Origin of the sequence: Streptosporangium sp. NPDC051022 (genome assembly GCF_040683035.1) — a bacterium.
Classification (GTDB): Bacteria; Actinomycetota; Actinomycetes; order Streptosporangiales; family Streptosporangiaceae; genus Streptosporangium.
Window position 1 is genome coordinate 1 of record NZ_JBFBCF010000025.1, and the last position, 114,154, is coordinate 114,154.

A 114,154-nucleotide genomic window follows, 5' to 3' on the forward strand; every position below is an offset into this window, starting at 1 on the left:
GTGCTTCATGCACTGGCTTTTAACACACTGTTGAGTTCTCAAGAAACGGACGCGTTCACCATCCACCCGACCAACCGGCCGGAGCTTCCGGGGCGCACACTTCCGTGTTGCTATCCTATCAGGTCCGCCTGGTTCGTGTCAAACTGTCGCTTTCGCTTCAACTTGACCAAACCCGCCGGACCCACCAGGAGTCTAGCCTGCCCCGTCTCCGGAGCAACCCTTCCAACTTACTCTGACATTCAGCTCGTGTCCAATCGGACGAACGGGCCAGATCTGCAGTGATCTTTTGGAGGGGTGTGCGGGAGCTCGTCCCGCTTGAAGAACTCTAGCAGCCCGTCCGGGCTCTCATGACCCACTTGCCGGTAACAACTAGGTCTTCCCTAGGTCAGCGGCCCCCAAACGTAGGAGCCCGGGATCAGCAGACCCCGGGCTCCCGTGCGAACCGCGTCCTCAGCCGGCCGGCAGCGCGGCGAGCTGAGCCTCCAAACGGGCGATGTCCTGGTCGGCCTGGGCCGCGCGGGCGCGCACCTTGGCCACCACGTCATCGGGCGCCTTCGACATGAACTGCTCGTTGCCCAGCTTGGCTGCCACCTGGGCGGCCTCCTTGCGCGCCACCGCGAGATCCTTCTCCAGGCGCTTGCGTTCGGCGGCCACGTCGATCGTGCCCGCGGTGTCGATCTCCACCAGAATCCCGCCCACGTCGAGACGGGCGGTCGCGGCGAACGACTCCTCAGGCTGGTCGAGCCTGAGCAGCGACCTGATCGCGCCCTCGTGCGGGGCGAGGGCCGTACCGGTGAGTGAGAGCCGCGCGGCGACCCGCTGGCCGGGCTTCAGGCCCTGGTCGGAACGGAACCTGCGGATCTCGGTGACCAGGCCCTGGAGGGCGAGGATCTCCTCCTCCGCGGAGGTGTCGCGCAACGACTCCTGGACCACCGGCCAGGGAGCGACCACGATCGACGTCCCTCCGGTGACCGCTCGCCACAGCTCCTCGGTGACGAACGGAACCAGCGGGTGCAGCAGCCGGAGCAGCGCGTCGAGGACGTGTCCCAGCACTAGCCGGGTGTGCTCCTGGCCGGAGGCGATCTGGATCTTGGCCAGCTCGACGTACCAGTCGCAGACCTCGTCCCAGGCGAAGTGGTAGAGCAGGTCGGAGATCTTGGCGAACTCGAACTCCTCGAAGGCCGCGTCGATCGAGCCGACGACCTCCTGGAGCCGGGAGAGGATCCAGCGGTCGGCCGCGGTCAGCTCCTCGACCGGCAGCTCGCCCACCGTGGCGCCGTTCATGAGCGCGAAGCGGGTGGCGTTCCAGATCTTGTTGCAGAAGTTGCGGGATCCTCCCGCCCACTCCTCGCTGATCGCCACGTCGGAGCCGGGGTTGGCCCCCCGCAGGAGCGTGAAGCGGGTGGCGTCGGCGCCGAAGCGCTCGACCCAGTCGAGCGGGTCGACCACGTTGCCGAACGACTTGGACATCTTCTTGCCGTACTGGTCGCGGACCATGCCGTGCAGCGCCACGGTCCGGAACGGGGGACGGCCGTCCATCGCGTAAAGGCCGAACATCATCATCCGGGCCACCCAGAAGAACAGGATGTCGTACCCGGTGACCAGGACGGAGGTCGGGTAGAACTTGGCCAGTTCCGGGGTCTTGTCTGGCCAGCCGAGCGTCGAGAACGGCCACAGCCCCGAGGAGAACCAGGTGTCGAGGACGTCCGGGTCCTGGACGTAACCGGCGGGCGGCTCCTCGTCGGGGCCGACGCAGACGACCTCGCCCTCCGGGCCGTACCAGACCGGGATCCGGTGGCCCCACCACAGCTGCCGGGAGATGCACCAGTCGTGCATGTCGTCGACCCAGTCGAAGTAGCGCTTGGCCAGCTCCGGCGGGTGGATCTTCGTCCGTCCGTCGCGGACCGCGTCACCGGCGGCCTTGGCCAGCGGGGAGACGTTGACGAACCACTGGAGCGAGAGCCTCGGCTCGACCACGGTCTTGCAGCGCGAGCAGTGGCCGACGGAGTGGAGGTAGGGCCGCTTCTCGGCGACGATCCGGCCTTCCTGGCGCAGCGCGGCCACCACTGCGGGCCGGGCCTCGAAGCGGTCGAGTCCCTGGAACGGGCCGTGCGCGGTGATCACGCCGCGCTCGTCCATGACGGTGAGGGAGGGCAGCGAATGGCGACGGCCGATCTCGAAGTCGTTCGGGTCGTGCGCGGGGGTGACCTTGACCGCTCCGGTGCCGAAGGCGGGGTCGACGTGCTCGTCCGCGACCACCGGGATGCGGCGCCCGGTGAGCGGAAGCTCCACCTCCCTGCCGACGAGGTGCGCGTAGCGCTCGTCCGAGGGGTGCACGGCGACCGCGGTGTCACCGAGCATGGTCTCGGCGCGGGTCGTGGCGACGATGATCTCGTCCTCGCCCGAGCCGTAGCGGATCGAGACGAGCTCGCCCTCGTCCTCGCTGTGCTCGACCTCGATGTCCGACAGCGCGGTCAGGCAGCGGGGGCACCAGTTGATGATGCGCTCGGCGCGGTAGATGAGGCCGTCGTCGAAGAGCCTCTTGAAGATGGTCTGGACGGCGCGGGACAGCCCCGGGTCCATGGTGAAGCGTTCGCGTGACCAGTCGACGCCGTCGCCGAGTTTCTTCATCTGACCGAGGATCCGGCCGCCGGACTCCTCCTTCCACTGCCAGACGCGCTCGACGAAGGCCTCGCGGCCGAGGTCGTGACGGGACAGGCCGTCCTTGCCGATCTCACGCTCGACGACGTTCTGGGTGGCGATGCCCGCGTGGTCCATGCCCGGCAGCCAGAGCGTCTCCTGGCCTCGCATGCGGGCCCGGCGGGTCAGCGCGTCCTGGATCGAGTGGTCGAGGGCGTGGCCGATGTGCAGGACGCCGGTTACGTTCGGCGGGGGTAGGACGATGCTGTACGGCTCGCGCTCGCTGCTCGGTTCGGCGGTGAAGTAACCCTCGGACACCCAGCGCTCGTAGCTCCGGGTCTCCACGTCGGCGGGGGTGTACTGGGTAGGCAGCTCTGGCGTCGTCACGGTGTCCAATTCTAGAGACGTCCGGGTAGTCGATGTCCCCAAGTCCCGGCACTTGCCAAGGTGTATATACACCTTCTAACTTATCCATACATGTCATCCCTTTATCGGCGACTTGCCGACGAGCTGCGAGCCGGCATCTCGGACGGGACCTATCCGCCCGGCTCACGGCTGCCGTCGGAGAGCGATCTGGCGCGGCTCCACGGCGCCTCGCGGGGGACCGTCCGGCAGGCGTTCACGGTGCTGGCCGCCGACGGGCTGATCTCCTCGCGCAAGGGCACCCGCCGGCTGGTCCTGCAACCGGCGCTGGTGCAGAGCTTCAGCCAGCTGCACAGCTTCTCCCAGTGGGCGGCGTCGGTCGGCGAGGTGCCGGGCGGCCGGGTCATCTCGCTGGTCCGGCGCGAGCCGACGGACCTGGAGGCGGAGCGCCTCGATCTCGACCCCGGCGCGCGGATCTACCATCTGACCCGGCTCAGGCTGCTGTCCGGGCGGCCCGTGATGATCGAGCGCACCGCCTATGTCGAACGGGTCGGCGCCCTCATCGGCGGGATCGACGCCGACAACGAGTCCATCACCGCCCGGTTGGAGGAGCTGGGCGTGCTGTTCGCCCATGCCGAGCACACCGTCAGCGCGATCCCCGCCGAAACCGAGGACGCCCGGCTGCTCGGCGTCCGTCCCCGCACTCCGCTGCTGCGCGAGCTGCGCCGTACCACCGATCCCGAGAACCGGCCGCTGGAGTGGTCGGACGACCGCTACCTCGGCGACGCCGTCGCCTTCACCGTGCACAACTCGGTGCAGGCCAACACCCTCATCCGTTCCTCCGCCAAGGAGACCTCGGCATGAAAACCGCCTCCCCCATCACCTCACCGTCCCCCTCGGCGTTTCCCGCCGTCTGGTTGCGTGACAACTGCCCCTGCCCCGAGTGCCGTGACCCCCGCAACGACCAGAAGCTGTTCGGCGTCACGGACCTGGACCCGCGGATCGAGGTCGTCGAGATCGACGGCACCACGGTGACCTTCAGCGACGGCCACGTCGTCCGGTTCGACCCCGCGTGGCTGGCCGCCCACGCGCTGGACGGCACCGTCCCCGACGACCGGGCCGAGGACGCCAAGCGGCTGTGGGCCGTTCTCCCCCCGCCGGAGGGAAGCTGGTCCCGCTGCCTCTCCGACCCCTCTCACCTGCTGGAATGTCTCGACACGGTGCTGCACACCGGGTTCGTGCTGCTGCGCGGGGTGCCCGCGGAGCCGGGGAGGGTGCTGGAGGTCGCCGCTGTCCTCGGCTACGTCAGGGAGACCAACTACGGCAGGCTGTTCGACGTGCGGGTCGAGGCCACGCCGGTGAACCTGGCCTTCACCGGACTGCCGATCGGCCCGCACACCGACAACCCCTACCGCGACCCGGTCCCGACGGTGCAGCTGCTGCACTGCCTGTCCAACGCCGTGGCGGGAGGCGAGTCCGGGTTCGTCGACGGCTTCCACGCGGCCGCGCTGCTGCGCGCGGAGGATCCGGCCGCGTTCGAACTGCTGGCCCGCACCCCGGTCACCTTCCGGTACGGCGACGCGAACACCGAGCTGACCGCGACCCGCCCCATGATCGGACTGGATCCGCTCGGCAGGATCCGCGAGGTGAGGTTCAACAACCGGTCGTTGCGGCCGGTGCGGCTGCCGTACGAGCGGACGGAGGCCTTCTACGCCGCCTACCGCGCGTTCGCGGAGATCCTCGCCAGGCCCGGGCTCCAGGTGAACGTCCGGCTGGGCCCCGGCGACTGCGTGGTCTTCGACAACACCCGGATCCTGCACGCCAGGACCGGTTTCGCCGAGACCGGGGAGCGCCACCTGCAGGGCTGCTACGCGGACCTGGACGGTCTGGCCGGGAACCTGGCCGTGCTCCGGCGCCGGCAGGCCGTCGTCGAGCACCTGCGGGAGCTGTTCGAGGGGCCCGGCGCGGCCGACTATCTCGGCGAGGAGGTCACCCAGGCCGCGCACATGCTCCAGACCGCGGCGTGCGCGGTACGGGACGGGGCCGCGCCGGGACTGGTGGCCGCGGCGCTGCTGCACGACGTCGGGCACTTCACCGGGGAGATCACCGGGCACGACCTGATGGGCGGCACGGACAACCGGCACAGCCACGTCGGCGCCGACTGGCTCGGGCGGTGGTTCGGTCCCGAGGTCACCGAGCCGGTCCGGCTGCACGTGGCGGCCAAACGTTATCTCTGCGCGGTGGAGAGCTCCTATTACGACCTGCTGTCGGAGGCCTCGCGCTACACGCTCGGCGTGCAGGGCGGGCCGATGGGGGCCGAGGAGGTGGCCGGGTTCGAGGCCGAGCCGTACGCGCGGGACGCGGTGCGGCTGCGCCGCTGGGACGACGAGGCCAAGGAGCCGGGGCGGGTGGTCGCGGGCTTCGACGAGTACGCGGCGCTGCTGCACCGGCTGGTGCGGTAGGAAATCCGGCGGGGGCGACCTCCCCCGTGGCCTTCCCTGCCACACCCGGAGAACGGCGACGCCCCCGCGGGTCTCCTCCGCGGGGGCGTCGTCGTACGGATCGATCTAGGCGGACTTCTCGCGCGGCGTGCGCTGCTGCTTGTTCAGCTGGTCACGGGGCACGAGCGTCGGGTTGACGTGCTCCAGCACCGACTCCCGGGCGATGACGACGCGCGCCACGTCCTGCCGGGAGGGCACCTCGTACATCACCGACAGCAGGACCTCCTCCAGGATGGCGCGCAGCCCCCGGGCTCCGGTGCCCCGCAGGATCGCCTGGTCGGCGATGGCCTCCAGCGCGTCGTCGGTGAACTCGAGCTCGACGTTGTCCAGCTCGAACAGCCGGCGGTACTGCTTGATCAGAGCGTTGCGCGGCTCGGTGAGGATCTGGATGAGCGCGTCGCGGTCGAGGTTGTGCACGCTCGTGATGACCGGGAGGCGGCCGACGAACTCGGGGATCATGCCGAACTTCAGCAGGTCCTCGGGCATGACGTCCCCGAAGATGTCGGAGGCGTCGATGTCGTCCTTGGAACGGATGATGGCGTTGAACCCGATGCCCTTCCGGCCGATCCGGGACTCGATGATCTTCTCCAGGCCCGCGAAGGCCCCACCGCAGATGAACAGCACGTTGGTGGTGTCGATCTGGATGAACTCCTGGTGGGGGTGCTTGCGCCCGCCCTGGGGCGGCACACTCGCGGTGGTGCCCTCCAGGATCTTCAGCAGGGCCTGCTGCACGCCCTCGCCGGAGACGTCGCGAGTGATCGAGGGGTTCTCGCTCTTCCGAGCGATCTTGTCGACCTCGTCGATGTAGATGATGCCGGTCTCGGCCTTCTTGACGTCGTAGTCGGCGGCCTGGATCAGCTTGAGCAGTATGTTCTCGACGTCCTCGCCCACATAGCCCGCCTCCGTCAGGGCGGTGGCGTCGGCGATGGCGAACGGCACGTTCAGCATCTTCGCCAACGTCTGGGCGAGCAGTGTCTTGCCGGAACCGGTCGGGCCCAGCAGCAGGATGTTGGACTTGGACAGTTCGATGCCGTCGTCACGCCCGCGCTCGCCGGACTGCACCCGCTTGTAGTGGTTGTAGACCGCCACCGAGAGCGCCTTCTTCGCCTGGTCCTGACCGATGACGTAGGCGTCGAGGAACTCGTAGATCTCCCTCGGCTTCGGCAGACTGTCCCACTTGAGCTCGGAGGACTCGCTGAGCTCCTCTTCGATGATCTCGTTGCAGAGATCGATGCACTCATCGCAGATGTATACGCCGGGTCCGGCGATGAGCTTCTTGACTTGCTTCTGGCTCTTCCCACAGAAAGAGCACTTCAGCAGGTCTCCCCCGTCGCCGATGCGTGCCACCCCAGATACTCCTTTGCGTGGGACCGCCCTGGCTGTCGCGGTCCGTTTCTTCCGACCGGCCCGATACCCGGTACGAAAAGTCATCCCGCTCAGGTTTCGACGTTACCGTCTTCTGAGCCCTCAGTGAGCCCCCTAGCGGCGAGTCGCACCGGAAGGTGCCCAATTGGGCACCGTTCCGGTGCGATAGGCCTCATTAAGAGGCTATGGCCTTGGCGAGCTTCTTGCGCGACGGAATGATGTCGTCGATCAGCCCGTACGCCTTCGCCTCCTCGGCGTCGAGGATCTTGTCGCGCTCGATGTCCTTGCGGACGTCGGCGGCGGTCTTGCCCGAGTGCCGAGCCAGGATCGTCTCCATCTGCGAGCGCATCCGCAGGATCTCGCGCGCCTGGATCTCGATGTCGCTTCCCTGGCCACCGCCCTCGGTCGAGGGCTGGTGGATCAGCATACGGGCGTTCGGCAGGGCGAACCGCTTGCCCGGCGTGCCGCCGGCCAGCAGGATCGCCGCGGCCGAGGCCGCCTGACCGAGGCAGACCGTCTGGATCTCCGGCCGGACGAACTGCATCGTGTCGTAGATCGCCATCATGGCGGTGAACGAGCCGCCCGGCGAGTTGATGTAGATGCTGATGTCGCGGTCGGGGTCGAGCGACTCCAGCGTCAGCAACTGCGCCATGACGTCGTTGGCCGAAGCGTCGTCCACCTGCACGCCGAGGAAGATGATGCGGTCCTCGAACAGCTTGTTGTACGGGTTCATCTCCTTCACGCCGTACGACGTGCGCTCGACGAAGGAGGGAAGAACGTAACGGCCGTTGATGTCTCCCGGCCGGATCAACTCACTCACCTTTTGCCCCTTCAGGAGACGGCGCCCGTGGAGGGCACCTGCCGAGCGCTGCGGACGACCTGGTCGATGAACCCGTAGTCCTTGGCCTCGTCGGCCGTGAACCAGCGGTCCCGGTCGGAGTCGGCCTCGATCAGATCGAGCGGCTGGCCCGTGTGGAATGCGATGCGCTCCGCAAGAGTCTTCTTGACGTAGAGCATCTGCTCCGCCTGGATGGCGATGTCGGCGGCGGTACCGCCGATGCCTCCGGACGGCTGGTGCATCATGATGCGGGCGTGCGGCAGGGCGTAACGCTTGCCCTTCTCACCGGCGCAGAGAAGGAACTGACCCATGGAAGCGGCCAGGCCCATCGCGACCGTGCACACATCGTTAGGTACATATTCCATCATGTCGTAAATCGCCATACCGGCGGTCACCGATCCGCCAGGCGAGTTGATGTAGAGCCAGATGTCCCTGTCGGAATCGTCCGCGGCGAGCAGAAGCAGCTCGGCGCAGATTCGGTTGGCGATCTCGTCGTTGACCTGGGTGCCCAGCACGATGATGCGCTCACGCAGCAGCCGCTGATAGAGCTGGTCTTCGAGCCTGAACGAGCCGTTCGACTGGCTCATCGACTCGGGCCCGGAGCCGGTCGGCTGGTAGAAGGTCGGCGGGCTGGTCACAGCGTCACCTTCCGATGCGTCGTAATCGATTGGCTTTGCTTGTGACCTTAACGCGCGCCGCCTACCGGACATGCCCCCTCCACGTGCTGTTCGCTGACGGCGCATGCTCCCCGCCGCGCTCCGGCCCCTGTCACCGGGCCGGGCGCCCCCTCGGCGATTTCCGCTCCGCTCGGCGTGTCGGCGCCCGCCGCACCGCCGAGACGGCACCGGAAGGGGCCGCAAGGCGTCGGAGACGGACGCCTGACCAGGCCTTTCCCAGATCTTTTCCGGTATTTTCGGAGACTGCGGGATCGGGGGGACCGGAACTCCCAGTCCTCCGGGCCGATCGGCCCGGACGGGCGCCTCATCCGGCAAGGGGAAGACCGGGAAGAGCGTGACGGCGGGCTTTCGCACCGGCCCCGCCTCTTGAGGGCGCGGCGGCCCCGCCTCGGGTCCACGGCCCGGCGCGCACCGTCCCGTGGGCCGCCCTCGCCCGCCCCTCGCTCCCGGCGCCCGTTCAGGGCACCCGGAACCGCCCCGTGACGACCCCCGCGGGCTCCTGCGGACCGTCCCGGGCCCTCGCGGCAGGTCTCGGGGACCGTCGTGGCGGGACGCGGGGGGTTCTCGCGGTGGAAAGGACCTGGAAAGGACGCGGAAAGGACGACGCCTCCACCGTGCCGGGCACGGCGGAGGCGTCGTGTGTCGCGGCGAGGCCTACTTCTCGGTCTCGTCGGCCTTCTCGGTCTCGTCGGCCTCGGCGGGCTCCTCCGCGGAGGCCTCACCCTTGGCGGGCTCCTCGACGGGCGGCTGGCCGTTGATCTCGGTGTAGATGGCCTTGAGGTCGACCTCCTGGCCGTCCTCGTCGACGACCTTGGCCGCGTCGCCCACGACGCTCTTGGCCTTGTCACGGACGATCTCGACCATCGCCAGCGTGAGCTGGTCGTTGTCGGCCAGGTGCTTGGCGAGCGTGTTGGGGGCGACGTTCATCTGCATGGCGCGGCGCACCACGAAGTCGGTCAGCTCCTGCTCGCTGACGCCGAGCTCCTCGGCCTTGACGATCTTGTCGAGCACGAAGCCGGTCTTGATCGCCTTGACGGCGCTCGCGTCGAACTCGGCGTGGCGCTCCTCCTCGGTGGTCTGGTAGAGGCGGAAGTACGCCTCCTTGCTCAGGCCACTGTCGGCGATCTGGTGCTCGAGGTTGTGCTTGCGGTTGTCGACCTCGGCCTTGAACGCGCTGTCCGGGATCGGGATGTCGATCTTGTCGAGGAGGGCGTCCAGGGCGTTCTCCCGGGCCTGGATGACCTGCTCGATCAGCTTGTTGCGGCGGGCCTGCTCGCGGATGCTGTCCTTCAGCTCGTCGAGGGTGTCGAACTCGCTGGCCAGCTGGGCGAACTCGTCGTCCAGCTCGGGGAGGACCTTCTCCTTGACGCTCTTGATCGTGATGGTGACCACGGCCTCCTCGCCGGCGTTCTGACCGCCGACCAGGCTGGTGGTGAACTCCTTGACGTCACCGGCGGACATGCCGGCCAGCGCGTCGTCCAGGCCCTGCAGCACCGAACCGGCGCCGACCTCGTAGGAGACGTCGCCGGCCTGCTGCTCCTCGATGTTCACACCGTCGATCGAGGCGGCCAGGTCCATCACGACGTAGTCGCCGTTGGCGGCGGGGCGCTCGACACCGGTCAGCGTCGCGAAACGCTGGCGCAGGCCGTCCAGCTGGGCGTCGACGTCCTCGTCGGACACCGCGGCGACCGGGACGGTGACCTCGATGCCCTCGTAGTCGGGGACGTCGAAGTTCGGGCGGACGTCCACCTCGGCGGTGAACTCGACCTGCTCGCCGTCGTCGATCTTGGTGACCTCGATCTCCGGCTGGCTGACCGGGAAGATGTCGCTCTCGTCGACGGCCTGGCCGTACAGCTTCGGCACCGCGTCGTTGAGGGTCTCCTCCAGGACCACCGCGCGGCCGAAGCGCTGCTCGATGATCCGGGCCGGAACCTTGCCGGGGCGGAAGCCGGGGACGCGCACCTGCTGCGCGACCTTCTTGTACGCCGCCTGCAGGCTCTCGCCGAGCTCCTCGAACGGCACCTCGACAGTGAGCTTGACCCGGGTCGGGCTGAGCTCCTCGACAGCGGTCTTCACGGGGTGGTCTCCTTGATCAAGCTTCGAGTGATCGCGGGCGCGTCAAGTCGTACGGCTACCGCGGTAAGCTCGCGCGCCGCGCCCACATGAGCGGCATCCGGGCACAGCCGTCGCGACATGCGAGATTAGGGCATGCTCCACTGTGGCGGGTGTCCAGCGCCGCTGGCCAGTCTAGGGCAGAGCCACACCTCGGGGCGACCGGTGCTTGTTCAGTTCTCCTTGATGATTCGCCGCAGAATGTCGGTCGTCTCCCCCGGAGTGGTGCTCACCGCGCACAACCGCTCCATGACCTCGCTGTAGCGGTCGACCTCTTCGCGCTTGTCGAGGTAGAGGGCGCTGGCCAGCTGCTCGACGTAGACCACGTCGGGAAGCTCGCTGTCCTGGAAACGCAGCACGCTGAAGGCCCCGCCCTCCGCGCTGTGACCGCCGAAGCTGAACGGCATGATCTGAATCGTGATGTTCGGCTGGCGCATGAGGTCGAGCAGATGCTCCAGCTGCGCCCGCGTCACCTCCGCGCCGCCGATGGGACGCCGGAGCGCGGCCTCGTCGATGACCGCCCAGAAGAACGGTCCATCGGGACGTTCGAGGACCTGCTGGCGCTGCATCCGCAGGTCGACGCGGCGTGCGATCTCCTCGGGGGCGATGCCCGCACTTCCCGCGGTGATGACGGCCCGGGCGTACTCCTTCGTCTGGAGCAGGCCCGGCACGAACTGCACCTCGTAGGTGCGGATCCGGGAGGCCGCCTCCTCGAGGCCGACGTAGGTCTGGAACCAGGAGGGCAGCAGGTCGTTGAACCGGTGCCACCAGCCCGGTTCGTTCGCCCTGAGCAGCAGGTCCATGATCGCGGCCCGCGCCTCCTCGTCCTCCACCCCGTAGAAGGTGAGCAGGTCCGCGACGTCGCGCTCCCGCAGGCCGACCCTGCCGAGCTCCATCCTGCTGATCTTGGATTCGGAGCCCCTGATGAGGTGGCCCGCCTCCTCTCGCGACAGGCCCTTGGCCTCGCGAAGCCGGCGCAGTTGGGAGCCCAAGAGAATACGCAGAGCTGTGGGACCCGAGCCCGGTTGAACCTGCGTCACTTCGCCTCCCTCTGTACTTGGGCCAGCGCACACAGTGTCACCACTTCCGGCCGTCGTGACAAGGTCTCAACTCCGTGTCCGATTCGCCAACCTCTCATGATGACCGTTAATACAGCTGCACATTGCAACTGCACGTGCATTTGGGTCTTGCAGCGGACGTGCCCGTGACCCATGATGGCCTAGTGCATATTGGGCTTATGGTGCACTAGCTCTTAAAACTCACAACTCGCACGGAGACTCACGATGACAGCGGGAGGTACCGGCAGGATGGTGGAGGAGCCGCATTCGGCTGCCGGCTACCTGCGGACGACCCGCGCGGTCAGCTTCGACGAGCTCCTGGCGGCCGGTCACTCCGGGGCCACGGCGTGCCCGCTGCCCCGGCAGGCCGACTCCGTGAAGACCGCCAGGGATGTGACCAGATCCACACTGAGCGACTGGGGACTGGCCGAGCTGAGCGATGACGCGGCGCTGGTGGTTTCGGAACTGGTGACGAACGCGGTCCGTTACGCACTGTGCCCGCCGAGCCGGATCGAGACCAACCCGATCACCCTGGTGCTGCTGCACATGTCCCCCCACGTGCTCCTGGCCGTGGCCGACCCCAGCGACGAGGTCCCCACCCCCAAGGAGCCCGACTTCATCTCCGAGAACGGCCGCGGCCTCTACATCGTGGAGACCTACAGCAAGTGCTGGGGCTGGGACCACCTCAACCGCGGCGGCAAGGCCGTCTGGGCCCTTTTCAGCGGCGCCTCCTGACCCTCCCCACGCCCCTGGCCGCCGATCGCGAACCGGCGCGGGGCCCGCACGCCCTCGTCGTCCCCGTCTCGCCGTCCCCGTGAGGGAACCCCGGTAAGGGGTCGCGACCTGCCTGCCCGGGTGCCGCCGGGTTCGACGCCCCGGCACGCCGACGACACACTCACTGCGGCCGACGGGACGGGCCCCGAAGAGCCGATGTCCGCGTCGGGCACGCCACGGGCACGAAAGATCGCAAAGTTTTCCGACAGCAGGACAGCAGGAAGGCCAGGCCACCCGAACCCGGGTGACCTGGCCTTCCATGATCTGAGCGGACGACGGGAATCGAACCCGCGTAGCCAGTTTGGAAGACTGGGGCTCTACCATTGAGCTACGTCCGCGCGAGCCGGTGTCAGTCTGGTCTAGACTTCATCCGGTCGTCAGGGCGTAATCGTACCGGAGTTCTGGAGCGTGCGCGCACCCGACGGACCGGGGTGTGGCGCAGTTTGGTAGCGCACCTGCTTTGGGAGCAGGGGGCCGCAGGTTCAAATCCTGTCACCCCGACGCGACGTACGAGGTAGAGGCCGTCTCCGGCATCCGGAGACGGCCTCGTCCGTTTTCCGGGTGATCCGGACGAGGACCGGGACGACGGGCCGGGAACGACGGCGCGCGAACACGCGGCCGGGCGGCGGGGCGGGAGATCCCGGGGATGGACCACGGACGGTGATGGGGCCGACACTTGGGGAAACCGATCCGTGGAGGCGCACGTGAACGAAGCCACCCGTGTCCTGCTCGACGAGTCCTGCATCCCGCGCAACTGGTACAACATCGTGGCCGACCTGCCCCTGCCCCCACCGCCGCCCCTGCATCCGGGCACGTTGCGGCCTGTCGGGCCGGACGACCTCGCGCCGCTGTTCCCGATGGAGCTGATCGCCCAGGAGACCGGCGCCGACCGGTTCGTACCGATCCCGGCGGGCGTCCGTGACGTCTACCGGCTCTGGCGGCCCACCCCGCTGGTCCGCGCCCGGAGACTGGAACGCGCCCTCGGCACCCCCGCGAGGATCTACTACAAGTACGAGGGCGGCTCCCCCTCCGGCTCGCACAAGTCGAACACCGCCGTCCCGCAGGCCTACTACAACGCGCGGGAGGGGGTCAGGCGGCTCACCACGGAGACGGGTGCCGGCCAGTGGGGCTCGGCGCTGGCGTTCGCGTGCGCGCAGTACGGCCTCGAGTGCGAGGTCTGGATGGTCCGCGCCTCCTACGACCAGAAACCGCACCGCGCGAGCCTGATGCGGGTGTACGGCGCGACCGTGCACGCGAGCCCGTCCCAGATGACCGGGGCCGGCAGGAGGATCCTGGCCGAGGACCCCGGATCACCGGGCAGCCTCGGCATCGCGATCAGCGAGGCCGTCGAGGTGGCCGGCGCGGCGCCCGACACCCGTTACGCGCTCGGCAGCGTGCTGAACCACGTGCTGCTGCACCAGACCGTGATCGGCGAGGAGGCATTGGAGCAGCTGGCCGCGTTCGGGGAGACGCCGGACGTGATCGTGGGCTGCACCGGCGGCGGCTCCAACTTCGCCGGGCTGACCTTCCCGTTCCTCCGCGAGAAGCTGGCCGGGAGGATCGATCCGGTGATCCGGGCGGTGGAGCCCGAGGCCTGCCCATCGCTCACCCGGGGCGCCTACGCCTACGACTTCGGCGACACCGCCGGGCTCACCCCGCTGCTGAAGATGCACACGCTCGGCCACGATTTCGTGCCCGACCCGATTCACGCGGGCGGCCTGCGCTACCACGGCATGTCCCCGTTGCTGTCACATCTGTACGAGCTGGGCATGTTCGAGGCGGTGGCCAAGAGGCAGAGCGAGTGTTTCGAGGCGGCCGTGCGCTTCGCGAGGGCCGAGGGGATCCTCCCCGCGCCCGAGCCCGCCCACGCGCTGGCCGAGACCGTCGCCGAGGCGCTGCGGTGCAAGGAGAGCGGCGAGCCGAAGGTCCTGCTGACCGCGCTGTGCGGACACGGCCACTTCGACCTGAACGCCTACGACCGGCACCTGTCCGGGCTGCTGGAGGACTTCGCGCTGCCCCGTGAGCGGATCGACGCGGCGCTGACCGGCCTGCCCGGGGCAGCCGATCCGTCCGGGCCGTCCGGGCCGTAGGCCGCATCGCGCGACCACATCGCGCGGACACCGGCGGGAAGCCGGGCCCCCTCTTCCGCCGCGGCGCCGCCAGGGCGTGCGAGGCGCCGGGATAACGGAAGAGGGGCATCGGCTTGACGCGGGAAGCCGTTGGAGACCAGGCTTACGCTGCGGAGAAATATCAAGAAATCTATGCCAAACCCGGATCCCGGACGTAGATCGTTCTTTACGATTCTCCATGAACGGTAGTCAAGTCGACCGGAGGGGAACGTGACGGGGCCCGACAACGTCATCAACGGCCGCACGAGTGGCCACCCCGGCCACCCGGGCGGCTCGGGCCCGGCGGTCCCCCGTTGTCACGGCGGCCACGTGAACACCACGGATCCGCTGCTCGCCGCCCGTGAACACCTGCTCCCGAACCAGCGGTGGAGCGAGTGAACCGCCGTTTCGTCGTCAAGGACCCGACGGCCTCGGCGCCGCGGATGAGCAGTCCGGCCACCATGCACGAACAGCTCTCGCTGCTCAACGCGGCGAGCAAGCGGATCGGCAGCACGCTGGACATGTTCGAGACCGGCAGGGAGCTGATGGACGTCGCCGTGCCGCGTTTCGCGGACGCGGCGGGCATCCTGGTGCAGGACCGGCTGGTGGCCGAGGGGGAGTTCCCGCAGCGCAGCATCGACGGCTCGGCTCCGGTGCGGCGGATCTCGGTCGGGGTCTCCAGCGCCGACCCCGGTGACTACGCCGACGCCTTCCCCGTGGACGAGGTCACCAGCTACGCGGCGTGGACGCCCTACGCCAGGTGCATGGCCACCGGCAACCCGATCCTCTACCCCCGCCTGGGCCGCAGGACCTCCGAGGAGATCGGGCGCTTCCGCAAGCGCGAGTCGGTCGCCCGGGTGCTGGAGGACAGCTCGTTCCTGGTGGTCCCGCTGAAGGCCCGCGGCCGGGTGCTCGGTTTCGTCATCTTCACCCGCAAGCCGGACAGCGAGCCCTTCGACGACCAGGACGTGAACCTCGCCGAGGAACTGGCGGCCAGGACCGCGGTCTGCCTCGACAACGCCCGGCTCTACAACCGCGAGCGCCGTACCGCGCTGACCCTGCAGAGCAGCCTGCTGCCCGCCGACCTCTACCAGCCGCTGGGCATGACGATCGCCTCCCGCTACCTGCCCGCGAGCGACCTGGTCGGGGTCGGCGGCGACTGGTACGACGTGATCCCGCTGCCCGGCTGCCGGGTCGCCCTCGTGGTCGGCGACGTGATGGGACACGGCATCAGGGCGGCCGCCACGATGGGCCAGCTCCGTACGGCCGCCAGAACGCTGGCCAGCCTCGACCTCGATCCCGCCGAGGTGCTGTTCCGGCTCAACCGGATGAGCCAGGACCTGGACGCCACCCAGATCGCGACCTGCGTGTACGCCACCTACGACCCGGTCACCCGGGCCTGCGCGATCGCCTCCGCCGGGCACGTGCCCCCCATCATCGTACGGCCCGGCGGCGAGACCGAGCTGCTGGAGCTGCCGTCCGGTGTCCCCCTGGGCATCGGCAACGACCCCTTCGAGATGCGTGAGCTGGTGCTGCCGCACGACTCGATGCTCGCCTTCTACACCGACGGCCTGGTGGAGAGCCGCGAGCGGGACATCGACCAGGGCATCGGCATGGTGCGCGACCTGCTGGCCGGCCGCCTCCAGGATCTGGAGGAGCTCTGCGACCTCACGATCGGCGCGCAGCGCCCGGGACACGAACGCGACGACATCGCGCTCCTGCTGGCCAGGGTGCGTGAGCTGGGCCAGGACGACGTCGTCGACCTCCTGCTCCCCTCCGACCGCCGCTCTCCGGCGCAGGCCCGCGCCTTCGTCCGCGCCACACTCACCGCCTGGCGGCTGGAGGCGGTCGCCGACACCGTCGAGCTCATGATCAGCGAGCTGGTGACCAACGCCGTCGAGCACGGCTCGGGCAGCGTCGAGCTGCGGCTGCTGCGCGGCCCGACGCTGGTGTGCGAGGTGACCGACCGTTCCTCGGCGCTTCCGGCCATGCGTGAGGCGGGCAGCGAGGACGACTCGGGGCGTGGGCTCTTCATCGTCAACTGGCTCGCCCACCGCTGGGGCTCCCGCATCACCCCGAAGGGCAAGGTCGTCTGGGTGGAGCAGCAGTTGCCTTGAGGACCCGGACGTGCCCCCGGGACACAGGGGTCCGGGGGCCGCCTCCGCGTGCCGGGCGGGGTCAGGACAGGGCTCTGCGCCTGAGGGCGGGAAAGCGCTGGGCCGCGCGGAGCGCGGTTCTGAAGGCGGCCCTGGCCAGCCGGTTGTCGTCGACGAACTGCCGGGCCGCCATGAGCGATCTGCGCACGGCGGCGAAGCCGTACTCGCGCATCCCGGCCTCGTAGCGCGCGATGGCCGCGACGGGATCCTCGCCGCTCAGCGCGTGGGTGAGCAGCTGGGCGTCGCGGAGGGCGACGTTGGCTCCGATGCCGCGCATCGGGGTCATGCTGTGGACGGCGTCTCCGAGCAGGGTGATGTTCGTGGCGGGCCAGGGGTCGATCGGAACCGAGGTCCGGATCGGCAGCAGGGAGACCGTATCCGGGGCGGACGCGGTGACCAGCCGCCGCAGGTCGGGGTGCCAGCCGGCGATCATCCGGGCCACGGTCTCCCTGAGCTCCTCGCCGGTCATGCCGGGCAGGCCGCCGGGGAAGCGGCCGTTCGCCGCGCCGAAGACCCACATGACGTAGCTGCCGGTGTCGTCGACCAGCGCGTCCTCCTGCTCGGCGCGCCCGGCGCCCGGGGGCGGGAGCGGGCCGCCGAAGTCCTGGGGGGCGGTGAACATGCCGCATCCCCTGGGCGGGATGATCATGTTCGGCCCCCGCCACAGCCGGGGCCGGACCAGGTCGCGGGTGGCGTCGGTGAGCGGGAACTTCCCGGCGACCGTGACGACGCCGGTGTCGATCCGCCTGGCGTGCGGGAGGTACTGCCGCCTGACCCGTGAGTTGCCGCCGTCCGCGGCCACCAGGATGTCCGCGGTCTCGGCCGTCCCGTCGGCGAAGTGCAGGGTGACGGTGCCGTCGGGGTCACGGGTGTAGCGCTCGTAGGTCCTGCCGAACCGGACGACGTCCGAGAGGCCGGTCAGCAGCACCCGGCGGAGGGCGATCCGGCTGACGGAGTGGTGGCCGTCCAGCGGGTCGGGCGCCCGCGGGGTCTCGAGCAGCAGCAGCCGGTCCATCTTCTCGGTGAGGAAGCCGAAGTCGTTCCCGCTCCTGCGGGAGGTCGCCAGGAACTCCTCCCACAGTGGCCGCGGCAGGCATTCGTGGAGCGCGCGGGCGCCGCCGGAGTCGATGTGGATGCGGTACCCCTGGAGCCGGTCCGCCGGGGTGCGGTCGCGCTCGTAGACCGCCACGTCCACGCCCGCGCCACGCAGTCCCTGCGCGAGGCAGAGCCCGCCGATGCCACCGCCGATGATCGCCACTCGCGAGTTCGTCATACCCTCACTATCGGCCGGATCGGCCGCGGGTGGGGTGCCGCTTCCGCCGGAAGGACCCGGCGGCGATCGGGGGCCCTGCCCGTCCCGCGGCAAGGATTCGTGTGAAGTGCCGCTCCCGGCGGGATAGGGGCGATCGTTCACGAGCCGGGGTGACCCGCGGGTACGGCCGCCCGCCTACCGGCGGCCCGACGGGTGGCCGGCGATCAGCGGAACGGCCCAGCGGGTCCGCCGGTCGGAGTCGATCAGCAGTGCGCGGGCGAAGGCGCTGAGCGGCACCGCCAGGATCGCCCCGATGGGCCCGAGCACGTAGGCCCACACGAACAGGGACAGCATGGTGACGGTGGTCGACAGGCCGGCCGACTCCCCCGCGTACTTGGGCTGGATCAGCGACTGGATGACGAAGTTCAGCACCGAGTAGACGACCACCACGGCGACCGCCGTGCCCGGCCCCGAGTCCAGCAGCGCCAGCAGCGTGGGCGGGACGAGCCCGACGACGAACCCGATGTTGGGGATGTAGTTGGTGATGAAGGCCAGCAACCCCCAGAGCAGCGGCAGCGGCACGCCCATGATCCACAGGGCGACGGCGTCGAGCACCGCCACGATGAGCCCGAAGACGCTGGAGACGATCAGATACCTGCAGGTCCCCCTGGCGAAGTCGCCCAGCGCGCCGACCAGGTCGGAGTGGGGCGGGCCCAGCGACCTGATCGCGTCGTGTACGGGGGTCGCGTCCAGACTCATCCCGAACACCAGCAGCGTGAGCAGGACGAGCGCCGAGCCGACGCTGAGCAGGCCGCCGAGGAAGCCCTGCAGCAGCGCGATCAGCGAGCCGGGGTCCAGCTTGCTCAGCGCCGTCCTGACCTGCTCCTGGGTGATGCCCAGGTGCGCGATCTGCCGGGCGACCGAGTCGATCAGCCGCTGGTACCGGTCGGCGTAGGACGGCAGCAGTTCCACGAGCCGCGCCACCGAGACGACCAGCGAGCCGAGCAGGGCGACGAGCAGCAGCAGGATCGTCAGCAGCGGGACCACTACCAGCACCCACGTCCTGGCGCCGCGGCGGCGCAGCCAGACGCGCAGCGGGCTCACCGCGATGGTGAGGGTGAGCGCGAGGAAGGCGGGACCCGCGATGTCGGCGACCGCCCTGACTCCGGCCAGCGCGACCACCGCGGCCGCCGCCCCCACCAGCAGCCTCAGGCCGCGTGACGACCCCTCACCCGCGGACGCTCGCACCATGGTCACACTATGGCGCCAGGCGCTCACCCCTGGCGTCCACCGCGCCGCGCCACCGCCCCGGATGCCGCCCGGAAGCCGCCGGGAAGTCACCTCGGCACCACGTCACGGTGGCCCCCGGCTGACGCAGGAATGGCCGTGGGATGAACCCTCGCGGCGGGCACCGCCCGCGACGCCGGTCATGCCCTTCGAGCGCGATGACTACCGGCCGCTCAGGGGTTACGGTCGAATTGAGGACCTGGGAGGGCATGATGACCATCGACGTACGCGAGGCCTACCGCCGTGCGCTGGACGACTTCGGCGCTCTCGTGCACAGGATCACTCCGGAGCAGTGGCAGAACCCGACCCCCTGCGTGGACTGGGACGTTCGCGCCCTGGTCAACCACGTGGTCGGCGAGAATCTCTGGGCTCCAGAACTGCTCTCCGGGCGCACCGTGGCTGACATCGGCGACGCCTTCGACGGCGACCTGCTCGGCGACGACCCGCTGAAGGCGTTCGACACCTCGGCCGTGGCGGCCGTCCAGGTGGCGAGCGACGAGGGGGCGCTCACCCGTGTGGCGCACCTGTCGTTCGGTGACGTGCCCGGCAGGGAGTACATCACCGAGTTGTTCGCCGACGCCCTCATCCACACCTGGGACCTGGCCCGTGCCATCGGCGCCGACGAACGCCTCGACCCCGAACTGGTCGAGGCGTGCGCGGCGTGGTTCGCGGGCGCGGAGAACGGTTACCGCCAGGCCGGGGTGATAGGAGAACAGCAACCGGTGTCCTCGGACACCGACGCCCAGACCCGGCTGCTCGCCTCCTGGGGCCGTCGCGGCTAGCGCCCCGTCGGCCGCTTGCCGTGGTTGGCCCGGTGCTTCTTGCGGGCCCGGCTCTTGCGCGCTCGTTTGCCCATGTCGGCCACCCCTTTCCCGAGGTCCGCACGGGAACCGCGGGACCCGCTTTCCACGTTCCTCCGCCTCGGGCCTCCGTACAAGGCCCGGGAACGATTGCCCGACGGCCGCAGCGTCCCGACGGACCGGTGGAGCGGTGGACCGGCGGGCGCGGGCCTGGAAGGCGGTTCGTTCTAGGCTTCGGTCGCATGAGCGAGAAGCTGATGGAGCGCTGGCGGTCCCTGGCCGGGACCGAGGCGGACCACCTGGGCAGGGAGTTGATCACCCGGTACGGCGAGCCGCACCGCAAATACCACACGACCGAACATCTGTGGGCCGTGCTGGACCACGTCGACGCGCTGGCGGCCCATGCTGCCGCCCCGGATCTGGTACGGCTCGCGGCCTGGTTCCACGACGCCGTCTACGATCCCACGCGCGGCGACAACGAGGAGCGCAGCGCCCGGCTGGCCGAGCGCGCGCTGCCCGAGCTGGGACTGCCCGCCGAGGAGGTGGCCACGGTGGCCCGGCTGGTCAGGCTGACGCTGACCCACGCCCCCGAACCGGGCGACGCCGACGGGGCGGTGCTGTGCGACGCCGATCTGGCGATTCTGGCCTCCCCGCCGGAGGAGTACGCGGCCTACGCGGCCTCGGTGCGCGAGGAGTACTCCTTCGTTCCCGACGAGGCCTTCCTGGAGGGCAGGGCCGCCGTGCTGCGTTCCCTGCTCGACCTTCCGGTGATCTTCCACATCGCCGATCTGGAGGTCCGGGCGAGGGAGAACATCGGCGCCGAGCTCGCGCGGCTGTGAACGGCAACCCACCGGGATCAAACATTTGACCCTAAGCTTTCTGTGGCAATTTGCTGGAACATGGTGGATCGAGGAGTGGGTCGATGCTCGCTCAGCAGCGGCAACAGGTGATCGTGGAGCGGGTGCGCGGCAGCGGCGGGGTCAGGGTCGCCGACCTGGTCCGCGAGTTCGGCGTGTCCGACATGACGATCCGCAGGGACCTGGAGGCGCTGGCGGAGCGCGGGCTGATCGAGAAGGTCCACGGCGGGGCCACCGCCACGGGCCTCGGCCCGGCCGAGGAGTCCGGGTTCACCGCCGGGCCGGTGCGCCGGCGGGCGGAGAAGGAGGCGATCGCCCGGCACGCGGCCGGGCTCGTCCGGCCCGGCACGGCCGTCGCGCTCTCCGCGGGGACGACCACCTGGACGCTCGCCCATCTCCTGGTGGAGGTGCCCGAACTGACGGTGATCACCAACTCGATCCGGGTCGCCGACGTCTTCCACCGCTCGCCCCGCGCCGACCGCACCGTGGTGCTGACCGGTGGCGTGCGCACCCCCTCGGACGCGCTGGTCGGCCCGATCGCCGTGGCGGCCGTCCGGGGGCTGCACGTGGACACCCTGTTCCTGGGCGTGCACGGCATGAGCGTCCGCGCCGGGTTCACCACGCCCGACCTGCTGGAGGCCGAGATCGACCGGGGGTTGATCGCCTCGGCCCGCCGTCTGGTGGTTCCCGCCGACCACACCAAATGGGGAACCGTCGGGATCAGCACGATCGCCGGGCTGGCCGAGGCCCATCTTGTGATCACCGACTCGGGTCTCGCCGAGGAGGCCCGCGAGGAGATCGCCGCCCGGGTGGGCGAGCTGATCGTCGCCGAGCCCCACCGGGAGAGCGGGACAGCGGAGCGCTGAAAGGCGCGGGCGGACCGTGCACCCCCTCCCCATGATTATCACGAAACGATCACCACTTTATCTCGACTTGGGGTCGCATTACCCCCCGCTTTACCACTACTATCCTCACGCATCGGACAAAAGGTTCGATATGCCTAATCTCAGGCGCCTCGCCTGAGAGCCGGGGACCCACGCATTTGGGGTGAACCACTTCGGTGGAAGGGCTCTCTCCAGCCCGAACCCGTCAGCTAACCCGGTAGGCGTGAGGAGAGGAGAGCTGTGGCGGCTCTGTCCCCCACGTTCCGACGTCACATGACCCTGACCGTCTGCGCGGTCGCGGTCCTCGCCTTCGTCCTGAGCGCGGCGGCCGCGGGCAACGCGGCGCCCAAGCCGGCCGAACCCGAGCTCCGCGCGGAGCTGGCCCGGCTGAACAAGAAGGTCGACAAGCTCATCGAGGCCTACGCGGCCAAGCGGGAGTCGCTGAGAAAGGCCCAGAAGGCCGAGGAGACCGCCAAGGCGGACCTGCGCAAGGCCGAGGAGGCCTACGCCGAGGCCGGCAAGCGGGTCGACTCCATCGCCCAGCTCCGCTACCAGAGCGGCCCCGTCGACCTGCCCACGATGCTGTTCGCCCCCAGCATGAGCGGCGCCGCCGTCATGGAACAGCTCACCGCCCAGCAGAGCGCCTATCTGGAGGGTTTCGCGCGCAGCCGGGATCTGATGAAACAGGCCGCGGACAAGGCGGCCGTACTCACCGAACGGATCGGTCAGGAGGCCAGGACGGTGGAGGCCCAGCGCCAGGAAGCGGAGAAGATGATCCGCGGCATCCAGGAAAAGCTCGACCGGCTCGTTCCGACGGGCTCGGGCCGCCTCACCGACGGCGGCTGGGCGCCCCAGCTCCCCACCGGGGAGGACAACATCACCGACCGCACCCGGATCATGCGCGAGGCCGTCGGGCGGGCCTTCAAGCTTCCCCACGAGGTCGGCTGCTACCGGGCGGAGAACGACGGCGGCGAGCACCCCCTCGGCCGCGCCTGCGACTTCATGATGAGCACCGGCGGTTCCCTGCCCTCGGCGGAGAACGTCGCGCTCGGCGACGAGATAGCCGCCTGGGCCATAAAGAACAAGGCCCGGCTCGGCGTCAAGTATGTGATCTGGCGCCAGCGCATCGACACCGGTTCGGGCTGGCGCGGTATGTCGGACCGGGGCGGGATCACCGCCAACCACTACGACCACGTCCACATCTCGATGTACTGAGGCCTCCGGCGGGCCCCGTGCCCGCCCCGGCCGGGGGCCCGCCCCGGATCCCCGGCCGGTCCCGGCTCCCGCCCCGGCCGCTCCCGGCCTCCGGCCCGCCCGGGGCCCGGCAGGTCCCAGGATCTCCCGCCCCCTCCCGCCCCTCCTGGGCCGTTCAGGGCCGTTCGGGGCCGGGCCGGGCGCAAAACCGTATGACAGCGTTCGCGCGTGCGGCCAGGATGAGATCCATGACAAACGACCGCGTCGCTCCCCCGCTCATCGCCGACGAGGCCGCCATGCTGTACGCGTGGCTGGACTGGCATCGGGAGACCCTGGCGCTCAAGTGCACGGGGCTGTCGCGGGAACAGCTCGTCCTGCGTCCCGTCAAGCCCTCCGGGCTGTCCCTGCTGGGACTGGTCCGCCACATGACCGAGGTCGAGCGTCACTGGTTCCGCAACGTCCTCCACGACCAGGAGGCGCCGCCGTTCTACTACACCGAGCAGGAGCCCGACGGCGACTTCGACCTGCTGGACTCCTGCCCTGCCGAGGAGGCCCTGGCCTGCTGGCGCGCCGAGGTCGACGACGTCCGCGAGCTCTACGCCGGACTGTCGCTGGACACCCTGGGCAGGCGGCAGCGCAGGGGGCAGGACGTCTCACTGCGGTGGATCCTCGTGCACATGATCGAGGAGTACGCCCGGCACAACGGCCACGCCGACCTCATCCGCGAGCGGGTCGACGGCGTCACGGGAGAGTAGTGCCCGCCGAGGTCTCCTCGATCGCCTCGGCGATGAGCCGGTCGAGGTGGGCCAGGTCCGGCGGCCTGGCCGTGGCCGCCTCGGCGAAGCGGGTGAGCAGCCGGGCCAAGACCTCGCGGTCCGCCTCGTCCCAGTCGGCGATCAGCCCGTCCAGGTAGGTCCGCCGGGAGTCGACGACCACCTGGCGCACCCGCCGTCCTCGCGGGCTCAGCACCAGCCTGGCCCGTCTGGCGTCGACCTCGGACTCCTCACGTGCCACGAACCCCGCGCCGATCGCGTCGTTGACCAGTCTGCTGGCGGTCGAGGGGTCGACGTCCAGTTGCTCGGCGACGGCTCCCACGGTCACCTCGGACACGTCGAGACTCAGCCTGTGCACGGCGTTCACGACCATCACGTTCGACATCTGCACCGCTCGCTGCGGGTCGGCGGCCTTGCGCGTGCGCAGCGGGCGTGCCCAGATCCGGCGCAGCCGGAACAGCGCCCCGTCGATCGCCGCCCCCGGCGTCCCGTCCTTCACGGCGTAACCCTATCGGCGTGTACGGCCCCCGCCGGGCGCCGCACGCCGTCGCACATCGTGGGTTCGCGGAGTTCGCGGAGTTCGCGGGGCTCAGCCGGCGAGGCGGACCGGGTTGACCAGGTCGGCGTACATCAGCAGGCCGGCCATGACGACCATCACGAGGGCGATCGCGTAGGTCAGCGGAAGCGCCTTGGCGATGTCCACGTGACCGGGTGCGGGACGACGGGTCACCCTGGCGAAGGCCCGCTTGAGCCCCTCCCACAGGCCGCCCGCGATGTGGCCGCCGTCCAGCGGGAGCAGCGGGATCAGGTTGAACAGGCCGATCGCCAGGTTGAAGCCCGCCAGGAGGTTGATGAAGGTGGAGACCTTGTTCTCCAGCGGGGCGGCGGAGGCCGCGATCTCCCCGCCGATGCGGCCCGCGCCGATGATGCCGATCGGGCCGTTCTTGTCGCGCTCCTCACCGGAGAAGGCGGCGTTCCAGACGCCGACCATCTTCTCGGGGAAGCGCAGCAGCGAGCCCGCGGTCGCCGCGGTGAGGTCCCGCATCTGGGTGACCACGGCCCCGAGGTCCTGCCGCTCGACGGCCGTCCTGGGGCTGACGCCCAGATAGCCGACACCCTTTTCGATCTTGCCCGGCTCGTCCAGCGACTCCCTGTCCTGGGCGATGAGCGTGGCGTTCAGGGTCATCGGCTGCCCGTCCCGCTGGATCCCGATCGCGACCGGTCCCGCACCGTGGCTCCGGATGGCCCGCGTCGCCGCGTCCCAGGTCGGGGTCTGCCTGCCGGACACCGACACGATGACGTCACCCGGCTTCAGCCCGGCCGCCGCGGCGGGGCTGGGCCGGTCCGTCTCGGTGCACTTGGGGTTCTTCTCGTACTCGGCGGTGGTCTTGACGCACTCGGGAACCGACGACACCTGGTTCTTCAGCACGGTGACGCCGAAGCCCATCTGCACGACGGCGAACAGCACGAACGCCAGCACGAAGTTCATCGCGGGGCCGCCGGCCATGACGATGACCTTCTGCCACCACGGCTTGCGGTAGAAGACCCGGTTCTCGTCGCCCGGCTTGACCTCTTCGAGGGCCACGTCGCGGGCGTTCTCGATCAGGGACTGCCAGGGGCCCGTGGAGGTCGAGCGCACCTTGCCTGGGGCGTCGGTCGCCCGGGGCGGGAGCATGCCGATCATCCGGATGTAGCCGCCGAGCGGGATCCACTTCACGCCGTACTCGGTCTCGCCCTTGCGGCGCGACCACATGGTGGGGCCGAAGCCGACCATGTACTGGGTGACCTTGACGCCGAACAGCTTGGCGGGCCCCAGGTGACCCAGCTCGTGCAACGCGATCGACGCCATCAGCCCGAAGAAGAAGACGGCGATCCCGAAGAGCCAGCTCATAGGTTCCTACCCCCCGGTCGCGGAGCCGTCGACAACGCCCCATAAGAGATTAGCCCAATTCCCCGGGGGTCAGCCTCCCTGAGAGCCGGGCCTTCCCGATCCGGCCACTTGCGCGGGCTTTACCGAACCGGGAGACTGCCTCAACGGTGAGCGACTACTCGATCACTCTGCGGGAGTACGGGGCGAGGGGAAGAATTTGATCGGAATCCTGGTTGCCGCGCGCCAGCCCATGGTCCGCCGGGGCCTGGTGGCCTCGCTGGACGGCGAGGCCGACCTGAGGGTCGTCGCCGAGGTCGGCGACGGCGAGGCCGTCGTGCCGGCCGCCCTGGAGCACGGGCCCGACACGGCGATCGTCGACCTGGATCTTCCGGGTGCCGACGGGTTCACCGTGGCGCTCGGGCTGCGCGAGAACACTCCGGACTGCCGGGTCCTGCTGCTGTCGCAGCGGCCGAGGCCGGGACTGGTCCGCCGGGCCTTCGCCGTCCACGCGCTGGGCTTCATGAGCCTGGACGCTAGCCCGGAGCAGCTGGCCGACGGCGTCCGCCTGGTCGCGGCCGGGCGGCGGGCGGTGGACCCCGAGCTCGTGGTCGCCGCACTGGAGGCGTCGGACAACCCGCTGACCCGCAGGGAGATGGAGGTGCTCAGGCTGGCCGCCCAGGGCGCGAGGTCGAACGAGATCGCCGAACAGCTCTTCCTGTCCGTTGGAACGGTCCGCAACCACCTGTCGCGGATCATGTGCAAGACCCAGGCGCGCAGCCGCCTCGACGCCGTGCGCATCGCCAGCGACTCCGGCTGGCTGTGACCCCTGTGACCCCTGTGCCCCCCTGTAACCCTTGCTGCCCCTCTGTGGCCCCTGTGACCCCTTGTGGCCCGCGTGCCCCCGCGGCCCGGCCGTCCGGGGAGAGGGGCCTCAGGGGCGCCAGATGAGGATCAGCGCGCAGTCGTCGTTGTGCCCGGCCGACATGGAGGCGACCAGGTTGCGGGCGCCGCCGCGGAAACCGGAGGGCAGCAGGCGCTCGGCCTCCCCCAGCAGACGGTCGAGGCCGGCGTCGATGTCGCGTCCCGGCTGCTCGATCAGCCCGTCGGTGTAGAGCATGAGCGCGTCGCCCTTGCGGAGCATCCCCCGGTCGGGTTCGCAGTGCAGGTCGGGAACGATCCCCAGCACCACGCCCTTGGCCGGGGAGACCCGCCAGGTGCCGGTGCCCGAATCGAACTTGACCACCGGCGGGTGACCTGCCGAGGTGATGACGTATTCGCCCGTCGCGAGGTTGAGCCGTACGTGGACGGCCGTGACGAAGCCCTCGGCCTCGCGCTGGCGGTGGAGGTAGGTGTTGCAGGCCCCGAGGAAGTCGGTGACCGAGCCGAGCAGGCCGCCGAAGGTCCCCGACAGCATCAGCGCCCTGGTGCCCGCGTCGACGCCCTTGCCCGACACGTCGACCAGGGCGAGCTCGACCGTGTCGCCCTCGCGCATGGAGACCAGGAAGTCGCCGCCGAAGGAGGACCCGCCCGCCTGGTTCAGCACCACCCGTGAGTCCCAGTCCTTGGGCAGCCGGGGCAGCTCGCTCTGGCTCTTGAGCCGGTCGCGCAGCTCCAGCAGCATCACGTCGCCGCGCAGGCCCTGCACGCCGAGCTTGCCCCTGGTGCGGGCCATCAGCGCGGCCAGCACGCCGGTGAACCCGAAGGTGGCCAGCAGGCCGGGGCCGATGTGCCCGACCCCGCGCACGACCCCCAGATAAAGGAGCACGAGGGCGACCGCGCACAGCAGCTTGGCCAGGCTGCGCAGCCTGAGCTGGAGACCGCCGACGAGGGTGATCGGGATCAGGAGCGCCGGGGAGAACCACTGCATGGAGACCTTGGCGGCCAGTCCTCCGAGCACCAGGGTGAGCACGATCAGCGTGATGAGCAGGTTGCGGTCACGGGCCAGCGGCCCGCGGCGCAGGAACCGGACGATGGGCACCAGGAAGGGGACCCGCACCAGGAACGCGCGGAGCGCCGGAGGGATCAGCGGCACCGGACGGGAACTCATGATGCGCTCGACTGTATCGGGCCACCCCCCGTTTCGGCAGCCCACTTGACCAATGCCTTGATCATTAAGGGCGGATATTGAATGGCAGGAAGGGTTTGTCCCATCTACCGTAGGAAAAATGAGCCTTAGCCTGCGCCCCTTGACCGAGAGCGACTACTCCACCTGGATCACGGTGGACGAGGAGGCGTTCGGCAACGCGATACCGCCGCACCGGCGGGAGCTCTTCAAGGACGTGACGGAGTTCGACCGCTCGCTCGGCGCGTTCGAGGACGACCAGCTCGTCGGCGTCACCTCCGTGTTCAGCTTCACCATGACCGTGCCCGGTGGACCGCTCCCGGTCGCCGGGGTCACCTCGGTCGCCGTACTGCCCTCGCACCGCCGCCGGGGCGTGCTGTCGGCGCTCATGACCCGCCAGCTGAGCGACATCCGCGAGCGCGGCGAGGCGGTCGCGGCGCTCTACGCCTCGGAGGCGGCGATCTACGGCCGCTTCGGGTACGGCAGGGCCGCCGACAACCTCTTCTTCGACATCCCCACGCACAGCGCGGGCTTCGTCAAGCACGCCCCGTCCGACCCCTCGCTGCGGTTGCGCATCGTCAGGCCCGCCGAGGCCAGGAGCGTCTTCGAGAAGGTCTTCGAGGCCGCGCTCGACGGCCGCCCCGGGCTCTACGCCCGCACGCCGGAACGCTGGAACGCGATTCTGTCGGACCACGAGGCCGACCAGGGAGGCTCCGGGCCGCTGCGCGCCGTGGTCGTCGAGGACGACCGGGGCCCTCGCGGCTACGCGCTCTTCCGGATCAGATCGGGCATCACCGATCACGACACGCCGAGCGGCGAGCTGCGGCTCAAGGAGCTGTTCGGCCTGGACCCCGCGGCCTACGCGCTGCTGTGGCGGCACGTGCTGGACCGCGACCTGGTCTCCAGGGTCAGGGTCGCGCAGCGGCCGGTCGACGATCCGCTGATGCACCTGCTCGCCGAGCCGCGCCATCTCAACGCGGGCTGGCTGGACGAGCTGTGGATCCGCCTGGTGGACGTCGAGCGCGCGCTCGCCTCGCGCCGCTACTCGGCGCCGGTGGACGTGGTGATCGAGGTCGAGGACACGCTGTGCCCGTGGAACGCGGGCCGGTGGCGGCTGTCGGCCGGCACCTCGGGCGCCCGGTGCGTCCCCGCCGGCGACGCCGAGGCCGACCTGAGGCTTCCGGTCGCCCTGCTGGGCGCGGCCTATCTGGGCGGCCGCGCGCTCACGGGAGCGCAGGCCGCCGGCCTGGTGCACGAGTCGCGGGCGGGGGCGGTGCGGGAGCTGTCGACCGCGATGTCCTGGGAGCCCGCTCCCTGGACGGGCCTGATCTTCTGATCCGGGCCCGCCGGGGCGCCATGCCCGGCGTGCCTCCCGGTGGCCGTGATCCGGCGGGCCTCCCCGCTCCCCTTGCCCTCCTCCGGCCTCCCCCGGTCTTCCCGAGGGCTCGCGGGGCGCGGGCCGTACGGCGCCGGAGACGGAAAGGGGCCGGGAGGCCCCGGGCGCGCGGGTTATGGTGAGGCATGGCACTGCAGAGCTTGCAGATAAACGCGATCACCGCGATGCGCGCCCGCGACGTCTCCCGGCCCACCGAGGAACAGCAGGAGGCCGCCGAGAGGCGGCCTCTGCGGGACGAGACGCAGCGCAGGGAGTCCCCGCGCCGCAAACAGGGCTGAGGATCAGGGCAGCGGCGGGAGCTGGCCGATCGTCTCGTAGGACGTCAACTGGGCGATCCGGCGGTTGTGCCGCTCGGCCCCCGAGTAGGGCGTGCTCAGGAAGAGCTCGATGAAACGGACCGCCTCGTCCTGTGAGTGCATCCGCGAGCCGACGCTGATCACGTTGGCGTTGTTGTGCTCGCGGGCGAGCTTGGCGGTGTCGTCGCTCCAGGCCAGGGCCGCGCGGATCCCGCGCACCTTGTTGGCCGCGATCTGCTCGCCGTTGCCCGATCCGCCGATGACGATCCCCAGGCTGCCCGGGTCCTCCGCGACCCCCTCGGCCGCGCGCAGCACGAACGGCGGGTAGTCGTCCTCGGCGTCGTAGACGAACGGGCCACAGTCCGTGACCTCGTGGCCGTGCTCCTTGAGCCAGGAGACGACGTGGTTTTTGAGCTCATAGCCGGCATGGTCGGCACCGATGTAGACGCGCACCCGCCCAGTTTCGCAGGTGCGGATGGCCCTCTTGACCCCCACCCCGGCTAAAGTAACGACCGGTATACTCCCGCAGCCCTTACAAGAGAGAGTCCCTCATGCGTGATATCCGAGTGGTCGGCGATCCGGTCCTGCGCACGCCCGCCGAGCCGATCGCCGACTTCGACCGGGATCTGCGCCGTCTGATCGACGAGATGTTCGACGTGATGTACGCCGCGCAGGGTGTCGGTCTGGCCGGACCGCAGATCGGCGTGTCGAAGCGGATCTTCGTCTACGACTGCAGCAACCGCAAGGGACACGTGATCAACCCCGTGCTGACCGTCGACGACGACACGGAGGTCGTCGACGAGGAGGGCTGCCTGTCGATCCCGGGACGCGAGACCGGTACCCCGATCTACGCCCAGACCCCTCGCGCGGCCGGGGTCACCGTCAGCGGGCTGGACCGCCTGGGCCGCCCGGTCCGCCTGAAGGCGAGGGGCCTGCTGGCGCGCTGCTTCCAGCACGAGACCGACCACCTCGACGGCACCCTCTACGTCGACCGTCTGGCCAAGAACGCGGCCAGGAAGGTCCTGCTCCAGGCCCCCTGAGCGTCTCGCGGGTCCCGGCGCCCCGCTCCTACGGCCCCTACGGCCCCGCTAGGGCCGGGGCACCGGATCGCCGGGGGCTCCGGAGACGGGAGCACGCCGGCGGCGGCGGAGCAGCGGCCAGGCCGCCAGGCCGAGGCCGGCGAGCAGCAGCAGCACGACCACGATCCACTCGTTGGAGCCGCCCGCGCCGTAGACGTGTCCCTGGCGGCCGGTGTCGAACGCCCTGACGGCCTGGCCGGGGGTGAAGGTGTTCCTGTCCCCGCCGTAGAACCCCACGTCGGGGCGGACGACGCGGCCGCCCCGGAACTCCCCCAGCCAGGTGCACTGCTCGTGGCCGGGATGTTCGACGCACTCGACGCGCCGGGCGGTGAAGGTGCCCCACGTGCCCTCCCCGCGGAAGGCCGCAAGCGCCGGGCCGAGATTCTGCACGGCCAGCAGCACCAGCAGCAGCCCTCCCGCGACGATCACCAGGTCGAACGCGGTCAGACGCGCGGTGCCCAATCTCATGAGGCGCCCTTCGGGAGAGACGACGCTTTCCTTACGAGTGCTTACGAGTGCCTGCAGAGCGTTTTACCCAGAAGGCCGTGTGATGACCGTCCTGTCCGCAAGCGGACTCGTCGCGGGACCCGTCCGCGCGTCCTTCACAGCTGGACCGATTTGATCTCCAGATACTCCTCCAGCCCGAACTCGCCCATCTCACGCCCCAGGCCCGACTGCTTGTAACCGCCGAAGGGGGCCCGCGGATTGAACCGGCCGCAGTTGACGGCCACCTGGCCGGCGCGCAGCCGCCGGGCCACCGAGATCCCGCGCTCCTCGTCCCCCGCCCACACCGCGCCCGCCAGGCCGTACGGGGTGCCGTTGGCGATGGAGACGGCCTCGTCCTCGCCCCGGGTGTAGGGGACGATCACCAGGACCGGGCCGAAGATCTCCTCCTGCTCGATCACCATCCCGGGCTCGACCCCGGCGAACACCGTCGGCTCCACGTAGAAGCCCCGTTCCAGGGGGCGGTCGGAGCCCCCCGCGACCAGCCGGGCGCCCTCCTCCTGTCCCCGGATGATGTAGCGGACGACCCGGTCGCGCTGCGCGGCGGAGACCAGGGGACCGATCCGGGTGAGCTCGTCGAAGGGGTCGCCGACGGTGTACTCGGCCGCGGCCCGGACGGCCAGCCCGACGGCCTCGTCGTATCGGTCCCGGTGGACGATCATGCGGGCCCACGCCGAGCAGGTCTGGCCGGAGTTGAGGAAGGCGTTGGCCACGGTCGCCTTGGTCGCGGCGGCCAGGTCCGCGTCCGGCAGGACGACGCTGGCCGACTTGCCGCCGAGCTCCAGGGCGACCCGCTTGACGGTCTCGCCGGCCAGCGAGGCGACCCGCCGGCCCGCTCTGGTCGAGCCGGTGAAGGAGACCATGTCCACGTCGGGGTGGGTGACCAGCGCCTCGCCGACCACGGGGCCGTGACCGCTGAGCATGTTGAACACCCCGGGGGGCAGGCCGACCTCGTCGAAGATCCCGGCCAGCGCGAAGGCGGCCAGCGGCGCGACCTCGCTGGGCTTCAGCACCACCGTGCACCCCGCGGCGAGCGCGGGGCCGACCTTGCACACGATCTGGTGGAGCGGGTAGTTCCACGGGGTGATCGCCGCGACCACGCCGGCCGGTTCCCGGAAGATGCGGGAGTTGCCGATCCTTCCGCCGTCGAAGTCGTAGCTCTCGGCCAGTTCGGCGTAGGAGGCGAGCACCCCGGCGGGCATCAGTGTCTGCACCCGCGTCGCCATGCCGTACGGCGCACCCATGTCCGTGGCGATGATCCTGGCGATCTGGTCGGCGCGTTCCCGTATCAACCCGGCCGCGGCGGCCAGTACGCGGCCCCGCTCGGCGGCGGCCGTGCCCGACCAGGAGGGCAGGGCCTCACGGGCGGCGGCCACGGCCACCTCGACGTCGGCGGGCGACCCCGCGGGTACCCGGTCGATCGTCTCCTCGGTCGCGGGATTGACGACGTCGATGCTCTCACCCGATGCCGACGGCTGCCAGGATCCGTTCAGATAAAGGTGACGCATGCCTCTCATCCTCGCGCGCGGATCGTCGTAAGGCGAGGGACCGGCAGGTCAGGGGAGATACCGCCGCACCGCGTGCGGATCGTGAGACGACCGGCGCGGTTCCCCGCCGCCGGCCGGCGCCCGGCCGCCCCTCGCGACGAAGGGTACGGGGAGACGCCCCCGTGAGCGACAAATTACCGGGATCCTTAAAAACTCGTAATATGCCGGACCGACCGGCCCTACGGCCCCGTCCCGGCCGGGCGGGCCGGGACGGGGCCGCCGGGGATCAGTCAAAGATCGGGGGCCGGGTGCGGGAGCGCTTGAGCTCGTAGAACCCGTCGATGCCCGCGACCAGCCGGACGCCGTCCCAGAGCTTGGCCGCCTCCTCACCCTTCGGCGCGGGCGAGATGACCGGACCGAAGAACGCGACCCCCTCGACGGCGATCACCGGGGTGCCGACCTCCTGGCCGACGCGGTCGATGCCGTCGTTGTGCGAGGCGCGCAGAATCTCGTCGAACTCCTCCGAGTCCATCGCGTCGGCGAACGCGCGGTCGAGGCCCGCCCCCTCCAGCGCCTCCTCGACGGTCTCGCGGAGCCTGTCGAGCTCCTTGAGCCCGCCCTGGTTGTGGAAACGGACGCCGAGCTCGGTGTAGAGCCTGCCGACCGTCTCCGAGTCGTGCTTGTCCTGGACCGCGGCGACCACGCGAACCGGGCCGATGGCCCTGGCGATCAGCTCACGGTAGCTCTCCGGCACATCCTTGCCCTCGTTGAGGATGTTGAGACTCATGATGTGCCAGCGCGGCTCGATGGGCCGCACCTTCTCCACTTCCAGCAGCCAGCGGGACGTCATCCACGCGAAGGGGCAGAAGGGGTCGAACCAGAGGTCGACAGGAGTGCGCTCAGTCATCTCTCAGCTTTCTGATCGTGAGGTTCCTTCACACCGCGACAACCGGCGACCCGGAGTTTCCTATTCCTTGAATCGGTTATTACCTTGACCGGCGTCTTTATCCTCGAGCGTGACCGACAGTCGACTCCCCTGCCTCCGGGGGCGACGATCCCGGGCCTCACGTGGCAGGATTCAGGCACCCCTTAGCGCTGAAGCGGGGGAATTTGTTGACGAGGGAGCGGTAGTGGCAGGCAATCTGACTCGTGATGAGGCACGCGAGCGCGCACGGCTGATCAGCGTGCGGTCATATGCGGTCGAGCTCGATCTGACCGAGGGTGAGGAACACTTCGAAAGCGTCACCACGGTCCACTTCACCAGCACCAGGGCGGGGGCGGAGACGTTCATCGACCTCGCGGGCGCCAAGGTGCGCCAGGCCGTGCTGAACGGCGTCGAGCTGGACGTGAACACCTACGACCTCGAGACAGGCCGGCTGCCGCTGCCGAACCTGGCCGAGACCAACGAGTTGCGCATCGACGCCGACTGTTCCTACATGCGCACCGGCGAGGGCCTGCACCGCTTCGTCGACCCGGTCGACAAGAACGTCTACCTTCACAGCCAGTTCGAGACGGCCGACGCCCACCGGATGTACGCCTGCTTCGACCAGCCCGACCTGAAGGCCACCTTCGAGCTGACCGTGCTGGCGCCGTCGTCCTGGGAGGTGATCTCCAACGCGGCCCCCGACACGTCGGAGAGGCTCCAGGAGCACCAGGGCCGCCACGGCACGCTCCAGGCCGCCAGGCGCTGGCACTTCCCGGCGCCCCCGGTGCTGTCCACCTACATCACCGCGCTGTGCGCCGGGCCGTACCACAAGGTGACCTCCGAGCACGACGGCATCCCGCTCGGCCTGTACTGCCGGGCCTCGCTCGCCGAGCACCTCGACGCCGACAACCTCTTCGAGATCACCCGGCAGGGCTTCGACTTCTTCCACCGGGTCTTCGGCATCCGCTACCCGTTCGGCAAGTACGACCAGCTGTTCGTGCCCGAGTTCAACGCGGGCGCGATGGAGAACGCCGGCTGCGTGACCTTCCTGGAGGACTACGTCTTCCGCTCCCGCGTCACCGACGCGGTGATCGAGCGCCGCGCCGAGACGATCCTGCACGAGATGGCGCACATGTGGTTCGGCGACCTGGTGACCATGCGCTGGTGGGACGACCTGTGGCTGAACGAGTCGTTCGCCACCTACGCCTCGGTGCTCTGCCAGGCCGAGGCCACCCGCTGGGGCCAGGGCGCGTGGACGACGTTCGCCAACGTTGAGAAGGCCTGGGCCTACCGTCAGGACCAGCTGCCCTCGACGCACCCGATCGCCGCCGACATCGTCGACATGCACGCGGTCGAGGTCAACTTCGACGGCATCACCTACGCCAAGGGCGCCTCGGTGCTCAAGCAGCTGGTCGCCTACGTCGGCCTCGACAACTTCCTGGCCGGCGTCCGCGACTACTTCAACGAGCACGCCTGGGGCAACACGACGCTCGCCGACCTGCTCGGCGCGCTGGAGCGCACCTCCGGCCGCGACCTGTCCTCGTGGTCGAAGGAGTGGCTGGAGACCTCCTGGGTCAACACGCTGCGCCCGTCGTTCACCACCGACGCCGAGGGCCGCTTCCTGGAGTTCGACGTGCTGCAGGAGGCCCCCGCCGACTACCCGACGCTGCGCTCGCACCGCGTCGCCATCGGCCTGTACTCTCTGCGGGACGACACCCTGGTCCGCACCGGGCGGGTCGAGCTCGACGTGGTCGGCGCGCGTACGGCGGTGGCCGAGCTGGTCGGCGAGACCCAGCCCGACCTGATCCTGATCAACGACGACGACCTGACCTACGCCAAGGTCCGGCTCGACGCGCGCTCGCTGCAGACCCTGGTCGACGGCGGGATCACGAAGTTCACCGAGTCCCTGCCGCGCGCCCTGTCGTGGTCGGCGGCCTGGGACATGACCCGCGACGCCGAGATGTCCACCCGCGACTACGTCGCGCTCGTGGCCTCCGGCATCTCGTCGATCAAGGACATCACCGTCGCCCAGACCGTGCTCCGCCAGGCCCGCCTGGCCGTCCAGCAGTACGCCGACCCCGCCTGGCGCGCCGAGGGACTGGCCCGGCTGGCCTCCCTGCTGCGCACCCTCGTCGCCGAGGCCGAGCCCGGTTCCGACCACCAGCTCGCCTACCTCAACGCGCTGTCGGCCGTGGCGATCTCGCAGGAGGACCTGGCGTTCCTGAAGGGCCTGCTGGACGGCTCGACCGTGCTCGACGGCCTGACCGTTGACGCCGACCTGCGCTGGACGCTGACCCAGGCCCTGGTCTCCGGCGGTGTCCTCGGCGAGGAGGACATCGCCGAGGAGCTGCTGCGCGACGCGACCGCCACCGGCGAGCGCTCCGCCGCGCTCTCCCGCGCCGCGATCCCGACGGCCGAGGGCAAGGCGGCCGCGTGGGCGACCATCACCGAGGGCAAGCTGAGCGGCGCGCTGCTGCGCTCGACGATCCTGGGCTTCATGGACCCGCGCCACCCGGGCCTGCTGGAGCCGTACGCCGCGCGGTACTTCGAGGAGATCGGCGGGATCTGGAAGGCCTGGACCTCCGACAGCGCGCAGAACTTCGCCAACGGCTGCTACCCGGCTCTGGCGATCTCGCCCGAGACGGTCGCCAGGACCCAGGATCTGATCTCCGAGAGCCAGCCCCCGCAGGCCCTCAGGCGCCTGCTGCTCGAAGGTGCCGACGGCATCAGCCGCGCCCTGCGCGCACAGGCCAAGGACGCCTCCGCGGTCTGAGCCGGTACGGCTCGCCCGCGCCACGGCCCGCCCGGGGCTCCATGCACCCCGGGCGACGGCCGGACGCCCGCGCGCACGCCCGGCCGCCGGATCTCCCGGCTCCCGGCCGCCGGATCGTCCGCCCGGCCCTCTTCACGGCCCCTTCACGATCTCCTCACGCCCCCTCACGACAGGGTGTGGCTGCGCGTCTCCAGCAGCGCCAGATGATCGGCCGTGACCAGTTCGTGCCGCAGTGCCAGCGAGACCAGCGCCGCGCGCTGCCGGTCGGACTTTCCCGGCCGCTCCGGTGTTCTCACCCGGAGCTTCACCCTGGCGAGATAGTCGATGTGGAAGTTGACCGCCGAACGGCCGAGGCCGAGGTGGGCCAGCCGGATGATGATCTCCGGAACCGTCGGGATCACGGTGGAGAACGGGTCGCGCAGCCGGGGTTCGCAGAGGGCGACCAGGATCAGGAAGTACTTCGCGGTGACGTCCAGCTGGGAGGCCGTCACCGTCTCCCGCCCCTGCCCGGGCGCGTCGGGGTGGAGCAGCACGTGCTCGGGGGCGAACACCAGGAACGCCGCCTCCTCGGCGGGTGCCCGTACCCGGGCCAGCTCGAAGGGGATCGGAGCGCGCACGCGTCCGGGCGGCACCTTGACGAACTCACCGCCGCCCTCGGGGTTGTCCACCACGTAGGTCGCCGAACGGCTGAAATTGGAGATCATCCAGTAGTCGTCGACCGCGTCGATCCGCCCGGCCACCCGGGAGACCGAGGGGTCGGGCAGCACCAGGTCCACCGGTCCGCGGCCGAAGGTGGCGTGCTCGCCCGAGGCGAGCTCCAGCACCTGTTCCTCTCTCTGGATGAGGATCCCTGAAACCTTACAGACACTCACGGTGACGATCCTTGCGCAAGATGTGACTATCCGCAGAGAAAAGGGAAAAGGGAGAACGCAGCCCGGCCGCCCCGCTACCGCGGGCGGAAGGCGTCCCACCGAAGTGGCGGGAGCAGGCCACCGGGGGCCGCCTCCACCTGGGGATCCACTGCCCCCGGCGAGGAGCCCAACACACCACGAATATCGGTCCCATCTCGAAATAATGGTAAAAATAGGCTCTGCCTGGGAGAACGTCCTCAAACCACACTCTGTATCGGACAACATCTTCGGCGTTCACAGGCCGTGAAAGGGTGATCAAGTGGAATCGGCGCGGGATCTGCTCATCTCCCTGGCACGGAGGCACGCCTTCGCCGACGTCGGAGCGCTCGCCACGGACGTCGTCGACGGGGCGGACGACATCGAGGCGGTGTGCGAGTTCGGGCAGCGGCTGCTCTCACTGGACGCCGAGGACTTCGCCGCCGAGGCGCGGGCCGTGCCCGGTGACCTGAGGCGGCGGGCGCGGGCCTGCACCATGCCGCAGACGCCGAGGGAGCAGCCGCGCGGCGCGCTGGAGTCGCTGCGCCCGGCCTACGGGCTGCTGCTGGAGGTGATCGCGATCCGGTGGCACCGGCGCGAACTGAGCTCGATGGTGGCCGCCCTGCACATCACCAGTGAGTATCTTCCCCTGCTCGCCTTCGAACCGGTGCTCGGCAACGCGGGCGATCCGGCGCGCTGGCCCCGGGGCCTGGCCGCGCCCGGCAGCCGGTTCGGCGTCATCGGCGGCCGCGAGTGCGACCACACCAAGGCCGAGCAGTCGGCGCTCAACCGGACCCTGCGGGTGGCGGGAGAGCCCGCGGAGGGCTGGCGGGCCTACTTCGACCGCCAGCACAGCCAGGTGGCCGGCGCGCTCGCCACCTGCGTGGCCTCCTGCCGCACCCCTTGCACCGCGATGGACTGGATCGAGCCGGACCGCCGCGAACGCCTGGCCACGCGGGCCCGGGTGGCGCTGGCCTTCGCCGAGACCCCCCTCGTCAAGCTGCGCCACGCGGCCCCGGTGGGCCACGGGTTCGGCGTGCCCTCCGCCGAGGAGGTCCTCGACGCCTGGGAGCGCAGCCGGACGATCCTGAGCAAGAACGAGGTGGGCAACGAGGCCGCCAAGGACGACGGCTTCCCGCTGCCGGGCCTGCCCAGCCTGTTCTCCGCGATCGCCACGGCCCCGTTGGCGCCCTCGACGCTCCTGGCCGACATCACCGCCCATCTGGTACGGCTGCTGGAGCGCTGAAGCGCGATCCCGGCGTGCCGCGATCCGCGGCCCGCCGCCGAACCCCGCACGGCCCCCGCCGGATCCCTCGCCGGATCCCTCGCGGCTCCCGAAGGCCGCACGGGCGGCGAGGGGCCGCCTCCTCAGGCGTTGAGGATGATCTGGCCGACGGTCACCGAGAACACGCAGCACGCGACGGCGATCAGCAGCAGCAGCACTCCCCTGCGGATGTAGCGGTTCTTGGCGTGGGCCACGGCGCTGAGGCTCCTGATCCGCAGCACGAGCGTGTCGGCGCCGATCCGGGTGTCCTGGCTCCTCATGCGGGCCCTCAGGTCGGCCAGCGCCTCCTCGGAGAAGGCGCCGCGCGATCTCTGCTCCGGAGGGTCGGCGGTCCGGTCGTCCCCGGCCGGCGGGTTCCAGGTCTGCAGGCGGCCCGCGTAGGAGCGGCGGCGTTCCACGGTACGGCCCGCGAGCCGGGCGCTGAGCGGAAGGAGGGCGCCCACGAACATCAGGATGCCCATCACGCAGAAGAACGCCCCGGTCCACCACAGCCACTCCACCTGGCTGGGCAGCCTTCCCGGCTTCCAGTTGCCCGCGAGCAGGCCTCCGGCGACGGCCGTCACCAGCAGCGCGATCGCCTTCCTGTTCGCCCGGCCGTTGTCTCCGCGCACCTCCGCCAGGACCTGCCTGATGTAGGAGAGCGTCTCGTCGCTCCCCTGTTCCTCCTGCGGCACCGTCCCCTCCCGCGAGACGTCGGCCGGCGGTGTACCCCGCACGATCTTCAGCACGCCCCGATTATCCGAGAAGTCACCTCCGTCGGGAAGCCAGGTCCGCCAGGAGCCACACTCCGCTGATCAGCCCGCCCACCAGGTTTCCGCCGCCGAACGCGGCCGCCATCGAGGTCGCGGCCGCCCGGCACTCGCCGTCGGTGATCCTCCGCCCCGCCATGGAACCCGTGACGATCTCCAGGCCCCTTCCTCGAAGGTCGACGAACACCAGCACGGCCGTGTCGGACTCCTGCCCGAGCGCGGCGTGCAGCCGTTCGGAGAAATGGCGGCGCGGGCCGATGGCCGGGCCGAGGTAGACGGCGAAGCGCAGGCCGCTGCGGCGCTCCGCGGTGCGCAACGCCCTGCGGACGTCGTGGGCCTGCGTCGAGGTGAGGGCTCCCGCCACCGTCACCATCGGGCCGACGCCCCGCCGACACGGCGTCCCGGCTCGGAGATCTCCGCCAGGGAGACCCAGTCGACCTCGGGTGCCCGCGCGCCGGGCGACGGCGGGTCGACCAGGACCAGGTCGGAGACGTCCACCCCCCGCTCGCTGTGGAAAGGACCGCCGAACCACACCGCGCCCGCGGAGGTGGCCCTGGCCGCGCTCGCGCGCAGCCTGCCTGGCAGCACCACCAGGGCGCTGATCAGCAGGAACAGGCCGGCGGATGCGCCGATCAGGAACTCGGAGACCTGAATCGCGTCCACACGTCCACGGTAAGTCCACGCCGCGGGCTCGTCGAGACCCGTCTCCGGGCGGAGCGCTCCCCTCTCGGCGGGGCGGGGTTTTCCCGCGTTGCACGGCTGCCGTCCGCCTCCGGACGGTAAGATCGCCGATGCCGACCACCGTGACCCACGTCCCACATAGCGGACGCGGTCGGCCCGAGTTGTCTAGAGAGAAGATGAATTCATACCCGGTTCGGCGGAGGGTCAAGCGGATGACGGCAGTCACAAAAGTATGAGAAACGCAATACTAGGCACCCTTCCAGACGTCAGCTACGGTGAGTTACGTGGATTCCGGTCAGGCACCAGAAGACGGTAACACTACGTCACCTATTTGGGTCAGCGACCGACCGGCCGATGACAGGCCGACGTCTCGACCCACCACGCCCGCGTCTACGTACGCGCCCGTGGAGCGCACCTCGCTGCGCGCTCTGCTAGAGGACCCCAGATACGGCCATCTGCGCCGGCGGGTCCTGGTCGCGGTCGTCGCCGGAGTGGTCGCGGCCATCCTGTTCTCCAGCTGGCGGCTCGGCCTCACCGCCGCCGTGCTGGGCGCGATCGCCGACACGGTGCTGCGCGCCCGGACGCACTCGACCGTACCCGCCTGGCGGCGCGCCTCGGTCGCGGAGCGCCAGACCGAGGCCCAGCTCAAGAGGATGGAGCGGGGCGGTTATCGCAGCCTGCACGCCCGCGCGATCCCCGACAGCGAGGCCCAGATCGACCACCTGGTCGTGGGCCCGACGGGGGTTTACGCCGTCGACTCCGAGAAGTGGGACAAGCGCCTGCCGGTCCGCGTCCAGTCGCACCGCAAGCTGTTCCACGGCCCGTTCAGCCAGAAGCCGCGTCTCGACGAGGCCCGCTGGGAGGCGTCCAGGGCCGCCGAGCTGATCGGCGAGGCGCTCGGCCGCGAGGTCACGATCATCCCGTCCCTGGCGATCTACGGCCCGGCGATCCCGTGGAAGGTCCTCACGGTCCGCGAGGTCGACGTTTTCGACGGAAGTCGTGTCCGTAAATGGATCACCAAGCGGGAACGGTCACTCACCGACGCCGAGATCGACGAGATCTACGAGGTGGCGGAGCAGGTCCTGCCCGCGCGCTACCCCGAATCCTGACCCCCGCGACGCCCGCCACGGTCGCGCGCGAGGAGCCTGACCCCCGCACGACGGCCTCGGCGACGGCTTCGGCGACGTACTGATCCACGCGCGGATCCACGGATCCACGCGTCGGTCCACGCGCACCGGCGGCCTCCGCGACGTGCTGGGCGGCCGCGGCGGCGATCCCCGCCGCGCCGCCGCACCCGTCGTCGGCGCGCCCGCCGTCGCCGTGGTCGCCGCCTCGCCTGTCGTCGGTGTACTCGTCGTCGGCGTGGCCTGCGGCGCCGTCGCCCGTGTTTTCGGACCTGTCCCATCCGGGTCCCGCCGAGGCCCCTTCCGGAGTCCTCCCGCCCTCGCTCCAACCCCGTTCCGGCCCTTTCGCCTGGTCACCGGGGCCCTGTCTCGCGCGGTGGACGCGCGTCTCGCGCACCGGGCGATGGCCGTACCATTTGAGGACACGGTTTCGATGATGGGAGAAGCCTCATGCCCGCCCTCAGGTCTCGTACGGTCACTCACGGCAGGAACATGGCCGGAGCCCGGGCCCTGCTCCGGGCGACGGGTGTAGCGGGGAGCGACTTCGGCAAACCGATCATCGCCGTGGCCAACAGCTTCACCCAGTTCGTCCCCGGGCACGTCCACCTGCGCGAGGTCGGCGACGTGGTCGCCGGAGCGATCAGGGAGGCGGGCGCGATCCCGCGCGAGTTCAACACGATCGCGGTCGACGACGGCATCGCGATGGGTCACGGCGGCATGCTCTACTCGCTGCCCAGCCGCGAGCTGATCGCGGACGCGGTCGAGTACATGGTGAACGCGCACTGCGCCGACGCGCTGATCTGCGTCTCCAACTGCGACAAGATCACCCCGGGCATGTTGCTCGCCGCGTTCCGGCTCAACATCCCCACGGTCTTCGTCTCCGGCGGCCCCATGGAGGCCGGCAAGACCCCGGGCCGCAAGCTCGACCTGATCGACCCGATGATCGCCTCCGCGGACGACAACGTCTCCGACGCCGAACTGCTGGAGATGGAGGAGAGCGCCTGCCCGACCTGCGGGTCGTGCAGCGGGATGTTCACCGCCAACTCGATGAACTGCCTGGCGGAGGCCATCGGCCTGGCACTGCCGGGCAACGGCACGATCCTCGCCACGCACAAGGCGCGCAAGAAACTGTTCCAGGACGCCGGGCGGCAGATCGTCGAGATCGCCCGCCGTTACTACGAGCAGGACGACGAGACGATCCTGCCGCGCAGCGTCGCCACCAAGGACGCCTTCGAGAACGCCATGGCGCTGGACGTGGCGATGGGCGGCTCGACCAACACGATCCTGCACATCCTCGCCGCGGCCCGTGAGGCCCAGGTCGACTTCGGCCTCAAGGAGATCAACGAGATCTCGCTGCGGGTGCCGTGCCTGTGCAAGGTCGCCCCGGCCACCGCCAAGTACCACGTGGAGGACGTCCACCGCGCCGGCGGCATCCCGGCCATCCTCGGTGAGCTCGACCGGGCGGGCCTGATCCACCGCGACGTGCACACCGTCGCCGGCGGCACGATCGGCGACTACATCGACGCCTGGGACCCCTGCTCCGCGGGCGCGCTGCCCGAGGCGCTGGAGCTCTGGCACGCGGCCCCCGGCAACGTCCGCACCGTCAAGCCCTACTCGCAGGAGGCCCGCTGGGACTCCCTGGACCTCGACCGGTCCGAGGGGTGCGTGCGCGACGCCGAGCACGCCTACACCCGCGACGGCGGCCTGGCCGTGCTCTACGGCAACATCGCCACCGAGGGCTGCATCGTCAAGACGGCCGGGGTCGACGAGTCGATCTGGAGGTTCTCCGGGCCCGCCGTGGTCTTCGAGTCCCAGGACGACGCGGTCGAGGGCATCCTGAACAACAAGGTCAAGGCCGGGGACGTCGTGGTGATCCGCTACGAGGGCCCGAAGGGCGGGCCCGGCATGCAGGAGATGCTCTACCCGACCTCGTTCCTGAAGGGCAAGGGCCTGGGCAAGGTCTGCGCGCTGGTCACCGACGGCCGCTTCTCCGGCGGCACGAGCGGGCTGTCCATCGGCCACGCCTCTCCCGAGGCGGCAGAGGGCGGCGTCATCGCCCTGGTCGAGGACGGCGACCTCATCGAGATCGACATCCCGGGCCGTTCGATCGAGCTGAAGCTCTCCGAGGAGGAGCTGGCGGCCCGGCGTGAGCGGCTCCTGACCGAGCTGGGCGGCTACCGGCCGCGCGACCGTCACCGCCCGGTGAGCGCCGCGCTCCAGGCCTACGCGGCGCTGACGACCTCGGCCTCGACGGGCGCCTCCCGGGACCTGTCCCAGCTGTCGCGCTGACGCCTTCCCTGCCTCACACGCCTCCCTGCCGGGCGGCCGCGCACGTCGCCGCCGCACCCGGCAGGGAAGCGTGCTGTATCCGACAGGAAGTTCGAAAAATGTCGGTGGCAGCCAATACCATAGGTGTATGGCCAACGTCATTAAGCCCTCCACCAGCCCTTTGACGACCGCCGAGATCGCCGCCCTCGCCCTGTCCCTGGCGCACCTGGGGTCGGATCCGCAGGCCACCGCCGCCCGCAGCGGCCTGCGTCACCTGTTCGAGCACATGGAGTTCGACGACGCGGTCGTCTCCACCACCCTCGCGACACTGACCGAGCCGATGGCCGCCCCCGTCGCCGACCGGGCCAGGACCATCGCCAACGCCATCACCTCCCACCTCGTGGTCCGGCTGCACTACCAGGACGTGTCGGGCCGGGTGACCGTGCGCGACGTCGACCCGGTGACGTGCATGGTGCACCGCGATTACTGGTACCTCGTGGGAATGTGCCGCCTGCGCGGCGCCATCCGGGCCTTCCGGTTCGACCGGATCGTGGCCACCGAGCCGACCTTCATCCCCGCCCGCCCGCACCGGGCCGACAACTTCCTGCCCTTCCAGGGCAAACGCGCCGTCCACCAGGGGCGCATAGCGGCCGCCTGAGGCCGCGCCCGGGACGTCCACCGGCCGGGAACGTTCACCCGGCCAGAGGCGTCACCGACGCCCGCGGCCGGTACGGCCATGGGCGTCGGCCCCCCTTCACCACGATCTCGGGACCGCCCGCCTTCACCACGCTCGGGAGCATCCGGACGCCGGTACGGCGAGGGGTGAGGCGGGCGGATCGGCGCCGATGAACGGTGCCCGGCCCGGGAACGATCCCGGCGCTAGCCGCAGCAGCCGCCTCCGCAGCAGCCACCGCCGCCACCACCGGCGGCGGGGCGGGGAGCGGAGGCGCCGGATCCGCCCGTGACGGCGACCGTGGACAGCAGCTTGACGGTGTCGTCGTGGCCCTGCGGGCAGAGCGCGGGGTCACCGGAGCGAGCCATCGGGCGGGAGAGTTCGAAGGTCGATCCACAGGAACGGCAGCGGAAGTCATAGCGCGGCATGAACACAGGTTACTCAGCCGGAAGCGATGAAGGCACGGCCGGGCTCACTCGGCCGAAGCCGGTCGAAGCCGATGGCGCCAATGAAGCCGACGGAACCGGCGGAGCCGATGGAGCCGATGACGTCGGCCCGGCCGGGACATCGGGACCGGTCCGGCCGGGACGGCGGCGCGCTTCCCGGTCGGGGTGACAGGAGGCAGGCCGGCCGCCGGGGCGCTCAGGCGAAGACGATGGAGGCGTAGTCGGCCACCGGGCGATAGCCGATCGCTTGGTAGATCGCGTTGGACGTGGGGTTGGACAGGTCGGTGAAGAGCAGCACCTCGGTGGCGCCCTCCGACCGCACCTTGGCCGTGACGGCGTGGGTCACGGCGGTGCCGTACCCCTTTCCTCGTTCCTCGGGCGGTGTGTAGACCGGGCCGACCCGCGACATGCCGGCGATCGGCGCCGAGGCTCCCGCGCAGGCCACGGAGCGCCCGTCCACCTCCCACAGGACCAGTTCGTGTCTGCCGATCCGGCTGGCGATCAGCGGGGTGAGGTCCGGGGGAGCGTGGCCCCCCGCGTCGATCTGGAAGGCGGTGGTCCACTCGACCAGCAGTTCGAGGTCCTCGCCACTCGCCGTACGGGCGCCCCCCTCGGGGAGGTGGGACGGCGGCACGAGCGAGCCGAGGCGGTAGAGACGCTCGCTGCGGCGCTCTAGCCCCGGCCGCCACCAGGCGGCCGCGAACGTCTCGGCGAGGACCAGGGGGCCCGTGACGGCGGGGACCTTCCGCTCGGCCTCGATGAGCACGGCGGCCAGCTCGCGTACGGCCTCCTCGGGCATGTCGGCCAGCAGCAGGGGGTGGGACGCCGTCTGCAGGGCCGAGGCCACGGTCTCGCCGTCCCGCTCGGCCCATCCCATGAGCACGTCGTCCCCCCACAGACCGCCACGGATCGCCCGCAGGATCGTGATCAGCACCGTGTTGCGCACCGGGTCGCGCAGCAACCATGCTTCCGCCGCCCCGGCGTACACCTCGGGATTGGAGGTGAAAGTCCACTTCATGCACTGATTGTGCAGACATGGACCGCGCCGGGGCGAACGGACATCACACCGCCACGGACGCCGTGACGCTCAGGCGGCGCTCTCCTCGAGGTAGGGCGCCCACTGGGGGTCTCCGATGTTGTGCGCGCCGATCAGACGCCAGTGGACGCCCCGTGGCACCACGGGGGCGACGCTCAGCGTCCAGCCCAGCTCCTCCAGCATCCGGTCCGCCTTGCGGTGGTTGCAGGGCGTACAGGAGGCCACGCAGTTCTCCCAGGTGTGGGTGCCCCCTCTCGACCGCGGGATCACGTGGTCGATGGTCTCGGCCCGCTGGCCGCAGTAGGCGCAGCGGTAGTCGTCCCGGCGCATCAGAGCGGTCCGCGTCAGCGGGATCCGCGACCGATAGGGGATGCGGACGTATCGGCGCAGTCTGATCACCGACGGCACGTCGAGCGTACGGCTCGCCGAACGGAGCACGGCGCCCCGCCCGTCGCGGTGCACGACGTCCGCCTTCTCCCTCAGCACCAGCACGACGGCCCGGTGCAGGGAGAGAGTGGTCAGGGGTTCGTAGGTTGCGTTCAGCAGCAGGACTTGGCGCATCAGCGTGCCTTCCCCGCCGCGCGACGCGTCTCGTGAGGGGGCACGCAGGCGCGTACCCCGGTTGGCGGCCCCTCCTGGGGCCCGGATGCTTCCGTCACAGGGACCTCCGCCGGACGGCCCAGCGGATGGTCACCACGGCACCGTCCTCCACCAAGTTTGGCTTCTGCATCGTCGTTCCCGCCACCCATAAATAACTGGAGAGACGCCTGGTACGTTTTATGCCCGCATTACCAGTTTTTAACTCCTCGATTCGAAGATCGACTACGCCGCCCGCGCAATGGCTCCGTGCGGTCCCCACGACGTCGTAGTGTTCCTGGCATGAGCCCACTGCCATACCCACCAGCCAGCCGTGACAACCTCGTCGAAGAGCTCCACGGCGTCCCCGTCGCCGACCCCTACCGGTGGCTCGAGAGCTCCGACGATCCGGCGACGAAGGAGTGGCTGACGGCGCAGGAGGAGCTGTTCTCCACCGAGCTGGGGGCGCTCGCCGGCCGCGACGGGTTCAGGGCGCGGATCGCCGAGCTGCTCAGGTCGGGCTCGGTCGGCGCGCCGGTCTGGCGCGGGGAGCGGCAGCTGTTCATGCGGCGCACCCCGGAGCAGGAGCACGCGGTGCTCTACACGGTCGACCCCGACGGCACCGAGCGCGCGTTGCTGGACCCGATGAGGCTCGACTCGACCGGGCTGACCACGCTCGACTCCTGGCAGCCCGACAAGGAGGGCAGGCTGCTCGCCTACCAGATCTCGGTCGGCGGCGACGAGGAGTCCAGCCTCTACCTGATGGACATCGCCTCCGGCATCCGGATCGAGGGGCCGATCGACCGGTGCCGCTACTCCCCCGTGGCGTGGCTGCCCGGCGGGGAGGCCTTCTACTACGTGCGCAGGCTGCCCTCGACCGAGGTGCCCGAGGGCGAGGAGCAGTTCCACCGCAGGGTCTACCTGCACCGGGTTGGCACCTCCTCCGAGGAGGACGTGCTGATCTTCGGTGACGGCCTGGAGAAGACCAACTACTACGGCGTCGCGGTCTCCCGCGACGGCCGCTGGCTGCAGATCTCCGCCTCCCGGGGAACGGCGCCGCGCAACGACCTGTGGGTGGCCGACCTGACGGCCTCCTCCCCCGACTCCCCGGAGCTGGTCGTCGTCCAGGAGGGCGTGGACGCCCAGACGGCCGCGCACTTCGGCCGTGACGGCAGGCTGTACATCTTCACCGACCTCGACGCCTCCCGCGCGCGGATCTGTGTGACGGACCCGTCGGCCCCCCGCTCCGAGCACTGGCGCGACCTGATCCCCCAGGACCCGGAGGCCGTGCTGACGGACTTCGCGATCCTCGACGACCTGGACCGGCCGGTCATGCTCGTCGGCTGGACCCGGCACGCGATCAGCGAGATCTCCGTCCACGACCTGGTCACCGGCGAGCGGGTGGGCGAGGTGCCCACGCCGGGTCTCGGCACGATCGGCGGCATCGTCGAGCGCCCCGAAGGCGGCCACGAGGCCTGGTTCGGCTACACCGACAACACCACCCCGCCGACCATCCAGCGCTACGACGCCCGCACCGGCGAGACGACCCTGTGGGCCGCCTCCCCCGGCGCCGTCGAGGTGCCCGCCGTGGACACCCGGCAGGTGACCTACCGCTCGGCCGACGGCAGCGAGGTCCACATGCTGGTGATCTCCAAGCCCGGCGCCGAGGGCCCGCGTCCCACCGTCCTGTACGGCTACGGCGGCTTCGGCATCTCGATGACCCCGGGTTACTCGGCGTCGATCCTGACCTGGGTGGAGGCGGGCGGCACCTACGCCATCGCCCAGTTGCGCGGCGGCGGCGAGCAGGGCGAGGAGTGGCACCGCGCGGGGATGCTCGCCAACAAGCAGAACGTCTTCGACGACCTGCACGCGGCGGCCGAGCACCTGATCGCCACCGGTGTGACCACCCCCTCCCAGCTGGCCATCTCCGGCGGCTCGAACGGCGGCCTGCTGGTCGGCGCGGCCCTCACCCAGCGTCCCGAGCTGTACGCCGCGGTGGTCTGCTCGGCCCCCCTGCTGGACATGATCCGATACGAGCTGTTCGGCCTGGGCGCCACCTGGAACGTCGAGTACGGCTCGGCCGAGAAGCCCGAGGAGTTCGCCTGGCTGCGCTCCTACTCGCCCTACCACCACGTCCGCGAGGGGGTGTCCTACCCGGCGACGCTGTTCACCGTCTTCCAGTCGGACACCCGCGTCCACCCGCTGCACGCCTGGAAGATGTGCGCGGCGCTGCAGTACGCGCAGGCCTCGGAGCGGCCGATCCTGCTGCGCAACGAGGTCGAGGCCGGCCACGGCGCCCGCGCGGTGAGCAAGACCGTCGAGCTCGCCGCCGACCAGCTCGTCTTCCTCGCCCACCACACCGGCCTGACCGCCTGACGGGCCGCGCCCGGCGGCGCCCCGCGGCCCCGCCCGAGATCGCCGCTCGGGCCGGTGCCGCGGCCGGCGCCCCGCTCGGTCCGGTCGGTCCGGTCGGTGCCGTGGCCGGCGTCCCGGTCGGCGCCTCGGTCAGCGCGGGAAGACGATGGTCTTGTGACCGTCGAGCAGGACGCGCTGCTCGGTGTGCCACCGTACGGCGCGGGCCAGGGCCTGGCACTCGACGTCACGGCCGATGGCCGCCAGGTCCTCCGCGGTGTGGGTGTGGTTGACCCGGGCGACCTCCTGCTCGATGATCGGGCCCTCGTCGAGGTCCGCGGTCACGTAGTGAGCGGTCGCCCCGATCAGCTTCACCCCGCGCGAGTGGGCCTGGTGGTACGGCTTGGCCCCCTTGAACGACGGCAGGAACGAGTGATGGATGTTGATCACGTTCCCGGCCAGCTTGGTGCAGAGGTCCTCCGACAGCACCTGCATGTAGCGGGCGAGCACCACCAGGTCGGCCTGGTAGTGGTCGACCAGGGCGAGGATCTCGGCCTCCTGCCTGGGCTTGGTCTCGCGGGTGACCGGCAGGTGGTGATAGTCGATGCCGTACGACTGGGTCAGCGGGCGCAGGTCGGGGTGGTTGGAGACCACCGCGACGATGTCGATGTCGAGCAGCCCCGAGCGCGTCCGGTAGAGCAGGTCGTTGAGGCAGTGGCCGAACTTGCTGACCATCACCAGCACGCGCGGCTTCACCGCGACGTCGCGCAGCTTGAAGTCCATGCCGAGGTCGGGGACGAGCGCGGCGAAGGCCTCGCGGAGCTCGGCGTCCGGCAGCGACGAGGAGAACTGCACCCGCATGAAGAACCGCTGGGAGACGGGGTCTCCGAACTGCTGGCTCTCGATGATGTTGCAGCCCCGCCGGGCCAGGAGGCCGGAGACCGCGGCCACCACACCGGGCCGGTCCGGACAGGACAACGTCAACACGAACTGGGCCTCGGAGCTCATACGGTCTCCTCGCTCAGCCGCGCGTAGCCCGCGCCGGGCTTTCTGACTCGCTCGTTCATGCCTTCACCCTCGAAGAGGTCGGATCATACGGTGCCTTCACACCGACCTCGGCAGAGTACAGGGAGTCACCTACCTCCACCTGCACCGTGTCCGTGACGAGGTTACCGGCCGCGTCCACGGCGGGGGCGGCGACGAGGCCCAGGGCGACCGCGCGGCCGAGCGTGGGACCGTGGGCGGCGGAGGTGACGTGACCCACCGCGACGCCGCCGGCGAGCAGCGTCTCCCCGCCCCACAGCCGCGCCGCGGGATCGTCCAGGACGATCGAGACGACGCGGCGGGCGGGCGTTCCGAAGGCGGCTCCGGCTCCGCGGAAGGAGGCGTCCCGGCGGCAGGCGGACCGCAGGCCCGCCTCGGCGGGGGTGACGTCGGGGCCCAGCTCGCGCCCCCAGGACCGGTATCCCTTCTCCAGGCGCATGGCCTCGATGGCGTGGTGGCCCGCCTGGGTGACGTCACCGGCGGCGAGCAGCGTCTCGTAGACGGTGACCGCGAACTCGGCGGGAACGTACAGCTCCCAGCCCAGCTCGCCCACGCGGGTGAGGCGGGTCGCGCGGACCGTGGCGTGGCCGATGTCCACCGTGCGGGACGTGCCGAGCTCGAACGCCGAGAAGTCGGTCCTGGAGACGCGGCTCAGGAGCTCGCGTGATTTCGGGCCCATGACGCCGAAGACCGCGTGGGCGCCGGTGACGTCGACCAGCACCGCCCTGCCGCCGCCGATCCCCCGGGAGATCACGTCGAAGTCGCGCACGCCCTGCGCCGCCCCGGTGACGATCAGGTACTCGTCCCGCGCCACCCGGGTCACGGTCAGGTCCGACTCGTATCCTCCCCGGTCGTTGAGCATCCCGGTGCGGACGCACCGTCCCGGCTCGACGTCCACCTCCGCCGCGCAGAGCCACCGGAGCACCTCGCAGGCGTCCGGCCCCTTCAGCGTGAACTTCGACAGCGACGTCTGGTCGAACAGCGCGGCCCCTTCACGGCAGGCCCGCACCTCGGCGTCGACGAACGGCTGCCAGGCGGGATGTCCGAAGGTGTACGGCACCGCCGGCCCGAAGTAGTTGACCCGTTCCCACCCCATCGCGGTCCCGAAGCGGGCGCCCGCGTCACGGAGCAGGTGGTGGACCGGGGAGCGGCGCAGCGGCCTGGCGGTCTCCGGCTCCCGGTCGGGCCAGGCCATGGCGTAGTGCAGGCCGAGGGTCTCCTTGACCCGGTCGTGCAGCCAGGTGTCGTTGCCCGCCCACGGGGCGAAACGGCGCAGGTCGGCGGCCCACAGGTCGCGGGTCGGCTCGCCGTTGACGATCCACTCGGCCAGGGCCATGCCCGCGCCGCCCGCCGAGGCGATCCCCGCGGAGTTGAACCCGGCGGCGACGTGGAAGCCGCGCAGCTCAGGGGCCTCACCGAGGAGGAACATGTTGTCGGGGGTGAAGCTCTCCGGGCCGTTGTAGAACATCCGGATCCCGGCGTCGTCCAGGGCGGGAACGCGGTGGACGGCGTTCTCCATGAGGATGGCGAACTGGTCCCAGTCCTCCTTCAGGAGCTGGAACTCGAACGGCTCGGGGATGCCGTCCATGCCCCACGGCTTGGCGTCGGGTTCGAAGCCGCCGACGGCGAGGCCGCCGACCTCCTCCTTGTAGTAGGTGTAGCCGTCGGGGTCGCGCAGTACCGGCAGGTCCGGGTGCACTCCGGCGATCGGGTCGGTGACGACGTAGTAGTGCTCGGCGGAGTGCAACGGCACGGTCACCCCGGCGAGCCGGCCGACGGCCTTGGCCCACTGTCCGGCGCAGTTGACGACCACCTCGGTCTCGATGTCGCCCTCGGTGGTCCGCACCTCGGTGACCCGGCCCTCCAGCGTCGAGAAACCGGTGACCTTGACCCGTTCCAGCACCTGGACGCCGCGTCGCCGGGCGCCCCGGGCGAGCGCCTGGGTCAGGTCGGAGGGGTTGGCCTTGCCGTCGCCGGGCAGCCAGACGGCGCCGACGAGGTCGTCGGTGCGCATGGCGGGCCAGAGCTCGCCCGCCTCCCGGACGGAGATGAGCTCGCACTCGACGCCGAAGCTCCGTGCGGCGGCCGCGGTACGTCTGAGCTGGGCCATCCGCTCGGCGGTGCGGGCGACGCCGAGGCTGCCGCACTGTTTCCAGCCGGTGCCGAAGCCGGTCTCCCGCTCCAGGCGGGCGTACAGCTCGGTGCTGTGGCGGATCAGCCGGGTCATGCTCCCGGTGCTGCGCAGCTGGCCGACCAGCCCGGCGGCGTGCCAGGTGGTGCCGCAGGACAGCTGTCCCTGTTCGAGCAGCACGACGTCGGTCCAGCCGAGCTCGGCCAGGTGGTAGGCGACGCTGCAGCCGACGATGCCTCCGCCGACGACGACCACCCGGGCGCGCGAGGGGAGCGTTCCGTTCACCGGGTGTTCACTCCATGAGGGGTTGAGCGGTCTGTCATGAGATGCTCCTCAGCCGGTTCTGTCCCGGCCAGCTGCGCACGCCGCGCAGCAGGGTGATGAACGCCTGCTCGGCCGGGCCCAGCAGGCGGTCCCTGCGGTGGGCGAGCACGATCGGCCGGGGCTGGGGGGCGGGGACGACCTCCAGCGCGGCCAGCCGCCCGTCGGCGAGCTCGCGTTCGACGCAGTGCTCGGAGACCAGGGAGACGCCGAGCCCGGCGGCGGTCGCCTGCTTGATCGTCTCGGGCCCCCAGATCTCGGTACGGCGGGCCTCCTCCAGCGCCCACGTCTCCAGGGCCTGCTCCTGGAGCTCCCTGGTGGAGGAACCGGGTTCGCGGAGCAGGAAGCGCTCCCCGGCCAGTTCGGCGGGCTTGGCCGTACCCGCGCGGGCGAGGCGGTGTCCCGGCTCGGTGATGAGCACGAGACGGTCCTGGAGGATCGGCTCGCTGACCAGCTGGGCGGCGCCGGGCTCGCCCGCGAGGACGGCGACGCCGATCTCCCCGTCGACGAGCTGCTTTTCGACCTGCTGGCCGTTGCCCACGTAGATGCCGACCTCGATGCCGGGGTGCTGGTCGCGGAAGGCGGCCAGCAGCGGGGGCAGCAGGTAGGTGCCGACCGTGGTCGTGCCGCCCGCGACCAGGGTGCCGGTGTGCAGGCCGGAGACCTGGCGGATCGCGGTGACCGCCTCGTCGGCGAGGAGGAAGACGCGCTTGGCGTAGGCCAGCATGACCTCGCCCTCGGGGGTGAGCCGGATGCGGGCGCCGCTGCGGTCGATGAGAGTGGCCCGCAGCGACTGCTCAAGCTGCCTGACCTGGTGGGAAACCGATGGCTGGCTCAGGTAGAGCTTCTGCGCGGCGGCCGAGAAGCCCCCGCACTCCACGACGGTCATGAAAATCCACAGGCGATGCAGGTTGAGCTGCAACGTCGTCCCTCCTCACCCCGGCGACGGGGCTTGTCACACGCCGCGGGCGGCGTCTATCGACTCGCGGAGCGCCTGCTCGAGCCGCTCCAGCCGGTGCCAGGGGATCTCGCCCATCGTGCAGATGCGGAAGAAGTCGGCGGAGAGCCGTCCTTGACCGGCGTAGATAACGTAGCCACGCTTCTTCAGCTCGTCGTGAAGGGCGGCGTACGTGACGTTGTCCGGAAGATGAATCATTGTGACGGTATTTGAACGGAAAGGTTCATCAACGAGCACTTTCAAGCCCAGTCGCTCGAACTGGCCGCGCACCAGCGCCGCGCGCTCGCGGTAGAGCTTGGTCCTGGCCGCGAAGCCGCCGCCCTCCTCGAACTCGGCGATGGCCTCGTCCAGGGCGTAGCAGACCTGCACCGCCGGGGTGAACGGCACGTCGCCCTTGCGCTGGCCCTGCAGATAGCCGGCCGCGTTCAGGTAGAGCGACCGGACCGGGACCTCGGTGATCCGCCGCAGGGACCTCTCGCCGCACAGGATGAACGACATGCCCGGCTGGCCGTGCAGGCCCTTGTTCGCGGTGCCGCAGATGACGTCGCCCGCGACCTCGGCCAGGTCCTGGTCCTCGATCGCGGTGCCGCTGATGGCGTCGATCACGAACAGGGCGTCGGTGCCGGACACGATCTCGCCGATCTCCTTGATCGGGTTGATCAGGCCGGTGGTGGTCTCGTGGTGGACACAGACGACCGCGTCCACGTCGTCGTGCTCGGCCAGCACGGCGCGGACGGCCTCGGGGTCGGCGGGGACCGTCCACTCGCCGCGGACCTCGTGGACCGGGATGCCGTGCGCGGTGGCGATCTTGATCATGCGCTCGCCGTAGACGCCGTTGTTCACCACGAGCACGGAGCGCCCCTCGCGCACCGAGCTGATCACCGCCATCTCCATGGCGGCGGTCCCCGAGCCGGTGACCAGCAGCGCCTCGTGGGTGCCGGCCAGGTTCAGGCAGCGCGGCAGGGCCTCGCGGATCCGGAACAGGAGCTCGGTGAACTCCGGCTCGCGATGGCACAGGTCTCCGCGCAGCAGGGCGTCCTTGACGCGTCGCGAGGTACACGCCGGTCCGGGGTTCAGCAGAATGAGCTCTTCGTCCATCATCCACTCGATCTTTGGGTAGGCATGTCCGTATCGGTGCACTGCGGACGCTACCGGGGGAGCCCGAACGAGGGCAGCCGTCATTCGCCTATGGACCCCATAGCCGAACCGGCCTTGCTGTTCATCGTCCATTAAACGGGGATGTGGGAGCGTGAGCCTGATCGCCCTGACGTCACTCGCCGGGCTGTTCTCGGTCGTGACCGGGATCAACGACGGCGGTGCGCTGCTGGCGACCGGTCTGAAGATCCCCAGCGTCCGGCCGCTGACCGGCCTCGCCCTGCTGATGGCCTCGGTCGCGCTGGTCCCCCTGGCGACCTACCGGGTCGCGGTGACCTTCACCACCCGGCTGGTGAACCTGGACAGTCCCGGCGGCCAGGCCGCCACGGCCGTCGCCGTGCTGTGCGCCCTGGCCGTCGTCGCCTTTCTCGGCAACCGGGGACGGCCGACCAGCCTGACCCTCGCCGTCGTGGGCGCGCTGACCGGCGCGGGACTGGGCTGGGGGGTGCCGGTTTCGGCGGACGCGGTGCTGTTCGTGCTCGTGGTCGCACTGGCGGCGCCGTTCGTCGGGGGGCTGCTCGCCGTACTGGTGCGTCATCCGCTCACGCTGCTGGCGGGCGGCCGCGGGCTGCGGCAGTGGCACCGGGCCGGGTTCGCCCTGCAGTGCCTGGCCTACGCGGCCAACGACGGCCAGAAGATGCTGGCGGTCTTCATGCTGGCCCTCGGTTTCGAGGGGGCCCCGCCGTCCGTCTGCCTGGTCGTGGCGGCCCTGTTCGGCGCCGGCGCCCTGTACGGCCTGCCGCGCGCGGGCCGCGCGCTGAGCAGGGAGATCATCGCCTCCCGTCCCCTGCACGGGGTGACCGCGGAGCTGGCCACCGGCACCGCGGTGATCGGCTGCGCCGCGATCGGCGCGCCGGTGAGCATGACCCAGACGATCGCGGGCGCGCTGGTCGGGGCCGGGGTCGCCGACGGCGCCGGGCGGGTGCGCTGGCACGCCGCCGCGAAGATCGTTCTGGCCTGGACGCTGACGCTGCCGGTGAGCGGGCTGCTCGCGGCGGCCGTGGCGCTCATCGTCCGAGGGGTGATCGCGTGAAGCGGCTGCGGCGGGTGCGGGACCTGATGACCGGGCGCATGGACGGCGCGCTCACCCGGGCCCTGATCGGACAGCTGGAGGCGACCAAGGAGGGCGCCTGGCTGGCCATGGCCATGATCGGCGGCGACACGGGACGCACCGACGCCCACGCGCGGATGCGCGCCGTCGAGCATCGCGGCGACACCGAACGCGCCCGGCTGATCGAGGAGCTGTCCGGCTCCCTGGTGACGCCGATCGACCGGGAGGACCTGTTCCGCCTGTCGCGTTCGATCGACGACGTGCTCGACTCCCTGCGCGACTTCGTCCGCGAATCGCACCTGTACCGCGTCGCCGACCAGCGGCGCTTCGTCCCCATGCTCGACCAGGCGATCGTCGGCATCGAGGCCCTGGAGACCGCGGTCGGCGACCTGACCTCCCGCCCCTCGGCCGCCGCCGGGGACGCCCTGGAGGCCAAGAAGGCGGCCGGGACCCTGCGTCGCATGTACCAGTACGAGATCGCCCGCATCTTCTCCGGCGAGATCAGCTCCGAGGCCATGAAGGAGCACGCGCTGGTCCGCCGCCTGGAGATCGTCGGAATGGCGATCGGCGAGGCCGCGGACGCGATAGCCGACGGCACGATGAAACGCTGACGCCGGCCTCCCAGGAGACCGGCGCCCCGCGAGGTGGACGCGGGGCGGGCCGTACCGGAGACGTCCGGTACGGCCCGCGGAACAACGGAGGGCGGTGAGGGGTCAGGAGACGCGCAGGTCGTCGATGGCCCAGTACCAGTTGTTGCTGGCGTCGTAGTAGCGGAAGCGGACGGTCATGGTGGCGGCGCCCGAGGGGACGGCGACCGAGACGGACTCGGCCTGGGAGACGGTGTCGGCGGTGTAGCTCTTCACGACCGTGGCCGGGCCGCCGTCGAAGGAGACCAGGACCTGCGCCTTCTGGGTGCCCTCCTGGCGGTAGTGGGTGGCGTAGTCGATCTTCGCCGTGGTACGGCCCGCGACGGAGTACGGCGCGCTGACGAGGGTGGAGTCGAAGGTGCCCGAGCCATGGGAGGCGTCGTCCCACTCGTCGGAGTCGGCGACGGCGAACACGCCCCGGCCCCTGACGAACAGCTCACGCCACTGGTCGCGCTGGGCGCGGGACCAGAACTCGTCGGTCGTGAACGACCAGCCGCGCCACTCCTCGACACCGCCGGAGGGCATGCTCGTGTTGTTCACCGCCCAGCCGGTCGGCGGGGTGTGGGTGAAGCCCTGGACCGTGGCCGGGATGCCGGTCTCCCCGACCCGCGTGCCGAGGGTGAGGCCGTCGAAGGGGTCGGTGGCGCGCACCGCGACGGACTTGCCGTCCAGGCCCGCGGGGAGCGGGAGGTGGAGCTGGGCGAAGGCCGTGGCGGCCACGTCGACCAGGCGGGTGTCCGAGGGGGTGGCGCCGGCGGCGATGCCGGGACCGGAGGCGAGGACGAAGGTGCGCCGCTCCTCGATGGTCGAGCCGCCGTGGCCGCCCGCGTCGGTGTGGCCGTGGTCGGTGGCGACGATCACGGTCCACCGCTCGCTCGCGTAGGTGGGACGCGCCTTGATCGCGTTGACGAGGCGGCCGACCTGCCCGTCGATGGTGCCGATCGCGTTGAGGTAGGCCTGGCTGCCCGCGCCGCTGTTGTGCCCGGCGATGTCGATGTTGCCCAGGTAGACGAAGGCGGCGTCCGGGTTGCGGTCGCGGAGCACCTGCTCGGAGACCTGGGTGAGCCGCTCGTCCTCGGCGGGGTATCCGGCGGTGTCGCCGTCGAGGACGATCCGCGCGTCGATGGCGGTGCCGAAGGTCCCCTGGTCGCCGAGTGGCTTCCAGTCCACGGCCGCGTAGGTGGAAAGGGCCGGGTTGGTCCCCTCGATGCGGCTGAGGAAGTCGGGGTAGAGGTCGTAGCGCTTGCCGGTGAAGTTGTTGTCCTTCACCTTGTGCTTGTCGGGCCACACGCCGGTGGCGATCGTGGACCAGCCGGGGCCGCTGGAGGTGGCGGCCATGGGGTTGGTGTAGAGCAGGCTGGCGCCGAAGGTCCCGCCCGCGATCAGGGCGTCGAGGTTAGGCGCGGCGGCGGGGGCGATACGGTCGTACCGCAGGCCGTCAAGGCCGATGACCAGGACCTTGTCGGCGCTGGTACCGTTCGGGACGTTGGGGACGGGGAGCGGGGCGGCCAGGGTCGCCTTGGTGTTCAGGACCTTCTCGGGGGCGGGCTTGGGGGTGGCCGCCTGAACCGCCGGGCTGCTCGGCTCCGCCAGGGCCGCCGTCGCCGGGACCAGGATCACGGCCATCGCCGCCGTCGCCGCCACCGCGTTGCGTAAGCGCATGAACATCCTCCTCGCTGGGGCCGGGAACTCCGGCTCTGCGCGAGGATCTCCGGCACGGGTGATCACGCAAAGGCCGACAGGTTAACAACGGCTTCGCGGATAATCGCGTTTTTCAATTGCCGCCATAGGCGTATCGAATAAACAGACGGTGATAACGTCCGGGGTTTATGACCGACCCTCAGGTGAGTGACCGCCCCGCCGCCAGAGTCATCTGCGTGACGGACGAAGGACGGGTACTGCTGATGCACTGGCGCGACCCGGTCAGCGGCAGAACCCTGTGGGAGCCGCCGGGCGGCGGGATCGACCCGGGCGAGACGCCGCTGGAGGCCGCGCGGCGGGAGCTGACCGAGGAGACCGGCCTGCCCGGCGAGGCGGTTGCCGACCGGTGGCTGCCGGTGCCCCGGGAGTTCGACTGGCTCGGCGTCCACTACGCCAAGACCGAGCGGTTCTACCTGGCCAGGTTCGACGGCACTCCCCGGGTGGAGCCCGGGGCGTTCACCGAGGAGGAGAACGACACCTACCTGGGGTTCGGGTGGTTCTCCCCCGCCGAGATGGCCGAACTTCCCGACGCGCTGGAGCCCCCCGGCCTGCCGGAGATCGTCTCCCGGATCATCCTGCCGGGGTGATCCGTCCGCTCGCCGGGACCGCGTCCGTTTCTTCCCCTGTCGATAAATAACGACACAAATCGACCAAATCCAATAAAACGCCTTTCTCCCCCAACAAGGGGTCATACGGCATGCTCGGCGCACAGGCCCCCGACGCCTGCCGCGACTGAGCGCCTCGCGGCCGGAGAGCGGGATCCGAAGAGCGGGATCCGAAGAGCGGGATCCGGAGAGCGGGCGGGGCCCGGCCGGCTCATCCCGCGGAGGGGACCACGCTGGCGCCCAGACGCCTGAGGGTGTGTCCCATGAGGGACCTCCCTCCCGGCAGGTCCGCCAGGCCGAACAGGCGGTTGCGCAGGGCGATCCGCCACGCCTCGCGCGGAACCGTCCAGTCGGCGGTGCTTCTTCCGGCCGCCTGCTTGCGCAGGACGAAGGGGCGCATCCGCCGTTCGTAGCGCTCCAGAGCGGACTCGACGTCCGCCCCGAGCAGTTCGGTGGCCAGCGTGTGGGCCCCGCCCATCGCCATCGAGGATCCCTGGCCCGCCATGAGCGAGACCGCGTGGGCGGCGTCGCCGAGCAGCGTGACCCGGCCCTTGCTCCAGGTGGACATGCGGATCTGGGCGACGTAGTCGTAGTAGGGATCCTCCGGGCAGTGTTCGAGCATCCTGTCGATCAGAGGGCCCAGTCCCCGGTAGGCGTCCAGCACCTGTGCCCGGGAGTCGGCGGGCAGCGTCAAGGCCGGACATCGGTGGATGAGCGAGGCGGCCAGGCCCCCCTTCCCCGCCGGATAGAACCCCGCCTGCCGGTCGGGCACGCCCACCAGGACGAACCTCCTGCCGATCTCCTCGGCGAGTTCCTGATCCTCGAACAGGAACGACGCGGTGTGATAGCCCAGCGAGCGCAGGAACGACTCCTCGGGGCCGAAGACCAGCCGCCGGACCGTGGAGTGGATGCCGTCGGCGCCCACCAGGAGGTCCACTCTGTGGACGGTGCCGTCGGTCAGCTCGACGTCCACCCCCGAGGGGACGTCACGGACGGTCTCGACGCCGATGCCGTACCGGATCGGGACGTCATGGCGCAGCGCCGAGCGCAGGACCGTCTCCAGGTCGCCGCGCATGACACTCAGCACCCGGCCGCCGAGCATCTCCTGGAAGGAGGCGTACCGCAGGCCGCCGACCCGCCTGCCGTACCCGTCGGCGTAGACCAGCTCGGTGATGTCGGCGGCGACCCGGCGCAACTCGTCGAGGATGCCCATCCGCTCGGCCACGTCGTAGCCCGAACCGAAGAAGTCCATCATGTAACCGTCGGAACGCGGGCCCGCCGCCTTCTCGACGACGGTCACCTCGGCGCCCGTGCGCCGCAGCCACCACGCCAGCGTGAGACCGGCTATTCCGGCACCACAGATCACGACCTTCATCGGAGCTCCGTTCCGGAGGCGAACAGCCCGTCCCGGTAGATGGCCAGCACCTCGTCGGCCCAGCGGGCCGCTCCCTCGGGGCCGAGGGGGTCGACGCCGAGCACGTCGGTCAGCCGGTCCCGCAGGAGCAACAGCATCAGGTCGTTGACCATGACGAAGGCGGCGCGGACCTCCGGGTCGCGCCCCGGCACGAGCACTCCGCGAACGGCCAGGGCGGCGACGGTCGCCCTGCTGGCGGCGAACCAGCGGCGGAACACCTCCGCCCCCGCGGGGTCGCCCGACAGCAGCAACCGGCGCAGATATCGCGGCACGGGCGAGTCGGACGGCAGCTCCCTCAGGAACACCTCGGCGAAGGAAGCGCCGTCCAGGGTGTCGAGCTCACCGTCCGCCGCACGGGAGAACAGGCCGTCGAAGATGGAGGCCACATGGGCGTCCACGACGGCCCGCAGCCGCTCCTTGGTGCCGAAATGGTGAATGACAAGACCGGGTGAGACACCCGCGGCCGAGGAGATCTGCCGCACGGTCACCGAGTCGCTCCCGTGGAGCGCGAACAGCTCCAGGGCGCGGTCCCGGATGACGGCCTTGGCGGTCAGATCATCATGCGCTGAACACATGTTCAGCATATTAAACACTTGTTCAGTTCTGATCAAGTCACTCGGCGCCCGGATCATCAGGAGGCCGCGCTCCGGGGTCACGTACCTCCGCACGGTCAGCGCGTGGCCGCAGAGCCACAGCTGACGTCGTGACACGGGCCCGGCCCGCACCGACGCCGGCGTCAGGCCCTGCCCCGATCCGGGACCCGCGGGACATCACGCGGGACCGCGGTTCAGAGGGAACGGTCGGCGGGGCCGTCGTAGTTGTCGGGGCCCTGCATCGACAGGTCGAGCGGCTGGACCATGTGCGAGTTGGACGAGGCGCGCCAGCCCTTCTCCCGGGTGGCCTCCTCGATGGAGTGGGCGCACAGCGAGAGCGAGCGGCAGACGATGAACAGGGCCTTGAGCTGGAGCGGCTCGTATCCCATGTCCAGGCCGATACAGCCCATGGCGCCGGGGCCGTTGAGCCAGATGCGGCGGCCGAAGACGTCCTCCGTCGCGTCCTCCATCGCGCGGGCGACGGCCACATAACGGCCCGTGACGCCGAGCTCGTCCGACAGGCCGAGCAGGCGGGCCGTACGGGGGTCGCGGATGTGCTGGGCGTGGTGGAATCCGGGCATCCGCTCGCGGCGCTCGCGCATCTCGGCGACGACCTTGGCGGCGGCCTCGGCGTCGCTCAGCCCGTCGCGCACGGCCCGCTCGGCCACGGCCAGGAACAGCTCGGCGGGACGGTCGGCGGTGCCGTGCAGGCGGCCGATGCCGGCGACGCCCGCGGCGACCGCGGAGTTGAGCTCGGCGCCGCCCGAGGTGGCGAAGCGGACCGTGGCCGAGGAGGGCGACATGGCGTGCTCGGCCATGTTCACCATGATCGCCTCGGTCATCCTGCCGACCTCGGGTGTCGGCAGCTCACCCCTGAGCACCAGGTGGAAGTGCTCGCCGAAGGAGATGTTGCCTGTCAGCTCGTTGACGTCGTAGCCGCGGACGACGATGCGGTCCTTGTTCTTCCAGGCGATGGCCGTTTCCCAGGCGAACGGCTTCTTGTCGGTCAACGGGACTTCCTTTCGGGAAAGTAGACGCACGCCGGGTCGAGTTCCTCGCGCAGCAGGCGCAGATCCTCGGGGGCGGGCGGGACGACGGTCGTGAGCGCGGGAGAGAAGGCCGGGGTGAATCCGGTGTTGTCCAGTACGGCCCGCTCGGTGGCGCCGGGCATCAGGGCGGTCACGGTGAGGGCGCAGTCCTCGGCCTCCATGACGCACAGGTCGGTGACGACCTTGACGGCCAGCGGCGGCAGCCCGGCCTCGGCACGGGCTCCCGGCCCCGACAGGAAGCCGGGGCTGGTGACGTAGTCGCAGCGCGGCGGGAAGCGGCGCCGTTCGTGGTCGGTGAGGACGACCACCTGGCGGCAGTGGCTGGCGATGTCGTTGGCGCCGCCGCTGCCGGGCAGCCGGACTCGATCCCCGTTCTCGCGGGGCACCCAGGTGGAGTTGATGTTGCCGTACTCGTCGACCTGGGCCCCGCCGAGGAAACCGGTCCGCACCAGGCCCCGCTGGACCAGGCCGCCCAGCGCCTCGAACAGCGAGCCGTGGCGGGAGGCGCCGTGCATCAGGCGGGGGTCGACCACGGAGACCGGGGTCGGCACGACCCGGGGGAACATCACCCCGGACTCGATGACGAGCTTGGCGCCGGGGGCGTGGGTGCGCTGGGCCAGCGTCGCGGCGAGCAGCGGCAGGCCGGTCCCGACGATCACCAGGTCGCCGTCCCTGATCTGCCGCGCGCCCTCGACCACGAGCAGCTCGCGGGGAAGGGCGGCGAGTGCGCTCATATGAGGCTCCTCATCTGGTCGGCCAGCCGTGCCCTGAGCGAGCCCTGCGGATCACGGACGGCCAGGAAGGCGTCGAAGTCGTCGCCCGCGTGCACGTTCGCGGCGAGCCAGTCACGCAGCTGCGCGTCGCCCGCCCTGCCGAGCGCCTGGTACTCCTTGATCTCCTGCTCGGCGAAGTCGTAGGCGCGGTAGACCGAGGTGGGGAAGGCGCCGAAGGGCTGCTCGACCACGGCGGAGACGTAGGCCTCGGGGATCGTGACCTGTTCCGGCCGGTCGGCGAAGGTGCCCTCGGGAACGATCTCCTCGGCGGAGACGATCGTCACCTTGGCCGCTCTGACCATGTCCACCTCGTGCGAGGTGACGCCTTCGATGACCACGTTTCCCGAGACGTCGGCGCGGTTGGCGTGGATGATCGCCACGTCCGGGACCATCGCCTTCAGCAGGACCACGGGAACCCCGCTCCAGGGGTCCACGTCCTGCTTGGCGTAACCGGCCGCGACCATGTCGGCGAGCAGGTCGGTGCCGAGCAGGCTCCGCGTCGGCAGGTACGGCAGGCCGAGCGCACCGGCCGCGAAGCGGGTGGCCATGGCCAGGTGGCTGTGGTCGCCCACGCCGACCTCGCCGCGCTCGACCGCCCGGCGCCAGGCGAACAGCGTGCCGTACCGCTCCAGGTTGCCGGTGCCCTGCTCGGTCCTGGCCACCAGCCCGGCCGCGACCAGCATGTCCAGCGGCAGCGACAGGTTGCAGCCGACCACGGTCAGCTCGCCGACACCCTGCCGGATCACCTCGTGGACCAGGGCCATCGGGCAGCGGTTGATGTTCTGCCCGCCCATGCCCACGATCGCGCCGGGTGTGACGAAGCGCGCCACGGCCTCGCCCGCGGTGATCACCTTCTCCACCGTCATCGCCTCCCCGCGGCCGGGACCGGCGCCTTCGGGGCGCTCAGTAGGTTATGCACGCGGACTTCCATTCGGTGTAGAAGTCCCAGACCTGCGGAGAGCACTCCGGCGGCCCGAACTGCGACATCTTCGAGCCCATGTGCGGCAGGTGCGCGTAGGCGCCGACGCCGGGCCGGTTGACGTGCAGCATGCCCGCCTCGAACCGTTCGAGCGCCTCGAACGCCCTGGACATGTCCGAGGTGAAGATCGTGCCGCTCATGCCGTACCTGACGGAGTTGGAGATGCGCATCGCGTCGTCGAAGCCGTCGCAGTCGATCACGGAGAGTACCGGGCCGAAGATCTCCTCCTGGGCGATCTCGCTGTCCCACGGCACGTCGCACAGCACGGTCGGCTGGACGTAGCAGCCGTCGGGCACGCCCTCGGTGTGGCGCCCGCCTCCCACGGCGACCTTGGCTCCGCCCTCCTGGGCGGTCCTGATCGCGTCCAGGCAGGCCTTCATCCGGGCCTCACTGACCACCGGGCCGATGTCCGCGCCCGCGTCGGCGCCGATGCCGACCTTGAGCGCCGCGACCCGCTCGACCAGGCGCGCGAGGAACTCCTCCTTGACGCGCACGTCCACGACCACCCGGGAGGTGGCGCTGCAGCGCTGGCCCGACTGGCCGAACGCGCCGAAGACCGTGGCCTGGACCGCCTTGTCGAGGTCGGCGTCGGCCAGGACGAGCACGGCGTTCTTGCCGCCCAGTTCGAGCTGGGTGCGCAGCAGCCGGGGCGCGCCCGCGGTGTGGATCGCCAGGCCGACGGGCAGGGAGCCGGTGAAGCTGATGCCGGTCACGCGCTCGTCGGCGACCAGCGCCTGGCCCGCGGCGACGTCGCCCTGGACGAGGTTGAGCACCCCGGTGGGCAGGCCCGCGTCGGCGAAGGCCTCGGTGAGCAGCGCGCCGCTCAGCGGGGTGAACGGCGACGGCTTGAACACCGCGGTACAGCCGGACAGCAGCGCGGGGGCCACCTTCCACATGGGGATCGCCAGCGGGAAGTTCCACGGTGTGATCAGGCCGACCACGCCGAGCGGGGAGCGGAAGGTGTAGGAGAAGGTCCTCGGCTCCTCCGCCGGGGTGGTCTCGCCGTTCAGCCGCCGGGCCTCGCCCGCGGTGAAGTCGAGGATGGCCAGCGCGCGCCTGACCTCGCCGCGCGCCTCCTTCAGCAGCTTGCCCTGCTCGCGGGTGATCGCCCGGGCGAAGTCCTCCGCACGCTCCTCGATGAGCCGCTCCACGGTCCGCAGGTACTCGGCCCGCTTGATCGGGCCCAGCGCCTTCCAGGCGGGGAACGCCGCCGCGGCGGCCTCGACCGCGAGATCCACGTCGGCTCCGCCCGACTCGGCGAAGTCTCCGACGCGGTCCGCCAGGTCGCCCGGGTTGATGTTGGGCCGGGTCTGCCCGCTCTCCGGCGGGCGCCACTGGCCCCCTATGTGGTTGAGCAGGTAGCGACTCTCCATCGGATTCCTTTCCACCGTGCGGCTGTCAGTGGTCAGCCTCACCGCGCGTGCTCCCGTCTCACAAGGGGGAATTACCCGATGCCTCCGATAGGCAGGGGCTATAGCGCTTTACCTATGGGCTCGATCAACAAATGATGCGTTGGCCAGGTCGCGGCACTGGGTTAGACATTCGGCACACGCGGTTCTCCGTCCGCTAAAGACCCGCTAAATGGTCACCAAATGGCGTTAACCATGAATTCACCTGATCGAAAGAAGCCCTTGGGCCAATCGTCGTCCAGGTAGGACCGACAAACGCCAAGGTTCACTGCGTAAAACTCCCAGAAGGGTACTTTCTATGCGAAACCTCCGCTTGCGGGCGGCATCGGCGACCGTACTGGCCATGCTCTCCCTCAGTGCCTGCGGCGGCACCGCCACGGCCGGTGACTACGACTGGGCCGCCGCCCCCGACGAGTCCAAGATCGCCGCGCAGGGCGCCGACCTTCCCACGTACGGCCTGGCCCCCGACTGGGCCAACTACGGCGAGGTCGTCAAGACCTTCTGCGCCAAGCACGGCGGCACGTGCAAGCACGTCGACACCGACATGTCCTCCGCCGAGGAGATCCAGCGCTTCGACGCGGAGAAGAGCAACCCGGTCGGCACCGCCAGCGACCTCGGCCTGATGTGGGGACCGGTCGCCGAGGCCAAGGGCGTCGTTCCCGCCTACCTGCCGCCGTCGGCGAGCAAGCTCAAGGACTGGCAGAAGGCCAAGAACGGCGGCTGGATCGCCACCTTCGTCGGCGTGCCGTCGTTCGTGGTCAACACCGACAAGGTGACCAACCCGCCGAAGAGCTGGGCCGACCTGCTCAAGCCCGAGTACAAGGGCATGATCGCCACCAAGAACCCGGCCTCCTCCGGCACCGGCCAGGCCATGGTCGTCGCCGCCGCGATCGCCAACGGCGGCTCGGTCGACGACCTGACCCCGGCCTACGACTACTTCAAGAAGCTCAAGGACGCCGGCAACCTCAGCGACGCCAAGATGAGCGAGGAGACCCTGGAGAAGGGCGAGGCCCCGATCCAGATCAACTACGACTTCAACGGCCTGGCCCAGAAGAACGCCCTCAAGGCCAAGAACGTCAACGTGGAAGTGATCATCCCCGGTGACGGCTCCGTCTGGTCCCCCTCGGGACTGATGATCAACAAGTACAACACCGCCAAGGGCGACTTCCTCAAGGGCTTCCTGGACTACACCCTGTCCGACGAGGCCCAGACCCTCTTCGCCAAGTTCGGCGCCCGGCCGATCCGCTCCCTCAACGGAGACCTGCAGCTGCCCGCCGACGCCAAGGCCAACTGGCTGCCGGACGCCGCGTACGCGCCCGTCAAGGAGATCGAGATCACCAAGGTCAACCCCGAGCAGATCGTCGCCGACTGGGAGGCCAAGGTTCTCGCGTGACCCAGCAGACCCCTGAGCCCGTGGCGGGAGGAGCCTTCCTCCCGCCATCGGCGGGTGCCCGCCCGGCCCCCGTCTCAAGGCAGGACGACATCCCCGCTTCCGGCGGGGACACCGGCGTGACGGAGGCGGGCCGCTCGGCGGGCCGGGCGGCGCGCCGTACCTGGAAGGTCCTCGCGAACTGGGCGCCGGCCCTCCCGCTGCTGGCGTTCACGTTCGCGATGCTCGTGCTGCCCGCCACCCGGCTGGTCAACGACACCTTCGCGCTGCGCGGCGGCGGCTACGGCTTCGACCACATCCTGCGGGTGATCGACAACCCGGTGGACCGGCAGGCCGTCGCGGGCTCGCTCGGGCTCGGCGTGGTACAGGCCACGCTCGCGACCGCCATCGGCGCCCCCGCCGCCTGGCTGATCACCCGGATGCGCCTGGGCGGCCGGGCGTTCTGGCTGTCACTGATGAACGTGGCCTCCAACTTCGCGGGCATCGGCCTGGCCTTCGGCTTCGTCGCGCTGATCGGCTCGACCGGCATGCTCACCCTGATCCTCGGCGGCCTGTTCGGGATCGAGAACCCCTTCCCCTCGACCGGCTCGTTCACCGGCATGAACATCGTCTACCTGTACTTCAACGTCCCGATGTTCGTGCTGCTGACCCTGCCCGCGCTGAGCGTGCTCAAGGACGACTGGCAGGAGGCGGCGGCGGTCTGTCACGCGACCCGGTGGCAGTTCTGGCGCCACGTCGGCGTTCCCGTGCTGTCGCCGTTCGTCATCGCCGGATGGCTGCTCGTCTTCACCTGGACCATCGGCGTCTACGCGGTCGCCTACGCGGTCGCGGCCAGCCCCGGCAGCCAGAAGCTGATCACCCTGCAGATCGGCACGACACTGGAGTCCTCGGTGTTCGGCCTGGAACGCGCCGCGGTGCTGTCGGTGCTGCTCATGCTCCTGGCCGTGGGCGCGACCGTGCTCTACCGGCTCTCGCTGAAGCGGGCGCAGCGGTGGCTGTGATCCGAACAAGAAACGGTGCGCGCCCCATGAAAAGGCGGATCTTCCTCGGCATTCTCGGCCTCTACTTCGGGCTGCCCCTGCTGGCGGCCCTGCTGTACTCCGTCGCGACCCGGTGGACCGACACCCCGCTGCCCGACGGCTACACCCTGGACCACTGGCTCGGCGTGTTCGGCAAGCCGGACGTGACGTCCGCGCTGCTGCGCTCCCTGCTGCTGTCGGCCGTGGTCGTGGTCGTCGACGTGCTGCTCGTGGTGCCCGCCGCCTACTGGTCGGTGGTCCACAACCCCAGGATCGGCTCGGTGGTGCAGACGATCGCGGTGATCCCGTTCGCCGTCCCGTGGGTGGTCATCGGAGCCGGCCTCCAGCTCGTCACCGCGTCGTTCGCCCCCGGTCTCTTCGGCACGTTCTGGCTGCTGGCGGCGGCGACGGCGGCCGTCGCCTTCCCGTTCATGTACTGGGCCGTGGAGAGCTCGCTGATCGCGGCGGGAGCCGTACGGCTCAGCGAGGCGGCGGCGACCTGCGGGGCCGGTCCGCTCCAGACCCTGACACGGGTGATCTTCCCGGCGATCCGCGGCGGCGTGGTGTCCGGCGCGCTGCTGGTCGTGGCCACCGCGATGAACGAGTTCGCGCTCGCCAAGATCCTGGTCGGCGCCAAGTTCGAGACGCTGCCGATCTGGTCGGCCCGCCAGTTCGTCTCCCGCACCCTCGGCGACCCCAACGCGCTCGCCGTCGTCACGATCTTCACCTTCGGCTTCCTGTTCGCACTCTCCGCCCTGGTCGTCCGCCTCGGTCGCGGTCGGGTGAGCACTATCGGAAGGACCCTTCGATGAGTCACGTCGTCCTGGACGGCATCACCAAGCGTTACGCGAGTCATGTCGCGCTGGCCGGGGTGAACGTCAGCGTGGAGCAGGGGGAGATGCTCGCCCTGCTCGGCCCGTCCGGCTGCGGCAAGACCACCCTGCTGCGCTGCATCGCCGGTCTCACCGCGTTCGACGCGGGGCGCCTGACCATCGGCGGCGCCGACATGGCGGGCGTTCCGGTCCGCAGGCGCCCGATCGGCATGGTCTTCCAGTCCTACGCGTTGTTCCCCAACCTGACCGTGCGCGGCAACGTCGGCTTCCCGCTGACCGTGCGCCGGGAGGGCAGGGCCAGGGTCGCCGAGCGGGTCGAGGAGATGCTGGACCTCGTCGGGCTGTCGGAGCAGGGCGACAGGCTGCCCAACCAGCTCTCCGGCGGCCAGCAGCAGCGCGTCGCGCTGGCCCGCGCGCTGGCTCCCCGCCCCGAGGTGCTGCTGCTGGACGAACCGCTGTCCGCGCTGGACGCCCAGGTGCGCCACCGGCTGCGCGACGAGGTCCGCCGCATCCAGCACCAGGTCGGCATCACCACGGTCTTCGTCACCCACGACCAGGCCGAGGCCCTGGCCATCTCCGACCGGGTCGCGGTGATGAACTCCGGGGAGATCGAGCAGTGCGCCGCCCCCGCGGAGATCTACACCGCCCCCTCGACCCGGTTCGCGGCGGGCTTCGTCGGCAACCGCAACACCCTTGAACTGCACGCCGAGCGTGGCCGGGTGACCGCGGGCGGCGCCTTCGACGTCGCGGCGCCGTGGGAGCGGGTGCTGTGCATGTTCCGTCCCGAGGACGTCTCGGTGAGCCACGACGGTCCCGGCGCCCGCGCGGTCGTCGACGTGACGGTCTTCCTGGGCGCCACCACCCGCGTCTACGTCCAGGCCGAGGTCAACGGCTCCCCCGCCACCGTCTTCGCCGACCTTCCCTCACGCGCCGCCGCGCGGCTCGCCCCCGGCGACGTGGTACGGCTCAGCGTGGACCCCGGCCACGTCCAGGTCTTCCCCGCCTGACCGGGGCCGCTTCGGAGAGGTCCGGCCTCGGGGAGTCTCTCCTCGAAGGGAGTGCGGCTCCGGGAGGTCCGGCTCAGGAGGGTCCGGCCGACCGCCGGTGCCCGTCCGCCAGGAGGTGCGAAGGGCCCGTGCGATCGCCGGAGGTGGCCGGGGCGCTCCTCATCCCTTGTGGATGACGCCGGAGACGCCCCTGAGCCTGGTGGTGCCGGGCTTGTGAACGATGATCTTCTTCACCGCACCCTCACAGAGAACGACTACAGGTACGAGAAGCAAGTATTCTCCCGCTCCACCGGATTGCAACGCTTAATCCCAAACAAGCCTCAATCCCCTCTGATCGACCAGAGGGGACATGGCCGAAAATCAGATTTTCTTCTCCATGTAAATCACGGTGTGTTCGCCGCGTCTCTCTCTGTGGGTCTCGCGCCAGCCGTACTTGCGGTAGAGCTCCATCGCGGCGGGCTGGTTCAGCGTGGTGTCCCCGCACAGGCTGGGATAGCCCAGCTCGACCGCCCGCCTCTCCAGTTCGGCGAGCATCCGGTCGCCGAGCCCGCGCCGCTGGAAGTCCGGGTGGACCCGCATTCGGCACAGCTCGACCGTTCCGGAGTCGACGCGACGGAGCCCGCCCATCGCCACGATCCGTCCGCTCGGGATCTCCCCCACGAGGAACTCCCCCCGGTCGGCGAGATAGATCTCGCCGATCCGCGGGAAGTCGTCCTCGTAGTAGACACCGTCCCCCGGGGTGAGACCGACCTGCGCGAGGCAGATCCGGTGCAGCGCCCGGACGGATTCAAGGTCGGACCGGCGATAACGCCGAATCCTCACGCATCCCTCGCCGTCGGATCCGGCACCGGAGCGGTGCGCAACGCCTCCTGGTAGAGCTTGAGCCCGGGGTTGTCGGGATCCTTGGCCTCCACGGCCCTGGCCACCTCGTGGGCGCGCTGCATGAGGATGTCGGGCCTGTACCCCTCGCCCAGGGATGCCAGCGTGGCCTTGGCGATGGACAGCGCCTCGTCGACGTCGCCCTCCAGGAGCTTGCACTTGGCCCGGTCGAACCTGATCAGCGTCGGGTCGAGCCAGTCGCTCGGGCCGTACTTGGTCAGGGCCTGCTCCAGGATGAGGTCGGCCTCCATCGTCTGTCCCAGCCTCACCAGCGCGTCGCCCTGGTGGAAGTAGAGCTGCCGCTCGGTGTAGCCGAAGGCCGCGTCGTCCTGGTCGGCCGCGGCCATCTGGGAGAAGGCCGCCCTGGCCCGCGACAGTGCCCGCTTGGCCTGGTCGACGACGTCCTTCTTGCCGGCGCCCGACATCATCGCGAGCGCGCGGGCCTCGACGACGGGCGCCATGGCCTGGGCGGCGCACGGCGTCTGGCCCGCCAGGTCGCGGCTCTTGCGCGCGAGGTTGAGCGCCTCGCGCGGATCCCCGTAGTAGAGGGGGACCAGGGCCTCCCTGGCGATGACCCAGGCCCTCAGCGCGCGGTCCCCGGTGTCGTCGGCGGCCATCCTGCCCGTCCGGAAAAAGGACCGTGCCATTCGGTGATCACCGAGGTTGACCATGATCATGCCGCTGAGACCGGCGAGCTGGGCCGCCATACGGCACAACCGCTCCTGCAGGTCGACCGGCTGGCGCCGTTCCATGGCCTTGCGCACGGTGCTGAACTCCAGCAGCACGTCGCAGAGCAGCCGTAGCGGCGGCGTGTTCATGTACTGGCGGCCGAAACCGACGGTGGCCTCTTCCCACTGGTCGAGCATCGCGGGTGAGACGGTGGCCGACACCAGCGTCTCGTCCATCCTTCTCCGGATGTTCTCCACCGATCCGAGCAGCTGTCCGTCCAGCGCGGCGCCGGTGCCGAGCAGAAGCTGTAAAAGCGTCCTCCGCAACACGTTCTCGTCCTCCTCGCTCCCGTCCGCCGACGAATCGCCGTCGATCCGCTGGATCGACGGCTCGTGCGGACCAGGGGAAGTGTCGGGTCTTCCGTCCTGGAGATCGCCGCGGACGACACCCTGCACCCTGTGGCGGTTGCCGCAGATGCACGGGCCGTCGTAACCGAGGGACATCGGCTCGACCCGGTAGGCGGAGCACAGGTAGTGGAGGTATTCGGGCCCAGGCCGTTTCAGCCCGCTCTCGTAGGCGGACAGAAGCGTCTCCCCGATTCCCGGAACCGCCTTGCCGTCGCGTTCGAACAGTGCCCGTATCTGTTCGATCACGTCGGCGAGGGCGACACCGTGCGCGAGACGATGGGCCTTGACGCGCGTGGTCCCGAACTGCGGACCGCACGTATCGTGGATCTCCTCGGCGATCTGAGCCGGGATGCGCCCGGCGGCAAGGCCCTTCGCGCGGATCTGCCGCGCTAACTCCGTCTCCCTGTGCTGCCTGCCGGACATACCGGCCCCTCTCTCGCGGCCAGCTGGGCTGGTTGGCACGCCTGTCCCGACCGGTCCTCTCCCCGTTGACTCAGTGTGATTCGGGTGTCGCACTGTGCCTACAGAGAATGATGGACCACGCTTGGCTCATCCGGAACGCACGGATGAAACCACCGGCTAAGGATCGTCCTCCACCGGGCTGTTTCTTTCAACCTACTTGGGACAATGCATATCCCGATCTTGGTAGAGCCGACATTGACCCATCGGGTCTTGTGAGTCATCTTTGGCCAACCAGCACCGATTCGGGTAACCGGTCGAGCACGGTTCGGTGAGGGATCGGCCAAGACCAATAGGGAGGGGCGAGGTGGGGGAAGACGGCTTCGGGCACCTGGAACGGTTGGTGTCAGAGCTTGACGCTCGCGGGTTGCACGCCCGGGTGGTGCGGACCACGGCGGGCCGCGCCTTCGTCCGCGTGATCAACCCGAACGCGACCAGCCTGGCGGAGAACGTCACCTGCCGCGCGCAGGCCGCCCCCAGCCACCGTGACTGGTACTACTGGTGGTCCTGGGGAGAACGGATGCACACGGTCAAGGACCCCGCCGGCGCGGCGACCAAGGTCGCCCGAGTGCTCGCCGCGGTGGGAGAGTGAGCTAGGCGGCGGTGTCCCGGGCGGAGTCGCAGCCACCCGGGGCCCGTGCCCACCGCGGCTCGACGGAGCCGGCGGGGTGATCCGGTGCGGAGCGTCCTCGGACGCTGGGCACCCCGCCGGCTCCCAGATCGTCCCGGACACGACCGGCTCCGAGACCGGCAGTGCTCCGGACCCCTCGTGAGACCCGTGTGTGACGAAGTCCACATGTGAGCCGAGCCACAGGCTCGAGCGCGACCACAAGCCGCCGTCCGGGCCCGCCCGGGCGGGGATCGGAGGGATCCCCCTGGAAACGGCACGGGACACGCTTCCGGGTGCGTGCCCCGTCCGGGCCACCCGTCACCGGAACGTCCACGCGCGCCCCCGCGGCCCCGAGTGTGGACGCTCCCGTCCTCCCCGGCGTGATGTGACGGCGGCCGGTTCGATCGGCAAAATGGGTGAGTCGCCTGACTTAACCCCCCTTTGTCAACCGAATCGATCCGGGAGGGATCCACTCCGTGTTCCTGCTCGTCCCCTCGCCAACCCCTTCTGTCTCCCCCTCGCCCAGCCCCACCTCGTCGGTCCTGCCTGATGTGCTGGAACTGGTCAACAAGGGCGCGGGCTTAATGAGCGGTTCATGTGGAGAGGACGGTGGAGTAATCTGCGGGCTCGTGCAGGCCGTTCTCCCCTCCCAGTGGGCCCCGATCATCGCCGGCCTGGTCGCGGGCGCGATCGCCATCGCGCTGATAGCGGGGGTCGCACTGGTTCTGCGCAAGGCGGCCCACCGCCTGATCACCCGCGTCGTGCAGCGCGCATCCTCCGGCAGGCCGTCCCTGGCCGGGCGGCTGCGCGGCAAGGACGCCATCCCCCTCGACGGCCTCGACGCCCTCGTGGCCGAGCGGCGAAGACAGCGGGCCGAGACCATGGGCTCGGTGCTCAAGTCCGTCGCCTCGATCATCATCCTGGGCACCGCGGCCCTGACCATCCTCGAACGCCTGTCCGTCCCCATCGCGCCCCTGCTGACCAGCGTCGGCATCCTGGGCGTCGCGATCGGCTTCGGCGCCCAGGAACTCGTCAAGGACTTCATCGCGGGCATGTTCATGCTGCTGGAGGACCAGTACGGCGTGGGCGACGTGATCGACGCCGGCGCCGCGGTCGGCACCGTCGAGGCCGTCACCCTGCGCATCACCAGGCTCCGCGACGCCGACGGCAGGGTCTGGTACGTCCGTAACGGCACCATCACGCGCGTCGGCAACGAGTCCCAGGGCTGGTCCCGCGCCACGGTCGACGTGCCGGTCGCCTACACCGCGGACATCCCCGTGGTCCGCGACCTGCTCAAGAAGGTGGCCGACGATCTGTGGGAGGACACCGACTTCCGCGACTCGGTCATCGTCGAGGAGCCGCAGGTCTGGGGAATCGAGCAGATCTCCGGCACCGCCATCGTCTTCCGGGTCAGCGCCAAGACGATCCCCTCCCGGCAGGCCGAGATCGCCAGGGAGCTTCGCTTCCGCGTCAAGACGGCGCTGGACCTGGCTTCCATCCCGATCGCCACCTGACGTCGCTTAGGCTTGGTGACGTGTCCGCGATCCCCGAGGAACCCCAGTCCTTCTACGACGCCGTGGGCGGTGAGGAGGCCTTCCGCCGTCTCGTCCGCCGCTTCTACGAAGGCGTGGTGGAGGATCCCGTGCTCCGCCCGCTCTACCCCGAGGACGACCTCGTCGGTGCCGAAGACCGGCTGCGTCTGTTCCTGATCCAATATTGGGGCGGCCCCAACACCTACGGTCAGCAGCGCGGGCATCCGCGCCTGCGGATGCGCCACAATCCGTTCGTCATCCGCTCGGCCGAGCGCGACGCCTGGCTGAAGCACATGCACGACGCGGTGATCTCGCTGGAGCTCCCCGACGAGCTGGAAAAGCGCCTGTGGGACTATCTCGTCTACGCCGCGCACAGCATGGTCAACGCCCCTGACGAATAAACCCCGTCACCCCAGGGCAGCCCATGCACATGGAAACCCCCTGGTGGCGTGATGCCGTCGTCTACGAAATCTACGTTCGCAGTTTCGCCGACGCCTCAGGAGACGGCGTCGGCGATCTGGCCGGCATCCGGGAGCGCCTGCCGTACCTCACCGAGCTCGGCGTGGACGCGATCTGGCTGACCCCCTTCTACCGATCCCCGATGGCGGACGGCGGCTACGACGTCGCCGACCACCGCGACGTCGATCCCCTCTTCGGCACGCTGGCCGACTTCGACGCCCTCGTCGCCGAGGCCCACGCGTGCGGGCTGCGCCTGCTCGTGGACATCGTGCCCAACCACAGCTCCGCCGAGCACGAGTGGTTCAAGGCCGCGCTGCGGGGCGAGGGCCGCGACCGCTACGTCTTCCGCCACGGCGGGGACCTGCCGCCCAACAACTGGCAGTCCACCTTCGGCGGCCCCGCCTGGAGCAGGACTCCGGACGGGCAGTGGTACCTCCACCTGTTCGCCCCCGAGCAGCCCGACTTCAACTGGCGTAACCCCGAGGTGCACGCCGAGTTCCTCGACGTGCTGAGGTTCTGGCTGGACCGCGGGGTCGACGGGTTCAGGATCGACGTGGCGATGGGCCTGTACAAGGCCGAAGGCCTGCCGGACACTCCCCCCGAGGGCCAGGCGTTCAGGGCCGAGTCGCCCATCTGGGGACGGCCCGAGGTGCACGGCGTCTACCGGCAGTGGCGCACGGTGCTCGACTCCTACCCCGGCGGACGGATGGCCATCGGCGAGGTGTGGACCGACTCCGCCGAGGACCTCGCCCGCTACGTCCGTCCCGACGAGCTGCAGCAGAGCTTCAACTTCGCCTGGCTGGAGGCCCCCTGGTCTGCCACGGCCTTCCGGAAGGTCATCGACGACACCCTGGCCTCCGTGACCGCCCCCACCTGGGTGCTGTCCAACCACGACGTGGTCCGCCACGTCACCCGGTACGGCGAGGGCCTGACCAACTCCACGACCGGCCTCGTCCGCGCCCGGGCGGCGCTGCTGGCCATGCTCGCCCTGCCGGGATCGGCCTACCTGTACCAGGGAGAGGAACTCGGCCTCCCCGAGGTGAAGGACCTTCCCCCCGGGGCCCGCCAGGATCCCATCTTCACGCGCTCCAAGGGGACACTGGCGGGACGGGACGGCTGCCGGGTACCTCTTCCCTGGTCCGGGGGAGCCGAGCCGTACGGCTTCTCCCCAGACGGCGCGCGGCCCTGGCTGCCCCAGCCGATCGAGTGGACGGCGCTGACCGCCGACCGCCAGGCGGGCGACCCCGGATCGACCCTGAGCTTCTACCGGCAGGCCCTGCGCGCCCGCCGCGCACTGCGCGGTTCGCTCCCCGGCGAGATCACCTGGCTCGACTCCCCCGATGACGCGCTGTTCTTCGCCCGCGGTTCCATGACGTGCGTCGTCAACTGCGGCACCGGCCCGGTCCCCCTTCCGCCGCACGAGCACGTGCTGATCGGCAGCGCCCCGGTGGACGGCCATCTGCTCCCCCCGGACACCGCCGCCTGGCTGCACACCCCCTGAAACCGGCCCCCGCCCGGCGCCACGGGGCCCGCCTGCTCCGGCCGTCTCCCCTGTGGGAGGCTGTGTTCCGGCGTCCGGCAGGACGTGGAAGCGGCCCGGCCGTCCGGCCGGTTCAGGCGAGGTTCCACGAGGGTCCGGCCGGTTCAGGCGAGGTTCCACGAGGAAGGTGCGAAATGACCAGCGGTATCAGGGACGACTTCCTGGCCACGGCCCGCTCGGCCGCCGACCTGCTCCGTGAGCCGGCGGTCGCCGCGGCCTGGAACGGACCGAGCGCGCTGCCCGAGTTCAGCGTGGGCGGTCTGGCGGGCCATCTGGCTTACCAGGTTCTGCTCCTCCCGGATGCCCTGGCCGGGCCGGAACCGCAGGAGGAGACCGTCTCCCTGCTCGATCACTACAGCCGGGCACAGTGGATCGACTCCGACCTCGACGGCGACATCAACGTCCGCATCCGCAACGGCGGCGAGCGGCTGGCGGCCGAGGGACCGGCGGCGCTGGTGGCACGCGTCGACCAGGCCCTCGGGGAACTGACCGGCCTCCTGGCGTCGCTGCCCGACCGGCCGGCGCGCGTCCCGCTGTGGGGACCGTGGTCGCTGCGGCTCGACGACCTGCTGATCACCCGGACGATGGAGCTCGTGGTCCACTCCGACGACCTGGCGGTCAGCGTGGGCATCGCGACGCCGGCGTTCCCGCAGGGCGCCGTCGACGCGGTCGTCGACCTGCTGTCCCGGCTGGCCGTACGCCGCCACGGCCCGACCGACGTCATCCGGGCCCTCAGCCGCGCCGAACGCGCCCCGGCCACCATCACCGCCTTCTGACCCCCGCCCCTTCGCAGCCGGGGTCCGTCCGGACGGGCGTCCGCGGGCTCGGCTATCCGGCGATGAGGAAGCGTTCCAGATAGTCGAGCTCGTACTGCTCCAGCCGGCGTGGCATGGCCTTCTTCACGTCGTAGGCGACGAGCACGGAGCGGGCCCGGACGAAGGTCGTCTCGTCGTCACGGATCTCGTAGTTGAGGATGAAGCGCACCGGCTTGATCTCGGTCACCCACGACTCCACCCGGACCGGATCGGCACGGAAGGTGAGGGGACGCCGGTAGTCGATCTCGTGCCGGGCCACCACGAGCCCGCTGAAGGGGGCCTCTCCCTCTCGGTGGGGGTCGAGGTGGAACAGCTCCAGGCGCGCGTCCTCGAGATAGTCGAGGAACCTGACGTTGTTGACGTGGCCCTGAGAGTCGACGTCGGCGAACCTGACGGCTCTGAGGAACACGTGCTTACGGGTATCGCTCATGGCGTCGGTCACGCTCTGCTTGAACACATCCCAAAAGGTAGCGAGCCCCCGGCTCCCACCGCACAGCGGGGGCGCCGGGGGCGGCGACCGCCGGCATCAGTCGCGGGTGAGCTTGCGGTAGGTGACCCGGTGCGGACGAGCCGCCTCCGCGCCGAGCCGCTCGATCTTGTTCTTCTCGTAGTCGGCGAAGTTGCCCTCGAACCAGAACCAGTTCGAGCCCTCCTCCCACGCGAGGATGTGGGTGGCGATGCGGTCCAGGAACCACCGGTCGTGCGAGGTGATGACCGCGCATCCCGGGAAGTCGAGCAGGGCGTTCTCCAGGCTGGAGAGCGTCTCGGTGTCGAGGTCGTTGGTCGGCTCGTCGAGCAGCAGCACGTTTCCGCCCTGCTTCAGGGTCAGCGCGAGGTTGAGCCGGTTGCGCTCGCCGCCGGACAGGACGCCCGCCTTCTTCTGCTGGTCCGGGCCCTTGAACCCGAACGCGGCGATGTAGGCGCGCGACGGCATCTCGACCTGGCCGACCTTGATGTAGTCGAGCCCGTCGGAGACGACCTCCCAGACGTTCTTGGCCGGGTCGATGCCGCCCCGGCTCTGGTCGGCGTAGGAGATCTTGACGGTCTCTCCGACGACGATCTGGCCGTCGTCCGGGGTCTCGCTCCCGGTGATCATCCGGAACAGCGTGGTCTTGCCGACGCCGTTCGGGCCGATGACGCCGACGATGCCGTTACGCGGCAGGTCGAACGACAGGCTGTCCATGAGGACCCGGTCCTCGAAGCCCTTGGTGAGCTTCTCGGCCCGGATGACCGTGGTGCCCAGGCGCGGGCCCGGCGGGATCTGGATCTCCTCGAAGTCGAGCTTGCGGTGCTTGTCGGCCTCGGCGGCCATCTCCTCGTAACGCTGCAGACGCGCGCGGCTCTTGGTCTGGCGGGCCCTGGCGTTGGAGCGGACCCACTCCAGCTCCTCCTCCAGGCGCTTCTTGCGCTTGGCGTCCTTCTGGCCCTCGAGCTTGAGCCGCGCCGCCTTGGCCTCGAGGTAGGTGGAGTAGTTGCCCTCGTAGGGGTGGCAACGGCCACGGTCGAGCTCGAGGATCCAGTTGGCGACGTTGTCCAGGAAGTAACGGTCGTGGGTGACGGCCAGGACGGTCCCGGGATACTTCTCCAGGTGCGCCTCCAGCCACTGGACGCTCTCGGCGTCGAGGTGGTTGGTGGGCTCGTCGAGCAGGAGGAGGTCGGGCTGCTCGAGCAGCAGCTTGCACAGCGCGACCCGGCGCCGCTCACCACCGGACAGCATGGTGACGTCGGCGTCCGGCGGCGGGCAGCGGAGCGCGTCCATCGCCTGCTCCAACTGGCTGTCGAGGTCCCACCCGTTACGGTGGTCCAGGGCGTCCTGCAGCTTGCCCATCTCGTTGAGCAACTCGTCGCTGTAGTCGGTGGCCATCAGCTCGGCGATCTCGTTGAACCGGTCGAGCATGGCCTTGGTCTCGGCGACGCCCTCTTCGACATTGCCGAGCACGGTCTTGGATTCGTTGAGCGGGGGCTCCTGCTGGAGCATGCCGACGGTGAAGCCGGGCATGAGCCGGGCGTCGCCGTTGGACGGCTGCTCCAGGCCCGCCATCATCTTCAGCAGCGTCGACTTTCCGGTGCCGTTCGGTCCCAGGACGCCGATCTTCGCGCCCGGCAGGAATGACAGCGTCACGTCGTCGAGGACGACCTTGTCACCATGCGCCTTGCGCACGCGCTGCAGTGTGTAGATGTACTCCGGCATGCCTTCTAGCTTAGAGCCTGATGGGCTTAGCTAGGGGCGGCCTCGGGGCCAGGACGTCGTGCGGGCGGCACAGGCGTGGCAGGCAGGCAGATCCGGTCGCGGCCGAGCTCTTTCGCCCGGTAAAGGGCCAGGTCAGCCGCCGCGAGCAACTCGATCAGATCGTCTCCGTGCATGCTCATGATCGCGACTCCCGCGGAGATCGTCACGGTGACCATGTTGTCGTCGGCCGGCACGGCCATCCGCCCGATGCGGGAACGCAACCTCTCGGCGACCCTGCGGGCCTCGGTCACGTCGGCCCTCGGCAGCAGGACGACGAACTCCTCCCCACCGAAACGGCCGACCACGTCGTAGTCGCGCAACTGACTGCGGATGGTGGCGGCCACCCCGATCAGGACCTGGTCGCCGACCAGATGGCCGTAGGTGTCGTTGACCCGCTTGAAGTGGTCGATGTCGACGATCAGCAGGGCGAGCGTCTCCCCGGTGCGGCGCGCCCTGACGATCTCGGTGTCCGCCTCTCGCTGCCACGCCGCGGCGTTGAGCAGGCCGGTCTTCGGGTCGGTGCGGGCCGCCGCCTGCAACTGGGCGTGGAGCAGGCTGCGCTGGAGCAGCACCACCGGCGGCAGGGCCAGGACCAGCAGGGCCAGGTTCACCGCGCAGGCGATGGCGACGAGGACGCCCAGACAGAGCTCCACCACGTCGAGCAGCAGGCTCTCACGGTTCCACAGCACCTCCCGCCAGCGGGTGTCGGGGACGGCGGTGTGGGCCGCGATCGCGATCAGCGCGGTGTTCAGCACGGTGAACAGGACGGCGCAGCCGACGGCGACGAGGATCGGCCCGCCGGTTCCCTCGGTGAGGACGTCCAGCTGGCCGACCACCACGTGGAACAGCACCGAGGCCGTGCCTCCCGCGAGGCTGATGGCCGCCGAGCTGAAGACCCTCCGGTACACGACCGTCTCCCGCACCCGTTTCTGCAACAGGATCTGGAGCGGAATGGGCGCCAAGAGCGCGTAAACGGGTGGCAGCAGCAACGCGGCGGGCAGCCACCAGGCGGAGAGCAGGTCGCGGGAGACGCCCGCGGGCATACCGAGTCGGCGGGTCGCCTCGATGCAGACGGCGCCACAGACCATCAGCGCGACGAAGGTGAGCAGGTCGTGCCAGTAGAAATCGCTCGATGCGGCGAAAAACCCGATTGCGACGAGGTCCAGGGCCACGATGCCGCAAAGATAGACAACCAGTGGACGGCGTTGACCAAGGATGGGCCACCGATCGGCCAGGGTCGTCACGGTGTCGCGTGATTTGACCGAGGTGTGACTGGGTGCCGCCATGTCGTCCCCTTCTCCGACTAACGATGTGTAACACGATAGTTGCGGAGTGTGCGCCGCGCGATGGGAACCGCTACCTTGGGCGGAGTGGGTCCACTCATCAGGTGACTCACTGTTGGGGACCGTTCTCCCCGGAGAGCCGTCCATGTAGGAAAGGAGCAGCCATGCTGCGGGGTGTGACCTGGACCTAGATCCTGTCCCTTAGATCTTTTATCTCCTGCGGTCACCCAGACGACATCTCGCGGTGTTCCCACCCCACCCCGCGAAAACGCTGAGCAGGTTCCGCGTTCACCGCGGGAACCCCGGGATGTCCCGGTCACCGCAACCGGCCACGGCCCCCTCCCGCACCACGTCTCCCGGCTGTGACACGGCCTCCGGCGGTGACACGCCGACCGGCGGCGACACGCCGACCGGCCGTGACACACCTTCCGGCGGTGATACACCGACCAACCGTGGCACACCAACCAGTTGTGACACCTCATGGCTGTGACACGCCTCGCGACCGTGACACACCTTTTGGCTGTGAGACACCAATCGGTTGCCTGCGTGACACCGGCCGGTCGCGACACCCGGGCCGGTCGCCTGCGTGCGGCCGATCGGTCGCGAGACCCGGGCCAGGCGCCTACGCACGGCCGATCGGTCACGAAACCCGGGCCGGGCGCCTGCCTGCCGCCGATCGGTCACGAAACACCGACGGGCTGCCTGCTGTGACACCGACCGGTTGCGAAGAACCGATCGGCCGCGACAGGCCGGCAGGCCGTGGCACGCCTTCCGGAGAGCACACCTCTCCCGGCCGCCGCGCACCGTCTGACCGGTCGGTGACCTGACCGCTCGGCAACGCAGGAAAGATCTACGGGACAGGATCTCCACGATGTTTTTCGGACACCCGAACACAACCACATCCATCGGCCGTTTCCTCGGCATCCCACGCCACCGCACCCGTGCACCACCGCACCACCACCACATCACCGCACCGGCACACCACCGCGCCCATGCGCCACCACACCACCACACCGGCACACCGGCACACCCGTGCGCCACCACATCACCGCACCACCACACCGGCACACCGGCACACCCGTGCGCCACCACACCACCGCACCACCACACCGGCACACCGCCGCACCCGTGCGCCACCACACCACCACACCGGCATGCCACAGCGTCACCGCGTCACCGCGGAGCGCCGACCACCTTCGGCCGCTTCCCCCCCTTTCACCCCGTTTGCCCCTCTCTTCCCTTTCGATTCCCCTCCCTCTCCTTCTTCTCTTCCCGCTTCCTTACCGGCTCCCCTTCCGGCCGCTTGTCCTTCCGTCGTCCCTGGCCCCCTCCGGTCAGCCTTTTCGGCTCGTGCTCCTCCCCCGGGAGAAAGAAGCACGAGCCCCGGTCGAGGCAACGTGGGAGAACGCGGCTCAGGCAGCCGTGCGCGTCTCCACGGGCCATGGCGTCTCGTCATGCGCCTCCCCAACACGCGCCTTCCCGTCGCCTCCGCCCCCGCTCCCGCCTCTCAGCTCCCCGTCCCCTCTGACCCCGCTTCTCGGCTTCCGCCCGGCGCTCGCCCTCTCCCGCGCGGTGCTCTCCGTGGCACTGGTCTCCTCAGCCGTGGTCTCCGTGGCCGTGGTCTCTCCGGCTGTTCCGCGTCTCGCCTCACCGCCCTCGTCTCCGTCTCCGGTCATCTCTCCGTCACCTGCCCCGCCTCTCAGCAGGGTCAGGGCCCCTGAAGCGTCCGCCGCGGCGGGGGTGACGGGGGAAGCCGTGAAGCCCGTGGCGGAGGTGCCCATGGCCCAGTCGTGCGTCTCCCGGTCGAGCTCGGTACGCTCCTCTCGGCCCAGCACCGGGGCCGCCCCACCCCGTTGCGGCTTGCTGAAGCTTCCCAGACCCCAGCGCAGGTCGTGCCCGAGCGAGTTGGCCTCCACCTCGGGCATGAAACGGCGCTCGCCCTCGTGGACGAACTCGCGGATCCGCAACCGTCCCTGCACCACGACCGGCTGGCCGGCCCTGACCGACTGGGCGACGTTGTCCGCGAGCCCCCGAAAGCAGCGAATGCCGAAGTAGGTCGTCTCGCCGTTGCACCACTGCTGGCTCTCCCGGTCGAAGTAACGGCTCGTCGAGGCAACCTTGAGCGAGGTGACCCGCGAGCCGTCCGGGAAGGTGTGCTGACGTGGCGGAGCGGCGACGTTACCGGTCAGCGTGACGTAGATGTCGTTCATCGTGCCTCCCATGAGAGCGGGGCGAAGTGCCCGGCGTGTGAAAGACACAGTGGCCCGAGCCGCCCACGGCACGAGCCCCCGAACCGCGTTCTGTGGACAGCTCGGAGCGCTCCCGGAAAAGCTGTGGACAACACCGAATCCGGACCCGTCCGGAAGACACGGATCCGGTCACGGAGAACGGAACGCCCCAGATCCCGGTCGGCGTTGGGAGACCGGATCTGGGCCCGAGTCCACGCCATCCGCACGGTTCATGCGATCCGCACGGTTCATGCAGTCCACACGATCCACGCGGCCCGCACGGGACGGCGGCGAACCCGGCCGATCCCGGTAAGCCGCGTCGAGCCCGGACCGGTGCGGGGAGACCGGGGCGACCCGAGCCCGCGCGAAGAGCCAGGTCAGCCCCGCACGCCCCGCAGGGCGGAGTAGAACTCGTTGTATCTGGCCAGCTCGCGCTCCACCGGCTCGATCACCGCGCCGGCGGCCACCGCCCCGACCCTGCGGCGCATCTCCCGCTCCAGCCTGTCGCGCTCGTTGCCCGCACCGAGCATGACGAAGTTACGGCTGGCCACGGCGGTGAGCAGGCCGAGTCCCAGGACCGACAGGATCATGAGTCCCACCCAGGGCAGCGACGCCGTCTCGCCGAACATCTCCAGCCCCGAGGGCAGCGTTCCCGCGCCGAACACGCCGTAGGCCAGAGCCGTACCGAACCAGACCGCCCCGGCGACGAAGAGCAGAACCAGGAAGTACTGCCAGACGAGGAGCAACCGCCACCAGGCCGGGACCCGATCAAGACGGGGCGCGATCTCCGTGAGCTCTTCGGAGAGCTTCTGGGGCAGCTCGGTCATGTGCGAACGGGCGGCGTCCCTGACCCCGTTCTGCCAGGCCTCGTGCATGCCGGCGGTCAGCCCGTCCGACAGGGCACGCACCGCGTTGTCCACCTCGGCGGCCTGCGCGCTGACCGCGCCCCCCGTCAGCCCACGGATCTCGTTCTTGAGATCACCGAGACGCAGGCTGTTCAGCGGGTCGGGCCGGAGCTTGGCGATCCAGCGGCTGTACGGCCAGCCGACCCACTCCACCGACCGCACGCCGTACACGTTCTCCATGGCCTCGCCGACGGCGGGCACGCCGACCGCGTCGCAGAGCGCGTCGGTGAGACCGATCCTGCGCGCGTCGTCGACGGCCGAGGGAGGAGTCGGGGCGCCTTCGACGGGCATGGTCTTCGTCAGGCGGGCGGTGAGGCGGTCGAGGTCGGCCTCAAGGCGCTGGACCGCCGCCCTGCGCCTGGTCACGGTCTCGGCCAGGACCGCCTTGAGTTCGTCCACCCCCTCCCCGTTGATCGCGGAGGTGATGACGACGACGGGGTCGCCGACGCCCTCGCGGCGGAGCAGGTCCTCCAGGTCGGCGACGCACTCGGCCAGTTCCTCGGGGGACAGCCTGTCCGCCTGGTTGAGCACGAAGATCGTCACCGCCTCGTGCCCGGCCAGTTCGGTCACGTAGCGCCGGTGGGTCGAGGCGTCGGCGTACTTCTGCGGGTCGAGCACCCACACGACGAGGTCGGCGACCTGGATCAGCCGGTCGGCCTCCGGGTCGGTGAGCGCGCGGATGGAGTCGTGGTCGGGAAGGTCGAGCAGGATCAGCCCGTGCAACCGGCCTTCGCCCTTGTCCAGGGCACTGGCCCTGGCGAAGCGGTGCCGCCACTGGATCTGCAGCCAGTCGAGCAGCGGGCCCGCGCCGTCCAGGCCCCAGACGCACGCGTGGGTGCGCGCCGTGGTCGGACGGCGGACCCCGGTCGGCGAGAGCTCAAGGCCCGAGACGGAGTTGAACAGCGTGGACTTGCCGCTTCCCGTGCCTCCGGCGAGCGCGACCACGGTGTGCTCCGAGGAGAGCTTGAGCCTGTCACCGGCGCGCAGCAGCAGTTGCCCGGACTCGGTGAGAAGCTTGGGGTCGACCCTGCCCGGCCCCAGTTCCACGATCCGTGACAGCGCGGCGAGCCGGGTGCCGAGACCTTGGCGAGTCTGGGTGGTGCCAACGCTCATCGGGCGACCTCAAGGTTGTACGTTGCCTGGTAAAGGCGAGTGGCGGCGGATTCGTCAGGAATGCCCGCACCGTCGAGGGCCTGGACATAACGCGACGTCTCATCGTCGAACAGCGTGGCGATCCGGGCCCGCAGATCGCTGCGGGCCTTGGCGCCGATGGTACGCAGTGACTCGGCGCCCAAAAGCGCGTGCACCAGCCGTTGTGGCAGCCCGCCCGTACCCGCCGTCCCCTCGGCCTCGGCGGAGCCGTAGCCGAGCAGCCCGATCACGAAGATCAGCGCCAGCGACTCGACGTCGAAGGAGACGAGCCTCGCCACGGCCCGCTTGGTCACACCCTCGGTACGGATCAACTCGATGATGTGGTCCTGCCAGCCGCCGACGACCCGGCTGGTCCTGCGCGCGAGGTCGTCGGAGACGCGGCCGAGCCCCTCGGTCGCGGCCAGGGACTCACCGGCCCCGGAACGCTGCGACCATCGGGCGACGACCTCCTCGGCGGCCCGCTGGGCCGCGGAGACGATGACGGACTCCAGCCCCGCCCTGAGCGCGGACTTCAGCGCGCTGAGCCGCTCGGGCGCCTGCTGGGTCGCCTTGCCCGCGAACCGGCCCGGCTTGCGCAGGTGCAGGGTCCGCATGAGGTCACCCGATCCGGCGAAATCCTGCCACCGGGCGAGGACCTCGCCGTGCAGCAGCGAACCGTTCCTGGTCGCCTCCTCGATCTCGGACAGCGCGGTCGCGTAGGCGGTGTCCATGTCCTCCCGGAGCTCACGCCTGAAGATCACCTGGACCTCCAGCTGCCTGGCCAGGGCGGGGATCCGGGTGCGGAAGCTGTCCAGCGTCCCGGTCAGGGTCGCCTTCACGGCCTGCGCCCGCCGCCGGTCGTCCACCGACAGCTCGGTCAGCCAGAGCCTCAGGTCGGTGACCTCGTGGTCGGGGAGCATGCCGTCGGTGACCTTGCTCTCGTCGATGACGAACCGCTCCACATCGCCGAGACCGTACTCGGTGAGCATCCTGACGAAGTGCTTTGTGATCACCTCACGGGACTTGGGCGGTACCCGGGACAGCACGATGGCCAGCCGGGCCCCGCGTTCCTTGGCCAGGCGGAGCAGCCGCCACGCGGGGGCGTCCGCGTAACGGGCCGCGGTGGTCACGAAGATCCACAGGTCCGCGGCGTCGAGCATGCGGTGGGCGATCTCGTGGTGCTCCTCGACGACCGAGTCGATGTCGGGGGTGTCGAGCAGCGCCACGCCCGTCGGGAGACGCTCGGTGGAGACGAGGACGAGGCTGCCGGGCTCCCCCTGCGGGGCGGGAGCGTCCCGCCGCCGCAGGCTGCCGAGCAGCTCTCCCTCGGCGAACCACTCATGGTCGTCGGGGTGGCAGGCGAGGACCGGGGTGCCGGTGGTCGGGCGCCGCACTCCCGTGGCGCTGACCTTGGCGTTGGCGAGGGTGTTGAGGAGCGTGGACTTGCCCGCTCCGGTCGAACCCGCGATGACGACGAGCGCGGGCGCGGTGCTCATGTGGACCCTGGGGATCACGTAGTCGTCGAGCTGGGCCAGGAGCTCGCTCTGTGCCCGCCTGGCCTCCTCCGCGCCGGGGAGGTCGAGGCCGAAGTGAAGGCCGGTGACACTGTCCCGCAGGATGGCGAGCGCGTTGGCCAGGGCCTCGGAGACGGCCTCGGGCAGCGGCAGCTCCCGCATCCGGCCGTTCTCCGCCTTCTCGGCTTCGTCGGCCTCGCCGGGCTCCTGGCCGTCCTCGTCCTCAGTGTCCTGGAAGTCCTCGGCGTCCTGAGTGTCGCGGGCGTCCTCAGCGTCCTCGGCGTCCTGGGCGTCCTCGACGTCGTGGGCGCCGTCTTCCTCGGCGAAGACGACGATCTCGTCCGGCTCCCGATCCGTCTCAGGGTCCGAGGAGGCGTGCACCTTCGGCTCGACCCCGGCCGACCGCCGGAGGCTCGCCGCGGAGACGGCGGTCTCGGCGGTCTCGGCGGTGTCGCCCTCCACGCCCGCCTTCACGCTTTCGGCGCCCTTCGCACCGTCGCCGACCTTCGGAGCACTGCCCTTCGGAGCACTGCCCTTCGGAGCGCCGGACTTCGTGCCTTCGGCCGCCTTCGCGTCGCCGGTCTCCGTGCCTTCGGCCTTCGGGGCGTCTGCCTTCGCGCCGTCGCCCGCCTTCGCGTCCTTGGCGCTCTTCGTGTCCGCGCCCTTCCGCGCCCCCGTCCCGGCCCCCGCGGGGGATCCGGCGGGGAGCTTCACACCCGCGCCGGCACCGGCGGCCTCACCCGCCGCCTTCGCGTCCTTGGCGGCATCGGCCGTCCGCGTGTCACCGTCGGGGGAGGCCACGACGAATGCCTCGGCGTCCGTACCCGTCTTCGCTGTCCCGGTCCCCGGAGCCCCCTGCTTCCCGCCCGCGTCGTTCGCACGGAGAGGAGGAAGATCTCCGCTCCGGGAGACGGTGGCGTTCTTGTCCGCGCCGGAGGGGGCCTCCTTCCGCTCCCGGGGAACGGTGGCCTTCGCCTCGGCCGCCGCGACCACCTCGTTCACCGACGAGATGGCCGCCTCGGCCGCCAACCGAAAAGCCGCGAAGGCATCGTCGACCGGCGCAGCACCGGCGGCCTGCCCCTGAGCCCCTTGAGACCCCTGCGCTCCCTGAGACCCCTGTGCCCCTTGAGAGCCCTGCGCTCCCTGAGACCCCTGAGCGGAAGCGTTACCGGAACCCTTCCCCCCGGCAGGCGCCCGGCCCGTGGGAGAGGGATTCCCCTGCGGAGTCCCCGTGCCCTGGGAGGGAGCCTTCTGTGGAGAGACGGGCGCCCCTTGGGAGGAGGTTCCGCTCGGAGAGGCAGTGGTTCTCCCCGGAGAGGACGCCTTGCCCGAGGAGCCGGTCCTTCCGGCCGCCGCCGGGGCGGTGCCCGCGCCTGTCGCAGCGTTGCCCGACGGGGCGACGTTGCCCGACGGGGCGGTGGCCTCACGCACGGACTGGCCCGCGCTCTCCCTTGCCCGGGCGGCCGCGGCCTCACGAGCGGCGGCCTCACGGGCGGCGGCCTCACGGGCGGCGGCGGCCCCCTTGCGGACGGCCCCGACGGCGGTGCCGCCCGGAGAGGCGGTGTTCTTGTCCGCGCCGGAGGGGGCCTCCTTCCGCTCCCGGGGAACGGTGGCCTTCGCCTCGGCCGCCGCGACCACCTCGTTCACCGACGAAATGGCCGCCTCGGCCGCCAACCGAAAAGCCGCGAAGGCATCGTCGACCGGCGCAGCACCGTCGGCCTGCCCCTGAGCCCCTTGAGACCCCTGCGCTCCCTGAGACCCCTGAGCGGGAGCGTTACCGGAACCCTTCCCCCCGGCAGGCGCCCGGCCCGCCGACGGGGCCGCGCCCGCGCCTTTCCGAGGGGTCACTGCCTGCCCGCTCGCGGGACGGGTGGTCTCGGCGACCTTCTCCTCCGCCTCTCCCGCCGGGCGCCGTACGCCGGAGGCCTGCGGAGGCTCCGCGTCGTCGGAGCGGATGGCCTGGAAGGTGACCGTTTGCTCGCCGGGGGACTCCTCGTCCGGCGGGACGTCACCGGACGGATCCCGAGGGGCGTCGGCGAGGCGGTGGTCACGCTCGCCCGGATGGGTGGGCTTGTTGGCAGCCGACTTCACGGTACCCGCTCCGCTCGAACCATCTCGACCTCCTGGCCGACCTTCACGACATCGCCGACGATCACGATCGCAGGTGGCCGGATTCCCGCCGCGGTCACACGCTCCGCCACCGTCGCCAACGTGGCGTAAAGAACACGCTGGGTGGGAAGAGTACCGTCCTGTACCACCATTACGGGAGTTTCCGGCGAACGTCCCTCATGGAGAAAAGTTTCAGCAATCGACCCAATTCGCTCAACAGCCATCATCAGTACCAGGGTTCCGGCCGATCTGGCCAGATTTGGCCAGTCGACGGTGGACCGCGCGTCGCCGGGCGGGACATGCACGGAGATCACGTGGAACTCCTGGCTGACGCCGCGGTGCGTCACCGGCACGTTGGCCGCGGCGGGCACCGCGACCGGGCTGGTGATGCCCGGCACGACGATGACGGGGATCCCCGCGCGGGCGCAGGCGAGCATCTCCTCGCCGCCCCGGCCGAAGACGAACGGATCGCCCCCCTTGAGCCGGACCACGAACTTGCCCTGCCTGGCGTGCTCGACCAGCAGCTCGTTGATCCTCTCCTGGGCCATGTAGCGGCCGTAAGGGATCTTGGCGGCGTCGATCAGCTCGACGTCCGGGGACAGTTCGTCCAGCAGGGGCTGCGGGGCGAGGCGGTCGGCGACGACCACGTCGGCCTGGGCGAGCAACTGCCGCCCGCGGACCGTGATCAGGCCGGGATCGCCGGGGCCGCCGCCGACCAGGGCGACGCCGACCGGCTTGGTGCGGTTGCGCCGGGCGTCGACCGTACCGTCACGGAGGGCTCCCACGACGGCGTCCCTGATCCCGGCCGCCCTGCGGGGATCGCCTCCCGCGGTGACCGCGACGCTGATCTCGTCCACCCGCCCGGTGGCGGGGGTCCAGGCGGCCGACGCGTCCTTGTCGTCGGCGCGCACGCACCAGATCCTTTTGGCCTCCGCCTCCGCGGCGACCGCGGTGTTCACCGCGCGATCGTCGGTGCAGGCGTGGACCAGCCAGGCGCCGTCGACGTCACCGACCTGGTACGGCCTGGCCTCCCAGACCACCCGACCGGTCGCGATGAGGTCGTCGAGAGCATGCGTGACGCTCGTCGAGACGATGGTGACCAGGGCGCCGGCCTCCAGCAGCGCCGGGACGCGCCGCTGGGCGACACGTCCCCCACCCACGACGAGCACCCGCCGCCCGGAAAGCTGCAGGCCGAGCAGGTAGGGCGACATGGTGACAGATCTCCCGTTCGCGATGAATGTGCAGTGCGTGTTAGGAGGTAAACCTACCGGTTAACACTTCACCGTTCGTTGCCGCCATGCGAACGGCGTGCGCGGAACGGCGCCTGGGGTCACCCGTGGAGGCCCGGCCTTTCGCAGATCAGGCCTCCTTGTCGGTGACCCCCGCGGAGTCGAAGGTCGCCACCTCGTGCATGACCCTGACGGCCGCGCAGACCAGGGGGTGGGCCAGCAGCCCGCCGGTGCCCTCGCCGAGCCGCAGTTCCAGCTCCATCAGGGGACGCAGGCCGAGGTGTCCGAGAGCGACGGCGTGGCCCGGCTCGGCGGAACGGTGACCGGCCACGCAGTGGTCCACCGCGGCGGGGGCCAGCGCGGCCGCGGCGAGCGCCGCTGACCCCGCGATGACCCCGTCGAGGATGACCGGCACCCGCAGGGCCGCCCCACCGAGGATGAATCCCGCGATCGCGGCGTGTTCCAGGCCGCCGACCGCCGCCAGCGTCTCCAGGGCCGAGAGCGCCGGGAGCGCCGTGCCGGCCTCGGGCAGGCCGTCTTCTCCCGGCGTGGGAACGGCCGTCCCCGCCTCCGGGACCGTCCCCCGCCCGGAGGCGTCCGTACCGGGGTGAGACTCGCCGGCGTCCGGGCGCAGGCCGTTCACCCGCAGTGCCCGCCGGACCACCTCGACCTTGCGGGCCAGCGTCTCGTCGTCGACGCCGGTTCCCCTGCCGGTCACGACCGCCGCGTCCTGCCCGGTGAAGGCGCAGATCAGCGCGGCCGACGCGGTGGTGTTCGCGATGCCCATGTCGCCGGTGATCAGGCAGCGGGCCCCCTGCTCCACGAGGTCACGAGCCACTTCGATCCCGGTCTCCAGGGCCGCGACCGCCTGCTCGGCGGTCATCGCGGGCCCGCGGGACAGGTCGGCCGTGCCGTGGGCGACCTTGCCGACCCTCAGTCCCGGCGCGGGGGCGAGGTCGGCGGCCACTCCGACGTCCACGACCGTCACCGAGGCGCCCACCTGGGCCGCGAAGGCGTTGGCCACGGCACCGCCCGCGAGGAAGTTGCCGACCATCTGCAGGGTGACCTCCTGCGGCCACGGGCTCACTCCCTGGGCGTGGACCCCGTGGTCGGCCGCGAAGATCGCCAGGGCCGCCGGGGCCGGGAGGGGCGGCGGGCTGACGGCGGCGGCACCGGCCAGCCGTACCGCCACCTCCTCGAGCACGCCCAGCGCGCCCCGGGGCTTGGTCAGGCTGTCCTGGTGGGCCCTCGCCTCGGCGAGGGCCGCCGGGTCGGCGGGCCGGATCGCGGCGATGGTCTGCTCAAGGATGGTCATGCCGTCCAGTGTCCCGCGAAACCCGCAAGGCGGTCATCCCGCCCCGGAAGCGGGACCGCCTGGCCCCTGTCCCCCGCGGGCGGCGGATCACCAGACGACGCCGCTGAGCGCTTCCTCGTAGCGTTCGACGACCACGTCGGCCAGGCCCTCGCAGTCGCCGATGACGTCGGCGCAGCGGACGTCCAGGTCCGGATGACCCGCGGCGTAGGCCATGGCCTGGGCCCAGATCCTGTCCAGGACGCCCCCGGCGAACAGCAGGTAGGGCACGACGATCACGCGCTTCGCGCCGAGACGGCGGCAGCGCTCGATGCCTCCGGGGACGCCGGGCGGGGTGAGGGAGGTGAAGGCGGTCTCCACCGTCATGTACTCGTGGGCGTGGGTCTCCCAGAACAGCCTGGAGACGCGGTGCACGTCGGCGTTCATCGCGGGGCTGGTCGAGCCGTCGCCGACCAGGACCACCGCGGTCTCGCCGATCTCGATGCGCTCGGGCTCGTCGTCGAACGAGCTCACGGCCGCGGGGACCAGGCGAAGGCTGGCTACCTCGGCGGCGGCGTCCGCCAGGCGCTCGGCGAGCAGCGCGAGGATGCGCGGGTCCGAACCGAGGGGACGGCCGTAGTCACAGGTGAGCATGGGGTGACGCTCCTGCTCCCTGGCCATCGCCGCGGGGATGTCGGCGCCGATCCGCATGTCGCCGGCGAGGCTCAGCGGCAGCGCGACCATGCGGTGATGGCCGCGCGCGACCAGGGAGGCGACCGAGTCGCGCAGACGCGGCCTGGCCTTGGTGATGTATCCGCCGGACACGTCGGCCGCGGTCTGATCCAACCGGCAGCGGAGGCGGTGGATGAACCTGCCGAACTCGACGGATTCGTTGTCTTCGTGTGAGCCCTGCCCGATGAGCAGCAGCGGCGGCTTCATAGAAACAGGACTCCAATGACCTTGACCTGGGGATACGCAGTCGCGACTGGCGAGGATATCCGATAACGACTGGTCATGGACAGGTAACGAATCGATAAATCACATTCGATATGGCACGAACGGCACCGGGCCCGTACGGCGGCGCCGGAAGACACCGCCCCCTCTCCCCCGGGTCAGACCAGATCGTTTCTGAGCAGGCCGAAGACCACGACATCGTGCGGGCCGTCGTCCTCCAGCGCGGCGGCGCGCAGCACCCCCTCCCTGACGAATCCGGCCTTCTCCGCCACCCGCTGGGAGGCGGTGTTGACCAGGTTGACGCGGAGCTCGATCCGGCGCAGGGTCGTGTTCTCGAACGCCCAGCGCGCCAGGCCGCGTACGGCCTCCGGAGCGTAGCCGCGTCCCCGGTGCAGCGGGTGCACGCCGTACCCGACCTCCGTGGTGCCGGCGCCCCAGTGGGTCTTGAACAGGCTGATCGCCCCCACGATGAGCCCGTCGGCCTCCATCGCCAGATGCGCGCCCTGGCCGGAGCGGCGCAGCTCGTGCACGCCCCGGGCGAGCCATCGCGAGACGCCGGAGCGGTGACCGGGCGCGCCGGGCGGCAGGAAGGAGTCGCGTGCCTCGACGACGGCGCGGATCCGGGCCTCGTCGGCCGGGCCGAAGGGACGGAGCAGGAGCCGTTTCGTCGTGACGGACGAGTCGGGTGCGAAGGCTGTCACGTGCTCTCCCCGCCGTGGAATGAGGCCGTGGAATCCGTGGAACGAGGCCGTGGAGTGCGGCGGCGCCAAGCCCATCCCATGGGAACGCGCCCGCGCAACCCCGCCCCGCGAAGACTCCTCCGCGCGTCTCGGCTCCGCGTGTCTCGGCTCCGCGTGTCTCGGCTCCGCGTGTCCCGGCTCCGTGGGACCGGCCGGGGCGCTCAGCGGACGACGACGACCTCCAGCGTGCGCGGGCCGTGCACGCCCTCGACCCGGTTCAGCTCGATGTCGCTGGTGGCGGAGGGGCCGCTGATCCAGGTCAGCGGCCGGAGCGGGTCGAGCCGGGCGACGGCCTCCGGCACCCCCGTCACGATCTGCCCGGCGCGCACCACGCACAGGTGGTAGTCGGGCACCAGGGTCAGCGCCCGCCGCCCCTGGCCGGGCCCGGCGTCCAGCACGATCGTGCCGGTCTCCGCGATCGCCACGGCGCAGCCGGTGACCACGCCCCGCACCGCGTCCAGCTCCGCCGCGCTCAGCGGCGGGTCGTCGGCGACGGTCTCCCCCGGCACCCAGCCGGAGGGCAGGCCGCCGGGCACGAGCGGCCGGGTGACACCTCGCGAGGCCAGCGCCGCCGCGATCGTCCCGGCCAGGCCGTCGTCGTCGGTCACGTGCACGGCGGCCCGGTAGTCGGCCACCCGCTCGGCGAACAGCTCGACCACGTCCGCCGGGTCAGGGGCGGCGCGGGACGTGCGGTAGGCACGGGTGATCTCGACGTCCGGGGCCGATCCCACGGCCGCGCGGATCCTCGACAGGATCAGCTCCCGGCCGGCCGCTCCGCCGTTCATCCGGTACCTCCGTCCGTACGGTCCCACCAGTCGCGGAAGGACTCCTGGGGAATGTCGGGAATGTCACGTGTGTCAGTCCAGCCGGACAGCGGCCCCGGCAGACGTCTGGGGACGAACCGGCGCAGGCGTCCCGCCAGGCGCTCGGCGCGCGCCAGCCGTTCCGGGCGGTCGAACACCCAGCCCGCGGCGCGCATGCCCATGCGCTCCGCGCGCGGGTGACGGGCCAGGCCGCGCAGGTGGACCAGCACCTCGGGGATGTCGATCGCGACCGGGCAGGCGTCGAAGCAGGCGCCGCAGAGCGTCGAGGCGTAGGGCAGGGAGGCGTCCAGCTCCGAGGCCATACCGCGCAGCTGCGGGGTGAGGATGGCGCCGATGGGGCCGGGATAGACCGAGCCGTAGGCGTGTCCCCCCGCGCGCTCGTAGACCGGGCATACGTTCAGGCAGGCCGAGCAGCGGATGCAGCGCAGCGCCTGCCTGCCGATCTCGTCGGCGAGGACCCCGGTGCGCCCGTTGTCGAGCAGGACCAGGTGGAAGTCCTGGCCCTCGACGGCGCCGGTCCAGGTGGAGGTGTAGGGGTTCATCCGCTCACCGGTCGAGCTCCTGGGCAGGAGCTGGAGGAAGACCTCCAGGTCCCGCCAGCTCGGCAGCAGCTTCTCGATGCCGACCACGCTGATCAGCGTCTCCGGCAGGGTCAGGCACATCCGGCCGTTGCCCTCGGACTCCAGCACCACCAGCGTTCCGGTCTCGGCGATCATGAAGTTGGCGCCGGAGATCGCGACCTTGGTGGACAGGAACCGTTCCCGCAGGTGGAGGCGGGCGGCCTCGGCCAGGGCGCGCGGGTCGTCGGTCAGTCCCCCGGGTGCGGGGCGCCCCCAGACGGCCATCTTCTCCCGGAAGATCTCGCGGATCTCCGACCGGTTGCGGTGAATCGCGGGCACCAGGATGTGCGAGGGCCAGTCGTCGCCGAGCTGCACGATCAGCTCGGCCAGGTCGGTCTCGTAGGCGGTGATCCCTTCCGCCGCGAGGGCCTCGTTGAGGCCGATCTCCTGGGTCGCCATGGACTTGACCTTCACCACGCTGGTCTCGCCCGTCGCCCTGACCAGCTCCGCGACGATCCGGTTGGCCTCCTGCGCGTCGGCGGCCCAGTGGACGTGGCCGCCCGCCCGGGTGACGGTCTCCTCCAGCCGCAGGAGGTAGTGCTCCAGGTTGCGCAGCGTGTGGTCCTTGATCTGCCTGCCCGCCTCCCTCAGGCTCGCCCAGTCGGGCAGCTCGGCGACGACCGAGGCCCGCCTGTCGCGGATCGTGTGCGTGGCCTTTCGCAGGTTGAACCTGAGCTGGGAGTCCTGTACGGCCGCCGCGGCACTCTTGGGAAAGGCGGGCATGCCGAGGAAGGCGTGGCCGCCGGTCATCGGGCCCCCTCAGCAGCGTCGGTGGCGGCGAGGATCTCGGCGAGGTGCACGGTCCGGATCCCGGTGCGCTGGCGTCCGAGGGTGCCGCCGATGTGCATGAGACAGGAGTTGTCGGCGGCGCAGAGCACCTCGGCCCCGGTGGAGGCGACGTTGCGCACCTTGTCCGCGCACATGGCGGCGGAGACGGCGGGGTTCTTCACCGCGAAGGTGCCGCCGAAGCCGCAGCACTCCTCCGCGGCGGGGAGCGGGACCAGTTCCAGCCCCCTGACCCGTTCCAGGAGCCGGGTGGGGCGGTCGCCCAGGCGCAGGCCGCGCAGGGAGTGGCAGGTCGGGTGGTAGGTCACCCGGTGCGGGAAGTAGGCGCCGACGTCGGTGACGCCGAGGACGTCGACCAGGAACTCGGACAGGTCGTGGACCTTCGGCACCAGCGCGGCGACCTCGTCGGAGAAGGCGGCCTCGGAAGGGACACGGGAGGAGGGGGATTCCGGAGCGGGCGTGGAGGGGGTGAACCCCTCGGCGGGCGCGGAGGGAACGGTCCCGGAGGGGACGGGGACCGGAGTGCGGGCGCGGGCCAGCCGGGGGTACTGCTCGCGGACCATCGCCGCGCACGACCCGGAGGGCGCGACGACCGCGTCGTATCCGGCGAAGACGTCCACGAAGTGCCGCGCGAGGCGCTCCGCCTCGCGCGGGTATCCGGTGTTGACGTGCATCTGGCCGCAGCAGGTCTGCGCCGCGGGGAACTCGACGTCACATCCGAGACGGCGCAGCAGCGTCACGACCGCCCGCCCGGTGCCGGGGAATAGCGTGTCGTTCACACAGGTGATGAACAAGGCGACGCGCATGGCACTCCTTCCGACGTGTGCTCTGATCACCATATGGTCCGGACGCCGTCCGGCCACCGGGTGGTGGCACCCGCCGGGGACCGGGCACGCCACCGGGAGATCGGGCGTGCCCGTCAGAGGCCGGGCGAGCCTATCCGGGGGTCGCGGACGACACGGGCGGGGAAGGGGCCGGAGCGGGCGGAGAGGAGACCGGAGCGAACGGGGTCGGGTCGGGAAGGACGAACGAGGGCTGCGGGACGGAGTCGGCCGACCGGCAGGTGGCTCCCGAACAGGCGGCCAGGGCGTCGAGTTGCTGGTTGAACTGCCCGATCGCGTCAGCCGGGGCCTGGGCGGCGAGGTTGTGGAGCTGGTAGGGGTCGGCGACGTTGTCGTAGAGCTGGTACTCGCCGGTCGAGTAACGGACGAAGGTGTAGCGGGCGGTCCGCATGCCCTGGTAGGCGGGAACCGGCGTCTGGCGGGCCGAGCTCGGGTTGAGCGGACGGTAGAACTCCAGCAGGACGTTCTGCCGCCACGGGGACGGGGGCTGGCCGCGCAGGAGCGGGAGCAGGGAGCGGCCCTCGGCGAACTCCGGCAGCTGCGCGCCGGCGAGCTGGGCGAAGGTCGGGGCGATGTCGACGTTCGCCGCCAGGTCGCCGACGACGCCACCGGCCTGGACGCCCGGCCCCCGGACCACGAACGGCACCTTGATCGACTCGTCGAAGGGGGTCGTCTTGCCCTGGGCGAGCCGGTGCTGCCCCAGGTGGAACCCGTTATCGGAACCGAAGAAGAGGTAGGTGTTGTCCAACTTCCCGGTGACACGCAAAGTCTCGATCAGGGAGGCGACCATGTCGTCCACCCCGAGCATGGCCCTCAGCCTGCGACGGTAACGCTCGTCGATGCCCTCGATCACTCTCGCGCTGAACCTCGGGCGCGAGCTCAGCCAGCGGGGTTCGGCGCTGACGTCGGCCTGGTCGAAGGACGGGGTCCTGGGGGCCGTCGCGTCGGCGAAGGCGTCGCGGTGCCGGGCCGCGCAGTTGGCCGGGTTGTGCGGGGCGATCGGGGCGAGATACAGGAAGAACGGCTCGTCGCCCGCCTGGGAGACGAACGCGTTGGCCTTCTGGCTGAGCACGTCGGCCAGGTAGTCGGTGTCCTCGTAGCCGTAGGGCCGCAGCAGGCCGTTCTCGTTGAGGGTGTAGCCGTACTCCTTGTACAGCTTGAGCACCGGCACGTCCCACTCGTCCCAGCCCTGCGGCACGTAGGTCGGCTCGGCGGCTCCGCCGGGATAGTGGTTGAGGTACTTGCCCATGAGGCCGGTGCGGTAGCCGGCCGACTTCATCCAGGTGCCGAGCGTGGAACGTTCCAGGGCCGAGTTGTAGAACTTGGTGAACCCGCCCTCGGGAGCGGTGTTGGTCAGCACTCCGTGGCTGTGCACGTACTGGGAGCGCAGGATCGACGAGCGTGACGGGCAGCACCAGGAGTTCGTCACGAAGAACCGGTTGAAGGTGGTGCCGCCGCGGACGAGTTCGTTCCAGATGTTGGGGTACTTCTGCAGATCTCCCGCCTCCAGGTCGTCGGTGAGGATGAACACGATGTTGGGCCGTTCGGCCGCCCGTGCCGCCCGTGCCGCCGCGGGAGCGAGTCCCGGAGCACCGAGGGTGGACAGCAGAGCCAGGCACATGAGCTTGCGGACAGCGTTAAGCACAAATTCACGCTTCCCAGAAGGCCGGATACCGACACCTCGCCTCCGGGCCGCTGACCTGGAACGCGTTCCACCGGCCGGGCCTGCGTCAGGGGCGGATCGCGCCGATGCGAGCCGCCCCGGATCCGGGGAAACCCCAAGGCGGAGCCGGCGGGCGAGGGGGCCTCCTGCCCGCCGGCTCCGTCCTCGCGAGCGGCGCCCGTGGCCGTCCGGCGCCGCCCCCGTTTCACGGAGAACGCCCGGCTGGAAGGTCTGCGCCCGCCGCGTGGGCCCGGCCCCGCGACACCTTCACCAACCGGGCTCCCCGTGTTCCCCACGGTAACAATCCACGGCCATGTTTACAACTTTCCCTACTTGTTAAATAGGGATACTCAGTCCGGGCGGGGCGCCGGGTTGGCCGTGACCGAGCGCAGCAGCGGCGTGCTCGCCGCTCCCGCCGCGACCACCCCGGCGAAGCCGATCCCGACGCAGACGAGCAGCGTGACCAGCCCGGAGACGTTCATCACCGACAGCGCGAACGGAAGCGCGCAGAACATGCCGATCGCGATCGCCCCGCCGCCCATGACGGACAGCGGGATGAGCGTCTCGGCGCGCCGGGCCGCGCCGAGCACCTTCAGCGGGGTGCCCGCCAGGCGGAGCAGGGCGTAGGTCTGCCTGCGGTCCAGGATCGAGGAGGCGGCGGTGATCCCGGCGCTCGCGATCGCCACCAGGAACGAGACCGTGAGCACGACGACCGTTCCGGTGCGGATGTCGCCCAGGACCCGGAAGCCGGAGCGGTCGTCGTCCGCGGCCGTGGTCGCGCTGCGGCCGGGCACCAGGCCGTCGAGCGCGGTGCGCGCCCTGTCAAGCGACGCGACGTCGTGCTCGCGGGGGGAGACGACGAGCACCGGCGGCCCGGCGTCGTGCCCGCGAGACGAGGGACCCGCCGCCCGCGCACGTCCGCGCACGGTGACCTCGGCCCGCACGCCCGCGGCGGAGAGCCGTTCGCGCGCCTGCGCGGTGATCTCGGCGACCTTGGCCGGAGGGACGGAGACGCGCAGGTCCGAGGCGTTTCCCGGGCTGAGCAGGTCGGCGCCGGGGCTGAGCAGGCCGATGAACCCGGCCACGAAACCGGTCAGGGCGACGCCGCTCACGGTCCGCCACGCGGCCCTGGGGTCGTCGATCATGCGGCGCCCGGCCAGCAGCCCTGCGGGACGCCTGGCGGTGGCCGCGACGACGCGGCCCAGCACGCCGACCACCCACGGGCCGACCAGGTTGATCGCGAGGAAGGCCAGGCTCAGGACGGTCACGATCACACCGATGCCGACGCCGGCCCCGAGGGTGGGAACCAGGGCGAGAACCGCCAGCAGCGCGACGACCCGGATGAAACGCATCGCGGGCGGTGTCTCGCGCTTGGCGACGCCGAGCGGGCTGACCACGATCCGGCGCAGGCCGACGACCGCGGACAGGCCCACGAGCAACGGTACGGCGGCCGCCAGGGCGAGGACGGGGAGCACCCCCGGCCACATGTCGGAGACGAACCAGGAACCTCCCTGGATCTCGATCCCGGTGAGCAGCGGGGTCAGCAGGAAGTACAGGACCGTGCCGAGCACCGCCCCGCCGAACGCCGTGATCACCGCCTCGGCGACGGTCATCGCGACCACCTGCCCCGGCGTCGCCCCGATCAGCCGCAGCGCCGCCAGACGCTGGTCCCTGCGGGCCACGGTGAGCCTCGCCGCCGCCCCGCCGAACACCAGCAGCGGCACGACCATGAGGACGCTCGCGATCAGCGCCAGGATCTGGTACCCGATCGCGTCGTCCGTCCTCCGCCCGGTGAAGTCGGAGATCTTCGTGGGGGCGATGTCCTCCTTCCCGTCGACCGCCGGCCCCGCGGTCAGCGCCGGGGCGCCGGGGGCCTGCCCGCGGACGACGACCAGTTCCTCGGGGTGGACGAGTCCCCGATCGCCGATCCTGCCGCCGCCCTTGCCCGGGAAGCGGTCGGCGAGCCGGGCGGCGGGAAGCTCGGCGGCGAGCCCGGCCAGCGCCGGGGAGAGCCAGACCTCGCCGGGTGCGGGGAAGCGGTCGAGGCCGGGCGGCGCGGGTGCCCCCGGCTTCAGGGCGGCCACGTCGACGACGGTGATCTGCCGCTCGTCCACGTAGTCCCTGTGCACGGCCTCGACGGCGACCGCGTCGCCGGTGGCCGCGACCGGGTTGCGCCAGGCTCCGCGGTCCGCCCTGCCCTGAAAGGCGAGGTTCGCGGCCAGGGTGAACAGCAGCAGCCCGGTGGAGACCGCGACCGCGGCCACGGTCAGCCCGGAGCCGAGCAGGCCCCGGCGCCCCCCGCCGCGCAGCAGCCGCCAGGCCAGGCCCATCAGCCGGCTCATCCTGCCACCTCGGGAAGGACCCGGGTGCTCTCGGAGCCCCACGCCCCCTCCCCGGGAACGGGGTGTCCGGTGCCGTGTCCGGCTGGAGGGTGCGCGCCGTACGGGGCGGGACGCCCGGCGCCGTCTCCGGCGGAGGAAGGCGTGCCGTACGGGGCGGGGACGATCTGGCCGTCGCGGACCTCGACGACGCGGTCGCACCAGCGGGCCACCTCGTGGTCGTGGGTCACGACCACGAGGGAGGCGCCGTTGCGCTTGGTCGCATCCACCAGCAGGCCCATCGTGTCGTGCCCGGTGACCTGGTCGAGCGCGCCGGTCGGCTCGTCGGCGAAGATCACCGCGGGCCGGGTGACCAGCGCCCGGGCGATCGCCACCCGCTGGGCCTGGCCTCCGGAGAGCTCGCCGGGCCTGCGGCCCTCCATGCCGCCGAGCCCGAGCGGGCCGAACCACTCGCGGGCCCGCCGTACGGCGTCGCCCCGGGAGACGTCGCCGAGCATGAGCGGCAGCGCGACGTTCTCCTCCGCGGGGAGCTCGGGCAGGAGCTGGCCGAACTGGAAGACGAAACCGAAGCGGGTACGGCGCAGCTCGCTGCGCCGCCGTTCCCCCATCGTGTCGATACGCGTGCCGAGCAGGTGGACCTCACCCGCGTCCGGCTTCATGATCCCGGCGAGGCAGTGCAGCAGGGTCGACTTCCCCACCTCACGATTAATGCATTTCTTTTCCGTAGAATTGAAACACAGGGGAAAACAACGGGAGAAGGGCAAGGGGCGGCAGTGAAGAAGCGTCCTCCAAGCAAGCTCAGCGAGGAGCAGCAGGCGCACATCACAGTCATTAAGAACGCGATGCGTGATGGCGCTTCCATGGAGATCAACGGTGTCCAGGGACGATGGGATGCCCGAGGGGAGGTATGGATTTCCGATGCCCCATCCAGGCGCGATGCCCTCATTCTTGTGCGCATCTCAGACGCGGAAGAAGAGGAGGTAAACGGTGTCGCGCGCCAGGTGGAAGACACCTGCAAGGCAGCCGCCGGTATCAACGCCCGGGTAGGCATGATCCTAGTCGAGAACGACACCAGCGCATTCAAGCGCCGCAAGATCAAGCTACCCAATGGGGAACATCAACTCCGGACCGTCCGCCCCAAGTTTCGTCGCGCTCTTAAGCTGCTCAGCGAGGCAAGGTTCCGGGTTTTCGTGACCTACCACCTTGACCGTACGGTCCGTGACCCTCGTGACCTTGAAGACCTTATCGACGTGATCGAAGGATCAAAGCCGCGCATCATGGTTCGCTCTTTCACGGGCAGTCTGCGCCTGGCCAACGACACCGACATCACCAGTGCCCGTATCCTCTGCGCCATCGCTAACCAAGCGTCCCGCGACACCGCGCGCCGAGTCTCCCGAGCCCGCAGGCAGCAGGCCGAAGAGGGAAGATTCGGCGGCGGCCCTAGGTGCTTCGGATTCGAGCCCGACGGAACCACCGTCCACACCAGCGAGGCAGAAGTCATTCAGCACTACCACGCCCTAGCCATGGCTGACGTAGCCATTGCATACATCAAGCGCGACATGAACCGCCGAGGAATCCTCACTACGAACGGCGGGGAATGGTCCAGCCCGCAGGTTCGTGACATGCTGCTACGCCCGCGCAATGCTGGACTACTTGTTCACCGGTCCAGCGTTTCGGTATCCGAGGAGGTATGGGAAGGTGACTTCGATGAAGACATCGAGGAGGAGCAGGAAGAAGAGCAGGAAGAAGAGCAAGCCACTCCCAGGCATTACACGCCTGATGATGTCGTGGGCCGTCTGCCCGGAGACCCCATCATCGCCCCCGACGATTACTGGGCATTGGTGCGGAAGCTGACCGATCCCGACCGCCGAACCAACCACGTCGGCAACACTCCCGTCTTACTCGGATCGTGTATCTATCGGTGCCCGTGCGGCAAGACGCTCCGCGCGCAGAACAAGAATTGGCAGCGCAAGAACCGGGACGGAGAAGTGATCCACATCGACAAGCGGAAAAGCTACCGGTGTGCCGAATCAGATTCAGGGCACGTTGTGTGTGACGCCGAAGGACTTGACGCGTTGGTAGGTGCAACGATCGTTGAGCTGATCAGGATTTCCGACCCCGCCGACATCATCGGGCACACCGCCCCGGGAACCGATATCGCCGCCCTACGCGCCGAGTTGGCCAAGCAAAAGCGGTTGATCGATGAGACCACCGAAGACCGAGCCGCAGAGCGGATCACCCGTAAGCAGTTCCTTGACCTGACAGCCAAGTACCTCAAGAAGATCGCCGACGCGGAAGCACAGCTCTCCCAGGTGCGCGAGGAGTCCCACCCCGCCGCGAAGCTGATCGGTGCCGACGACATCCAGGCCGCATGGGAGGACTTGACTCTCGGCGAGCAGCGCGAGATCTGCCGACGTATGGTGACTGTCACCGTTCACCCTGTCGGGCGAGGCAGGCGCACCCCCATACGTGAGCGAGTCACCATCGCCAAGCGCCCGCGCAGCAACTCACCCCAAGCCGCCTAACCCCAGATAGCGCGATGCCCCGGATGGACGTTCATCCGGGGCATCGCGCTATCCGAGATCAGCGATAGTTCTTAAAGATCATCGCCAGGTAATCCCTGTCCGCGTCGTCTAGTGGCTCCCACTCAGCCACCGTCCGCTTGACCCACTCCCGATCTTCCACCGTCAGCCGATCCAAGGCCGCCTTGACAGGAGCGGCCCCCGAATCATCCGTCTGTTTCCCCTTCCCTAGCAGCTACTGACCGTAGACGCTTACTGCCCCCGTGACCACTTAGAGTGATGGCAGGGTTTCTGTGCTGCCTGAGCTGATCGACCCGCCCACCCACCCAACCCCCGACGGCTGAGGACCGCGCGCCCCCGCTTCTCACCCCGAACCCCTGAAGGCGCTTCGCACGCCCCCTTTCAGGCGCATCCTCTGCACCGATGGCTAAGCGTCCCGGCGCAGTTCCCCCCTCACTCCCACTCCTTATCCCGCCAGTCACTCCAGGCCCGAAGCAGAAGACTCACCACGACAACCACCGTCCCTACGACCAGCACTGCTCCCAGCAGGTAGATCACGAGAAACGGGGCCACCGTGATGTATCCGGACTCATCACGCATGCTTTTCTCCTCCTTTCGCTCTGGTTTTCGTTCACCGACCGCGCCATCACGGCGCAATCGCTACGACGACGGCTGACCATTTCACCTGCCGTCTTCACGCGCCCGCGCCAGGCGCGATACACCCCCCGAACAGCCATCGGCATCGCGACGGCACCCGCCATCACCACCACTAACTGACCGATCCCAGCCGCGCCGCTCATCCCCTTACCTCCCTCCGTGGTCGAACCGCGTGATCTTGCGCCTTCGTCTTCCGTCCTCCCACACCCAGGTCGTGACCTGCCCCTCCCAGGTCCGCAGCGACACATACACCCGCCTGGCCTGCCGCGACTCCTCCCGCGCCCACGCCTCGACCTCATCGGCCGCCATGTCCACCGCCCGAGCCGTCACCCCCTTCCACCCCAGATCCACCCCGACCGCGTAACCGGCCCTCCGCTGCTGGCCTGATAACCGCCTCTCGACCTTCAACCACCGCTTGACCCCGCCCGGCTTATCAAGGGCACGCCGGGCTCTCAGCAGAGCCACCGCCCCCGCCAGCACCGCCAGCACCAAGCCCGCTAAATACATAGATCCATCCATCAGAACCTTCCCTTGATCGTCCGCACCCGCCGTCCATGCCGATACACCCACGTCACCGCCCCATCAAGGCCGTGACGGGTCACGTACACCTCTCGCCCATCCCCACGCCGTCACTGCCATACAGGCCCGCTATCTCCCGGACCTCCTGACCGTCCAGATAAACCCAGGTGATCACCCGCCCATCCGGGTCACGACGCGACAGATACACCTCCTGATCACGCGCTGCCCGTGACTCCTCTTTCACCCGCCGGACAGCATCCGGCCCCGGCACAAGCACCTCCCACGCGGCCATCCCCGACCACCCTCGATCGATCCCGACCACGAACCACGGGCCTGCCGTGCCTTTCTTGGACGCCAGGTGCGCGATCTCATCCCGCCGCCCGCCATCCCGGTCGCGGGCAGCACCGCGTACGAGAAAGATCCCCAGCGTGGCCAGCACCAGCAGCGCCACCAAGAGCACAACCCCGCCGATCATGCACCTCTCCTTTTCTCGCGCGGGTTCACCCGATCCGCCCAGCACGCCGCCGCCACAGAGCCCAGCACCCCAGGGCCACCCCCGCCACCGTGAAGACGAGCGCCACCGCCCCCCACCACAGGAGCGAGTACCAGCACGGTCGCCTCTTCTTTCCCTTGCCGGTCTGCTGTCGGCTCCGTTTACGGACAATCCGGAGAATCGCTGTGGTTCGCGCCGTCGCCTTTACTCAGCCTCCGCATCACGGCCCACGTCACGACCAGCGCCACGAGCCCCAGCACGACCAACGGCACCGCGACCATCAACACCACCGGCACCAGGTCTAAGTAACCCATCGACCCCATCGGTTTCCTCTCCCTCGCCTCTCTACTGTCGGTCCCTGCTCATTGCGCGTTTCTTTCTGCCGCAGTGGCGCCGGCTGCACTGCCCCTGAACGGGGCGCCCCTTCCGGGGTGGCCTTCGGCCATGCGACCGGCCCCACCGCTCCCGCACCCAGTTCGGCATCACCCCGCCATGGCAACCACCGCCCCACCCAGCCCCGCCTCAGCCCGCGCCCGCAGCGCCTCCACCTCCGCGCGCCAGCGTTGCCGCTTGGCCACCTCCCGCAGCAGCCGCAGCCCCGGCGCCCCGGCATCCGGATCACCCGCCGCCAGCCGCAGCCACACATACCGGTGCCGATCCGCCGCCCCGTCGTCTTCCAGCCCGAGCGCTTCCATCACCCAGGCCCGGCGATCCCGCGTGTGATCCCGCATGGTCCGCCCCGACCAGCGGCGCGACACCAGCACCCGCCGCCCCGCGTACCCGAGGTATTCCGGCTTGTGCGCCTTGCTCCGGCACCGCCCCGGCACCATCCCCGCCTTGGCCCCCTTGGGCTGCACCCCGTACCGCAGCCAGTTCGCACACCCCGGCGAACACGGCTCGAACCGCAACGCCTCCACCAGCCGCGCCGCATGCGCCCGCCGCCCCACATCCCCGGCATCGTCAGCACCGTGGACCGTCTCACCCAGCGACTTCATGAGGTACTTACTCAAGTACCGGATGCACTGGTCAGCGTCTTTGCTGCCCGCCAACACCCCCTGCACGTCGAGCTGCACACCGAAGCGCGCCACATGCAACGGCTCAGCATCGGCATCAGCGCCCAGCCGATCCAGCGCCTCATCCCACGTCGCCAGCACCTCACCCGTGCCGGGATCGACATAACCCACCCCCGCCGACCACACCGGCAGGTTCGCGCCCTCGAACCGCACGACATCGACCGCAGGCCACCACACTTGGTGATACGTCGCCGCCACGATCCGCCGCAGGTCCGCACGCGGCAACGTCCCCCGAATCGCCATGTGCAGATGCGGAGCCAGCCGCTTTTGCGGCTCCACCGTGGCGAAGTACTGAACATCGAACCCCGCCACCCGGCGAAGGTTCTGCACGAACCGATCCACCAGTTTGGAGAAGTGCAGCGCATCCCGCGCCGCCCGCCGGTAGTCATACGCCGCCGGATCCACCGGCACCCCACCACGGACCCGCCCATAGGACGGCAGCGTGAGCGTGACGAACATCGACGGCCGAAACACCTTCCCGTCCGGCCCGGTGAACGTCCGCCCCAGCGTCGTATCCCGCATCACCCGCCGAGGCAGGTCCGGCGCATCCTGCCGCCGCCGTGTGGAACGCACCCGATGACCACCCGAACGGCCCGCCACCGATCCGGCCATCCCCGCCGCGTGGATCTCCCGATCCACCGCATCGATCACCGCGTCCAGGTCCCGCACATCCACCCCGGCATGCACCGCCTCATCCCGCTGGAGCTGCAACATCGCGCGCGTCTCGATCAGCTCTCGCTGATCCTGCGTCGCCTCAGCAGGCGCCACCGGTTCCGACTCCAGGTGCCAGCCCTCCCGGCACTGCGCCCGCCGCACCTGACGAGACCGCTTGGCGCACGGCGGGCACTTGCTCTCCAGCGTCGCCCCGCACGGCACCGACACCACCTCAGACAGGCCCGTCAGCGCATCCACCCGCCGATACGGGATGGGGCGGATACACACCCCGTTCGTGATCGCTACCTGTTCGGCCACCTCACGGACCAGGAGCCGCGCACCCCGCAGAGCACGCAGCTCCCGCCCCACCTCACCCACGGTCAAGCAATCCACCCATCGAAGTCCGTGTCGAAGTCCGTGTCGAAGTCACCGTCGAAGTTCGTGTCGCAGTCCGCCCCGTCAGCCCAGGCCCGCGCCCCGCAGCATCGGCACTCGACCACGCCCCGCACCACGTCTTGCCACAACTGGTCGATCTCCCCGCACATGGCGCATGTCAGCCCATACAGGATCACCCAGAGAGTCAAAGCGCCTCACTCACCGTCGAGTACTTGAGAACCATGTGCCGGATGTCGCCGTCACTGACGTAGGCCGCCCGCACCCGGATCGGCGTGGGGTCGTTCTCCCGCCGCACGTAGGCCACCCCCGCCCCGACACTGGGGTCTTTGGGGTCGCGGGCGATGTGATCGGCCAGCGCTCCCCGGTCCCGCGCCCCGTCCCCCAGGACCATGTCCACCTGTTCCGCCTCATCCAGCCGAAGCGCGATCTTGTCGGGGAACAGGTTGCGGATACTCAGCACGTCTTTACGCGGATCCTGCAACGCGGCCATGACGCCGATGCCCACCGCGCGCCCCTGTGTGGCCAGCGTCGCCAGCGCGGCCATGATCCGCACCTTGAGACCCTTGTCCGTCTGGTACGCGGTCAAGAACGCGATCTCATCGACCATGACCAGGATGAACGGATCCTCCACACTGGGGATGTGGGAACGCTGCACCCCCGCATACCGATCGGCCCGCTTGTGCATCTCCGTGACCGCCGCTTCCAGCAGGTCAGCACACCCCTCCGCAGTCGCCGCGTACTCATCGAACAGCGCACGCCCGAACGACAACTCCATCCGTTTGGGATCCAGCCCCCACAGCTTCACCAGGCCCACGGCCCGCGCAGGCAGCAGCCCCCGCACCACCGACCACAGCCACGAGCCCTTACCGGCCCCCGTCGCGCCCGCGATCAGAACGTGAGTGCCGTGAACTTGCAGCCGGTACGGGCGCCCGTCCTCACCCATGCCGACATCCACGGTGGTGACCACCGGGGCGTCAGGGTACGGGCGAGCCGCCACCGTCCTGGCCAGCGCATCACGCCGGGGAAAGGTCAGCGTCACCCAGCCAGGCCGAGACGACGACACCCGGCACGACGGCGCACCGAACCCATGCGACAGGCCCGCTTGCGCCTCCGCATACTGCTGATCAGCCTGCCCGGCCAGCATCTTGACCGTGATCCGGTCCGTGTGCCGATCACACCGGACCTTCACCAGGTCAGGCGCATACCCCCGCCCGCCCAGCGTGACCCCGAGCCCCGTCACCGCCATCACGGCCCGCCACCGGCGCCGATACACCCACACCAGCCTCCACCAGGCCAGCGCAGGCCACACCAGCAGCCGCACCGCAGCCGCAGGCCACAGCCCAGCCCAGGAAGAGACGACCCCCGCTGTCAGCCCCCACCCGATCAGGGCCACCCGCCACCCTGCCAGATAGCAGCCCGCCCCCGACACCACCACCAGCGTGCACGCCACCGGGTGACGCCACACCATCCGGACCAGCCCGGCCAGCACCCGCCACAGCCACACCACCAGCGTGACCACAGCAGGCGTCTTGACCACCGTCGGCGAGAACACCACCGACGTATCCGGCCGTGTCGCCACTACATGCTGCACCTCTGCGCCCGGCATTCTGCGCAGTACCAACGAGACCCCTTCCCGAACCCCGTAATGATGAAATCGGCATGCGACCGCCCACCCCGAAATGGCACAGCCGCAAAAGGCAGCGTCGAGACGGCCGCCGGAATGGTGCGATCCCGGCAGCCCGCACGACTCACCGAAAAACCAGGGACGCCGCCCCTCAGCCAGCCAGCACGCCCCACGCGCGCCCGGCAGCGGCAACCCCCGCCTAATTACCTATTTGTTCACTCGCCGTTACTGAACGGCTCTCTGCCCTTACCCGTCGAAGCGCCAGCCGAGACCGCCGCACGAACCCCGCTCGCCTTGAACGAGTACGCCACCCGCCCCTTATCGGTGACCCACGGCGTCACGGTCATCCCCTCGAACACGACCGGAACCAGCGACAGGCCAGCAGCCGCCAGAGCAGCAGGAACCGGAGGAATCACCGGCTCAGCCGGTGAAACAACCTTCACAGTGAGCGACTTGGCAGCCACCTTGACGGAAGGGTCACCATCCATCACGGGTACCTGCCAGATCGGCAATCCGGTCGCCTTGTCCCTTGTCGGAACCGGCCTGTCCGGAGTACTGGCATCGAAGTCCAACGCCTGAGTGACCTCCCCGCTGACATAGCAGCCATGCGGAAAGACCAGTGCATGATCCACAGGGATAGGCCCCTGTAGTGCCAAAACTTACCTCCCTTACCGACGGGTTGTTTATGGTACCGGTTAAACGATTTGGAGTCACTACAAGTTCCCGCCGAAACCAAAAAAGAAGCACCTTTAAGAGGATTAGTGACTTCTCTGGAGAAGTTGCTCCTACATCGTTCCTGGCATAGAAGGGGAAGGGTCAGTAACCACCTGCACACCGTTCGCTCACGGAGTCGCGCAGGGCTCATCTCTCCCAACTGCCGAATTGTTCTTATAAGAATCAAGGGGCGGCAGCGCTCCGCGCCGCCGCCCGGCGCGGCACGCCCGCCCGCACCGGCCCGGCATCGGGACCGGGCATGCGGCCCGGGGGCCGGTCCCGGCCCGCGCCGCCCGGCACGGACGCGCGGACCACGCCGCCCGCCGCACCACCCGCCGCCGCACCATCCCGCACCCGCCGCCCGGGGTACGCGCCACCGCCCCAGACACGACGAAGCCCCGCCACCCCCAAGGCGACGAGGCTTCCAGTTGCCGAAAAAACTACTACGAAGGGGCGAGGAAGGAGGGATCGAGGACGTCAGGCGCGGGCGGAGCCGTACCGTTCTCCCAGATGCAATCCTCCAGAGCCCCCATGACGTAAACCTGCGCTATCCCCGGAGGAGGGTAATAGGAGACATGCAGCCGGTAACGATCACCGAACGGACGAATCTCGACACCATCGAATACCCCATCCCCCCGTGTTTGCCGCTCCACCCGCGCCCTCGGATCCCGTTCCCAGTAGGCCGCCACCTCAGCCATGTACTGCTGAGCCTCTTCTGTCCCGATCTTGTCTGTCTGGTACTCCACCCCCGGCGCGACCTGCCCCGTGGGACCCGTATCCGCGAAGTACTCACAACCAGTGATGCTGTCGAGCGGGAAGACGCGAGTAAACACTGGCCCCTTCACCGCCCGGAAGGTTTCTCCCAGATAGCGATTCACCACCGCCATTGCCTGAGCCCTGGTGATGGACGGCCCCGGCGTAATGGCACATCCCGCCCCTGAAACCAGCAGTGCCACGGCCATACCGGCCCGCGTCCAGCCACGTCTGATCATGCGCCCCCTTTTCCTGAACCGCGCACTTTTCATCTCATCCTGACTCGGGGAGCGCCGACCTGTGTGCCCTATAGCGATCATGTATAGCGGGAACTCACCGAGATCATCTTTCCGTCGTGGTGGCGTCGGCAACACTGCCCTTAACGGGCGCCCCTACGGGGTGGCCTTCGGCCATGTAACCGGCCCCACCACTACCTGACCGAGGAAGGCCCGTACCGCCATGGCCCTGTACCCACCACGGGCCAACGGAGCCACAGTTCGTCGGTACGGCACTTCCCCATCTGACCGACACTGATCAATCCGGCTGTGGCTAATGGGGGATGCCCCGGATGATGTTCAGCGCCCCCTTACGCGCCAGCACCGCCGCAACATAACCGCCTAGCTCGACCGGGCGAGTCGGCTGATCCCACTCATGCGCGTAGGCGAACTGACCGCCCTCCCGGGTGAAGACCATCCCCGTCAGCGACAACTGCCCGTCCAACGTGGTGAAGCAGTGCCCGGCAATCGGGGAGTTGCAATGCCCCTGCAACCCATGCAGCATCGCCCGCTCCGCCCGGATGTGCGTACGGGTCTCGGCATGATCGAGCAGGCGCAGCAGCTCCACCACGGCCGAATCGTTGTCGCGGCACTGAATCCCGATCACCCCCGCGCCCACCGCCGGACACATCACCTCCAGCGGAAGCACTTGCCCGATCCGCTGTTCCATCCCGATGCGCCGCAGCCCCGCGCACGCCAGCACCAGCGCCTCAAAGCGCTGTTCGGCATCCAGCCGCGCCAGACGCGAGTTCACGTTCCCCCGGATACGGTCCACGTGCAGATCCGGCCGATAGCGCAGCAACTGCGCCTTACGCCGCACCGATGACGTACCGATGCGCGTTCCTGCCGGAAGATCCTCCAGACGGGTGAAGGAGGAACCCGCCCGCCAGACCACCGCATCCTGTACGTCTTCGCGCTCCAGATAGGCCGCGAAGGTCGTGCCCTTCGTCAGCGGGACATCCCCCGGCACATCCTTGATGCAATGCACCGCCGCATCGACCGCGCCCATCACCAACGCGCGATCGATCTCCTTCATGAACGCGCCCTTGCCGCCCAGCTCCGCAAGATCCCCCTGCCAGCGATCCCCGCTTGTCTGAATCCCGACGACTTCCACCTCCAGCTCAGGGGAGATGCTCCTCAATAGAGCCGCCACATGCTGAGCCTGACCGAGCGCCATCGGAGAGGTACGCGTGCCCAGGCGAACCGTGCGCCCGGACAGGGTCTGCGCCACGTACTGGCCAACCGCTTCCAGCACCGACCGGTCCCGCTCACCGCTCACCGCATGGCCTCTGACAGGGACTAACCGACCGCTCACTGTCTGGTCCACCTGACCCTCTCTTCGTCGAAGTACTCAGCATCCATCAGCCAGCCATCATGAACAGCGCTTTCACGCCCACTCATGAAGGCTCTTAAAGATCAACTTTCCGCCGCGGTGGCGCCGGCAACACTGCCCCTGAACGGGGCGCCCTACGGGTGGCCTTCGGCCATATAACCGGCCCCACCGCTACCTGACCGAGGAAGGCCCGTACCGCCATGGCCCTGTATCCAGCACGAGCCATCGAGAACGACAAGCGGCATCTCACCCCTCACCGCCCCGCTTGCCATGGGGATCAAGCCCCTGATTGACCATCGTCTGGTAGGTCCGGCAGTCCCCGCACCGGCACATAGCCCTCCAGTAGCCCGGCCGCGCCCCATGCCGCACTCCCGGATCCCGAACCAGCGCCAGCACGTCATCCACCGCCAGCTTCCACGCCGGATCCCACCGCCCACGCTTCCAGACCTGCACCAGCGTGAGCCCCTCCGCCCCAGCTATCGGGGTCAACTCGTCACGACTCCACGCCCTCCGCGCCAGAATCGCGGCAAGAAGCCTGACCCGGCAGGCCGGATCATCCAGCGGAGACGGCCGACGCATCGCCGCCCGGCAGGCAGGCCGCCGACACTTGAACGTTCCGTAACCCTGGGGCGTGCCACATGTGTCCCCCGGGCACTCCACGCGTACCACTGGCATCAACCGCCTTGCCTTGCCCGGCGCCTTGCCCGACGCCTTCACCAGTGCTTCATCAAAAGCCGCACATCGCTGTCTCTCCGCATACAGGCAGCCCGGACTGACACCCGTCTGTGCAGCTATGGCGGAAAGTGACGTCCCAGACTCGACCAGCCGCACGATCTGCTGACGGAGCTTCTCCAACTCCAGCTTCCTCATTGATCTCGCTGCCCTCTTCTCTTATCGGGCGTGCGCCCCAGCTCTCGGCGAACATCGGCCAGAGCGCACACCCGCCAGGCGTTAAGCCGTCTTCGGCGCCGTGGTGATTTCCATCCACACCGCCACCCGTCCCTGTTCCACCGGGCGGACGCCCCACTTCGTGGCGATGGCATCGACGAGCCACAGCCCACGCCCTCCGGGAGTCAGATCTCCCTCATCGGGATGACGCGGCTTAGGCACGCTCGGTGACCCGTCGTCGATCACTTCGATGCACACCGAGTCCGGCCCCTGATGCGTAATCTCTACGGTCACCACGCCGCCCGGCCTGCCCGAACTGGTGTGCACCACCGCGTTCGTCACGACCTCACTCACCAGCAAGACCGCGTCCTCTACGTCCACGTGGCCCGCGTCCGTAAGCAGCCCCGCCACGTACCGCCGCGCAGCCGAAACCGACTGCTTCACCCCTGGAAGATCAACGACGCCCAGCGTGTTCGCGCTCATTGCGCCACCCGCCAGATACGCCGCGCGGCCCCCGCATCCAGGGCAGGAACCCGTTGCTCCCTGCCGTGTCCCCAGGTGAAGACCCACTCCCGATCGGGCTTCACCGCCGAGATCCGCAGCGGTCGCCCTCCCTCCCACATCAGCAGGGAAGGCTCCCGCCTCTGCGGAAGATCAATAGTGATCGCGCTGCCCAGCTCCCGAAGGTCCAGGGCCAAGCGCACCAGGTGGATCAGTTGATGTTCAGAGTCGGTTCCTGTTCTAAAGTTGCCTATGGGTCGCACTTGCACCTCCCGTGTGCGTCCGTGCGTCCAGGGGGCGGCCAGCGCCCAAATCGTTGGCCGACCCCACTTCTTGTTTGGCGTGCTAAATCAGCCATCCGCCTGCCGAATCCCGCACCGATCCGCCAAGCTGGCCTGCATGCCATGATGCACACGTCGAGGCGCATATGCAACGGCGCATTAGCGACTTGATTTGGAACCCGCTACGCTGAGCACGTGCCAGGACGCAGCAAGGCGCCGACCTTGCGACTGAGACGCTTCGCTACCAGGTTGCGCGAGCTGAGAGAAGCCGCTGGCTTCTCGCCTATGGAGGTTGCAGACCTAACCGGCCTCGATCGGGCGACGCTCTTCCGAATCGAGGGAGCGAAGGTCAGACCTCAAGCGCGGAGTCTTCGGACGCTGTTGGACGCGTACAGGGCATCCGACGAAGATCGCGCGGAGCTGACTGCACTTCTCAAAGCAGCAGCGGAAGAGACCTGGATTCAGACCGCAGCATCCTTGCCCAGCCAGTACGCGACTTACATCGGGTTCGAGTCCGAGGCCGAAGGGGTGCGCAACTACGAAATTTTGGCCATCCCCGGCCTGCTGCAAACCGAGAGTTACGCACGAGCCATGATCAGGGGAACTGTCCCCGACGTGTCGCGAGACGAGGTTGAAAGCCGGGTTGCCGCCCGGCTGGAGCGTCAACGACTACTCGCTCGCCCTACCCCGTTGAAGCTCTGGGCCGTGATCGACGAGTCCGCGTTACTTCGCGAGGTCGGCGGTCGCCAGGTCATGCATGACCAGATGATCAAGCTGAGAGAAGCGGCCGAGGAGCCCAACGTCACGCTCCAGGTGATTCCTCGGAGCGCGGGAGCCTATCCAGGCATGCATGGCGCTTTCGTACTGCTTGAGTTCCCTGGTGAAGGCCATGACGTTGTCTACATGGAGGGCAGTGGAAGCGATCTGTTCCTGGAGAGCAAAGAGGACATCGCGCGCTATAGCATGCTATTTGAGCACCTGCGGGCCGTAGCTGCCGGTCCGGATGCAACACGAACCCTCTTGGCCGTGGCCCAACAGAATTGGAAGGAGGGCAGGCATGGACCTTGACCTGTCCAACGCCGAATGGCGCACGAGCACTAGGAGCCAGGGCAACGGCCAGTGCGTGGAAGTTGCCACCAACCTCCCTGGAGTCGTGGCCGTACGGGACAGCAAAAACCGTACTGGCCCAGCGCTAACCTTCACGCCCGACGAGTGGAAAGCCTTCACCGGCGGTATCCAGCGCGGGGAGTTTGATCTCCCCAACACATAGTTTCACGGCAAGTGGAACTGGAGTCCTCACCGTCACGGTGGGGGCTCCAAGTTTTTCTACCGAGACGCACTTGCCCCGTTGCATCCGCGTCGTTGCCGCGTCACCTTGAAGGCAGTCAATTGAGCCTTTGGCAAGCTTCCCGCTTCACACGCCGACACGCTAACGCGCGTGCAGGTGGTGGCCCCCCGCCGCCCGATTGTCCGGGGCTCACGTGCCCTGTCAAGGACGGCCGTGGCCGTAGGGCAACCGGTGCGGCTGGAAGGTCACCGGCTTAGGTACACGCAAGGCCGCCCTTGACAGGTCCCGCTCACAGTCCCGGAGTTGGCAGCTATGGGGGACGGGGAGAGGTGAGGCGGCGAGGAGGGGGCGCCGAGCATCTTTGCCCGCCGGGCGCCCCCTGGCAAGAAGCGAAAGGTCAGGCCAGGCGGAGTACGAGCAGGCACGGCATCGCCCAGCCTTGAAAGAAGTGTCACAATCCCGTATCGGGCTTTCCCGACCCGCTCGGTCCCATGATCGCCAGGGCCTCGCCGGCCCCGAGGGCCAGCCCGACCCCGCCCAGCGCCACGGTCGAGCCGAAGCGCTTGACCAGGCCGATTCCTTCGAGAACAACACTCATGGCGACGACCCTCCCGCGCGGGGACGGCCCGGCGGATCGGCCGGCCGCCCGATTCGGGAGTCACGACATCAGCCGAAAGTCCGACATCGCCGACGGGCTGGCAGAATCGACCGGGTGACGATTCGGGTGCTCATCGCCGACGACCAAGAGCTCGTACGGACCGGCTTCCAGATGATCCTGGACGCCCAGACGGACATGGAGGTCGTGGCGACCGCCGCGAACGGCGCCGAGGCGGTGGAGCACGCGCGCAGGCTCCGCCCCGACGTGTGCCTGCTGGACATCCGGATGCCCAAGCTGGACGGGCTGGAGGCCACCAGGCTCCTGGCCGGGCCCGGGGTGGCCGATCCGATGCGGGTGGTCATCGTCACCACCTTCGACCTGGACGAGTACGTCTACGGCGCGCTGCGCGCCGGGGCCACCGGCTTCCTGCTGAAGGACAGCGGGCCGACGCTGCTGATCGAGGCGATCAGGGCGGCCGCGGCGGGGGACGCGCTGGTCTCGCCGTCGGTGACCGTACGGCTGCTCGAACACCTGGCGCATCCCCGCCCCAACGGCACCCGGCCGCCGAGCGAGCCGCTCACCGAGCGCGAGATGGACGTCGTCCGCCTGGTGGCCAGGGGACGGACCAACCAGGAGGTGGCCGCCGAGCTGTTCGTCTCGCTTTCGACGGTCAAGACGCACCTGGGCAGCATCCAGTCGAAACTCGGCGCGCGGAACCGGGTGGAGATCGCGGCCTGGGCCTGGGAGTCCGGCGTCGTGAGCTGATTAGCCGGGCGGCTGACGGGATAGAAGAAGGGCAGGTCCTTCAGCGCATGCCGGGGGGAGATACACATGCGCTTCGTCTCGCCCACACCGAGAAGATCGGCAGCCGCCGTCCACGCCGCCCTGAGCACCCAGGTGATCGCGGTCGCCGCCCTGGTGGTGTTCGAGCACGCCCGTGGCCGGCGACTCGCCAGGGAGATCTCGGCGCTCGGCGGCGACCCTCACGCCGCCGGCGCGCAGGCCGTCGTCGGCGCGGTGACCGTCTTCGCCATCCTGATCATGTTCGTCACGGTGACGGCGGCCGCCTCCGCCGCCGCCTACCTCACCTGGCTGGTCCAGGCCAGGCGGAGCGCCACGCCCCCGGGCACGGGGAGGCTGCCGGTGCTGGCCGCCTGGCTGGTGCCGGGGGTGAACCTGGTCGCTCCCCCGCTGCTGGTCCACCGCCTCTGGTGGGACTCACGCCCGCCCGCCGACCGGCACGGCCGCTGGGTGGCGCTGCTGGCCGCCTGGTGGCTGAGCTGGCTGACCACGCTCGCCCTGGTCGCGATGCGGCTGCCGTTCGGCGCCGCTCCCGGCGA

At 70.0% G+C, this 114,154-nt stretch carries 101 protein-coding genes, 2 tRNA genes, 1 pseudogene and 1 riboswitch (1 of these 105 cut by a window edge); of the genes and pseudogenes, 40 read left to right on the forward strand and 64 right to left on the reverse strand.

Features of this window, described 5'->3' with window-relative positions; all coding sequences use genetic code 11:
- Nucleotides 1-450: 450 nt before the first annotated feature.
- Nucleotides 451-3,027: a valine--tRNA ligase gene (locus AB0N02_RS32435; RefSeq protein WP_363954186.1), complete on the reverse strand. Its 2,577-nt coding sequence runs from the start codon at nucleotides 3,025-3,027 to the stop codon at nucleotides 451-453.
- Between the two features lie 90 nt (nucleotides 3,028-3,117).
- Between AB0N02_RS32435 and AB0N02_RS32440 the strand changes: the two genes are divergently transcribed.
- Nucleotides 3,118-3,867 carry a GntR family transcriptional regulator gene (locus AB0N02_RS32440; RefSeq protein ID WP_363954188.1) on the forward strand — a complete coding sequence of 250 codons (750 nt, stop codon included), beginning with the start codon at nucleotides 3,118-3,120 and terminating at the stop codon, nucleotides 3,865-3,867.
- Nucleotides 3,864-5,465, forward strand: a complete 1,602-nt coding sequence (locus AB0N02_RS32445; protein ID WP_363954190.1) for a TauD/TfdA family dioxygenase — start codon at nucleotides 3,864-3,866, stop codon at nucleotides 5,463-5,465. The genes AB0N02_RS32440 and AB0N02_RS32445 overlap by 4 nt, the downstream gene beginning before the upstream one ends.
- A 105-nt stretch (nucleotides 5,466-5,570) precedes the next feature.
- On the opposite strand, the gene clpX is transcribed toward AB0N02_RS32445, so the two are convergent.
- The 5 genes from clpX to AB0N02_RS32470 all read right to left on the reverse strand — a co-directional run bounded on the left by clpX (nucleotide 5,571) and on the right by AB0N02_RS32470 (nucleotide 11,536).
- Nucleotides 5,571-6,851, reverse strand: a complete 1,281-nt coding sequence (gene clpX, locus AB0N02_RS32450) for an ATP-dependent Clp protease ATP-binding subunit ClpX (protein ID WP_363954192.1) — start codon at nucleotides 6,849-6,851, stop codon at nucleotides 5,571-5,573.
- Nucleotides 6,852-7,044: 193 nt separating this feature from the next.
- On the reverse strand, nucleotides 7,045-7,689 hold the full coding sequence (locus AB0N02_RS32455; protein WP_363954194.1) for an ATP-dependent Clp protease proteolytic subunit: 645 nt from the start codon (nucleotides 7,687-7,689) through the stop codon (nucleotides 7,045-7,047).
- Between the two features lie 11 nt (nucleotides 7,690-7,700).
- Nucleotides 7,701-8,294, reverse strand: coding sequence for an ATP-dependent Clp protease proteolytic subunit (locus AB0N02_RS32460; protein ID WP_363954429.1), 594 nt, complete (start codon nucleotides 8,292-8,294; stop codon nucleotides 7,701-7,703).
- 744 nt (nucleotides 8,295-9,038) lie between these two features.
- The gene (gene tig, locus AB0N02_RS32465; protein WP_363954196.1) at nucleotides 9,039-10,460 is read right to left on the reverse strand and encodes a trigger factor; all 1,422 of its coding nucleotides are present in this window, start codon (nucleotides 10,458-10,460) and stop codon (nucleotides 9,039-9,041) included.
- Between the two features lie 209 nt (nucleotides 10,461-10,669).
- Nucleotides 10,670-11,536 carry a helix-turn-helix transcriptional regulator gene (locus AB0N02_RS32470; protein ID WP_363954198.1) on the reverse strand — a complete coding sequence of 289 codons (867 nt, stop codon included), beginning with the start codon at nucleotides 11,534-11,536 and terminating at the stop codon, nucleotides 10,670-10,672.
- A gap of 243 nt (nucleotides 11,537-11,779) precedes the next feature.
- Between AB0N02_RS32470 and AB0N02_RS32475 the strand changes: the two genes are divergently transcribed.
- Nucleotides 11,780-12,289: an ATP-binding protein gene (locus AB0N02_RS32475; protein WP_363954200.1), complete on the forward strand. Its 510-nt coding sequence runs from the start codon at nucleotides 11,780-11,782 to the stop codon at nucleotides 12,287-12,289.
- A 306-nt stretch (nucleotides 12,290-12,595) separates the two neighbouring features.
- On the opposite strand, the gene AB0N02_RS32480 is transcribed toward AB0N02_RS32475, so the two are convergent.
- Nucleotides 12,596-12,666: transfer RNA gene (locus AB0N02_RS32480), tRNA-Gly, on the reverse strand.
- Nucleotides 12,667-12,755: 89 nt separating this feature from the next.
- Between AB0N02_RS32480 and AB0N02_RS32485 the strand changes: the two genes are divergently transcribed.
- The 4 genes from AB0N02_RS32485 (at nucleotide 12,756) to AB0N02_RS32500 (ending at nucleotide 16,553) form a co-directional block, all read left to right on the forward strand.
- Nucleotides 12,756-12,829: transfer RNA gene (locus tag AB0N02_RS32485), tRNA-Pro, on the forward strand.
- Between the two features lie 203 nt (nucleotides 12,830-13,032).
- Entirely contained in the window at nucleotides 13,033-14,418 is a 1,386-nt protein-coding gene (locus tag AB0N02_RS32490; RefSeq protein ID WP_363954202.1) for a TrpB-like pyridoxal phosphate-dependent enzyme, read from the forward strand.
- A gap of 249 nt (nucleotides 14,419-14,667) precedes the next feature.
- On the forward strand, nucleotides 14,668-14,835 hold the full coding sequence (locus tag AB0N02_RS32495) for a hypothetical protein (protein ID WP_363954204.1): 168 nt from the start codon (nucleotides 14,668-14,670) through the stop codon (nucleotides 14,833-14,835).
- Nucleotides 14,832-16,553 (forward strand): SpoIIE family protein phosphatase, encoded by a 1,722-nt coding sequence (locus AB0N02_RS32500; protein ID WP_363954206.1) that lies wholly within the window; start codon nucleotides 14,832-14,834, stop codon nucleotides 16,551-16,553. The genes AB0N02_RS32495 and AB0N02_RS32500 overlap by 4 nt, the downstream gene beginning before the upstream one ends.
- Nucleotides 16,554-16,614: 61 nt before the next feature.
- Here the strand turns inward: AB0N02_RS32500 and AB0N02_RS32505 are convergent, their stop codons facing one another.
- Together AB0N02_RS32505 and AB0N02_RS32510 are read right to left on the reverse strand one after the other, a co-directional pair.
- Entirely contained in the window at nucleotides 16,615-17,865 is a 1,251-nt protein-coding gene (locus AB0N02_RS32505) for an NAD(P)/FAD-dependent oxidoreductase (protein WP_363954208.1), read from the reverse strand.
- Nucleotides 17,866-18,039: 174 nt separating this feature from the next.
- The gene (locus AB0N02_RS32510; RefSeq protein ID WP_363954210.1) at nucleotides 18,040-19,095 is read right to left on the reverse strand and encodes an AI-2E family transporter; all 1,056 of its coding nucleotides are present in this window, start codon (nucleotides 19,093-19,095) and stop codon (nucleotides 18,040-18,042) included.
- Nucleotides 19,096-19,340: 245 nt separating this feature from the next.
- Between AB0N02_RS32510 and AB0N02_RS32515 the strand changes: the two genes are divergently transcribed.
- From AB0N02_RS32515 to AB0N02_RS32535, 5 genes are all read left to right on the forward strand, one after another.
- A complete protein-coding gene (locus AB0N02_RS32515; RefSeq protein WP_363954212.1) occupies nucleotides 19,341-19,913 on the forward strand; it encodes a TIGR03086 family metal-binding protein in 573 nt (190 codons plus the stop codon).
- 260 nt (nucleotides 19,914-20,173) lie between these two features.
- Nucleotides 20,174-20,770: an HD domain-containing protein gene (locus AB0N02_RS32520; RefSeq protein ID WP_363954214.1), complete on the forward strand. Its 597-nt coding sequence runs from the start codon at nucleotides 20,174-20,176 to the stop codon at nucleotides 20,768-20,770.
- An 83-nt stretch (nucleotides 20,771-20,853) separates the two neighbouring features.
- A complete protein-coding gene (locus AB0N02_RS32525; protein ID WP_363954216.1) occupies nucleotides 20,854-21,654 on the forward strand; it encodes a DeoR/GlpR family DNA-binding transcription regulator in 801 nt (266 codons plus the stop codon).
- Nucleotides 21,655-21,775: 121 nt separating this feature from the next.
- Nucleotides 21,776-21,910: riboswitch (cyclic di-AMP (ydaO/yuaA leader) on the forward strand.
- Between the two features lie 35 nt (nucleotides 21,911-21,945).
- Nucleotides 21,946-22,887, forward strand: coding sequence for a hypothetical protein (locus AB0N02_RS32530; protein ID WP_363954218.1), 942 nt, complete (start codon nucleotides 21,946-21,948; stop codon nucleotides 22,885-22,887).
- Between the two features lie 227 nt (nucleotides 22,888-23,114).
- Nucleotides 23,115-23,621, forward strand: coding sequence for a DinB family protein (locus AB0N02_RS32535; protein ID WP_363954220.1), 507 nt, complete (start codon nucleotides 23,115-23,117; stop codon nucleotides 23,619-23,621).
- Here the strand turns inward: AB0N02_RS32535 and AB0N02_RS32540 are convergent.
- A complete protein-coding gene (locus AB0N02_RS32540; protein WP_363954222.1) occupies nucleotides 23,608-24,138 on the reverse strand; it encodes a MarR family winged helix-turn-helix transcriptional regulator in 531 nt (176 codons plus the stop codon). The genes AB0N02_RS32535 and AB0N02_RS32540 overlap by 14 nt on opposite strands.
- A 90-nt stretch (nucleotides 24,139-24,228) precedes the next feature.
- Nucleotides 24,229-25,530, reverse strand: a complete 1,302-nt coding sequence (locus tag AB0N02_RS32545; RefSeq protein ID WP_363954224.1) for a site-2 protease family protein — start codon at nucleotides 25,528-25,530, stop codon at nucleotides 24,229-24,231.
- Between the two features lie 196 nt (nucleotides 25,531-25,726).
- Here AB0N02_RS32545 and AB0N02_RS32550 point away from each other — a divergent pair, with 196 nt between their 5' ends.
- Complete coding sequence (locus AB0N02_RS32550; protein ID WP_363954226.1) at nucleotides 25,727-26,332, forward strand: response regulator transcription factor; 606 nt, start codon at nucleotides 25,727-25,729, stop codon at nucleotides 26,330-26,332.
- A 108-nt stretch (nucleotides 26,333-26,440) separates the two neighbouring features.
- Here AB0N02_RS32550 and AB0N02_RS32555 read toward each other — a convergent pair whose 3' ends face one another.
- On the reverse strand, nucleotides 26,441-27,556 hold the full coding sequence (locus AB0N02_RS32555) for a PP2C family protein-serine/threonine phosphatase (protein ID WP_363954228.1): 1,116 nt from the start codon (nucleotides 27,554-27,556) through the stop codon (nucleotides 26,441-26,443).
- A gap of 118 nt (nucleotides 27,557-27,674) precedes the next feature.
- On the opposite strand from AB0N02_RS32555, the gene AB0N02_RS32560 reads away from it, so the two are divergent.
- On the forward strand, nucleotides 27,675-28,907 hold the full coding sequence (locus AB0N02_RS32560) for a GNAT family N-acetyltransferase (protein ID WP_363954230.1): 1,233 nt from the start codon (nucleotides 27,675-27,677) through the stop codon (nucleotides 28,905-28,907).
- A 185-nt stretch (nucleotides 28,908-29,092) separates the two neighbouring features.
- Nucleotides 29,093-29,245, forward strand: a complete 153-nt coding sequence (locus tag AB0N02_RS32565; RefSeq protein ID WP_363954232.1) for a hypothetical protein — start codon at nucleotides 29,093-29,095, stop codon at nucleotides 29,243-29,245.
- A 3-nt stretch (nucleotides 29,246-29,248) separates the two neighbouring features.
- Here AB0N02_RS32565 and AB0N02_RS32570 read toward each other — a convergent pair whose 3' ends face one another.
- Complete coding sequence (locus AB0N02_RS32570; RefSeq protein WP_363954431.1) at nucleotides 29,249-29,716, reverse strand: ribose-5-phosphate isomerase; 468 nt, start codon at nucleotides 29,714-29,716, stop codon at nucleotides 29,249-29,251.
- A gap of 98 nt (nucleotides 29,717-29,814) precedes the next feature.
- On the opposite strand from AB0N02_RS32570, the gene def reads away from it, so the two are divergent.
- Nucleotides 29,815-30,303, forward strand: coding sequence for a peptide deformylase (def, locus tag AB0N02_RS32575; RefSeq protein WP_363954234.1), 489 nt, complete (start codon nucleotides 29,815-29,817; stop codon nucleotides 30,301-30,303).
- 48 nt (nucleotides 30,304-30,351) lie between these two features.
- Here def and AB0N02_RS32580 read toward each other — a convergent pair whose 3' ends face one another.
- The 3 genes from AB0N02_RS32580 to AB0N02_RS32590 form a co-directional block, all read right to left on the reverse strand.
- Nucleotides 30,352-30,810: a hypothetical protein gene (locus tag AB0N02_RS32580; RefSeq protein WP_363954236.1), complete on the reverse strand. Its 459-nt coding sequence runs from the start codon at nucleotides 30,808-30,810 to the stop codon at nucleotides 30,352-30,354.
- A gap of 134 nt (nucleotides 30,811-30,944) precedes the next feature.
- Nucleotides 30,945-32,354, reverse strand: coding sequence for an aldehyde dehydrogenase family protein (locus AB0N02_RS32585; protein ID WP_363954238.1), 1,410 nt, complete (start codon nucleotides 32,352-32,354; stop codon nucleotides 30,945-30,947).
- Nucleotides 32,355-32,619: 265 nt separating this feature from the next.
- A complete protein-coding gene (locus AB0N02_RS32590; RefSeq protein ID WP_363954240.1) occupies nucleotides 32,620-33,240 on the reverse strand; it encodes a disulfide bond formation protein DsbA in 621 nt (206 codons plus the stop codon).
- Nucleotides 33,241-33,463: 223 nt separating this feature from the next.
- Here AB0N02_RS32590 and pepN point away from each other — a divergent pair, with 223 nt between their 5' ends.
- A complete protein-coding gene (gene pepN / locus AB0N02_RS32595) occupies nucleotides 33,464-36,031 on the forward strand; it encodes an aminopeptidase N (protein ID WP_363954242.1) in 2,568 nt (855 codons plus the stop codon).
- A gap of 164 nt (nucleotides 36,032-36,195) precedes the next feature.
- On the opposite strand, the gene AB0N02_RS32600 is transcribed toward pepN, so the two are convergent.
- The gene (locus tag AB0N02_RS32600) at nucleotides 36,196-36,903 is read right to left on the reverse strand and encodes an FHA domain-containing protein (protein WP_363954244.1); all 708 of its coding nucleotides are present in this window, start codon (nucleotides 36,901-36,903) and stop codon (nucleotides 36,196-36,198) included.
- 298 nt (nucleotides 36,904-37,201) lie between these two features.
- Between AB0N02_RS32600 and AB0N02_RS32605 the strand changes: the two genes are divergently transcribed.
- Complete coding sequence (locus AB0N02_RS32605) at nucleotides 37,202-38,164, forward strand: hypothetical protein (protein WP_363954246.1); 963 nt, start codon at nucleotides 37,202-37,204, stop codon at nucleotides 38,162-38,164.
- Nucleotides 38,165-38,286: 122 nt separating this feature from the next.
- On the opposite strand, the gene AB0N02_RS32610 is transcribed toward AB0N02_RS32605, so the two are convergent.
- The 3 genes from AB0N02_RS32610 to AB0N02_RS32620 are packed head-to-tail and all read right to left on the reverse strand — an operon-like array spanning nucleotide 38,287 to nucleotide 39,615.
- Nucleotides 38,287-38,931, reverse strand: a complete 645-nt coding sequence (locus AB0N02_RS32610; RefSeq protein ID WP_363954248.1) for a hypothetical protein — start codon at nucleotides 38,929-38,931, stop codon at nucleotides 38,287-38,289.
- A 19-nt stretch (nucleotides 38,932-38,950) separates the two neighbouring features.
- Nucleotides 38,951-39,325, reverse strand: a complete 375-nt coding sequence (locus AB0N02_RS32615; protein ID WP_363954250.1) for a DUF5130 family protein — start codon at nucleotides 39,323-39,325, stop codon at nucleotides 38,951-38,953.
- Entirely contained in the window at nucleotides 39,319-39,615 is a 297-nt protein-coding gene (locus AB0N02_RS32620; RefSeq protein WP_363954252.1) for a hypothetical protein, read from the reverse strand. Before AB0N02_RS32620 ends, AB0N02_RS32615 begins: the two co-directional genes overlap by 7 nt.
- A 422-nt stretch (nucleotides 39,616-40,037) precedes the next feature.
- On the opposite strand from AB0N02_RS32620, the gene AB0N02_RS32625 reads away from it, so the two are divergent.
- The 3 genes from AB0N02_RS32625 (at nucleotide 40,038) to AB0N02_RS32635 (ending at nucleotide 43,683) form a co-directional block, all read left to right on the forward strand.
- Nucleotides 40,038-40,742, forward strand: a complete 705-nt coding sequence (locus tag AB0N02_RS32625) for a nuclease-related domain-containing protein (protein ID WP_363954254.1) — start codon at nucleotides 40,038-40,040, stop codon at nucleotides 40,740-40,742.
- A gap of 465 nt (nucleotides 40,743-41,207) precedes the next feature.
- Entirely contained in the window at nucleotides 41,208-43,046 is a 1,839-nt protein-coding gene (ilvD, locus tag AB0N02_RS32630) for a dihydroxy-acid dehydratase (protein WP_363954256.1), read from the forward strand.
- Between the two features lie 127 nt (nucleotides 43,047-43,173).
- Nucleotides 43,174-43,683, forward strand: a complete 510-nt coding sequence (locus AB0N02_RS32635) for a WYL domain-containing protein (RefSeq protein WP_363954258.1) — start codon at nucleotides 43,174-43,176, stop codon at nucleotides 43,681-43,683.
- A 221-nt stretch (nucleotides 43,684-43,904) separates the two neighbouring features.
- Here AB0N02_RS32635 and AB0N02_RS32640 read toward each other — a convergent pair whose 3' ends face one another.
- From AB0N02_RS32640 to AB0N02_RS32650, 3 genes are all read right to left on the reverse strand, one after another.
- Nucleotides 43,905-44,126 (reverse strand): zinc ribbon domain-containing protein, encoded by a 222-nt coding sequence (locus tag AB0N02_RS32640; protein WP_363954260.1) that lies wholly within the window; start codon nucleotides 44,124-44,126, stop codon nucleotides 43,905-43,907.
- Between the two features lie 214 nt (nucleotides 44,127-44,340).
- Nucleotides 44,341-45,162 (reverse strand): GNAT family N-acetyltransferase, encoded by an 822-nt coding sequence (locus AB0N02_RS32645; RefSeq protein WP_363954262.1) that lies wholly within the window; start codon nucleotides 45,160-45,162, stop codon nucleotides 44,341-44,343.
- A 69-nt stretch (nucleotides 45,163-45,231) separates the two neighbouring features.
- Complete coding sequence (locus AB0N02_RS32650) at nucleotides 45,232-45,741, reverse strand: HNH endonuclease (RefSeq protein ID WP_363954264.1); 510 nt, start codon at nucleotides 45,739-45,741, stop codon at nucleotides 45,232-45,234.
- Between the two features lie 318 nt (nucleotides 45,742-46,059).
- Here AB0N02_RS32650 and AB0N02_RS32655 point away from each other — a divergent pair, with 318 nt between their 5' ends.
- Complete coding sequence (locus AB0N02_RS32655) at nucleotides 46,060-48,132, forward strand: prolyl oligopeptidase family serine peptidase (protein ID WP_363954266.1); 2,073 nt, start codon at nucleotides 46,060-46,062, stop codon at nucleotides 48,130-48,132.
- Nucleotides 48,133-48,261: 129 nt separating this feature from the next.
- On the opposite strand, the gene purU is transcribed toward AB0N02_RS32655, so the two are convergent.
- From purU to AB0N02_RS32675, 4 genes are read right to left on the reverse strand one after another with little or no spacing between them, the layout of a single operon-like run.
- Nucleotides 48,262-49,116, reverse strand: a complete 855-nt coding sequence (gene purU, locus AB0N02_RS32660; RefSeq protein ID WP_363954268.1) for a formyltetrahydrofolate deformylase — start codon at nucleotides 49,114-49,116, stop codon at nucleotides 48,262-48,264.
- Nucleotides 49,117-49,171: 55 nt separating this feature from the next.
- On the reverse strand, nucleotides 49,172-51,568 hold the full coding sequence (locus tag AB0N02_RS32665; protein ID WP_363954270.1) for an FAD-dependent oxidoreductase: 2,397 nt from the start codon (nucleotides 51,566-51,568) through the stop codon (nucleotides 49,172-49,174).
- A 34-nt stretch (nucleotides 51,569-51,602) separates the two neighbouring features.
- A complete protein-coding gene (locus tag AB0N02_RS32670; protein WP_363954272.1) occupies nucleotides 51,603-52,526 on the reverse strand; it encodes a LysR family transcriptional regulator in 924 nt (307 codons plus the stop codon).
- Nucleotides 52,527-52,559: 33 nt separating this feature from the next.
- Nucleotides 52,560-53,663 carry an aminotransferase class V-fold PLP-dependent enzyme gene (locus AB0N02_RS32675; protein WP_363954274.1) on the reverse strand — a complete coding sequence of 368 codons (1,104 nt, stop codon included), beginning with the start codon at nucleotides 53,661-53,663 and terminating at the stop codon, nucleotides 52,560-52,562.
- Between the two features lie 148 nt (nucleotides 53,664-53,811).
- On the opposite strand from AB0N02_RS32675, the gene AB0N02_RS32680 reads away from it, so the two are divergent.
- Entirely contained in the window at nucleotides 53,812-54,750 is a 939-nt protein-coding gene (locus AB0N02_RS32680) for an inorganic phosphate transporter (RefSeq protein WP_363954276.1), read from the forward strand.
- Nucleotides 54,747-55,379: a DUF47 family protein gene (locus AB0N02_RS32685; protein ID WP_363954278.1), complete on the forward strand. Its 633-nt coding sequence runs from the start codon at nucleotides 54,747-54,749 to the stop codon at nucleotides 55,377-55,379. The genes AB0N02_RS32680 and AB0N02_RS32685 overlap by 4 nt, the downstream gene beginning before the upstream one ends.
- Before the next feature lie 102 nt (nucleotides 55,380-55,481).
- Here the strand turns inward: AB0N02_RS32685 and AB0N02_RS32690 are convergent, their stop codons facing one another.
- Nucleotides 55,482-57,077, reverse strand: coding sequence for an alkaline phosphatase family protein (locus AB0N02_RS32690; protein ID WP_363954280.1), 1,596 nt, complete (start codon nucleotides 57,075-57,077; stop codon nucleotides 55,482-55,484).
- Nucleotides 57,078-57,244: 167 nt separating this feature from the next.
- Between AB0N02_RS32690 and AB0N02_RS32695 the strand changes: the two genes are divergently transcribed.
- Nucleotides 57,245-57,703, forward strand: coding sequence for an NUDIX domain-containing protein (locus AB0N02_RS32695; protein ID WP_363954282.1), 459 nt, complete (start codon nucleotides 57,245-57,247; stop codon nucleotides 57,701-57,703).
- A 229-nt stretch (nucleotides 57,704-57,932) separates the two neighbouring features.
- On the opposite strand, the gene AB0N02_RS32700 is transcribed toward AB0N02_RS32695, so the two are convergent.
- The 6 genes from AB0N02_RS32700 to AB0N02_RS32725 all read right to left on the reverse strand — a co-directional run bounded on the left by AB0N02_RS32700 (nucleotide 57,933) and on the right by AB0N02_RS32725 (nucleotide 63,902).
- The gene (locus AB0N02_RS32700) at nucleotides 57,933-59,096 is read right to left on the reverse strand and encodes an FAD-dependent oxidoreductase (RefSeq protein WP_363954284.1); all 1,164 of its coding nucleotides are present in this window, start codon (nucleotides 59,094-59,096) and stop codon (nucleotides 57,933-57,935) included.
- On the reverse strand, nucleotides 59,093-59,710 hold the full coding sequence (locus tag AB0N02_RS32705; RefSeq protein ID WP_363954286.1) for a TetR family transcriptional regulator: 618 nt from the start codon (nucleotides 59,708-59,710) through the stop codon (nucleotides 59,093-59,095). The genes AB0N02_RS32700 and AB0N02_RS32705 overlap by 4 nt, the downstream gene beginning before the upstream one ends.
- Before the next feature lie 212 nt (nucleotides 59,711-59,922).
- Nucleotides 59,923-60,738 (reverse strand): citrate/2-methylcitrate synthase, encoded by an 816-nt coding sequence (locus AB0N02_RS32710; RefSeq protein WP_363954288.1) that lies wholly within the window; start codon nucleotides 60,736-60,738, stop codon nucleotides 59,923-59,925.
- On the reverse strand, nucleotides 60,735-61,511 hold the full coding sequence (locus tag AB0N02_RS32715) for a CoA-transferase (RefSeq protein WP_363954290.1): 777 nt from the start codon (nucleotides 61,509-61,511) through the stop codon (nucleotides 60,735-60,737). Before AB0N02_RS32715 ends, AB0N02_RS32710 begins: the two co-directional genes overlap by 4 nt.
- Nucleotides 61,508-62,416, reverse strand: a complete 909-nt coding sequence (locus AB0N02_RS32720; protein ID WP_363954292.1) for a CoA-transferase — start codon at nucleotides 62,414-62,416, stop codon at nucleotides 61,508-61,510. The genes AB0N02_RS32715 and AB0N02_RS32720 overlap by 4 nt, the downstream gene beginning before the upstream one ends.
- Nucleotides 62,417-62,453: 37 nt before the next feature.
- A complete protein-coding gene (locus AB0N02_RS32725) occupies nucleotides 62,454-63,902 on the reverse strand; it encodes an aldehyde dehydrogenase family protein (RefSeq protein WP_363954294.1) in 1,449 nt (482 codons plus the stop codon).
- A 334-nt stretch (nucleotides 63,903-64,236) separates the two neighbouring features.
- Between AB0N02_RS32725 and AB0N02_RS32730 the strand changes: the two genes are divergently transcribed.
- From AB0N02_RS32730 to AB0N02_RS32745, 4 genes are read left to right on the forward strand one after another with little or no spacing between them, the layout of a single operon-like run.
- A complete protein-coding gene (locus AB0N02_RS32730) occupies nucleotides 64,237-65,331 on the forward strand; it encodes an extracellular solute-binding protein (RefSeq protein WP_363954296.1) in 1,095 nt (364 codons plus the stop codon).
- Nucleotides 65,328-66,329, forward strand: a complete 1,002-nt coding sequence (locus AB0N02_RS32735) for an ABC transporter permease subunit (protein WP_363954298.1) — start codon at nucleotides 65,328-65,330, stop codon at nucleotides 66,327-66,329. Before AB0N02_RS32730 ends, AB0N02_RS32735 begins: the two co-directional genes overlap by 4 nt.
- Before the next feature lie 26 nt (nucleotides 66,330-66,355).
- Nucleotides 66,356-67,159, forward strand: a complete 804-nt coding sequence (locus tag AB0N02_RS32740) for an ABC transporter permease subunit (protein ID WP_363954300.1) — start codon at nucleotides 66,356-66,358, stop codon at nucleotides 67,157-67,159.
- Complete coding sequence (locus AB0N02_RS32745; RefSeq protein ID WP_363954302.1) at nucleotides 67,156-68,187, forward strand: ABC transporter ATP-binding protein; 1,032 nt, start codon at nucleotides 67,156-67,158, stop codon at nucleotides 68,185-68,187. Before AB0N02_RS32740 ends, AB0N02_RS32745 begins: the two co-directional genes overlap by 4 nt.
- 360 nt (nucleotides 68,188-68,547) lie before the next feature.
- Here AB0N02_RS32745 and AB0N02_RS32750 read toward each other — a convergent pair whose 3' ends face one another.
- Both AB0N02_RS32750 and AB0N02_RS32755 read right to left on the reverse strand, forming a co-directional pair.
- Nucleotides 68,548-69,009, reverse strand: coding sequence for a GNAT family N-acetyltransferase (locus tag AB0N02_RS32750; RefSeq protein WP_363954304.1), 462 nt, complete (start codon nucleotides 69,007-69,009; stop codon nucleotides 68,548-68,550).
- On the reverse strand, nucleotides 69,006-70,565 hold the full coding sequence (locus AB0N02_RS32755; RefSeq protein WP_363954306.1) for an XRE family transcriptional regulator: 1,560 nt from the start codon (nucleotides 70,563-70,565) through the stop codon (nucleotides 69,006-69,008). Before AB0N02_RS32755 ends, AB0N02_RS32750 begins: the two co-directional genes overlap by 4 nt.
- 379 nt (nucleotides 70,566-70,944) lie before the next feature.
- On the opposite strand from AB0N02_RS32755, the gene AB0N02_RS32760 reads away from it, so the two are divergent.
- From AB0N02_RS32760 to AB0N02_RS32780, 5 genes and pseudogenes are all read left to right on the forward strand, one after another.
- Entirely contained in the window at nucleotides 70,945-71,193 is a 249-nt protein-coding gene (locus tag AB0N02_RS32760; protein ID WP_363954308.1) for a hypothetical protein, read from the forward strand.
- Nucleotides 71,194-71,840: 647 nt separating this feature from the next.
- A complete protein-coding gene (locus tag AB0N02_RS32765; RefSeq protein ID WP_363954309.1) occupies nucleotides 71,841-72,725 on the forward strand; it encodes a mechanosensitive ion channel family protein in 885 nt (294 codons plus the stop codon).
- A gap of 29 nt (nucleotides 72,726-72,754) precedes the next feature.
- A pseudogene (locus AB0N02_RS32770) lies at nucleotides 72,755-73,141 on the forward strand (globin); the annotation flags it as partial.
- A 26-nt stretch (nucleotides 73,142-73,167) separates the two neighbouring features.
- Complete coding sequence (locus AB0N02_RS32775) at nucleotides 73,168-74,703, forward strand: alpha-amylase family glycosyl hydrolase (protein ID WP_363954311.1); 1,536 nt, start codon at nucleotides 73,168-73,170, stop codon at nucleotides 74,701-74,703.
- A 173-nt stretch (nucleotides 74,704-74,876) separates the two neighbouring features.
- A complete protein-coding gene (locus tag AB0N02_RS32780) occupies nucleotides 74,877-75,518 on the forward strand; it encodes a maleylpyruvate isomerase N-terminal domain-containing protein (protein ID WP_363954313.1) in 642 nt (213 codons plus the stop codon).
- Nucleotides 75,519-75,570: 52 nt separating this feature from the next.
- Here AB0N02_RS32780 and AB0N02_RS32785 read toward each other — a convergent pair whose 3' ends face one another.
- The 6 genes from AB0N02_RS32785 to AB0N02_RS32810 all read right to left on the reverse strand — a co-directional run bounded on the left by AB0N02_RS32785 (nucleotide 75,571) and on the right by AB0N02_RS32810 (nucleotide 85,850).
- Complete coding sequence (locus AB0N02_RS32785; protein WP_363954315.1) at nucleotides 75,571-76,014, reverse strand: thioesterase family protein; 444 nt, start codon at nucleotides 76,012-76,014, stop codon at nucleotides 75,571-75,573.
- Between the two features lie 69 nt (nucleotides 76,015-76,083).
- On the reverse strand, nucleotides 76,084-77,748 hold the full coding sequence (ettA, locus tag AB0N02_RS32790; RefSeq protein WP_363954317.1) for an energy-dependent translational throttle protein EttA: 1,665 nt from the start codon (nucleotides 77,746-77,748) through the stop codon (nucleotides 76,084-76,086).
- A 26-nt stretch (nucleotides 77,749-77,774) separates the two neighbouring features.
- Nucleotides 77,775-79,073 (reverse strand): GGDEF domain-containing protein, encoded by a 1,299-nt coding sequence (locus AB0N02_RS32795; protein WP_363954319.1) that lies wholly within the window; start codon nucleotides 79,071-79,073, stop codon nucleotides 77,775-77,777.
- 1,409 nt (nucleotides 79,074-80,482) lie between these two features.
- Nucleotides 80,483-81,280: a single-stranded DNA-binding protein gene (gene ssb, locus AB0N02_RS32800; RefSeq protein ID WP_363954321.1), complete on the reverse strand. Its 798-nt coding sequence runs from the start codon at nucleotides 81,278-81,280 to the stop codon at nucleotides 80,483-80,485.
- 395 nt (nucleotides 81,281-81,675) lie between these two features.
- Nucleotides 81,676-83,316, reverse strand: coding sequence for a GTP-binding protein (locus tag AB0N02_RS32805; protein WP_363954323.1), 1,641 nt, complete (start codon nucleotides 83,314-83,316; stop codon nucleotides 81,676-81,678).
- Nucleotides 83,313-85,850 carry a dynamin family protein gene (locus tag AB0N02_RS32810; protein ID WP_363954325.1) on the reverse strand — a complete coding sequence of 846 codons (2,538 nt, stop codon included), beginning with the start codon at nucleotides 85,848-85,850 and terminating at the stop codon, nucleotides 83,313-83,315. Before AB0N02_RS32810 ends, AB0N02_RS32805 begins: the two co-directional genes overlap by 4 nt.
- Before the next feature lie 298 nt (nucleotides 85,851-86,148).
- Here AB0N02_RS32810 and AB0N02_RS32815 point away from each other — a divergent pair, with 298 nt between their 5' ends.
- Nucleotides 86,149-86,577 (forward strand): hypothetical protein, encoded by a 429-nt coding sequence (locus AB0N02_RS32815; protein ID WP_363954327.1) that lies wholly within the window; start codon nucleotides 86,149-86,151, stop codon nucleotides 86,575-86,577.
- 358 nt (nucleotides 86,578-86,935) lie between these two features.
- On the opposite strand, the gene cobA is transcribed toward AB0N02_RS32815, so the two are convergent.
- The 10 genes from cobA to AB0N02_RS32865 form a co-directional block, all read right to left on the reverse strand.
- A complete protein-coding gene (cobA, locus tag AB0N02_RS32820; RefSeq protein WP_363954329.1) occupies nucleotides 86,936-88,168 on the reverse strand; it encodes a uroporphyrinogen-III C-methyltransferase in 1,233 nt (410 codons plus the stop codon).
- A 148-nt stretch (nucleotides 88,169-88,316) separates the two neighbouring features.
- Nucleotides 88,317-89,501: a nicotinate-nucleotide--dimethylbenzimidazole phosphoribosyltransferase gene (locus tag AB0N02_RS32825; RefSeq protein WP_363954331.1), complete on the reverse strand. Its 1,185-nt coding sequence runs from the start codon at nucleotides 89,499-89,501 to the stop codon at nucleotides 88,317-88,319.
- 87 nt (nucleotides 89,502-89,588) lie between these two features.
- A complete protein-coding gene (locus tag AB0N02_RS32830; RefSeq protein WP_363954333.1) occupies nucleotides 89,589-90,416 on the reverse strand; it encodes a sirohydrochlorin chelatase in 828 nt (275 codons plus the stop codon).
- A gap of 173 nt (nucleotides 90,417-90,589) precedes the next feature.
- Nucleotides 90,590-91,132 carry a GNAT family protein gene (locus AB0N02_RS32835; protein WP_363954335.1) on the reverse strand — a complete coding sequence of 181 codons (543 nt, stop codon included), beginning with the start codon at nucleotides 91,130-91,132 and terminating at the stop codon, nucleotides 90,590-90,592.
- 200 nt (nucleotides 91,133-91,332) lie between these two features.
- A complete protein-coding gene (locus AB0N02_RS32840; protein WP_363954337.1) occupies nucleotides 91,333-91,956 on the reverse strand; it encodes an LUD domain-containing protein in 624 nt (207 codons plus the stop codon).
- The gene (locus AB0N02_RS32845; RefSeq protein WP_363954339.1) at nucleotides 91,953-93,365 is read right to left on the reverse strand and encodes a lactate utilization protein B; all 1,413 of its coding nucleotides are present in this window, start codon (nucleotides 93,363-93,365) and stop codon (nucleotides 91,953-91,955) included. The genes AB0N02_RS32840 and AB0N02_RS32845 overlap by 4 nt, the downstream gene beginning before the upstream one ends.
- Nucleotides 93,362-94,207 (reverse strand): (Fe-S)-binding protein, encoded by an 846-nt coding sequence (locus tag AB0N02_RS32850; protein ID WP_363954341.1) that lies wholly within the window; start codon nucleotides 94,205-94,207, stop codon nucleotides 93,362-93,364. Before AB0N02_RS32850 ends, AB0N02_RS32845 begins: the two co-directional genes overlap by 4 nt.
- 130 nt (nucleotides 94,208-94,337) lie before the next feature.
- Nucleotides 94,338-95,888, reverse strand: coding sequence for a sulfatase (locus AB0N02_RS32855; protein WP_363954343.1), 1,551 nt, complete (start codon nucleotides 95,886-95,888; stop codon nucleotides 94,338-94,340).
- Between the two features lie 368 nt (nucleotides 95,889-96,256).
- On the reverse strand, nucleotides 96,257-98,248 hold the full coding sequence (locus AB0N02_RS32860) for an FtsX-like permease family protein (RefSeq protein ID WP_363954345.1): 1,992 nt from the start codon (nucleotides 98,246-98,248) through the stop codon (nucleotides 96,257-96,259).
- A complete protein-coding gene (locus tag AB0N02_RS32865) occupies nucleotides 98,245-98,943 on the reverse strand; it encodes an ABC transporter ATP-binding protein (RefSeq protein WP_363954347.1) in 699 nt (232 codons plus the stop codon). Before AB0N02_RS32865 ends, AB0N02_RS32860 begins: the two co-directional genes overlap by 4 nt.
- Nucleotides 98,944-99,018: 75 nt before the next feature.
- Here AB0N02_RS32865 and AB0N02_RS32870 point away from each other — a divergent pair, with 75 nt between their 5' ends.
- A complete protein-coding gene (locus tag AB0N02_RS32870; RefSeq protein WP_363954349.1) occupies nucleotides 99,019-100,770 on the forward strand; it encodes a recombinase family protein in 1,752 nt (583 codons plus the stop codon).
- Nucleotides 100,771-101,220: 450 nt separating this feature from the next.
- Here the strand turns inward: AB0N02_RS32870 and AB0N02_RS32875 are convergent, their stop codons facing one another.
- The 11 genes from AB0N02_RS32875 to AB0N02_RS32925 all read right to left on the reverse strand — a co-directional run bounded on the left by AB0N02_RS32875 (nucleotide 101,221) and on the right by AB0N02_RS32925 (nucleotide 110,629).
- Nucleotides 101,221-101,367, reverse strand: coding sequence for a hypothetical protein (locus AB0N02_RS32875; RefSeq protein ID WP_363954351.1), 147 nt, complete (start codon nucleotides 101,365-101,367; stop codon nucleotides 101,221-101,223).
- 204 nt (nucleotides 101,368-101,571) lie between these two features.
- Nucleotides 101,572-101,943, reverse strand: coding sequence for a hypothetical protein (locus AB0N02_RS32880; protein ID WP_363954353.1), 372 nt, complete (start codon nucleotides 101,941-101,943; stop codon nucleotides 101,572-101,574).
- Nucleotides 101,944-102,022: 79 nt separating this feature from the next.
- Entirely contained in the window at nucleotides 102,023-102,418 is a 396-nt protein-coding gene (locus AB0N02_RS32885; RefSeq protein ID WP_363954355.1) for a hypothetical protein, read from the reverse strand.
- A gap of 179 nt (nucleotides 102,419-102,597) precedes the next feature.
- Complete coding sequence (locus tag AB0N02_RS32890) at nucleotides 102,598-102,750, reverse strand: hypothetical protein (RefSeq protein WP_363954357.1); 153 nt, start codon at nucleotides 102,748-102,750, stop codon at nucleotides 102,598-102,600.
- 168 nt (nucleotides 102,751-102,918) lie between these two features.
- Nucleotides 102,919-104,541, reverse strand: a complete 1,623-nt coding sequence (locus AB0N02_RS32895) for a replication initiator (RefSeq protein WP_363954433.1) — start codon at nucleotides 104,539-104,541, stop codon at nucleotides 102,919-102,921.
- Between the two features lie 2 nt (nucleotides 104,542-104,543).
- On the reverse strand, nucleotides 104,544-104,747 hold the full coding sequence (locus tag AB0N02_RS32900; protein ID WP_363954359.1) for a hypothetical protein: 204 nt from the start codon (nucleotides 104,745-104,747) through the stop codon (nucleotides 104,544-104,546).
- Entirely contained in the window at nucleotides 104,744-106,180 is a 1,437-nt protein-coding gene (locus AB0N02_RS32905) for an FtsK/SpoIIIE domain-containing protein (RefSeq protein WP_363954361.1), read from the reverse strand. Before AB0N02_RS32905 ends, AB0N02_RS32900 begins: the two co-directional genes overlap by 4 nt.
- A 218-nt stretch (nucleotides 106,181-106,398) precedes the next feature.
- Complete coding sequence (locus AB0N02_RS32910) at nucleotides 106,399-106,815, reverse strand: plasmid replication, integration and excision activator (RefSeq protein ID WP_363954363.1); 417 nt, start codon at nucleotides 106,813-106,815, stop codon at nucleotides 106,399-106,401.
- A gap of 525 nt (nucleotides 106,816-107,340) precedes the next feature.
- Nucleotides 107,341-107,853: a hypothetical protein gene (locus tag AB0N02_RS32915; protein WP_363954365.1), complete on the reverse strand. Its 513-nt coding sequence runs from the start codon at nucleotides 107,851-107,853 to the stop codon at nucleotides 107,341-107,343.
- Nucleotides 107,854-108,199: 346 nt separating this feature from the next.
- Nucleotides 108,200-109,204 carry a hydroxymethylbilane synthase gene (gene hemC, locus AB0N02_RS32920; RefSeq protein ID WP_363954367.1) on the reverse strand — a complete coding sequence of 335 codons (1,005 nt, stop codon included), beginning with the start codon at nucleotides 109,202-109,204 and terminating at the stop codon, nucleotides 108,200-108,202.
- Nucleotides 109,205-110,209: 1,005 nt separating this feature from the next.
- A complete protein-coding gene (locus tag AB0N02_RS32925; protein ID WP_363954369.1) occupies nucleotides 110,210-110,629 on the reverse strand; it encodes an ATP-binding protein in 420 nt (139 codons plus the stop codon).
- Between the two features lie 494 nt (nucleotides 110,630-111,123).
- Here AB0N02_RS32925 and AB0N02_RS32930 point away from each other — a divergent pair, with 494 nt between their 5' ends.
- Together AB0N02_RS32930 and AB0N02_RS32935 are read left to right on the forward strand one after the other, a co-directional pair.
- Nucleotides 111,124-111,996, forward strand: a complete 873-nt coding sequence (locus tag AB0N02_RS32930; protein WP_363954371.1) for a helix-turn-helix transcriptional regulator — start codon at nucleotides 111,124-111,126, stop codon at nucleotides 111,994-111,996.
- Nucleotides 111,986-112,198: a DUF397 domain-containing protein gene (locus AB0N02_RS32935; RefSeq protein ID WP_363954373.1), complete on the forward strand. Its 213-nt coding sequence runs from the start codon at nucleotides 111,986-111,988 to the stop codon at nucleotides 112,196-112,198. Before AB0N02_RS32930 ends, AB0N02_RS32935 begins: the two co-directional genes overlap by 11 nt.
- 469 nt (nucleotides 112,199-112,667) lie before the next feature.
- Here AB0N02_RS32935 and AB0N02_RS32940 read toward each other — a convergent pair whose 3' ends face one another.
- Entirely contained in the window at nucleotides 112,668-112,814 is a 147-nt protein-coding gene (locus AB0N02_RS32940; RefSeq protein ID WP_363954375.1) for a hypothetical protein, read from the reverse strand.
- A 114-nt stretch (nucleotides 112,815-112,928) separates the two neighbouring features.
- On the opposite strand from AB0N02_RS32940, the gene AB0N02_RS32945 reads away from it, so the two are divergent.
- Both AB0N02_RS32945 and AB0N02_RS32950 read left to right on the forward strand, forming a co-directional pair.
- Complete coding sequence (locus tag AB0N02_RS32945) at nucleotides 112,929-113,579, forward strand: response regulator transcription factor (RefSeq protein WP_363954377.1); 651 nt, start codon at nucleotides 112,929-112,931, stop codon at nucleotides 113,577-113,579.
- A gap of 66 nt (nucleotides 113,580-113,645) precedes the next feature.
- Nucleotides 113,646-114,154, forward strand: partial view of a DUF4328 domain-containing protein gene (locus tag AB0N02_RS32950; protein WP_363954379.1) — the 5' portion only. The gene runs 301 nt beyond the window's last position; only the first 509 of its 810 coding nucleotides appear in the window; the start codon lies at nucleotides 113,646-113,648; the stop codon falls past the right edge of the window.

What these genes read in the sequence shown, in the direction of transcription:
- AB0N02_RS32690 (WP_363954280.1), bottom strand. Translation starts at nt 57,077, where the DNA reads ATGCGCTTACGCAACGCGGTGGCGGCGACGGCGGCGATGGCCGTGATC.
- AB0N02_RS32940 (WP_363954375.1), bottom strand. Translation starts at nt 112,814, where the DNA reads ATGAGTGTTGTTCTCGAAGGAATCGGCCTGGTCAAGCGCTTCGGCTCG.
- AB0N02_RS32925 (WP_363954369.1), bottom strand. Translation starts at nt 110,629, where the DNA reads ATGAGCGCGAACACGCTGGGCGTCGTTGATCTTCCAGGGGTGAAGCAG.
- AB0N02_RS32635 (WP_363954258.1), top strand. Translation starts at nt 43,174, where the DNA reads ATGGCCAACGTCATTAAGCCCTCCACCAGCCCTTTGACGACCGCCGAG.
- AB0N02_RS32805 (WP_363954323.1), bottom strand. Translation starts at nt 83,316, where the DNA reads ATGAGCGTTGGCACCACCCAGACTCGCCAAGGTCTCGGCACCCGGCTC.
- AB0N02_RS32885 (WP_363954355.1), bottom strand. Translation starts at nt 102,418, where the DNA reads ATGATCGGCGGGGTTGTGCTCTTGGTGGCGCTGCTGGTGCTGGCCACG.
- AB0N02_RS32535 (WP_363954220.1), top strand. Translation starts at nt 23,115, where the DNA reads ATGACAAACGACCGCGTCGCTCCCCCGCTCATCGCCGACGAGGCCGCC.
- def (WP_363954234.1), top strand. Translation starts at nt 29,815, where the DNA reads ATGCGTGATATCCGAGTGGTCGGCGATCCGGTCCTGCGCACGCCCGCC.
- AB0N02_RS32890 (WP_363954357.1), bottom strand. Translation starts at nt 102,750, where the DNA reads ATGGGTTACTTAGACCTGGTGCCGGTGGTGTTGATGGTCGCGGTGCCG.
- AB0N02_RS32585 (WP_363954238.1), bottom strand. Translation starts at nt 32,354, where the DNA reads ATGCGTCACCTTTATCTGAACGGATCCTGGCAGCCGTCGGCATCGGGT.
- AB0N02_RS32460 (WP_363954429.1), bottom strand. Translation starts at nt 8,294, where the DNA reads ATGAGCCAGTCGAACGGCTCGTTCAGGCTCGAAGACCAGCTCTATCAG.
- cobA (WP_363954329.1), bottom strand. Translation starts at nt 88,168, where the DNA reads ATGTCGCCCTACCTGCTCGGCCTGCAGCTTTCCGGGCGGCGGGTGCTC.
- AB0N02_RS32695 (WP_363954282.1), top strand. Translation starts at nt 57,245, where the DNA reads ATGACCGACCCTCAGGTGAGTGACCGCCCCGCCGCCAGAGTCATCTGC.
- AB0N02_RS32825 (WP_363954331.1), bottom strand. Translation starts at nt 89,501, where the DNA reads ATGACCATCCTTGAGCAGACCATCGCCGCGATCCGGCCCGCCGACCCG.
- AB0N02_RS32510 (WP_363954210.1), bottom strand. Translation starts at nt 19,095, where the DNA reads ATGGTGCGAGCGTCCGCGGGTGAGGGGTCGTCACGCGGCCTGAGGCTG.
- AB0N02_RS32645 (WP_363954262.1), bottom strand. Translation starts at nt 45,162, where the DNA reads ATGAAGTGGACTTTCACCTCCAATCCCGAGGTGTACGCCGGGGCGGCG.
- AB0N02_RS32640 (WP_363954260.1), bottom strand. Translation starts at nt 44,126, where the DNA reads ATGCCGCGCTATGACTTCCGCTGCCGTTCCTGTGGATCGACCTTCGAA.
- AB0N02_RS32935 (WP_363954373.1), top strand. Translation starts at nt 111,986, where the DNA reads ATGGACCTTGACCTGTCCAACGCCGAATGGCGCACGAGCACTAGGAGC.
- AB0N02_RS32580 (WP_363954236.1), bottom strand. Translation starts at nt 30,810, where the DNA reads ATGAGATTGGGCACCGCGCGTCTGACCGCGTTCGACCTGGTGATCGTC.
- AB0N02_RS32845 (WP_363954339.1), bottom strand. Translation starts at nt 93,365, where the DNA reads ATGACCGGCGGCCACGCCTTCCTCGGCATGCCCGCCTTTCCCAAGAGT.
- AB0N02_RS32700 (WP_363954284.1), bottom strand. Translation starts at nt 59,096, where the DNA reads ATGAAGGTCGTGATCTGTGGTGCCGGAATAGCCGGTCTCACGCTGGCG.
- AB0N02_RS32515 (WP_363954212.1), top strand. Translation starts at nt 19,341, where the DNA reads ATGATGACCATCGACGTACGCGAGGCCTACCGCCGTGCGCTGGACGAC.
- ilvD (WP_363954256.1), top strand. Translation starts at nt 41,208, where the DNA reads ATGCCCGCCCTCAGGTCTCGTACGGTCACTCACGGCAGGAACATGGCC.
- AB0N02_RS32755 (WP_363954306.1), bottom strand. Translation starts at nt 70,565, where the DNA reads ATGTCCGGCAGGCAGCACAGGGAGACGGAGTTAGCGCGGCAGATCCGC.
- AB0N02_RS32520 (WP_363954214.1), top strand. Translation starts at nt 20,174, where the DNA reads ATGAGCGAGAAGCTGATGGAGCGCTGGCGGTCCCTGGCCGGGACCGAG.
- AB0N02_RS32850 (WP_363954341.1), bottom strand. Translation starts at nt 94,207, where the DNA reads ATGCGCGTCGCCTTGTTCATCACCTGTGTGAACGACACGCTATTCCCC.
- AB0N02_RS32830 (WP_363954333.1), bottom strand. Translation starts at nt 90,416, where the DNA reads ATGAAGCCGCCGCTGCTGCTCATCGGGCAGGGCTCACACGAAGACAAC.
- AB0N02_RS32545 (WP_363954224.1), bottom strand. Translation starts at nt 25,530, where the DNA reads ATGAGCTGGCTCTTCGGGATCGCCGTCTTCTTCTTCGGGCTGATGGCG.
- AB0N02_RS32875 (WP_363954351.1), bottom strand. Translation starts at nt 101,367, where the DNA reads ATGCGTGATGAGTCCGGATACATCACGGTGGCCCCGTTTCTCGTGATC.
- AB0N02_RS32715 (WP_363954290.1), bottom strand. Translation starts at nt 61,511, where the DNA reads ATGAGCGCACTCGCCGCCCTTCCCCGCGAGCTGCTCGTGGTCGAGGGC.
- AB0N02_RS32555 (WP_363954228.1), bottom strand. Translation starts at nt 27,556, where the DNA reads ATGAGTTCCCGTCCGGTGCCGCTGATCCCTCCGGCGCTCCGCGCGTTC.
- ettA (WP_363954317.1), bottom strand. Translation starts at nt 77,748, where the DNA reads ATGCCGGAGTACATCTACACACTGCAGCGCGTGCGCAAGGCGCATGGT.
- purU (WP_363954268.1), bottom strand. Translation starts at nt 49,116, where the DNA reads ATGAGCTCCGAGGCCCAGTTCGTGTTGACGTTGTCCTGTCCGGACCGG.
- AB0N02_RS32505 (WP_363954208.1), bottom strand. Translation starts at nt 17,865, where the DNA reads ATGACGAACTCGCGAGTGGCGATCATCGGCGGTGGCATCGGCGGGCTC.
- AB0N02_RS32650 (WP_363954264.1), bottom strand. Translation starts at nt 45,741, where the DNA reads ATGCGCCAAGTCCTGCTGCTGAACGCAACCTACGAACCCCTGACCACT.
- AB0N02_RS32705 (WP_363954286.1), bottom strand. Translation starts at nt 59,710, where the DNA reads ATGTGTTCAGCGCATGATGATCTGACCGCCAAGGCCGTCATCCGGGAC.
- AB0N02_RS32615 (WP_363954250.1), bottom strand. Translation starts at nt 39,325, where the DNA reads ATGGTGACGGTGGCGGGAGCCCTCACCTCGACGCAGGCCCACGACGTC.
- AB0N02_RS32720 (WP_363954292.1), bottom strand. Translation starts at nt 62,416, where the DNA reads ATGACGGTGGAGAAGGTGATCACCGCGGGCGAGGCCGTGGCGCGCTTC.
- AB0N02_RS32740 (WP_363954300.1), top strand. Translation starts at nt 66,356, where the DNA reads ATGAAAAGGCGGATCTTCCTCGGCATTCTCGGCCTCTACTTCGGGCTG.
- AB0N02_RS32860 (WP_363954345.1), bottom strand. Translation starts at nt 98,248, where the DNA reads ATGAGCCGGCTGATGGGCCTGGCCTGGCGGCTGCTGCGCGGCGGGGGG.
- AB0N02_RS32795 (WP_363954319.1), bottom strand. Translation starts at nt 79,073, where the DNA reads ATGGCGGCACCCAGTCACACCTCGGTCAAATCACGCGACACCGTGACG.
- AB0N02_RS32445 (WP_363954190.1), top strand. Translation starts at nt 3,864, where the DNA reads ATGAAAACCGCCTCCCCCATCACCTCACCGTCCCCCTCGGCGTTTCCC.
- AB0N02_RS32780 (WP_363954313.1), top strand. Translation starts at nt 74,877, where the DNA reads ATGACCAGCGGTATCAGGGACGACTTCCTGGCCACGGCCCGCTCGGCC.
- AB0N02_RS32730 (WP_363954296.1), top strand. Translation starts at nt 64,237, where the DNA reads ATGCGAAACCTCCGCTTGCGGGCGGCATCGGCGACCGTACTGGCCATG.
- AB0N02_RS32525 (WP_363954216.1), top strand. Translation starts at nt 20,854, where the DNA reads ATGCTCGCTCAGCAGCGGCAACAGGTGATCGTGGAGCGGGTGCGCGGC.
- AB0N02_RS32440 (WP_363954188.1), top strand. Translation starts at nt 3,118, where the DNA reads ATGTCATCCCTTTATCGGCGACTTGCCGACGAGCTGCGAGCCGGCATC.
- AB0N02_RS32655 (WP_363954266.1), top strand. Translation starts at nt 46,060, where the DNA reads ATGAGCCCACTGCCATACCCACCAGCCAGCCGTGACAACCTCGTCGAA.
- AB0N02_RS32565 (WP_363954232.1), top strand. Translation starts at nt 29,093, where the DNA reads ATGGCACTGCAGAGCTTGCAGATAAACGCGATCACCGCGATGCGCGCC.
- AB0N02_RS32560 (WP_363954230.1), top strand. Translation starts at nt 27,675, where the DNA reads ATGAGCCTTAGCCTGCGCCCCTTGACCGAGAGCGACTACTCCACCTGG.
- ssb (WP_363954321.1), bottom strand. Translation starts at nt 81,280, where the DNA reads ATGAACGACATCTACGTCACGCTGACCGGTAACGTCGCCGCTCCGCCA.
- AB0N02_RS32530 (WP_363954218.1), top strand. Translation starts at nt 21,946, where the DNA reads ATGACCCTGACCGTCTGCGCGGTCGCGGTCCTCGCCTTCGTCCTGAGC.
- AB0N02_RS32725 (WP_363954294.1), bottom strand. Translation starts at nt 63,902, where the DNA reads ATGGAGAGTCGCTACCTGCTCAACCACATAGGGGGCCAGTGGCGCCCG.
- AB0N02_RS32745 (WP_363954302.1), top strand. Translation starts at nt 67,156, where the DNA reads ATGAGTCACGTCGTCCTGGACGGCATCACCAAGCGTTACGCGAGTCAT.
- AB0N02_RS32880 (WP_363954353.1), bottom strand. Translation starts at nt 101,943, where the DNA reads ATGGATGGATCTATGTATTTAGCGGGCTTGGTGCTGGCGGTGCTGGCG.
- AB0N02_RS32840 (WP_363954337.1), bottom strand. Translation starts at nt 91,956, where the DNA reads ATGAACGGCGGAGCGGCCGGCCGGGAGCTGATCCTGTCGAGGATCCGC.
- AB0N02_RS32775 (WP_363954311.1), top strand. Translation starts at nt 73,168, where the DNA reads ATGCACATGGAAACCCCCTGGTGGCGTGATGCCGTCGTCTACGAAATC.
- AB0N02_RS32590 (WP_363954240.1), bottom strand. Translation starts at nt 33,240, where the DNA reads ATGACTGAGCGCACTCCTGTCGACCTCTGGTTCGACCCCTTCTGCCCC.
- AB0N02_RS32675 (WP_363954274.1), bottom strand. Translation starts at nt 53,663, where the DNA reads ATGATGGACGAAGAGCTCATTCTGCTGAACCCCGGACCGGCGTGTACC.
- AB0N02_RS32475 (WP_363954200.1), top strand. Translation starts at nt 11,780, where the DNA reads ATGACAGCGGGAGGTACCGGCAGGATGGTGGAGGAGCCGCATTCGGCT.